This is a genomic window from Streptomyces sp. QH1-20 (genome assembly GCF_041283565.1).
Classification (GTDB): Bacteria; Actinomycetota; Actinomycetes; order Streptomycetales; family Streptomycetaceae; genus Streptomyces; species Streptomyces syringius.
Genome location: NZ_CP166299.1, coordinates 4074546 through 4185644, shown reverse-complemented (window position 1 = coordinate 4185644; position 111099 = coordinate 4074546). Strand labels below are relative to the sequence as shown.

At 71.0% G+C, this 111099-nt stretch carries 107 protein-coding genes, 1 pseudogene and 1 riboswitch (2 of these 109 running past the window's edge); of the genes and pseudogenes, 46 read left to right on the top strand and 62 right to left on the bottom strand.

The window, feature by feature from the left end:
- On the top strand, positions 1-1451 hold the 3' portion of the coding sequence (locus AB8O64_RS18785) for an aminopeptidase P family protein (protein WP_370420107.1). The gene continues 10 nt to the left of window position 1, outside the view; only the last 1451 of its 1461 coding nucleotides appear in the window; its start codon lies off the left edge, out of view; the stop codon is at positions 1449-1451.
- Between the two features lie 98 nt (positions 1452-1549).
- Here AB8O64_RS18785 and AB8O64_RS18780 read toward each other — a convergent pair whose 3' ends face one another.
- On the bottom strand, positions 1550-2023 hold the full coding sequence (locus tag AB8O64_RS18780; protein ID WP_370420106.1) for a CAP domain-containing protein: 474 nt from the start codon (positions 2021-2023) through the stop codon (positions 1550-1552).
- A 292-nt stretch (positions 2024-2315) separates the two neighbouring features.
- Here AB8O64_RS18780 and AB8O64_RS18775 point away from each other — a divergent pair, with 292 nt between their 5' ends.
- Positions 2316-3314, top strand: a complete 999-nt coding sequence (locus AB8O64_RS18775) for a helix-turn-helix transcriptional regulator (protein WP_370420105.1) — start codon at positions 2316-2318, stop codon at positions 3312-3314.
- An 88-nt stretch (positions 3315-3402) separates the two neighbouring features.
- Here the strand turns inward: AB8O64_RS18775 and AB8O64_RS18770 are convergent, their stop codons facing one another.
- Positions 3403-3720, bottom strand: a complete 318-nt coding sequence (locus AB8O64_RS18770; RefSeq protein WP_370420104.1) for a hypothetical protein — start codon at positions 3718-3720, stop codon at positions 3403-3405.
- 96 nt (positions 3721-3816) lie between these two features.
- On the opposite strand from AB8O64_RS18770, the gene AB8O64_RS18765 reads away from it, so the two are divergent.
- Together AB8O64_RS18765 and AB8O64_RS18760 are read left to right on the top strand one after the other, a co-directional pair.
- The gene (locus tag AB8O64_RS18765; RefSeq protein ID WP_365210736.1) at positions 3817-4284 is read left to right on the top strand and encodes a hypothetical protein; all 468 of its coding nucleotides are present in this window, start codon (positions 3817-3819) and stop codon (positions 4282-4284) included.
- Positions 4281-4592, top strand: coding sequence for a transcriptional regulator (locus AB8O64_RS18760; RefSeq protein ID WP_370423901.1), 312 nt, complete (start codon positions 4281-4283; stop codon positions 4590-4592). Before AB8O64_RS18765 ends, AB8O64_RS18760 begins: the two co-directional genes overlap by 4 nt.
- 34 nt (positions 4593-4626) lie before the next feature.
- On the opposite strand, the gene AB8O64_RS18755 is transcribed toward AB8O64_RS18760, so the two are convergent.
- From AB8O64_RS18755 to AB8O64_RS18655, 21 genes and pseudogenes are all read right to left on the bottom strand, one after another.
- Positions 4627-7170, bottom strand: coding sequence for a M16 family metallopeptidase (locus AB8O64_RS18755; RefSeq protein WP_370420103.1), 2544 nt, complete (start codon positions 7168-7170; stop codon positions 4627-4629).
- A 41-nt stretch (positions 7171-7211) separates the two neighbouring features.
- A complete protein-coding gene (locus AB8O64_RS18750) occupies positions 7212-8138 on the bottom strand; it encodes a hypothetical protein (protein ID WP_370420102.1) in 927 nt (308 codons plus the stop codon).
- Positions 8135-8770 carry a flavoprotein gene (locus tag AB8O64_RS18745; protein WP_370420101.1) on the bottom strand — a complete coding sequence of 212 codons (636 nt, stop codon included), beginning with the start codon at positions 8768-8770 and terminating at the stop codon, positions 8135-8137. Before AB8O64_RS18745 ends, AB8O64_RS18750 begins: the two co-directional genes overlap by 4 nt.
- Positions 8771-9781: an LLM class flavin-dependent oxidoreductase gene (locus AB8O64_RS18740; RefSeq protein ID WP_370420100.1), complete on the bottom strand. Its 1011-nt coding sequence runs from the start codon at positions 9779-9781 to the stop codon at positions 8771-8773.
- A 20-nt stretch (positions 9782-9801) separates the two neighbouring features.
- Positions 9802-11607, bottom strand: a complete 1806-nt coding sequence (locus tag AB8O64_RS18735; protein ID WP_370420099.1) for an ABC transporter ATP-binding protein — start codon at positions 11605-11607, stop codon at positions 9802-9804.
- Between the two features lie 69 nt (positions 11608-11676).
- Positions 11677-12840: an ABC transporter permease gene (locus AB8O64_RS18730; RefSeq protein WP_370420098.1), complete on the bottom strand. Its 1164-nt coding sequence runs from the start codon at positions 12838-12840 to the stop codon at positions 11677-11679.
- 26 nt (positions 12841-12866) lie between these two features.
- Positions 12867-13766: an ABC transporter ATP-binding protein gene (locus AB8O64_RS18725; protein ID WP_370420097.1), complete on the bottom strand. Its 900-nt coding sequence runs from the start codon at positions 13764-13766 to the stop codon at positions 12867-12869.
- Positions 13759-14733 carry a methyltransferase gene (locus tag AB8O64_RS18720; protein WP_370420096.1) on the bottom strand — a complete coding sequence of 325 codons (975 nt, stop codon included), beginning with the start codon at positions 14731-14733 and terminating at the stop codon, positions 13759-13761. Before AB8O64_RS18720 ends, AB8O64_RS18725 begins: the two co-directional genes overlap by 8 nt.
- Positions 14734-14906: 173 nt before the next feature.
- Complete coding sequence (locus AB8O64_RS18715) at positions 14907-15086, bottom strand: LxmA leader domain family RiPP (RefSeq protein ID WP_130878494.1); 180 nt, start codon at positions 15084-15086, stop codon at positions 14907-14909.
- A 2-nt stretch (positions 15087-15088) separates the two neighbouring features.
- A complete protein-coding gene (locus AB8O64_RS18710) occupies positions 15089-15268 on the bottom strand; it encodes an LxmA leader domain family RiPP (RefSeq protein ID WP_356457784.1) in 180 nt (59 codons plus the stop codon).
- A 68-nt stretch (positions 15269-15336) separates the two neighbouring features.
- On the bottom strand, positions 15337-15531 hold the full coding sequence (locus AB8O64_RS18705; protein WP_356457782.1) for an LxmA leader domain family RiPP: 195 nt from the start codon (positions 15529-15531) through the stop codon (positions 15337-15339).
- Positions 15532-15630: 99 nt separating this feature from the next.
- Complete coding sequence (locus AB8O64_RS18700) at positions 15631-16593, bottom strand: T3SS effector HopA1 family protein (RefSeq protein ID WP_370420095.1); 963 nt, start codon at positions 16591-16593, stop codon at positions 15631-15633.
- Positions 16590-17711, bottom strand: coding sequence for a class V lanthionine synthetase subunit LxmK (lxmK, locus tag AB8O64_RS18695; protein ID WP_370420094.1), 1122 nt, complete (start codon positions 17709-17711; stop codon positions 16590-16592). The genes AB8O64_RS18700 and lxmK overlap by 4 nt, the downstream gene beginning before the upstream one ends.
- Before the next feature lie 92 nt (positions 17712-17803).
- Complete coding sequence (locus tag AB8O64_RS18690) at positions 17804-18049, bottom strand: hypothetical protein (RefSeq protein WP_370420093.1); 246 nt, start codon at positions 18047-18049, stop codon at positions 17804-17806.
- Between the two features lie 334 nt (positions 18050-18383).
- The gene (locus tag AB8O64_RS18685; protein WP_370420092.1) at positions 18384-19289 is read right to left on the bottom strand and encodes a DMT family transporter; all 906 of its coding nucleotides are present in this window, start codon (positions 19287-19289) and stop codon (positions 18384-18386) included.
- 13 nt (positions 19290-19302) lie between these two features.
- Complete coding sequence (locus AB8O64_RS18680) at positions 19303-20337, bottom strand: hypothetical protein (protein WP_370420091.1); 1035 nt, start codon at positions 20335-20337, stop codon at positions 19303-19305.
- 23 nt (positions 20338-20360) lie between these two features.
- Positions 20361-20699: a DUF6002 family protein gene (locus AB8O64_RS18675; RefSeq protein ID WP_370420090.1), complete on the bottom strand. Its 339-nt coding sequence runs from the start codon at positions 20697-20699 to the stop codon at positions 20361-20363.
- Between the two features lie 117 nt (positions 20700-20816).
- A pseudogene (locus AB8O64_RS18670) lies at positions 20817-21477 on the bottom strand (DUF6002 family protein); the annotation flags it as partial.
- 96 nt (positions 21478-21573) lie between these two features.
- A complete protein-coding gene (locus AB8O64_RS18665) occupies positions 21574-22122 on the bottom strand; it encodes a thiamine pyrophosphate-dependent enzyme (RefSeq protein ID WP_370423900.1) in 549 nt (182 codons plus the stop codon).
- Positions 22123-22148: 26 nt separating this feature from the next.
- A complete protein-coding gene (locus tag AB8O64_RS18660) occupies positions 22149-22376 on the bottom strand; it encodes a hypothetical protein (RefSeq protein WP_370420089.1) in 228 nt (75 codons plus the stop codon).
- An 839-nt stretch (positions 22377-23215) separates the two neighbouring features.
- Positions 23216-23692 (bottom strand): ATP-binding protein, encoded by a 477-nt coding sequence (locus AB8O64_RS18655; protein WP_130878499.1) that lies wholly within the window; start codon positions 23690-23692, stop codon positions 23216-23218.
- 223 nt (positions 23693-23915) lie between these two features.
- On the opposite strand from AB8O64_RS18655, the gene AB8O64_RS18650 reads away from it, so the two are divergent.
- The 9 genes from AB8O64_RS18650 (at position 23916) to AB8O64_RS18610 (ending at position 33931) form a co-directional block, all read left to right on the top strand.
- Positions 23916-24719 carry a hypothetical protein gene (locus tag AB8O64_RS18650; protein WP_370420088.1) on the top strand — a complete coding sequence of 268 codons (804 nt, stop codon included), beginning with the start codon at positions 23916-23918 and terminating at the stop codon, positions 24717-24719.
- A 99-nt stretch (positions 24720-24818) separates the two neighbouring features.
- Complete coding sequence (locus tag AB8O64_RS18645) at positions 24819-25559, top strand: YcnI family protein (RefSeq protein ID WP_370420087.1); 741 nt, start codon at positions 24819-24821, stop codon at positions 25557-25559.
- 111 nt (positions 25560-25670) lie between these two features.
- Complete coding sequence (locus AB8O64_RS18640) at positions 25671-26327, top strand: SCO family protein (RefSeq protein ID WP_370420086.1); 657 nt, start codon at positions 25671-25673, stop codon at positions 26325-26327.
- On the top strand, positions 26324-26803 hold the full coding sequence (locus AB8O64_RS18635; RefSeq protein WP_370420085.1) for a copper chaperone PCu(A)C: 480 nt from the start codon (positions 26324-26326) through the stop codon (positions 26801-26803). Before AB8O64_RS18640 ends, AB8O64_RS18635 begins: the two co-directional genes overlap by 4 nt.
- A gap of 6 nt (positions 26804-26809) precedes the next feature.
- The gene (locus AB8O64_RS18630; RefSeq protein ID WP_370420084.1) at positions 26810-28723 is read left to right on the top strand and encodes a copper resistance protein CopC; all 1914 of its coding nucleotides are present in this window, start codon (positions 26810-26812) and stop codon (positions 28721-28723) included.
- Positions 28723-30033 carry an iron uptake transporter deferrochelatase/peroxidase subunit gene (gene efeB, locus AB8O64_RS18625; RefSeq protein WP_370420083.1) on the top strand — a complete coding sequence of 437 codons (1311 nt, stop codon included), beginning with the start codon at positions 28723-28725 and terminating at the stop codon, positions 30031-30033. Before AB8O64_RS18630 ends, efeB begins: the two co-directional genes overlap by 1 nt.
- Positions 30034-30170: 137 nt before the next feature.
- Positions 30171-31100 (top strand): prephenate dehydratase, encoded by a 930-nt coding sequence (gene pheA, locus AB8O64_RS18620; protein WP_356457764.1) that lies wholly within the window; start codon positions 30171-30173, stop codon positions 31098-31100.
- 631 nt (positions 31101-31731) lie between these two features.
- Positions 31732-33009, top strand: coding sequence for a serine--tRNA ligase (serS, locus tag AB8O64_RS18615; protein ID WP_370420082.1), 1278 nt, complete (start codon positions 31732-31734; stop codon positions 33007-33009).
- A 112-nt stretch (positions 33010-33121) separates the two neighbouring features.
- A complete protein-coding gene (locus AB8O64_RS18610) occupies positions 33122-33931 on the top strand; it encodes an HAD family hydrolase (RefSeq protein ID WP_356457760.1) in 810 nt (269 codons plus the stop codon).
- On the opposite strand, the gene AB8O64_RS18605 is transcribed toward AB8O64_RS18610, so the two are convergent.
- A complete protein-coding gene (locus tag AB8O64_RS18605; RefSeq protein ID WP_370420081.1) occupies positions 33873-34583 on the bottom strand; it encodes a rhomboid-like protein in 711 nt (236 codons plus the stop codon). The two genes, AB8O64_RS18610 and AB8O64_RS18605, sit on opposite strands and share 59 nt — an antisense overlap.
- A 318-nt stretch (positions 34584-34901) precedes the next feature.
- Between AB8O64_RS18605 and AB8O64_RS18600 the strand changes: the two genes are divergently transcribed.
- The 3 genes from AB8O64_RS18600 to AB8O64_RS18590 all read left to right on the top strand — a co-directional run bounded on the left by AB8O64_RS18600 (position 34902) and on the right by AB8O64_RS18590 (position 37968).
- On the top strand, positions 34902-35612 hold the full coding sequence (locus AB8O64_RS18600; protein ID WP_370420080.1) for a FadR/GntR family transcriptional regulator: 711 nt from the start codon (positions 34902-34904) through the stop codon (positions 35610-35612).
- 55 nt (positions 35613-35667) lie between these two features.
- Positions 35668-36933 carry a CynX/NimT family MFS transporter gene (locus AB8O64_RS18595; RefSeq protein WP_370420079.1) on the top strand — a complete coding sequence of 422 codons (1266 nt, stop codon included), beginning with the start codon at positions 35668-35670 and terminating at the stop codon, positions 36931-36933.
- A 90-nt stretch (positions 36934-37023) separates the two neighbouring features.
- The gene (locus tag AB8O64_RS18590) at positions 37024-37968 is read left to right on the top strand and encodes an aminoglycoside phosphotransferase family protein (RefSeq protein ID WP_370420078.1); all 945 of its coding nucleotides are present in this window, start codon (positions 37024-37026) and stop codon (positions 37966-37968) included.
- 311 nt (positions 37969-38279) lie between these two features.
- On the opposite strand, the gene AB8O64_RS18585 is transcribed toward AB8O64_RS18590, so the two are convergent.
- From AB8O64_RS18585 to AB8O64_RS18570, 4 genes are read right to left on the bottom strand one after another with little or no spacing between them, the layout of a single operon-like run.
- Positions 38280-38999, bottom strand: coding sequence for an ABC transporter permease subunit (locus tag AB8O64_RS18585; protein WP_365210832.1), 720 nt, complete (start codon positions 38997-38999; stop codon positions 38280-38282).
- Between the two features lie 33 nt (positions 39000-39032).
- Positions 39033-39944, bottom strand: a complete 912-nt coding sequence (locus AB8O64_RS18580) for an ABC transporter ATP-binding protein (protein WP_365210794.1) — start codon at positions 39942-39944, stop codon at positions 39033-39035.
- Positions 39941-40840, bottom strand: coding sequence for an ABC transporter permease subunit (locus tag AB8O64_RS18575; protein ID WP_370420077.1), 900 nt, complete (start codon positions 40838-40840; stop codon positions 39941-39943). The genes AB8O64_RS18580 and AB8O64_RS18575 overlap by 4 nt, the downstream gene beginning before the upstream one ends.
- Positions 40830-41801, bottom strand: a complete 972-nt coding sequence (locus AB8O64_RS18570) for an ABC transporter ATP-binding protein (RefSeq protein WP_370420076.1) — start codon at positions 41799-41801, stop codon at positions 40830-40832. The genes AB8O64_RS18575 and AB8O64_RS18570 overlap by 11 nt, the downstream gene beginning before the upstream one ends.
- Positions 41802-42126: 325 nt before the next feature.
- Between AB8O64_RS18570 and AB8O64_RS18565 the strand changes: the two genes are divergently transcribed.
- From AB8O64_RS18565 to AB8O64_RS18550, 4 genes are all read left to right on the top strand, one after another.
- The gene (locus AB8O64_RS18565) at positions 42127-43017 is read left to right on the top strand and encodes a M24 family metallopeptidase (RefSeq protein ID WP_370420075.1); all 891 of its coding nucleotides are present in this window, start codon (positions 42127-42129) and stop codon (positions 43015-43017) included.
- Positions 43014-44804, top strand: a complete 1791-nt coding sequence (locus AB8O64_RS18560; protein WP_370420074.1) for an SDR family oxidoreductase — start codon at positions 43014-43016, stop codon at positions 44802-44804. The genes AB8O64_RS18565 and AB8O64_RS18560 overlap by 4 nt, the downstream gene beginning before the upstream one ends.
- Positions 44805-44850: 46 nt before the next feature.
- Positions 44851-45768 carry a metal-dependent hydrolase gene (locus tag AB8O64_RS18555; RefSeq protein ID WP_370420073.1) on the top strand — a complete coding sequence of 306 codons (918 nt, stop codon included), beginning with the start codon at positions 44851-44853 and terminating at the stop codon, positions 45766-45768.
- Positions 45769-45876: 108 nt separating this feature from the next.
- Positions 45877-46809 carry a MerR family transcriptional regulator gene (locus AB8O64_RS18550; protein ID WP_370423899.1) on the top strand — a complete coding sequence of 311 codons (933 nt, stop codon included), beginning with the start codon at positions 45877-45879 and terminating at the stop codon, positions 46807-46809.
- Positions 46810-46872: 63 nt separating this feature from the next.
- Here AB8O64_RS18550 and AB8O64_RS18545 read toward each other — a convergent pair whose 3' ends face one another.
- From AB8O64_RS18545 to AB8O64_RS18535, 3 genes are all read right to left on the bottom strand, one after another.
- Positions 46873-47463 (bottom strand): hypothetical protein, encoded by a 591-nt coding sequence (locus AB8O64_RS18545; RefSeq protein WP_370420072.1) that lies wholly within the window; start codon positions 47461-47463, stop codon positions 46873-46875.
- A gap of 29 nt (positions 47464-47492) precedes the next feature.
- Positions 47493-48395 (bottom strand): zinc metalloprotease HtpX, encoded by a 903-nt coding sequence (gene htpX, locus AB8O64_RS18540; protein WP_370420071.1) that lies wholly within the window; start codon positions 48393-48395, stop codon positions 47493-47495.
- A 133-nt stretch (positions 48396-48528) separates the two neighbouring features.
- Positions 48529-49428 carry an LLM class flavin-dependent oxidoreductase gene (locus AB8O64_RS18535; RefSeq protein ID WP_370420070.1) on the bottom strand — a complete coding sequence of 300 codons (900 nt, stop codon included), beginning with the start codon at positions 49426-49428 and terminating at the stop codon, positions 48529-48531.
- A 147-nt stretch (positions 49429-49575) separates the two neighbouring features.
- Here AB8O64_RS18535 and AB8O64_RS18530 point away from each other — a divergent pair, with 147 nt between their 5' ends.
- The gene (locus tag AB8O64_RS18530) at positions 49576-50451 is read left to right on the top strand and encodes a Cof-type HAD-IIB family hydrolase (RefSeq protein ID WP_370420069.1); all 876 of its coding nucleotides are present in this window, start codon (positions 49576-49578) and stop codon (positions 50449-50451) included.
- Between the two features lie 131 nt (positions 50452-50582).
- Here AB8O64_RS18530 and AB8O64_RS18525 read toward each other — a convergent pair whose 3' ends face one another.
- The 6 genes from AB8O64_RS18525 to hisC all read right to left on the bottom strand — a co-directional run bounded on the left by AB8O64_RS18525 (position 50583) and on the right by hisC (position 61343).
- Positions 50583-51752: a peptidoglycan DD-metalloendopeptidase family protein gene (locus tag AB8O64_RS18525; RefSeq protein WP_370420068.1), complete on the bottom strand. Its 1170-nt coding sequence runs from the start codon at positions 51750-51752 to the stop codon at positions 50583-50585.
- A gap of 98 nt (positions 51753-51850) precedes the next feature.
- Positions 51851-53539, bottom strand: a complete 1689-nt coding sequence (locus AB8O64_RS18520; protein WP_370423898.1) for a GAF domain-containing protein — start codon at positions 53537-53539, stop codon at positions 51851-51853.
- Between the two features lie 79 nt (positions 53540-53618).
- On the bottom strand, positions 53619-57278 hold the full coding sequence (gene cydD, locus AB8O64_RS18515; RefSeq protein WP_370420067.1) for a thiol reductant ABC exporter subunit CydD: 3660 nt from the start codon (positions 57276-57278) through the stop codon (positions 53619-53621).
- A gap of 118 nt (positions 57279-57396) precedes the next feature.
- Positions 57397-58401, bottom strand: a complete 1005-nt coding sequence (gene cydB, locus AB8O64_RS18510; protein ID WP_370420066.1) for a cytochrome d ubiquinol oxidase subunit II — start codon at positions 58399-58401, stop codon at positions 57397-57399.
- 24 nt (positions 58402-58425) lie between these two features.
- Complete coding sequence (locus AB8O64_RS18505; RefSeq protein WP_370420065.1) at positions 58426-60000, bottom strand: cytochrome ubiquinol oxidase subunit I; 1575 nt, start codon at positions 59998-60000, stop codon at positions 58426-58428.
- A gap of 266 nt (positions 60001-60266) precedes the next feature.
- The gene (gene hisC / locus AB8O64_RS18500; RefSeq protein WP_370420064.1) at positions 60267-61343 is read right to left on the bottom strand and encodes a histidinol-phosphate transaminase; all 1077 of its coding nucleotides are present in this window, start codon (positions 61341-61343) and stop codon (positions 60267-60269) included.
- Positions 61344-61786: 443 nt separating this feature from the next.
- On the opposite strand from hisC, the gene AB8O64_RS18495 reads away from it, so the two are divergent.
- From AB8O64_RS18495 to AB8O64_RS18485, 3 genes are all read left to right on the top strand, one after another.
- Positions 61787-62899: a LacI family DNA-binding transcriptional regulator gene (locus AB8O64_RS18495; protein ID WP_130878527.1), complete on the top strand. Its 1113-nt coding sequence runs from the start codon at positions 61787-61789 to the stop codon at positions 62897-62899.
- 400 nt (positions 62900-63299) lie between these two features.
- Positions 63300-64376, top strand: a complete 1077-nt coding sequence (locus AB8O64_RS18490) for a metallophosphoesterase (protein ID WP_370420063.1) — start codon at positions 63300-63302, stop codon at positions 64374-64376.
- Positions 64377-64562: 186 nt separating this feature from the next.
- A complete protein-coding gene (locus AB8O64_RS18485) occupies positions 64563-65465 on the top strand; it encodes a hypothetical protein (protein WP_370420062.1) in 903 nt (300 codons plus the stop codon).
- Between the two features lie 197 nt (positions 65466-65662).
- Here the strand turns inward: AB8O64_RS18485 and AB8O64_RS18480 are convergent, their stop codons facing one another.
- Together AB8O64_RS18480 and thiC are read right to left on the bottom strand one after the other, a co-directional pair.
- Positions 65663-66097: an ester cyclase gene (locus AB8O64_RS18480; RefSeq protein WP_370420061.1), complete on the bottom strand. Its 435-nt coding sequence runs from the start codon at positions 66095-66097 to the stop codon at positions 65663-65665.
- Positions 66098-66236: 139 nt separating this feature from the next.
- Positions 66237-67994: a phosphomethylpyrimidine synthase ThiC gene (gene thiC / locus AB8O64_RS18475; RefSeq protein WP_370420060.1), complete on the bottom strand. Its 1758-nt coding sequence runs from the start codon at positions 67992-67994 to the stop codon at positions 66237-66239.
- Positions 67988-68124: riboswitch (TPP riboswitch) on the bottom strand. (Overlaps the previous gene by 7 nt.)
- Positions 68125-68177: 53 nt before the next feature.
- On the opposite strand from thiC, the gene AB8O64_RS18470 reads away from it, so the two are divergent.
- A complete protein-coding gene (locus AB8O64_RS18470; protein WP_370423897.1) occupies positions 68178-69515 on the top strand; it encodes a YibE/F family protein in 1338 nt (445 codons plus the stop codon).
- 181 nt (positions 69516-69696) lie between these two features.
- Here the strand turns inward: AB8O64_RS18470 and AB8O64_RS18465 are convergent, their stop codons facing one another.
- From AB8O64_RS18465 to AB8O64_RS18455, 3 genes are all read right to left on the bottom strand, one after another.
- Positions 69697-70143, bottom strand: a complete 447-nt coding sequence (locus AB8O64_RS18465; protein ID WP_130878532.1) for an SsgA family sporulation/cell division regulator — start codon at positions 70141-70143, stop codon at positions 69697-69699.
- Between the two features lie 648 nt (positions 70144-70791).
- Positions 70792-71013 (bottom strand): DUF5326 family protein, encoded by a 222-nt coding sequence (locus AB8O64_RS18460; protein WP_370420059.1) that lies wholly within the window; start codon positions 71011-71013, stop codon positions 70792-70794.
- A 163-nt stretch (positions 71014-71176) separates the two neighbouring features.
- Positions 71177-71494: a cupin domain-containing protein gene (locus AB8O64_RS18455; RefSeq protein ID WP_130878534.1), complete on the bottom strand. Its 318-nt coding sequence runs from the start codon at positions 71492-71494 to the stop codon at positions 71177-71179.
- A 63-nt stretch (positions 71495-71557) separates the two neighbouring features.
- Between AB8O64_RS18455 and AB8O64_RS18450 the strand changes: the two genes are divergently transcribed.
- The 3 genes from AB8O64_RS18450 (at position 71558) to AB8O64_RS18440 (ending at position 74122) form a co-directional block, all read left to right on the top strand.
- On the top strand, positions 71558-71938 hold the full coding sequence (locus AB8O64_RS18450; protein ID WP_365213039.1) for a phage holin family protein: 381 nt from the start codon (positions 71558-71560) through the stop codon (positions 71936-71938).
- A gap of 17 nt (positions 71939-71955) precedes the next feature.
- Positions 71956-73119: a cystathionine gamma-lyase gene (locus AB8O64_RS18445; RefSeq protein ID WP_370420058.1), complete on the top strand. Its 1164-nt coding sequence runs from the start codon at positions 71956-71958 to the stop codon at positions 73117-73119.
- 136 nt (positions 73120-73255) lie between these two features.
- Positions 73256-74122, top strand: coding sequence for a hypothetical protein (locus AB8O64_RS18440; RefSeq protein ID WP_370420057.1), 867 nt, complete (start codon positions 73256-73258; stop codon positions 74120-74122).
- Here the strand turns inward: AB8O64_RS18440 and AB8O64_RS18435 are convergent.
- On the bottom strand, positions 74079-74231 hold the full coding sequence (locus AB8O64_RS18435) for a DUF6255 family natural product biosynthesis protein (protein WP_370423896.1): 153 nt from the start codon (positions 74229-74231) through the stop codon (positions 74079-74081). The two genes, AB8O64_RS18440 and AB8O64_RS18435, sit on opposite strands and share 44 nt — an antisense overlap.
- A 434-nt stretch (positions 74232-74665) precedes the next feature.
- Here AB8O64_RS18435 and AB8O64_RS18430 point away from each other — a divergent pair, with 434 nt between their 5' ends.
- The 3 genes from AB8O64_RS18430 to AB8O64_RS18420 all read left to right on the top strand — a co-directional run bounded on the left by AB8O64_RS18430 (position 74666) and on the right by AB8O64_RS18420 (position 77681).
- A complete protein-coding gene (locus AB8O64_RS18430) occupies positions 74666-75901 on the top strand; it encodes a helix-turn-helix domain-containing protein (protein WP_370420056.1) in 1236 nt (411 codons plus the stop codon).
- 296 nt (positions 75902-76197) lie between these two features.
- Positions 76198-77094, top strand: coding sequence for a LysR family transcriptional regulator (locus tag AB8O64_RS18425; RefSeq protein ID WP_370420055.1), 897 nt, complete (start codon positions 76198-76200; stop codon positions 77092-77094).
- Between the two features lie 77 nt (positions 77095-77171).
- Entirely contained in the window at positions 77172-77681 is a 510-nt protein-coding gene (locus AB8O64_RS18420) for an NUDIX domain-containing protein (RefSeq protein WP_370420054.1), read from the top strand.
- Between the two features lie 31 nt (positions 77682-77712).
- On the opposite strand, the gene AB8O64_RS18415 is transcribed toward AB8O64_RS18420, so the two are convergent.
- The 4 genes from AB8O64_RS18415 to AB8O64_RS18400 form a co-directional block, all read right to left on the bottom strand.
- Positions 77713-79455, bottom strand: a complete 1743-nt coding sequence (locus AB8O64_RS18415) for a globin domain-containing protein (RefSeq protein ID WP_370420053.1) — start codon at positions 79453-79455, stop codon at positions 77713-77715.
- Positions 79456-79729: 274 nt separating this feature from the next.
- A complete protein-coding gene (locus AB8O64_RS18410; RefSeq protein ID WP_356451049.1) occupies positions 79730-80362 on the bottom strand; it encodes a haloacid dehalogenase-like hydrolase in 633 nt (210 codons plus the stop codon).
- A 141-nt stretch (positions 80363-80503) separates the two neighbouring features.
- Entirely contained in the window at positions 80504-80947 is a 444-nt protein-coding gene (locus tag AB8O64_RS18405) for a heme-binding protein (RefSeq protein WP_370420052.1), read from the bottom strand.
- A gap of 61 nt (positions 80948-81008) precedes the next feature.
- Positions 81009-82229 (bottom strand): MFS transporter, encoded by a 1221-nt coding sequence (locus AB8O64_RS18400; RefSeq protein WP_370420051.1) that lies wholly within the window; start codon positions 82227-82229, stop codon positions 81009-81011.
- 232 nt (positions 82230-82461) lie between these two features.
- Here AB8O64_RS18400 and AB8O64_RS18395 point away from each other — a divergent pair, with 232 nt between their 5' ends.
- Both AB8O64_RS18395 and AB8O64_RS18390 read left to right on the top strand, forming a co-directional pair.
- Positions 82462-82923: a MarR family winged helix-turn-helix transcriptional regulator gene (locus tag AB8O64_RS18395; protein WP_130878544.1), complete on the top strand. Its 462-nt coding sequence runs from the start codon at positions 82462-82464 to the stop codon at positions 82921-82923.
- Positions 82924-83130: 207 nt separating this feature from the next.
- Positions 83131-83583, top strand: coding sequence for an N-acetyltransferase family protein (locus tag AB8O64_RS18390; RefSeq protein WP_370420050.1), 453 nt, complete (start codon positions 83131-83133; stop codon positions 83581-83583).
- Between the two features lie 37 nt (positions 83584-83620).
- Here the strand turns inward: AB8O64_RS18390 and AB8O64_RS18385 are convergent, their stop codons facing one another.
- The 3 genes from AB8O64_RS18385 to AB8O64_RS18375 all read right to left on the bottom strand — a co-directional run bounded on the left by AB8O64_RS18385 (position 83621) and on the right by AB8O64_RS18375 (position 87305).
- Complete coding sequence (locus AB8O64_RS18385) at positions 83621-84400, bottom strand: TetR/AcrR family transcriptional regulator (protein WP_370420049.1); 780 nt, start codon at positions 84398-84400, stop codon at positions 83621-83623.
- 171 nt (positions 84401-84571) lie between these two features.
- Entirely contained in the window at positions 84572-85699 is a 1128-nt protein-coding gene (locus AB8O64_RS18380; RefSeq protein ID WP_370420048.1) for an alanine--glyoxylate aminotransferase family protein, read from the bottom strand.
- A 148-nt stretch (positions 85700-85847) separates the two neighbouring features.
- The gene (locus tag AB8O64_RS18375) at positions 85848-87305 is read right to left on the bottom strand and encodes a serine hydrolase domain-containing protein (RefSeq protein ID WP_370420047.1); all 1458 of its coding nucleotides are present in this window, start codon (positions 87303-87305) and stop codon (positions 85848-85850) included.
- Positions 87306-87431: 126 nt separating this feature from the next.
- On the opposite strand from AB8O64_RS18375, the gene AB8O64_RS18370 reads away from it, so the two are divergent.
- Entirely contained in the window at positions 87432-87881 is a 450-nt protein-coding gene (locus tag AB8O64_RS18370) for a MerR family transcriptional regulator (RefSeq protein WP_370420046.1), read from the top strand.
- The gene (gene trxA / locus AB8O64_RS18365) at positions 87878-88237 is read left to right on the top strand and encodes a thioredoxin (protein ID WP_370420045.1); all 360 of its coding nucleotides are present in this window, start codon (positions 87878-87880) and stop codon (positions 88235-88237) included. Before AB8O64_RS18370 ends, trxA begins: the two co-directional genes overlap by 4 nt.
- Positions 88238-88284: 47 nt before the next feature.
- Here the strand turns inward: trxA and AB8O64_RS18360 are convergent, their stop codons facing one another.
- Positions 88285-89181 carry a helix-turn-helix domain-containing protein gene (locus AB8O64_RS18360; RefSeq protein ID WP_370420044.1) on the bottom strand — a complete coding sequence of 299 codons (897 nt, stop codon included), beginning with the start codon at positions 89179-89181 and terminating at the stop codon, positions 88285-88287.
- Between the two features lie 97 nt (positions 89182-89278).
- Between AB8O64_RS18360 and AB8O64_RS18355 the strand changes: the two genes are divergently transcribed.
- Positions 89279-90073 (top strand): NAD(P)H-dependent oxidoreductase, encoded by a 795-nt coding sequence (locus AB8O64_RS18355; RefSeq protein ID WP_370420043.1) that lies wholly within the window; start codon positions 89279-89281, stop codon positions 90071-90073.
- A gap of 9 nt (positions 90074-90082) precedes the next feature.
- On the opposite strand, the gene AB8O64_RS18350 is transcribed toward AB8O64_RS18355, so the two are convergent.
- Positions 90083-90658 carry an ArsR family transcriptional regulator gene (locus tag AB8O64_RS18350; RefSeq protein WP_370420042.1) on the bottom strand — a complete coding sequence of 192 codons (576 nt, stop codon included), beginning with the start codon at positions 90656-90658 and terminating at the stop codon, positions 90083-90085.
- Positions 90659-90734: 76 nt separating this feature from the next.
- Here AB8O64_RS18350 and def point away from each other — a divergent pair, with 76 nt between their 5' ends.
- Positions 90735-91397, top strand: coding sequence for a peptide deformylase (gene def / locus AB8O64_RS18345; RefSeq protein ID WP_370420041.1), 663 nt, complete (start codon positions 90735-90737; stop codon positions 91395-91397).
- A 32-nt stretch (positions 91398-91429) separates the two neighbouring features.
- Here the strand turns inward: def and AB8O64_RS18340 are convergent, their stop codons facing one another.
- From AB8O64_RS18340 to AB8O64_RS18330, 3 genes are read right to left on the bottom strand one after another with little or no spacing between them, the layout of a single operon-like run.
- Entirely contained in the window at positions 91430-92215 is a 786-nt protein-coding gene (locus AB8O64_RS18340; RefSeq protein WP_370420040.1) for an ABC transporter permease, read from the bottom strand.
- Positions 92212-93171 (bottom strand): ATP-binding cassette domain-containing protein, encoded by a 960-nt coding sequence (locus AB8O64_RS18335; protein ID WP_370420039.1) that lies wholly within the window; start codon positions 93169-93171, stop codon positions 92212-92214. The genes AB8O64_RS18340 and AB8O64_RS18335 overlap by 4 nt, the downstream gene beginning before the upstream one ends.
- Positions 93172-93197: 26 nt before the next feature.
- A complete protein-coding gene (locus tag AB8O64_RS18330; protein ID WP_370423895.1) occupies positions 93198-93869 on the bottom strand; it encodes a DUF4097 family beta strand repeat-containing protein in 672 nt (223 codons plus the stop codon).
- A 227-nt stretch (positions 93870-94096) separates the two neighbouring features.
- Between AB8O64_RS18330 and AB8O64_RS18325 the strand changes: the two genes are divergently transcribed.
- A complete protein-coding gene (locus AB8O64_RS18325) occupies positions 94097-94879 on the top strand; it encodes a helix-turn-helix domain-containing protein (RefSeq protein WP_370420038.1) in 783 nt (260 codons plus the stop codon).
- Here AB8O64_RS18325 and dnaB read toward each other — a convergent pair.
- Entirely contained in the window at positions 94846-96333 is a 1488-nt protein-coding gene (gene dnaB, locus AB8O64_RS18320; RefSeq protein ID WP_356451078.1) for a replicative DNA helicase, read from the bottom strand. The genes AB8O64_RS18325 and dnaB overlap by 34 nt on opposite strands.
- 493 nt (positions 96334-96826) lie before the next feature.
- On the opposite strand from dnaB, the gene AB8O64_RS18315 reads away from it, so the two are divergent.
- Positions 96827-98164 (top strand): MATE family efflux transporter, encoded by a 1338-nt coding sequence (locus AB8O64_RS18315; RefSeq protein WP_370420037.1) that lies wholly within the window; start codon positions 96827-96829, stop codon positions 98162-98164.
- Positions 98165-98283: 119 nt separating this feature from the next.
- Here AB8O64_RS18315 and rplI read toward each other — a convergent pair whose 3' ends face one another.
- The 4 genes from rplI to rpsF all read right to left on the bottom strand — a co-directional run bounded on the left by rplI (position 98284) and on the right by rpsF (position 100023).
- On the bottom strand, positions 98284-98730 hold the full coding sequence (rplI, locus tag AB8O64_RS18310; RefSeq protein ID WP_184734814.1) for a 50S ribosomal protein L9: 447 nt from the start codon (positions 98728-98730) through the stop codon (positions 98284-98286).
- Positions 98731-98748: 18 nt separating this feature from the next.
- Entirely contained in the window at positions 98749-98985 is a 237-nt protein-coding gene (rpsR, locus tag AB8O64_RS18305) for a 30S ribosomal protein S18 (RefSeq protein WP_004950692.1), read from the bottom strand.
- A 75-nt stretch (positions 98986-99060) separates the two neighbouring features.
- Complete coding sequence (locus AB8O64_RS18300; protein ID WP_130878562.1) at positions 99061-99651, bottom strand: single-stranded DNA-binding protein; 591 nt, start codon at positions 99649-99651, stop codon at positions 99061-99063.
- A gap of 81 nt (positions 99652-99732) precedes the next feature.
- Positions 99733-100023 (bottom strand): 30S ribosomal protein S6, encoded by a 291-nt coding sequence (gene rpsF / locus AB8O64_RS18295; RefSeq protein ID WP_058045341.1) that lies wholly within the window; start codon positions 100021-100023, stop codon positions 99733-99735.
- A 275-nt stretch (positions 100024-100298) separates the two neighbouring features.
- Between rpsF and AB8O64_RS18290 the strand changes: the two genes are divergently transcribed.
- The 3 genes from AB8O64_RS18290 (at position 100299) to AB8O64_RS18280 (ending at position 103057) form a co-directional block, all read left to right on the top strand.
- On the top strand, positions 100299-100628 hold the full coding sequence (locus AB8O64_RS18290; protein WP_370420036.1) for a hypothetical protein: 330 nt from the start codon (positions 100299-100301) through the stop codon (positions 100626-100628).
- 182 nt (positions 100629-100810) lie between these two features.
- Entirely contained in the window at positions 100811-101929 is a 1119-nt protein-coding gene (locus tag AB8O64_RS18285) for a peptidoglycan bridge formation glycyltransferase FemA/FemB family protein (protein WP_130878564.1), read from the top strand.
- Positions 101930-102025: 96 nt separating this feature from the next.
- Complete coding sequence (locus tag AB8O64_RS18280) at positions 102026-103057, top strand: alanine racemase (protein WP_130878565.1); 1032 nt, start codon at positions 102026-102028, stop codon at positions 103055-103057.
- Between the two features lie 35 nt (positions 103058-103092).
- Here AB8O64_RS18280 and AB8O64_RS18275 read toward each other — a convergent pair whose 3' ends face one another.
- Both AB8O64_RS18275 and AB8O64_RS18270 read right to left on the bottom strand, forming a co-directional pair.
- Positions 103093-104586: a glycosyltransferase family 87 protein gene (locus AB8O64_RS18275; RefSeq protein WP_370420035.1), complete on the bottom strand. Its 1494-nt coding sequence runs from the start codon at positions 104584-104586 to the stop codon at positions 103093-103095.
- A 126-nt stretch (positions 104587-104712) separates the two neighbouring features.
- Complete coding sequence (locus AB8O64_RS18270; protein WP_370420034.1) at positions 104713-107349, bottom strand: transglycosylase domain-containing protein; 2637 nt, start codon at positions 107347-107349, stop codon at positions 104713-104715.
- A gap of 358 nt (positions 107350-107707) precedes the next feature.
- On the opposite strand from AB8O64_RS18270, the gene AB8O64_RS18265 reads away from it, so the two are divergent.
- The 4 genes from AB8O64_RS18265 to AB8O64_RS18250 all read left to right on the top strand — a co-directional run.
- The gene (locus AB8O64_RS18265) at positions 107708-108376 is read left to right on the top strand and encodes a PadR family transcriptional regulator (protein WP_130878568.1); all 669 of its coding nucleotides are present in this window, start codon (positions 107708-107710) and stop codon (positions 108374-108376) included.
- Positions 108377-108425: 49 nt separating this feature from the next.
- Entirely contained in the window at positions 108426-109508 is a 1083-nt protein-coding gene (locus AB8O64_RS18260; RefSeq protein WP_356451090.1) for an inositol-3-phosphate synthase, read from the top strand.
- Positions 109509-109615: 107 nt separating this feature from the next.
- Positions 109616-110884 carry an MFS transporter gene (locus tag AB8O64_RS18255; protein WP_370420032.1) on the top strand — a complete coding sequence of 423 codons (1269 nt, stop codon included), beginning with the start codon at positions 109616-109618 and terminating at the stop codon, positions 110882-110884.
- A gap of 121 nt (positions 110885-111005) precedes the next feature.
- A protein-coding gene (locus AB8O64_RS18250; protein ID WP_365210252.1) for a hypothetical protein crosses the window boundary here: on the top strand, positions 111006-111099 show its beginning. It continues 425 nt past the right edge of the window; 94 of the gene's 519 nt are visible here — the first part of the coding sequence; it begins with the start codon at positions 111006-111008; its stop codon lies beyond the right edge, outside the window.

Below are 111099 nucleotides of genomic sequence, written 5' to 3'. Positions count from 1 at the left end.
AGCAGCCCGCGCCCGAGAACCCCGAGGGTGACGAGCCGATCAAGCAGCGGAAGAACGGTCTGTATCCGGCCGTCTCCGACGAGCTTGCCGAGAACATGAAGTCCGGCTGGGCCGACACCGAGCTGCGCGATCTGCGGCCGATAGCCCAGGCGCCGGACACCGCCCGCCGCCGTGCGGACCTCTCCGCGCGTTTCCCCGGTGAGCGTCTGGTGATCCCCGCGGGCAATCTGAAGACCCGCTCGAACGACACCGAGTACAGCTTCCGCGCCTCCACCGAGTACGTGTACCTCACCGGTGACCAGACCCAGGACGGTGTCCTGGTCCTGGAGCCGACGGGTGAGAACGCGCACGAGGCGACGCTGTACCTGCTGCCCCGCTCGGACCGCGAGAACGGCGAGTTCTGGCTCGACGGCATGGGCGAGCTGTGGGTCGGCCGCCGTCACAGCCTCTCCGAGGCCGAGCGGCTCTACGGCATGCCCTGCAAGGACGTCCGCGAGCTGGCCGACGCCCTGCGCGAGGCCACCGGCCCGGTCCGCGCCGTCCGCGGCCACGACGCGGGCATCGAGGCGGCCCTGACCGACAAGGTCACCGCCGAGCGCGACGAGGAGCTGCGCGTCTTCATCAGCGAGCAGCGACTCGTGAAGGACGCCTTCGAGATAGCCGAGCTGCAGAAGGCGGTGGACTCCACGGTCCGCGGCTTCGAGGACGTCGTGAAGGTTCTCGACAAGGCCGAGGCCACCTCGGAGCGCTACATCGAAGGAACGTTCTTCCTGCGCGCCCGGGTCGAGGGCAACGACATCGGCTACGGCTCCATCTGCGCCGCCGGTCCGCACGCCACCACCCTGCACTGGGTGCGCAACGACGGCCCGGTCCGCTCCGGCGAGCTGCTGCTCCTCGACGCCGGTGTCGAGACGCACACCCTCTACACCGCGGACGTCACGCGCACGCTGCCGATCAACGGCACGTACACCGAGCTCCAGCGGAAGATCTACGACGCGGTGTACGAGGCCCAGGAGGCCGGTATCGCGGCGGTCCGGCCCGGCGCGAAGTACCGCGACTTCCACGACGCCGCCCAGCGCGTCCTGGCGGAGCGGCTCGTCGAGTGGGGCCTGGTCGAGGGCCCGGTCGAGCGCGTCCTGGAGCTCGGTCTCCAGCGCCGTTGGACCCTGCACGGCACCGGCCACATGCTCGGCCTGGACGTCCACGACTGCGCGGTCGCCCGCACGGAGACCTATGTGGACGGCGTCCTGGAGCCCGGCATGGTGCTGACCGTCGAGCCCGGTCTGTACTTCCAGGCCGACGACGTGTCCGTGCCCGAGGAGTACCGCGGCATCGGCGTCCGGATCGAGGACGACATCCTCGTCACCGAGGACGGCAACCGGAACCTCTCCGACGGTCTGCCCCGGACGTCCGCCGACGTCGAGGCGTGGATGGCCGGCCTCAAGGGCTGATCCCAGGACACACCGGAGCCGCGTCCCGCTGCGAGCGGGGCGCGGCTCTTCGCCTTCCCGTCGGGGCGGGACCGCTCCCGGCCCACGTCAGGCTTTCGTCACAAGGTGCCGGCCATGAGCAGGGACGAGTACGGGGTGTCGGACACGGTCAGGGCCGCCCCCATGTGTGTGAACTCCGGGCTGAACATGGCGCGCTCGTGGTCCGGATCCCCGAGCCAGCCGGCGACGATCTTCTCGGGGTCGTCGAAGCAACCGCCCGTGTTCTCCGCGATGCCGGCGACCGGGTATCCGTACCGGTCGGCCGCGGCCCGCAGCGGCAGGTAGTGGCCCTGACTCCGCCGACGGGCCTGCTCGCGGCTGCTGGTCGCGGCGGCCCCGGCCAGCCGGTCGTCGGGGCGGAGGGGGGACAGGCCCCGGGCGGCGCGGTGGTCGTTCACCAGCGCGTAGATGCGCGCCTGCCAGAGCCGGGCGTCGCCCGCGTCGGCCGCCGTCAAGCAGGAACCGCCGGTGTCCTCCTGGGCGGGGGCGAAGGGCTCGACGGGGGTCTGTGCGTCCTGCGGAAACGTGATCACTTCGTACCTCTGCTTCGCTGAACCACGCGCGGGCCCGGTGCGCCCGCGCCGACGGGCACACCCTCGCGCAGTGCCGTCAAGGAGCGATCAACCGCCGGTCAACGTCCGCCACGACGCGGATCCCAAATGGCCGAATGATCAGGCGTCACAACCGCGTCACAACCCTACTTTCGCCTCTGACCTGGGTCTTTGCCTCGGCATTACCATTCCTTGAAGTGACCGGAACCAGCGGTCGCTCCTGCCGTGCCCGCCTGACCCGCGCGCACGGTGCTCAACAAGGGGGAGGGCGGACATGTGCGGCATCAGTCTGGCCGTATTCGGGATCACGGCCATGGAGGAAAGTCTTTACCGACATTTCCTGCGCAATCCTGATACGGCGCCCGACGATATCCATCTACGTCTGCACGTCGAACAGGACCAGGCCCAGGAGGCCGTGACCCGGCTCTCCGACCTCGGTGTGCTGCGCCGCACCGAACGCGGGACCATCGCCCCCGCCGACCCGGAAGTGGCCGTCGACCGGCTCACCGAGGCGCGGATGGCGGAGCTGTACCGCCAGCTCCAGGAGGTCACCCGGTCCCGGGCCGTGATCGCGGACCTGCGGGCGGAACAGGGCGCCAGGACGCTGCCCCCGCAGGGGGTCGAACGGATGGAGAACGTCGCCGAGATCCGCGACCGCATCGACGACCTCGCGTTCTTCGCGCGGGAGGAGATCCTGTCGGTCGAGCCGTACGCCGCGCTCACCCCCGCGAACATCGAGCACGCCCGGCCGCTCGACCGGCGCTGCCTCCGACGCGGGGTGCGGGTGCGCAGCGTCGTGCTGAAGGAGGCGCTCACCGACCCGCCGACCGTCCGCTATCTCCTCGAACTCGCCGCGCAGGGCGCCGAGATCAGGGTGGCGGACGACATCTCCGAGCGGATCCTGGTCTACGACCGGCGTACGGCGCTGGTCCCCGTCGACCCGGCGGACACCTCGCGCGGCGCGCTGGTCGCCCAGGAGGAGGGCCTGGTCGCCAACATCCTGGCGCTCTTCGAGAAGATCTGGAACGAGGCGACGGATCTGGCCGCACTGGTCGACGGTGAGGTGACGGGCGACGGCGAGGGCGGGCTCTCGGAGATCGAGCAGCAGGTGCTCGAATCGATGTGCAAGGTCGGCAAGGACGAGATTGGCGCCCGGGACCTCGGGATCTCCGTGCGGACGTACCGCCGGCACGTCGCCGACCTGTTGAAGATCCTCGATGCGAGCAGCCGGGCGCACGCGGCACTGCTGGCCCGCGAGCGGGGCTGGATCTGACGCGACCCGCCCCGACGGCGCCGGGCCCGGACTCCGGGCCCGGCGCTTTCGCGTGCCACCCCGGCCGGCCCGTGCGGCGCCACGCCGCTCAGCCGGTCCGTCGCCATCCGCGCAGCGCCGGGTCCTCGAAGACACGGGCCACGCGCGCGCTCACGGCCTCGGCGTCCTCCGTACCGGTCGTGTCGGCCGGGCCCGTCGCATCCGCCACACCGGTCGCGCCCGTCGCACCCGTCGCGCCCTGAAGCCGGACGCGCAGCTCGAAGCTGTCCTGGTCCGCCACCGGTACGCAGACCCAGTGGGCGGGCAGCAGGCTCAGCACCCTGATCACCGTGGTCTGGCCCGGTGCCGCACCGGGGTCGTGCCGGACCGCGGTGATCACCACCTGCGGTTCATGACGGTCATTCATCTCGCTCAACTCCCTTGCGCCCTTCTCACTATGACTTCTCACGCGACACCCTCCACACACTTGCCATGATGGAAAGTCACCGCTACGCTTTCCATCATGGAAAACGACAAGACGTACTCCGCGACCGCCGCCCGAGCCGCCCTCGACAGCGTCACCGCCACCCGCGCCCAGGTCGCGAGCCGGGTCGAAAGCCCCTGGTGGTACCACGTCGGGCTGGGCGCGTCCGTCGCGCTCGCCTTCACCTCGATCGACGTGGGCGGCAGCATGATGCCCTCCGGTCTGATCGTCGGCGCCATACTGGCCCCGCCCGCCCTGGCCTGGTCCGCGGCCCGCTCCCGGGGCGTCGCGATCGCCAATCCGCTGAACACCCCGGGCGCACGCGGCCTTTACGGCTTCTATCTGCTGCTGCTCGGCGTCCTCGCCACCGTCGGGCTGGTGCTCCAGATCGGCTTCGACCTGGACGGACCGATGAGCGTCGCCGGGGTGCTCGCCTTCGTCCTCACCACCGTGGTCAGCCGTCGAGCCGACGACGCGCTGACCCAGGACGTCCGGGCCGGGGTCTGACCACCGTGGCACTCGACGAGATCATCCATCCCACCAACCGGCTGCAGATCTGCGCGAGCCTGGCATCCGTCGACGCCCTCGAGTTCTCGGTGGTCCGCGACACCCTCGGGGTGAGCGACTCCGTACTCAGCAAGCAGGTCAAGGTACTTCAGACCGCCGGGTACGTGGCGGTCAAGAAGGCACCGCTGAAGTCCCGTACCCACACCTGGCTTTCCCTCACCCCGGCCGGCCGTGAAGCCCTGGCCGGACACCTCGCCGAGCTGCGGCGGATCGCGGACCTGGCCGGTGGCGCGGGCGCCGGGTTCTGACCCGGCCGACGCCACCCACCCGAGCCCCCGCTCGTCACGACCGGGACGGCACGACGGCCGGAGCACCGGCCGCGTCCCCCGCCGCGCGGAACGCGCCGACCGGGAAGAGCTCCACCGCCGCCTTCGCGACCTCATCAGCCGATACGGTCCGCAGCCGCTCCGGAAGCCCGTACAGCTCCAGCGGATCCCCGCCCGCCCCGACGGCCCGCCGCAACAGATCGGCGTGCGCCTCGGGAGAGTCGAAGGCCCCCAGCAACTGCGCGGCGCAGAAGTCCCGCGCCGGGTCCAACTCGGCCGCACCGATCGGCACTTCGGCCAGTCGGCCAAGCTCCGCACGGATACCGGAGAGGGCCTCTTCCTCCAGGCCCAGCGGAACCTTCCCCCGGACATAGGCGCGCGGTATCCCGACGACCGTGTCCCGGCCCGCGTACAGCTCGAAGCCCGCGTCGGCCCGACGCGCGAAGCGCTCCGCGAGACGGGCCCGGAACCAGCCGCCGAGCACGGCCGTGGCGAGGAAACGCGCGGCTTCCTCACCCGCTCCCGCGGATTCGGCCGTGCCCACGACCAGGTGGACGCCCTGCTGCGCCTCGTCGCGCAGGACCACCGGCTCCCCCGGCTGCGACGAGGCGTCGGAGCGGGTCGGCCACGCGACGTCGGACAGGTGCGCGAAGCCGCCCTGCCAGGAGGAGAGCGCCCGGGCCGCGAGGCCGGCGAACCCTTCGGGGTCGAGGTCGCCGACGGCCACGAGCGAACCGCCCGCCGGGGACAGGAAGGCGGCGTCCGGGGCCGATGCGTCGAGCCACCGGGACCGGATCGCGTCGTCCAGGGCCTGATCGGGGGTGCGCGCCGCGGCGGCAGGCCAGGACGGCACCTCACGGGCGCCGCTCAGGACCTCGGCGAGGAGTTCCAGCCAGCGCTCGGTGCCGTCGGCGGGTACGTAGCCGGTGACGTCCGCCCACTCGCCATCCGTGGACAGCTCGAAGCTGCCGCCGAGCGCCGCCGCCCGGACCGCCGCCCGGGAGTGCGTGGCGAGCGTGCGCAGCAGCGCCGCGCTCTGCCCGGGGCGGCTCCAACCCGCCGCGCCGAGCGGCAGCCGCAGCCGCAGCTCCACCAGGGGGGCGCGTCGGTCGGCCACCGCGACGACCCGCAGGCCGCCGGGGACGACGGTGTCGCGCAGCCCGGCGTGGGCGGGCGCCGGCTGGGGACCGGGGCCGGGCACGGGACGGGGGCCTTCCACCGCGCCGGGGGCCCGGACCGCCGAGGCCGCCGGGCGGGCGGCGGGCTCGGTCTCGGTCTCGGTCCGCCGGGGGCGGGTACGGACCTCGCCCGGCTCCATGACCAGCACGGCCTTGGGCGCGGAAGACAGCGAACGGGCCGCCTCGGCGACCCGTCGGGGATCCAGTCCAGCGAGCAGGACCGGTAGTTCGTCCAGGAGTTCGGCGCGGCCGAAGAGGATCTCCAGTCGGCCGAGGGCGCGGGATCTGGTCTGGATGTCGGCGTGGGCGCGGTGGTGCTCGGAGACGAGGGCCGAGGCGGTACGGGCGACCGCGTCCGGCAGGCCCGGGTCCGCGGCCCAGGCCGCCCACTGCCCGGCGACGGCCGCCACGGCGTCCTTGGGCCCGGTGCCGGCGGGCAGCACGGCCGTGACGACCAGCGCGTCGGGGTCCTTGGCGTCCAGCGGGCCGAAGAAGCCGCAGCCGGCGCTGACGGCGGGCAGTCGCAGCGCCGCGGCTCCGTGCCGGCTCATCAGCCGGGCCAGCACCGTGTGCGCCAGATAGCCGGGCAGGTCCTGCTCGGGGTCGGGGAGGCGGTAGCCCAGGGCCAGGGCCGTGCCCGGCACGCCCGGCTCGGTGCAGGAGGCCCAGCGGTCGGCGGTCGGCAGCGGCTCGTCGCGGGAGGGCACGGGTGTCACGGGCCGGGCGGCGATGTCACCGAAGTGCCGCTCGATCAGGGCCCGCGTGTGCACGGGGTCGACCGAACCGACCACGGTCAGCACGGCGTTCGCGGGCGCGTAGTACGCGTCGAAGAACTCGACGCAGTCGGCCGGGGTGGTCTGCCGCAGCCGTGCCACGTCGCCGTACCCGTCATGGGCGTTGGCGAAGGAACGGAAGAGGACGCCCGGCAGCAGCGGCCAGGGGAAGCCGCCGTACGGGCGCCCGGCCACGGCCTGGTGGATCTCCTCCGCGACCCCGTCGAGCTGCTCGGCGAGCGCCTCGGGGGTGAAGGTCGGCGCCCGCATCCGGTCGGCCTCGGCGAACAGCGCCTGCTCCAGGGCGGAGGCCGGGGCGACCTGGTAGTAGTCGGTGTACTCCTGGTGGGTGGTGCCGTTGGCCTGGCCGCCGAGGCGGTGCACATGGTCGTAGAAGCGCCCGTCGGGCAGGCTCGCGCTGCCGCGGAACATCAAGTGCTCGAAGAGATGGGCGAATCCCTCACGGCCCGGCGGCTCGGAGCGGAAACCCACCCCGTAGTGCACGGAGACGGCAGCGCGCGGCACTCCGGGCTGCGGCTCGAGAAGGACACGCAGACCGTTGGGCAGCGTGAATCGGCACAGCGCGGAGTGTCCGCGGCTTTCCGTCATGGTGGAGAGGTCCTCCGCATCGGGGTCGGGCGTGAGTGGGGTTACAGGTCGGTCAGGAACTTCAGGAACGAGGAGTAGTGGTCGAACCCGCCCTGGTGGTCATCGAGATAGGCCGCGATGTCGTGGACGTGCAGCAGCACGCGCAGCGCCGCCAGCTTCCGCCAGTCGGTGCCGAGGTCGCGTCCGTAGCCGTCGAAGAGCGCGTCGATGAGCGACTGCCAGGTGGCCGGGTCGCCGCCGAGCTGCCACTTCAGTTCCACGAGTTCGCCGACGACCCAGCCGAGGTCGACGTACCAGGGGGCGGCACACACGTCCTCGCCGGTCAGCAGCGCGGCGGTGCCGGGCGGCCCGCCGATCACCAGGGAGCCGAGGCCCGCCGCGCCGTGCGCGAACACGACCCGGTCGTCGCCGGTGACCTCCTCGGCCCAGCCGCGCACCCGCGCCCAGCGCTCGGGGCCCAGCGCCCGACGGACCTGCGCCTGGGCGTGGGCCGCGCGCGGGCTCGGCGTGTGCCCGTCGAGCCAGGTGACGAGCCGGTCCAGGCCGCGGGAGCGGCGCCCGGCCGGCAGCTCGCCGAGAGGGGTGTCGTGAAGGGCCCGCAGCGCCCGGCCCAAGCCGCGCAGCGGATCGTGCAGGGCGGGCGTGACACCGGAGGTGAGGAGGACGAACGCCACGGACTCGGCTCCGGCGACGCGGTAGGTCCGGGCCTCGCCGTCCGGGCGGGCGGGGGCGAGGAGGACCTGGTCGGGCTCCGGCCGCCCGGCCGCGTCCGCGAGGCGGGCGACGGCCTCCGGGGACAGCGGGACGAAGGGGGCGGGGGCGAGCGGGCCCGGGGCCCGGCGCCACTCGTAGGTGCCGTCGGGCAGCGGGCGCACGGTCGTGCGCAGCAGGCCGGTGCCGTACTCCGTCAGCGGCGGGGCGGTGGTGTCCTCGGCCTCGGGCTCGGGGCGGACGGTCGTGACGGTCACAGCAGGGACCTCTCCACGGGATGGGCGGACCGGTCCGCCGCGAGTTCGGCGCGGCGGTGCTCCAGCGCCTCGATGACGTCGGGCATCGGGGGCGGGACCCAGGCCTCCATCCGCCCGGTCGTGGCGCTGCGGCCCGGCTCCGGCGCCGTCATCACGACGTTCGGGCGGGCGGACAGCGTCGCCCAGTGCTTCTGGAAGGCGGCGCTGTCCAGCCCGCCCGGCGGCAGCGACGGGGCCAGCGCGATGGGGGCCTTGGTGACCTGGGCGGCGAGCAGCGACGGGCTGTCGGCGAGCCCGAGGGCGAGTCGGGCGGTGTAGTGCAGGGTCGCCGGATAGACGACGAAGGCCTGGGCCCACTCGGCGAGTTCGACGTGCCGGGCGCGGGCCTCCTCCTCCGGCCAGACGTCGGTGAGCACTTCGCCGGCGACCCGGTGGGCCAGGGCCTGCCGGGTGACGAAGCGCTGGGCGCTGCGGGTGAGCACGACGGACGTCTCCAGATGCGGATAGGACATCCGCAGCCAGTCGGCCCAGAACGGCAGGCCGGTGGCGAAGGTCGATCCGGTGACCACCAACAGCAGACGGTCCACGCCGAGTTCGGGCACGTGGACGAGGGGGTACGGGGGTTCGGTCATTTACGCCACCTCTCTCAAGACTTCTTCGAGCTCCTTCAGCGCGACGCGCGGCCCCTGGGTGAGGTGCACCCCGGTGACGTTGAGGACGATCTCGTCGACGCCCGCCTCCCAGTACCGCTCCAGATGGGCGGAGATCTCCTCGGGGCCGCCGCTGAGGAAGCCGCCGCCCGCGATCAGCGCCTTCGCGCTGGCCGTCGGGTCGGCCTTCATGTCGACCTCGATGCCCGAGCGGCGGAGCATGTCGGTGTAGTGCGGCATGCTCATGTGCCCGGAGTTGCTGGCGAGGGCCACGGCGGCGGGGTCCCGGCCGGGCTTGTCGAGGGCCACCGGCACGATGGCCACCAGGCGGGGCACGGGCCGCCCGGCGGCGGCCGCGCCCTCACGCATCGCGGGGACGACGACGTCCCGCAGATAGGGGGCGGGGGTCAGCCAGGTGATGGCCGTGTCGGCGACCTCGCCCGCCAGCCGGGCCATGCCGGGGCGCAGCACGCCGAGGCCGATCTCGATCCCGGGGCGGGGCAGGGTGGGGAGGCTGCCGCGGCAGCGGAAGAACTCGCCGTCCAGGTCGACCTCCTCGCCGTCGAGGAGGCCGCGCACGGCGGTGACGTACTCCCGGCAGGCGCCGAGCTGGCTGCGGTAGGGGGCACCGAGCATGTTGCGCTGGAACACCGCGGCGCCGGGGCCGAAGCCGGCCACCACGGGGTGGCCCATGGCGACGGCCAGGGCCTGTGCCTGGAGGGCGGCCTCGAAGGGGTGGCGCAGCGGCATCACGGTCACCCCGGTGCCGACGGGGACGTGGAAGCCGGAGGCCGCCGCGTAGGCGAAGGTCTGGTGCGGGTCGCCGACCGAGGACTGGCCCTGCCAGAGCCGGTGGGCGGCGCTCCACTGGGTGAGTGCCGCGAAGGGCAGGATCTGCTCGTGCCGGGCCGGGGTGAACGGCATCAGCACGGAGTAGCCGGTGCGCGGGGCGACGGAAGCGGACGGCACAGACGGTATGGACGGTGTGGACACGGTCGTTCTCTCCTCGTCGGTCACGCGAGCGCGGGGGTGGGGGCGTGGGCGGGGGCGCCGGTGCTGAGCACCTGGCCGCTCACCAGCTCGGCGTAGGCGGGGCAGCGGCGCAGCAGGGCGTCGTGGTCGCCCTGGTCCACGACCCGGCCGGCGTCCATGACGATCACGTGGTCGGCGTGCTGGATGGTGGAGATCCGGTGAGCGACGACGAGCACGGCGCGGTCGGCGGCGAGGGAGTCGACGACGCTCCTCAGTCGCTGTTCATTGATGCTGTCGAGGTGCGAGGACGGTTCGTCGAGCAGGACCAGGCGGGTGTCGGACAGGGTGGCGCGGGCGAGGGCGAGACGCTGGCGCTGGCCGCCGGAGAGGTTGTCGGCGCCGCCGAGCACGGTGTCCAGGCCCTCGGGGAGGGAGCGGATCTCCTCGGCGAGACCGACGCTTTCCAGCGCGGCGTACAGCTCCTCGTCGTCGGCGGGCCGGCTCTCGTCGCGGCCGAGGGTGAGATTGCCGCGCACGGAGTCCTGGAGCAGGGTGTTGGACTGGTCGACGTAGCCGATCTGGCCGCGCAGCTCGCCGAGCGGCCACTCGGCGACGTCCCGTCCGTAGACCGAGACGCGGCCGGACTCCGGCTCGACGAACCGCTCGATGAGCGCGAGCGAGGTGCTCTTGCCCGAGCCGGAGAGGCCGACCATGGCGGTCAGGCCGCGGGCGGGGACGGTGAGGTCGGCGCCGCGCAGGACGGGCCGGTCGTCGCCGTAGCCGAAGGTGACGTTCTCGAATCGGACGGCGGGGGCGTTGCGCAGGGGCGCGGCGTTCTCGGGGGCGGGGGCGTCGACGTCCTCGGTGGGGAGGGCGAAGACGTCCTCGAAGCGCTTGCGGGCGACGAGGCCGGTCTGGAGTCCGCTGACGCCCGAGGCGGCCATGATCAGGGGGGCGGTGAGCTGGAGGAGGTAGAGCAGGAAGGCGACGAAGTCGGCGAGGGTGAGGTGCCCGTCGAGCATCCGGGCGCCGCCGCCGACGACCACGGCGACCAGGGCGATCTGCTGGCCCAGGTTGATCACCGGGACCATCAGGGACTCCATCTTGGCGGCCTCGATCTCCAGGTCCGCGAGCTTGCGCGCGCGGCCGGCGAGGGCGCGGGAGGTCCTGCGCTCGGCGCGGTAGGCCTTGATGACGGTCAGGGACTCCATCGCCGAGACGAAGTTCTGGGCCATGCCGCCGAGTTCGTCCTGGAGGTCGGCGTACTTGCGGCGCAGCCCCTTGATGACGACGGTGATGACGCCGACGGCTATGAGGAACGCGCCGACGGTGATGAGCAGCAGCACCCAGTCCAGCAGGCCCATGATGACGAGGGTGCCGATGACGGTGACGCCCGCCATGGGGAGCTGGATCGGGCCGATGTCGATGAGGCTCTTCACCCGGGCGGCGTCGGCGGTGATGCGGGCGGTGAGATTGCCGCCGCCCTCCCGCTGCGCGTCGGCGAGCCGCAGTCCCAGGGCGTGGTCCATCGTGCGGACCCGCAGGCGGTAGATCAGCTCCTGGCCCATCCGGCCGAGGAGGAAGGCGGCGAGCGCGCCGGCGGCGGCGGAGCCGAAGCCGACGCCCACCATCACGGTGGCCCACAGGGCCAGCCCCTCGTCGTTCTGGATGGCGGCCAGCAGCTTGCCGACCACCATCGGCAGCGCCAGGGTGGCCGCCGTGGACAGCACGGCGAGCACCCCGACGAGGACGAGGGCCGGGCCGTTGCCCCGGGACAGCTCCGTGAGGATCCGCAGCTTCGGGTCAGGGCCCGCGGCCGCTGTCCCGCTCTTCAGTACGCCACTCATGGCGCCCCAACTCCCTTGTCTGGAATGGATGTTACGAATTCTTCGATCGGGACCGCGGTGCGGGCGGTGTCACTGACGCGCGCCCGCCAGGGCGTCCTTGACCTTGACGATGCCGCCGTACTGCAGCAGCCCGCCGGTGTAGACGCGGCTGCCCACGCGGACCAGGACGGCGATCGCCAGGGCCATGAGCCCGAAGGCGGCACCGATCTCCCACCACGCCACGTCCTCGTACGCCATGCGGACCGGCATCGACGCCCAGGAGGTCCCGGGGACCATCGACAGGATCCGCAGGGTGGCCGAGTCGGTGCTGCCCGACACCGCGAGCACGGGGCCGATGAGACCGACCATCTGCAGCGCGTTGACCGGGCCGACGACGTGGTTGACGTCCTCGGGACGCGAGACCAGCGAGCCGGCCACCGCGTAGAGCGTGATGAAGAGGAGGTAGCCGGGGATGAACCACAGCAGCAGGTTGGCGCCGGTGCCGAGCGCGTCGGACGGCGTCTCGAAGACACCGAAGCCGATCGCCGCGCTCAGGGTCGCGGTCGCCAGCGCCAGCATCTGCACGAGGGCCGCCGCGCCGAGTCCGGTGATCTTCCCGGCGAGCAGGTGCCAGGGCCGGACCTTCGCGAGCAGCACCTCCACGATGCGGCTGGCCTTCTCCTCCGCGACGCCCTGCGCCACGGCCAGGCCGGAGACGAGCATCAGCATGAAGAGCAGGAAGACGCCCGTGCCCGCGGCGATGGTCCGCTGCTGGACCCGCTCGGCGTCGGGGTCGAGGGTGCTGACCTTCAGCGGCTCGACCGTGAGCAGACCGGGGACGTCCCGGGCCGGCACGCCGTGCTCCGTCAACTGACCGGCCTGGCCGACCGCGCGGTGCGCCTCCTGGAGGGCCCGGCCCAGGTCCTCGGGCAGCTCCCGCAGGACCGCGATCCGGTCGCCGCTCAGGACCGCGGCGTCGAGCTTGCCGTCGCGCACCGCCTGCCGGGCGGCCTCGTCGTTGTCGTAGCGGCTGACCTCGGCCCGGTCGCCCAGGGCGGGCGCCAGGGCGGCCTGCCGGCCGACCACACCGACCGTGGACCGGTCCTCGCCACCGCCCTGGAAGAGCGTGGTGGCCCCGAAGGACAGGGCCAGCATCAGCGCCGTCACCGCCACCGAGATCCAAAAGGCCTTGCTGCGCATCTGCTGAGTGATCTCGCGGACTGCGACGACCTTGATCAGCGCGGCGTTTCCCATCGCCGTCCCTCCCCCTGCCGTGCCGGTCACCGGGCGCTCCCGGCGACCGACTCCCGGAAGATGTCGGCGAGCGCGGGGTCGCGCCGGCCGAAGTGCTCCAGCCGGCCCAGCTCCTGGGCGGCGGCCAGGATCCGCTGGGCCGGGACGCCGTCCTCGACCTCCAGCGTGACCTTCGCGCCCGTCGTGGCGACGACCCGCACGCCGGGGACGGAGGCCGCCCAGTCGTCGGGTGCGCCGGAGAGGGCGATCTCCAGCTGTCCATTGCCGGCGCTGCGGCGTAGATGGTCGACCGTTCCCTCGGCGACCAGGGCGCCGTCCCGGATGATGCCGACCCGGTCGCACAGCCGCTCGACCAGGTCGAGCTGGTGGCTGGAGAAGAGGGTCGGCACGCCCTTGCGGGCGAATTCGAGGAGGACCTCCGCCATGGCGTCCACGGCCACCGGGTCGAGCCCGGAGAACGGCTCGTCGAGGACCAGCACGTCGGGGTCGTGGATCAGGGAGGCGATGAGCTGGACCTTCTGCTGGTTGCCCAGCGACAGCTTCTCCAGCATGTCCTTGGGGCCCAGGACGACACCGAGCCGCTCGATCCACTCGTCCGCGCGCCGGCGGGCGGTGGCCGGTGCCACCCCGCTGAGGCCGGCGAAGAAGACGAGCTGGTCGCGGGGGGTCATCTTGGCGTAGAGGCCGCGCTCCTCGGGCATGTAGCCGAAGCGGCGGCGGGAGTCGGCGTCCACGGGCCGGCCCTGCCAGCGCACGTCGCCGGAGTCGGCGGTCAGCACACCGAGGGCGATGCGCATGGCGGTGGTCTTGCCCGCGCCGTTGGCGCCGCAGAAGCCGTACAGCTCGCCCGGCTTCACGACGAGGGACAGCTCGCGCAGGACGCGCTTGTCACCGAAGCTCTTGGCCACGCGGTCGAACTCAAGCATTGCGGAACTCCAGCAGCGTCCTGACCGGGGTGACAGGTCCCTCCCAGGAGACCGTGAGCCCGGCGGCGGCACCCAGCGCCTTGATCTCCTCCACCGTGCGGACGGGCTTGGGCATGACGACCCGCAGATAGAGCTCCATCGCGGCGGACGCGGGCCCGGCGCTGTGGACGGGGATGTTCACGTCGGCGATCAGGATCCTGCCGTCGGCCCCGGCCGCCTCGCCGACGCGGCGGAGGAGGGCGACGGCCTTCTCGTCGTCCCAGTCGGCGAGGATCGCGGAGAGCAGATAGACGTCGAACCCGGGGGTGATCGGGTCGAAGAAGCTGCCGACGATCGCGGTGCAGCGGTCGGCGAGGCCGCTCTCCTCGAAGCGGCGGCCGGCGAGCTCGGCGACGTTCTTCAAGTCCAGTACGGAGCCCCGGAGATGTGGGTGTGCGAGCGCGAGCTCCATGAGCAGCGTGCCGTTGTGGCCGCCGATGTCCACGACGCTGCCGACCTTCGACCAGTCGTAGCCGTCGCGGACGAGTTCGGCGTCCCAGCCGAGCTCCCTGGGGCTCTCCTCGCTCAACGCCTGGGCGAAAAGCGGGTCTTCGTTGATGGTCTCCCAGTAGCCGCGCCCGAAGAGGGAGGCGTGGGCGGGCTCACCGGTCCGTACGGTGTGCAGCAGGTTGACCATGGCCAGGTCGGTCCTGCCGAAGAGGCCGTCCATGCTGAGGTGGCGGCGCACCCCGGCCGGGTCGGAGTCCCGCAGGGGCGCGCCCAGTTCGGTGACTTCGTGGCTCCCGGCGTCGTCCCGGCGCAGAAGGCCGAGGTGCACGAGGTGGCGCAGCAGCATGTCGAGCAGGTCGGGGTGGGTGTCCGTGCGGGCCGCGAGGTCTGCGGCGGTGGTCGAACCGGCTTCGATGCGATCCACCAGACGCAGGGTGGCCGCGGCGCGGATCGTGGCCGGCTGGAGGAGATCGGCCATTCTCACGAGGTCTTCATGGAGTGCTGTCGTAGCCATGGCGCGATCGCCGGCCTTTCTCGCGACGGTGGGTCGTGCGATGGGGTGTCGTGCGTGGGGTGTTGCCGTTCCGGCGGGGCCGGGCGGGGTTCCGCGGGGGACGGAACCGCGCCCGGCTCCCGGCTAGACCGCTGAGATCAGCAGCCGTCCTTGTACGTCTTCACCGTCAGCTGGCTACCGAGCCAGCTCATCGTGGCGGCGGCACATGCCGGAGTGGACGCGGGGGCCTCGGCGGCCGCCGTCGTGTTCAGCTCGTCGGCCGAGCTGTAGGCGTCGTAGCCCGCCATCAGGTCGATGATCGCCTCGGACTTCTCCATGATCAGCACCCATCCTTGTAGGTCTTGACGGTGAACTGGCTGGCCAGCCAGCTGACACCGGCCGCACCACAGGGCGCGGTGGTGGCGGGGGCGTCGGCGGCCGCGGTGGTGTTCAGCTCGTCGACCGAGCTGTAGGCGTCGTAGCCCGCCATCAGATCCATGATCGCCTCGGACTTCTCCATCGCGATCTCCCTTCTGTCTTCGCTGAGTTGGACACAGTGGGTGCGGGGCACCCGGGGTGTGAGGTGGGTCAGCAACCGGCTTCGTACGTGGCGCCGGAGATCGCGGAGGCACCGGCGGCGCACCAGCCGGAGCTGGCGAGGGTGGCGGCGCAGACCGGGGTGGTGGCCGGGGCGTCGGCGGCGGCGGTCACGTTGAGCTCGGCCACGTCGGCGTAGGCGTCGTAGTTCGAGACGAGGTCCATGATCGCGTTGGTCTTGTCCATGATTTTTCTCCTTGTTGAGTAAGGCCTCGTCGAGTGAGGCCTTGTTGTAAGGACTGAACTGAAAGCAGGGAGTGCGCAGGGTCACTCCCTGCAATCACTTCAGGCTCGGTGCCCGGAATTCCGGGCGGGGTTGGCCGGGTCGACACCGGCCTCGATGAAGGCCGCGGTGAGCAGAGCCTCGACGGGCTCTCCGCTCCTGGCGGCGTCGAGCAGCGCGTGGGCCGTGATGCTGGCCCGGTGCTGGCCGAAGCTGAGTCCGGTCATGCCGGGGCGGCGGTCGTCCGGCTCCCAGGCGGTGGCGACGCCCGGTGCCAGCTCCTCGGTGTAGACGGAGGTCTCGTGTCCGACGCCGGGTGTCGTGGCGACGGCGTCGGCGATGCCGCGGGCGGCGTGTGCGGTGTCCCCGGCGAGATAGACCACGAGGGAGTCGCGGCGGGGGTACAGCGGCTTGGCGGAGAGGACCTTCGCCCGGTACGCCGTCCCGGTGTCCTCCAGGTGGCCGAGGACCGTCGCCCAGACCGCGGGCGCCTCCTGCCACGAGGTGATGTTGACGTACACCCGCAGCACGTCCCGGCCGGGCGGCCGGGGGCGGGAGCCGTCGACCATGAAGAAGCCGGGCGACAGCGCGGGGCGCAGCGCGGCGGTGCGCAGGGTGACGACCGCGCCGGGGGTCTCGGAGTCTCCGTCGACGACGAGGGCACGCGGTACCCACACCCGCACCCCGTCCCGCTCGACGAGGAGCGGTGACGTCTCGCTGCCGCCGTGTCCCTCGGCCGCGCACACCCGTGCCCGGGTGGTGGTCTCGCGGTGCGGTACGCCCCGGGCGAGGTCGCCTTCGAACTCCTCGTCCCGCATCCGGAACGAGATGGTTCCCTTCTCCAGCGTCCGGCCGGAGTGCAGCACGTCGTACAGCGCCTCGGAGAGCAGTCTGCGCATCTCACGGGGGTTGTCGGAGGTCACCTCCCGGCCGTGGACGACGGCTTCGGTGCCGTCCGGCGATATGTGGATCTCTCTCAGCGCCTCGGTGAGCCGGGGCGGCAGCGTGGTGGTGCCGGTGCTCATGTCGTCTCCTCGAATCCCAAAGTCGCGGCGAACTTGTGCGGCGCCAGCAGGGCGGCCCGGCCGATGCCGGCGGCGGCGCGCTCGATGCCCGACAGCCGGGCGCTCTTCTGCGAGCTCGCCATCAGCCGGTCCAGCAGATGCCAGCCGGCGAACGCGGTGGCCCGGTGGGCGAGTCCTTCGTCCACGACGGGGCGCACCTCGCGATATCCCCGCCAGAATTCCCGGACCAGCGGGAGCAGTCGCTGCATCTTTTCGACGCCGCGCTCGATGACGAGCTCATGCGTGAGTTCGACGTCGAGGAAGACGGTGTCGCCGCGGTCGGTGACGATGTCGAGCACGGAACGGTAGAGCCATTCACCGGCGAAGGCACCCACATCGCGGGCCGGGTCCGCCAGCCGGAATTCCTCCCAGTCCGTGACATGGAATTCTTCGTCGCTCACCAGGAACTGATCGACCCGCAGATCACAGTGCGAGGGCACCTTCGGTGCCGCCCGCTCCTTTTCCCGGAGCGCCTCGACGGCCTTGACCAGCTGCTCGTCCTGCTGCATGAGCTGCCAGCTCTGGACCTCGCCGAAGCTGAAATTCTCGAACATCGGCAGCGGAATTCCGTGGAGCAGTCGCACGGACGGCTGGGACGGCGGTGAGTCGTCGAAGTCCTCCCAGCCCGGCGGACGTGCCTCGTGCAGCAGTCCGATCGCCCGGCCGACCCGCTCCGCGAGGGCGCCGTCGAAGGTCTCGTCGACCATCAGCTGAGCGCCGTTGCGGGCGCCCTCGACATACTCGAAGGCCACCAGATCCGCTTCCTCGTCGAAGCCGAGGAAGCGCGGGCCCCGCAGCGCCGAGCTGGGCATCGCCGCCGAGCACTGCTCGAACGCCTTCAGCCGCCGCATCCGCGCCTTCACATCCGGCTCGGGCCCGACCAGGTGCTTGACGAAGGCCTTGCCCCCGCCGGCCGTCTCGCCGGCCCAGCAGTCGTTGCGCCCGACGGGCGCCGAGAGCGTGTCCCGGAGGTAGGGGCCGAGGCCCAGTCTCTCCAGCAGGGCGTCGACCGCCGGATATTCATCGAGATCGCGCGGCTTGTACGCGGGTATCTCCGCCGCCGCTTCCTTCACTGCCATGACTTTTCGTGACCCTCATAGAATGCGGGGCGCTGATTCAAGGTGCGCACCGGGTGGATATCGCCGCTGACACATCGCCTTTCGGGCGATGCTCACTGCCAGCCGTTGACCTGCCAGCCATTGACCTGCCAACCGTTGACCGGCTTGACGTCGGCGACAATCTTCTTGACCTGGTGCAGCGTCTCCCCGGCAGGGTTCTGCTCAGCGGGAATCGAGGAAGCGGCAGTGTGGTGAGTGGTGTTCTCAGCGGTGCTCGCGGCGGCGATCCCGGTCGTTCCCGCGGTGATTCCGGCGGCGATGACGAGAGCGACGGTCGCGTTGCGGATTGCCTTCTTCATGATTCCCCCTGGCTGTTTTTTCCCCGACCCGTTTCTGGGTACGAGAAAAGATTGCCAGCGGGCGCGGCCGCTCTCCATGCACTTTGATGTCAGCTTGCTGCAGCCTGTGCCGCGGCGCGGTGCAGCTTGATGCAAGGCCCTGGCCGGGCGGGGGCTCATCGGTTCAGCGGCGGTTCGCAGCCGGTCGGGCGGGCGGCGTGGCGGCGCCGGGTCGTCGGGTGCCCGCCGCCGGCCGCCGGGACGGCATCGGTACGAGGGACCGGTACGGATCGAAAAACGCCAAAGCGGCGGCCGAGTCGTCGGCCGCCGCCCGAGTGCCCCCCTTACCCGGCTGTCACTTCCGCTGCCGGTCCCCCATCGGGGCGTTGCCGACCGGGGGCAAAACCGGCTGCTCGCCGCGCCGCGCCCGGAGGCGGTTCGCCCACACCACCACCAGCGCTCCCGTCAGGATCAGTGCCGAGCCCGCGTAGTCGCGCACCGACGGGAAGTGTTCGAACATCACCATGTCCAAGGCAAATCCGAACACCATCGAACTGGCCATCACGCTGGAGACCAGTTCGCCGCTCAGGTGCTTGAGCGCATAGGCGAGCAACTGCTGGTAGACCGCGCTGAGGGCGCCGACGGCGACGATCAGCCACCAGTTGCCCACGGTCATCGAATGGCCGGTCAGCAGCGCCCACCCGAGGGACAGCACCAGGGAGACGCCGAAGAAGTAGAAGACCACGGAGAAACTGCTGTCCGTTTGGCGCAGCCGGATCACCATGATGTTGGCACCGGCCGAGGCCACGCCCGAGGCGAGCGCGAGCAGGCTGCCCCAGTCGAGGAAGCCGTCCGGTTGCGCACCGGCCACCACGACGATGCCGGCGAAGCCGAGCACCAGCCCTGCCACCGCGAAGGGCCCGACACGCTGACGCATGAAGAGCAGCATGAGAAGGGGCACGAACAGCAGATAGCTGGAGTTGAGCACCATCGCGTTCTGCAGTGGCATCCGCTCCAGGGCCAGGGTGTAGCAGAGGAACATGGCAAAGCCCAGCCCGCCGCGCATCAGATGCCAACGCAGCTGCGAGGTCCGTACCGTGGGGCGTCCGCTCGCCAGGTAGAGCGGTGCGAGGGTGGCGCAGGCGAAGATGTATCTGGCGACCAGCGCCACCGACGCGTCGCCGGTGCTGCTCGCCTCCTTCATCACAGCGCTCATCAGGGCGTAGATCGCAGCTGACGCGACGACGGTGAGCAATTTCATGAACGCGCGGCCTCTACAGCTCGTCGAGGTTGATCGATACGGAGTCGGTGATGCCTGGCGAGTTGTGGTGGATGTCGGTGCGGAGTGGGTTGTCCTGGTCGTAGAAGTACTTGGCGACGAGTTCGCCGGATGAACTGACTCCGATGACCGGGTTGTTCACCAGGAAGCGACGTACCGACGGGGTCAGTGCGTTCGGTCTGATGAGCATGCGGAGGCGGCCGAAGACATTGTCCGGAATGACGGCGGTGGTTCCGAATCGCTTCTTGTACTGGAAGGTTCCCTTGGTCAGGAACGGCTCACAGCCCTGGAAGTCGAGGGTGTCGATGCTGTCCTGGGAGGCGGCCCAGTCGAGGTTCGCATAGTAGATATAGGTCTGGGCACCCGCTTCACGATAGGTGTCGGAACCCCCCTTGATGCCGATCAGCCGTGCGTTGAGTGTGCGGCTCTCCCGGTCGATGTGGCAGACGCTGCCCGCCACCCACTCTCCGGACTGGAGTACGCGGAACAGCACGCCCTCACGGAAGAGGGTCCGAAATGCCTGTTCCTCCTCCACGCTGCGGGCCCTGTCCGCATAGCGGGTGTGCATGGTCGGCACGTGCATGGTCCGGTAGAACTCGTAGAAGTCCTCGTCCCGATGGGACACGTCGTAGGTGAAGCCGGCCCGCTCGGCGTTCCGGCGCCGCCTGCCCTCGCGCCGTGAGAGGAGCTGGGTCATCACATGTTCGTGGCCGCGGCTGGTGTCCACCACCTGGTGTATCCGGGACACTGCCCGGATGTCGCGCGGCTCTGCGAGCGAGTCGACCACGTCGGTGGGTGCCACCAGGATCGCCAGATCGGCATCGACCGATGGCCACAGCTTCGCGAGGCCGGGGGAATCGCCGACAGGTGCTGTCCGCTCCCCGGCCCGCTCGGTCAGGAACCGGTCCTCGACGAACGGGGCGATATAGGTGAGTCCCTCCTTCACGCCCAGGTAGGCGGTGCGCGCCGACTCGCCGAGTTCGGTCGTGCCGGAGTTCTCCCGGAGGAAATAGTCGGGGTTGTCGTTCATCTCCCAAACCAATCTGCAAGCCTTCAGGAGTGCGTCCTGCCGAGTACGGTGTCGAGGATGGGTCCCGCGCCGGTCACGTGGTGGATCCACTCTTCTGGGACGGGCTCGTAGTCATCCACTCCGTAGGTACCGGAAGCGTGGATGGTGATGCCGTCGGCGTCCGGCAGCAGCCCGCGGTCGATCGCGTTGAGCACACCGGTGACGGCCATGACCAAGGACCACTCGGTGAGTCGGCGCGGGTCCTCGGGAAGCAGCACGGGGCTCTTGCGCAGCAGTTCGCGGCACTCCGCGTACCGTTCCATGCACTCCAGCAACGACACCACGACGCCCGTGCCGCCGTTGGCGGATATGAGTCCGCTCATCTCGGTGGCAGTCGTCGGCTCGTGGGTGTAGAAGGTGTGCTCCAGCGTGGCGGAGCTCCTTGAGCAGTTCGACACCGCTGTGGTAGCCGAGTAATCCGAAGGCACTGGACACCGCGTGGGCGTGGACGGTACGCACGCCGCTGTGGCCGGCCTGGCCGAAGTCGTAGTCGTACAGGGCCCGCACGATGTCCGCGACCCGGTAGTTCTCCAGCCGCAGCGAGTGCCACAGCCGGAAGTCCTCGCACCCGCTGGCGGCGAAGAGGCGCTTGAATTCCTGCCCCACCTGCTTGACAGCCTCCGGCGGTGCGTCGTCGAGGACGAACACCGGGTTGAGCGCGCGCAGTTCGGAGTCCTCGGTCAGGATCGAACCGCGCAGCTTCCCCGTGGTCTGCGCGGGCGTCAGTGTGACCACCCGCAGTTGTTCCGGCCGTACGAGACCGGCGGTCAGGGCGCGGGCGACGGCGTCGCGCAGCGCGACGGCCTTGTTTCCCGAGGAAGGCGAGAAAAGGACAATCGGTTCACCGGTGTCCTGGATATGGCGTACCGCGCGGGCCACGATGATCAGCGAGGCAAAGGTCTTGGTGGTCTGCGTGTGCGGATTCTGCCGCAGATCCAGCAGCCGCAACGGCAGCCCCCGGCGCTCGCCGAGGTCGTACAGGCCGGCGGTGGCGGGAGACAGGAACTCGGCGACCTTGGCGTCCAGCTCAGGAAGCCGCATCGAAGGTTCGAAGCCCTCGCCGGTGGACTTCGGTTCGTACCGCGACGCGAACTCGGCCACCAGAGGGTAGTAGCGCGCGAGGAGGCTGGCATGGTCGTGGGTGGCCAGTGCGGAAGAGGTCGCTGCGATGCGGTCGTTGACGCTCACTCTTGCTCCTTAGACGCGGGTGCCCATGGTGGCCTGCAGGTCGTGGCTGAATCGGCGCTGATGGTCGCCGAGATCGCCGCGGATGCGCGGTGGTACCGCGGTGTCCTGTGCCGTCAGGAGGCAGTGGATGAAGACCGGTGAAGAGCAGTCCGCCAGCGCCTCGCGCAGCATTGCGCCGAAGGCGTCCGGCTCGTCCGCCCGCAATACCTGTGCGTAGCCGCACGCACGGGCCCACGCCGCGAAATCGGTCCGCGTCGACGGGGCGGCCTGGCCGCCGGTCGAGGCGTAGGAGCCGTCGTCGAGCACCACGTGGAGCAGTCCGAGGTCCGGCATCGCGCCGGCGGTGATCAGGCCGGCCGGGTTCATCAGCAGGCTGCCGTCACCGTCGACGACGACGGTCGCCAGGCCGGTCGCCATGGCGACACCCGTGCCGACCGAAGCGGCGAGCCCCATCGAACCCGTCATATAGAAATGACTGGGCCGGTCGGCAATGTGCTGGGCAATACGGCATGAATAACCGGTGGTGAATATGACCGGCTGTCCGGTGGTCGCCGCCACTATGGTGCGGATTGCCGATGTCTTGTTCACGCCTGCCAGCCGAAGAGAGTCGGAGGGACGAGCAGTGCGGCAGCCCTTCGTTGCACACAGACGGTTTCTCGCGCCCAATCGACCTGGGCGGCCAATCTGTCCGCCTGGAGTCGCCCGGCCGGAATACCGAGGTCGCTTAACAGCGGCTCGGTAAGACGCCCCATCGCGAGGTTCTCCTGAGTCGTGTCGGGTTGTATCCCGCGAAGACTCACGATCAGCAGCATCGGGATCTCGTACGGTACGACCAGTGAGGCAGGGCGTTGATCGACTGCCCCAGGCCGGAGTTCCGCATCATGACCACGGGCGACCGGCCGGCCATAGCCGCTCCGGCCGCAATGCCGACAGCGTTGTCCTCCCGCGAGACGGTCCGCAGGCCGGATTCGCTCTCCAGTCGTCCGTAAAGCGGTGACAGAATTCCGCAAGGCGTGCCAAAAAACGGCCCGGAGCCGTTTTCAGGGAAATGCTTCGACAGTGCTGAGGCAGGTTCGTCGAGACATAACGGCGACGTCACAAAACGCTCCTCGATTCACAAATGAGATAACTTCCCCTGCAGCCTGGTGATCCTCACGGTAACCACGCGCCAATCGGACGGGCAAGCGATTAAAGCGACGCAGAAGAGGCTTCTAATTGCACTGTGAATCTGGTACAGGAGAGCGAGGGGCAGATTCGGACGCCGATACCACTTATTCGGCCAGCGGACCGCACGTCGACGCCGGGTCGGCAGGGTCTCGCCACAGCCCTGAGCCGCCTGCCCCGCATGTCAACCCCGCGGCTACGGCCCCCGGGACGCTCAACGGGCGTTATCGGCCACCGGCGTTGCGCGTGACCGCCGCCACAGGCTCCCACCGGCCTCGCCCGGAGCACGGGTCGACCATGGGTCAGTCGGCGGGGTGACGTGCGAGGCCCGAGGGCGGTCGCCACCCGGCCTCTCTCCGCACACCGCGCCCGGCCCCGCCGCGAAAACGTGCTGCGGTGATGACCTCACCGAGGCCCCGCACACGATGCTTCGCCGGCCACAGCCGGTTTCAACAGGATGGCGCCTAGCGACCCGCGCCCAGCCCTGTCACGACGCCTGGAGCAGCGCCGCGCCCTCTCTCCACTTGAGGATCTTGTCGAAGCTCACCACGGCGCCCTGCCGGCCCGGCCGGTTGCGCACGCGGACGTGGTCGGTGAGGGACTCGATCAGGAAGAGACCCCGGCCGTGCTCCTCATGAGCCGAAACCGGGGTCTTCGTCTGCGGTGGGGGGAGGTGCCGCTTGGTGCGGCGGGGTTCGCGAGGGCGGTCGGCGAAGCCGGGGCCCGAATCGGTCACCTCGATGCGGCAGGTGTCGCCGTCGATGAAGGCGGTGACGCGGTAGTCCGTGGAAGCGTCACCGCCGTGCTCGACGGCGTTCGCACACGCTTCGCTCAGGGCCACCGAGAGGTCGTACGAGATTTCGGGATCGACCCCGGCCGTCTCCATGGTGCCGATGAGAAGCCGCCGGGCGAGCGGAACGCTCGCAGCTTCGCGCCGCAAGTGGAGTGACCACCAAATGCTCATGCTCAGCCTCCTGGCTGCGGCTCGACATACCGATACGTATAGCCAGGGGTGGGGGCTCGTAAGCCTCCGGAGTGTGTGAGTCCGCTCATTCGGACGACGCGGCGTGGCGGTGCACCGGTGTATATGAGACGAACACCGGCGTACGCGGGCGCGCGTTCGCAGCGCGAAAGGGCCGACCCCTGCCGTAGGTAAGGGGTAAGGCCGGTGGGATGATGGCGCAGCCATGCCTCACCCCGTCGCGCGCGTCGGCGCCGATCTGCGACTGCTCCGGGCCGCGGTGTTCACCGCGGTCTGTGTTCTGCTGTCCGCGGGCGGGCATGTGCTGGCCTCCTGTGCGAGCGTGCCGCTGTGGACGCTGGGCGCGGGATTCCTCGTCGTCCTCGCGATCGCCGTGCCGCTGGCCGGGCGGGAGCGTTCGCTGCCGGGCATCGCGGCCGGACTGGCCGTCGGCCAGCTCGCCCTGCACACCCTCTTCGGGCTCGGACAGCAGGGCGCCGCGGTCACCCGCGAGCAGGCGGGCGGTGAGGGGCGGCTGATCAGCTTCGCCGCCCAGCTGATCTGCAACCGGTCCCATCCGCTGTCCGGCGCCGACGCGCGCCGCGTCATCACCGACGCCGGGCTCGACCCCGCCGTCCATCCGTCGGGCATGGTCATGACCGCTCCGATGGACGCCCCCGCCACCGGCGGCTCCCCGCTCCCGCACCTGCTGGCGCCCTCGCTGCCGATGCTGCTCGGCCACCTGCTCGCGGCGCTGGCCGCGGGCTGGCTGCTGCGCCGCGGCGACCAGGCGCTGTGGCGCCTGGTGCGGCTGTCGCAGCGGTCGGCGCGCGAGGTCGCTGAGATCACGCTCGTCGGGGCGCTGCGCGCCGCGCTCGTGCTCGTCCGGGCCATGGGCGCCCAGGCGGTCCACCAGCCGGTGACGGCCGTCCGGCGGGCGTTCGGGGAAGAGGAGCGTCCGGCGACCGAGCCCGCGCTCCAGCACTTCGTGATCAGGCGGGGACCGCCGCGCTTCGACCTCGCGGCCTGACCACACGACGCACTCCGGCATTCGGACGGGAGGGCGGTCGTGTTGTCACCGCACGCGCGCCATCACCTCTTCGTCCCCTCCTGCCTGTGGAGTACCCCCATGAACACCAATAGCGCTCGTCTCCGCCGTCTCTCCGTCGCCGGCTCCCTCGCCGTCGGTGCCACCCTGCTGCTCGCCGGTCCCGCCTCCGCGCACGTGAGCATCCCGGGCACCGCCGAGAAGGGCGGCTACGGCACCATCGCCCTCAAGGTGCCGAACGAGAAGGACGACGCCTCGACGGTCAAGCTGGAGGTCACCCTCGACCCGAAGCACCCGCTGTCGTCCGTGATGCCGCAGCCCGTCCCGGGCTGGGACGTGAAGGTCGAGAAGTCCAAGCTCGACAAGCCGCTCCAGACGCACGGCAAGACGATCACCGAGGCCGTCACCAAGATCACCTGGTCCGGCGGCAAGATCGAGCCGGGTCAGTTCCAGCAGTTCCCGCTGTCGGTCGGCCAGCTGCCCACCGACGCCGACGAGCTGGTCTTCAAGGCGCTCCAGACCTACTCCGACGACGAGGTCGTGCGCTGGATCGACCCGTCCAAGCCGGGCGGGCACGAGGCCGAGCACCCGGCGCCGACCCTCAAGCTCGTCGAGAAGACGTCGCCCGACCACCACGACAAGAACGCCAAGAGCGACAAGAACGGCGACGCCAAGGACGACACGGACGAGGCCGCCGCCTCCGACTCCGGTGACAAGGACGCGTCCGACACCACCGCCCGGGTGCTCGGCATCGTCGGCATCGTCGTCGGCGTGGCCGGCGCCGCCTTCGGCATCGTCGCCGGGCGCCGTCGCAACGCCTGAGCCAGGCCCACCCACCATGTGACCGTCCGACATTCCGACGGTCACGACCGGGGCGGCGGCCAAGGCCCGTCCGCCGCCCCGCATCTCGGACCGACCCCGGAGAAGAACTCCATGCGCACCAAGATCCTGGGCGCGGCACTGGCAACCGCCGCCGCGCTCACCCTGACCGCCTGTGACGGTGGCGGGGACGACAACAGCGCCGACAAGCCCGCGGCCGACGTGTCCGCGGAGCCCAAGAAGGCCCCCATCGTCCTCGACAGCCCGAAGGACAAGCCGGACCTGGTCCTCGACGACACGGCGGGCAAGAAGTACGAGCTGGTCAAGGAGACCAAGGGCAGGCCCGTACTCCTCTACTTCGGCTACACCTACTGCCCCGACGTCTGCTCGACCGTGGTCGCCGACATCGCCGCCGCCGAGAAGAAGCTGCCCAAGGCCGACCAGGACAAGCTCCAGGTCGTCTTCGTCACCACCGACCCCGAGCGGGACACCCCCAAGCGGATGCGGGAGTGGCTCGACGCGCAGGGCGGGCAGGACATCGTCGGCCTGACCGGCGGCTTCGACACGATCCAGGCCGCGGCCAAGCCGCTCGGCATCCTGGTCGAGAAGCCGAAGAAGGAGAAGGACGGCTCCATCACCGTCAACCACGGCGCCCAGGTCATCGGCTTCTCGCCGAAGGACGACGCGGCCCACTGGGTCTACACGACCACCACCACAGCAGCCGAATACACCAAGGATCTTCCCAAGATCGTCAAGGGGGAGAACCCGTGATCACCAAGTCCACCGCCGCCACCGCCGCCGTCCTGCCCCTCGTGCTCGCCGGGGGTCTGCTGCTGGTCACCGGCTGCCAGTCGGAGAAGAACGCCCTGGGCCGCGACAAGGCCCAGCTGTCCGTCAGCGGCGCCTATCTGCCGCAGCCCGCCATGACCGACATGGCCGCCGCCTACCTCACCGTCACCAACGACGGCGGCAAGGCCGACCAGCTCACGTCCGTCACCAGCCCGCTCTCGCGCGACATCACCATGCACACCACCGAGGGCACGGCGATGAAGCACGCGGCGAAGCTGGACGTGCCCGCGAAGGGGAAGCTGACGCTCGCCCGCGGCGGCACCCACCTCATGCTCGGCAAGCTCGACCACAAGCCCAAGGTGGGCGAGCGGATCGAATTCACCCTGCACTTCGCCACGTCGGCACCCGTCAAGATCAAGGTGCCGGTCGAGACCGCGACCTTCCGTCCCAAGGACTGACGTGCGATGACGACCCCGACCGCCCTGCCCGCCCCGACCGCCGGGCGGGTGCTGCCCGTCCTGGGCACCCTGCTCGCCGCCCTGTTGTGCGCGCTCACGTTCGGCGCCACTCCCGCGTCGGCGCACGCCGCGCTCACCTCCACCGACCCCGCGAACGGTTCGGTGGTCCAGACGGCGCCACAGCGGATCACACTCCACTTCTCCGAGGGAGTGCTGCTCAACGCCGACTCGATACGGGTCCTCGACCCGGCCGGCGAGCGGGTCGAGCAGGGCGGTCCCGAGCACGTGGACGGCAAGTCCGACTCCGCGGCCGTCGCGCTGCGCGCCGGGCTCGCCAACGGTACGTACACCGTGGCGTGGCAGGCCGTCTCGGCGGACAGCCACCCGGTGGCCGGGGCCTTCACCTTCTCCATCGGGGCGCCGTCGAAGACGACGGTGAAGGCCACGGCCACCGTCACCGAGGTCGATCCGGCGGTCGAGGTCCTCTACGACGCGGGCCGCTACGCGGCCTACGCCGGCTTCGTGCTGCTCGTCGGCGGCTGCGTCTTCGCGGGCGTGTGCCGCTCCTCGCGGCCCGTGCAGCGGATCGCGGTCGGCGGCTGGATCACCCTCTTCGCGTCCACGGCCGCGCTGTTGCTGCTGCGGGGCGCGTACACGAGCGGCAAGGGCCTCGGGGACGTCCTCGATCTCGCGCTGCTCGGCGACGTGCTGGCCACCAAGCCGGGGGCGGCGCTGCTGTCGCGGCTGCTGCTGTTGAGCGCCGCGGCCGTCTTCCTCGCCGTGCTGTTCGGTTCGTACGCCCGTGAGGACGACGACCGCACGCGCGGCGAGCGCCGGGACGTCGCCTACGGGCTCGGGATCGGCGGCACCGTCGTCGCGGTCGGGCTGGCGGCGACGTGGGCGATGGCCGAGCACGCGTCGGTCGGCATACAGGCGTGGCTGGCGATGCCGGTCGATGTGGTGCACCTGGTGGCCGTCGCGGTGTGGCTCGGCGGGCTGGCGGCGCTGCTGGCCACCCTGCGCGCCGGCGAACCCCTCCGGCGCGCGGCCGTGGTCCGCTTCTCGCGGCTCGCGTTCGCGTCGGTGTGCGCGCTGGTCGCGACCGGGCTCTACCAGTCCTGGCGGCAGGTCGGCTCGTGGGACGCGCTCACCGGCACCTCCTACGGCCGGTGGCTGCTGGTCAAGGCCGGCCTGGTGATCGTCCTCGTCGGCGTCGCGTACTTCTCGCGGCGCTGGACGGCCCGGCTCACGGACGGCCCGGAGCCGAAGAAGACCAAGTCGGCCAGGCCGGCCGCGCAGAAGGTCACGGCCGCGGCCGCGGCCAAGGGCGGCGGCTCCGACTCCGCCGAGCGGGCCGCCCAGCTCGCCCGGCAGCGGGCCGCGCTGGAGAAGGCCGCCGGGAAGCGGGAGCGCGACGCGGACGAGAACCGCAGCGGGCTGCGGCGCTCGGTCGGCGCCGAGGCCGCCGTGGCGGTCGTCCTGCTGGCCGTCACCACCGTGCTCACCGGCACCCAGCCCGGCCGCGCCGAGGCCGAGCAGCAGCGGGCCGCGTCCGGCGCGGCGGCCCCGGCCGCGACCGGCCCGGCCGAGGTGCGTATCCCCTACGACACCGGCGGGACGAACGGGCGCGGCACGGCCCGCATCACCCTCGACCCCGGACGCTCCGGCCGCAACACCCTCGACGTCGCCGTCACCGACGCCGCCGGGCGGCCCGTGGACGTACCCGAGCTGGAGGTGTCCTTCACCGAGAAGGCGAAGGAGATCGGCCCGCTGCGTGCCACTTTGGAACGCCGCTCCGGCGGCCGCTGGCAGTCCACCGGCTTCCAGCTGCCGATGGCCGGCGAGTGGCAGCTGTCCCTGACCGTACGGACCTCCGACATCGACCAGGTCACCGAGATCAAGAACGTGAAGATCAACTGATGGCTGAACAGACGAAGCAGGCCGGACAGCCTGGACGGGCCGGACGGGCCGGGCAGGGCAAGCCCTCCGAACAGGACGAGCGGGCCGAGGACCACGGCATCAGCCGCCGCCGTCTGCTGGGCACCGCCGGGGCCGCGGGCGCGGCCGGGCTCGTCGCGGGCGGCGCGGCCGGCGCGTTCGGGGCCGAGGCCGTACGGGAGAAGCCGGCCGCGCTGGCCGGCGTCGGCTCCGCCACCGTGCCCTTCCACGGCGCGCACCAGGCGGGCATCGCCGAGCCCGCGCAGGCCCACGGCCACCTCGTCGCCTTCGACCTCGCCCCGGGCGCCGACCGCAAGGCCGCCGCCGCGCTGCTGCGCCGCTGGTCGGCGACGGCGGCGGAGCTGGCGGCGGGCGAGGTGCCGAAGGGCGACGACACGGGCATCGCCCTGGACGCGGGCCCGTCCTCCCTGACCGTCACCTTCGGCTTCGGCCGCACCTTCTTCGACCGCACCGGCCTGACCGCGAAGCGGCCGGCGGCCCTGGAGCCGCTGCCCGACTTCACCGCCGACGCGCTCGACCGCAAGCGCAGCGACGGCGACCTGTGGGTACAGATCGGCGCCGACGACTCGCTCGTCGCCTTCCACGCGCTGCGCCTGCTCCAGAAGCAGGCCGCCGGCACGGCACGCGTCCGCTGGCAGATGAACGGCTTCAACCGGTCGCCCGGCGCGACCGCGCGACCGCTGACCGGCCGCAATCTGATGGGCCAGATAGACGGCACGAACAACCCCAAGCCGTCGGACGCCGACTTCGCCTCCCGGGTGTTCGTGCCGGACCGCGACGGCGACTGGATGGCGGGCGGCTCGTACGCCGTCGTCCGGCGCATCCGCATGCTGCTCGACAGCTGGGACCATCTGTCGCTGGAACGCCAGGAAAAGGTCATCGGCCGCCGCAAGTCGGACGGCGCCCCGCTGTCCGGCGGCACGGAGACGACCCCGGTCGACCTGAACAAGATCGAGGAGGACGGCTCGCTCGCCATCGCGGGCGACGCGCACATCCGCGTGGCGGCACCGGAATCCAACCGCGGCGCGGCCATGCTGCGCCGGGCGTTCTCCTACCACGACGGCTTCCTGGACGACGGCGCCCCGGACGCGGGCCTGCTGTTCGTGGCCTGGCAGGCGGATCCCCTGAAGGGCTTCGTTCCGGTGCAGCGGAAACTGGACCGGGGGGACGGGCTGTCGCGCTTCCTGCGGCATGAGGCGAGTGGGTTGTTCGCTGTGCCGGGTGGCTGCGCGCCGGGCGAGTATGTGGGGCAGCGGTTGCTGGAGGGGTGACGTTGGCGATGCCCTGATTGCAGCCCGTCCGGCGATTGAGGACCGGGGTCCGGGGCGGAGCCCCGGTGTCGATCAGTCGGCCGAGGCCGGAAGATATCGTGACGACGCTGCCCCCAAACCACCCGCGAGGAGCGCACATGTCCCCCAGCCGCTATGCCTATCTCGGCCCCGAGGGCACCTTCACGGAAGCCGCGCTCCGTACGCTCCCCGAGGCCGCGACCCGCGAACTCGTGCCCATGGTCTCCGTGCCGACCGCGCTCGACGCCGTGCGCAACGGCGAGGCCGCCGCCGCGCTCGTGCCGATCGAGAACTCCGTGGAGGGCGGCGTCACCGCGACGCTCGACGAACTCGCCACCGGCGCACCGCTGATGATCTACCGCGAGGTGCTGCTCCAGATCGCCTTCGCGCTGCTCGTACGCCCCGGCACCCGGCTTTCGGACATCAAGACCGTCACCGGTCACCCCGTCGCGCAACCGCAGGTGCGCAACTGGCTGGCGCAGCACCTGCCGGACGCGCTGTGGGAGTCGTCGGCGTCCAACGCGGACGGGGCTCGGCTGGTGCAGGAGGGGCGCTACGACGCCGCGTTCGCCGGGGAGTTCGCGGCGGCGACGTACGGGCTCGAGGCCCTGTACACCGACATCCACGACGCGCAGAACGCGCAGACCCGCTTCGTACTGGCCGGTCGTCCGGCGCGGCCCGCGGCGCGCACGGGTGCCGACCGGACGTCGTTCGTGGTCTGGCTGCGGGACAACCACCCGGGCGCGCTGCTGGAGCTGCTCCAGGAATTCGCCTCGCGCGGGGTGAACCTGATGCGGATCGAGTCGCGGCCCACGGGTGAGGGCATGGGGCAGTACTGCTTCTCCATCGACTGTGAGGGGCACATCACCGACCGCCGGGTGGGCGAGGCGCTGATGGGGCTGAAGCGGACGTGCCCGAAGGTGCGGTTCCTGGGCTCGTACCCGCAGGCGGGGGTGGACGCCGGGGTTCCGCCACGGCCGGGGACATCGGACGACGACTTCGTGGCCGCCGCGGACTGGCTGACGCGCTGCCAGGACGGCCGGGCCTGACAAGCCTGCGGGCCCGGCGGTCCACGGGCCCGGCCGGAGGCCGGAGCGTGGCGTTCGGCACAGCGGTGTGTGGATAGTCGACGAAGTTATCCACAGGCCGCGACTCGACCTGGGGATAAGTCGACACGGTCACCCCTCCCCGCACCCGACGAAACGGTCAAGGTCGACAAATCTCTCTAGCTACGAGACGGCCGTCCACAGGGCGGTCGGCCGCACCCACGCGCACCCTCAGGCGCCTTCGTCACCTGAACGCCTTCGAATAACCCTTTAGGGCGAGCAATTACCACCCGAATGAGCACTCGCACGACGTTTACCCAGAGAAACTCCGGCGCAGGACAGTAGAGGCGGAACGATCCCTTCCGGCATCCACAGATTCCACGCACAGCCTGTGGATAAAGAATCGGAACCCCTCGCACCTGTGGACAACGGGCGGCCAACTCCCGCCCGCCGCAAGGTCCGTCAACACGCGATGCCGCCCCTATGCCCCTTTTCAGCAAATGCGCGCGAATTCCCCGGCGCCCGCCCGCCCTCCTTATTCACAGCGTTTTCCACCCGCCTCAATATGGGACATACCGACACGAAGAGGAATATCGCGTGCGGCAGGCGCAGCCCGCAACGGTAGCCTGGAGGGGTGATTGACCTTCGCCTGCTTCGTGAGGACCCCGACCGTGTGCGCGCCTCCCAGCGCGCCCGTGGAGAGGACGTCGACATCGTCGACGCGCTGCTCTCCGCCGACGAACGACGCAGGTCGTCCAGCGTCCGCTTCGACGAACTCCGCTCCGAGCAGAAGGCGCTCGGCAAGCTCATCCCCAAGGCCTCGGGTGACGAGAAGGCCGAGCTGCTGAAGAAGGCGGGCGAGCTGTCCGCGGCCGTCAAGGCCGCCGACGCCGAGCAGGACGAGGCCGCGGCCGAGACGCAGCGCCTGCTGCTCCAGATCGGCAACCTCGTCCACCCGGACGTGCCGCGCGGCGGCGAGGACGACTTCGTCGTCCTGGAGACCGTCGGCACCCCCCGTGACTTCGCCGCCGAGGGCTTCGAGCCCAAGGACCACCTGGAGCTCGGCCAGTCGCTCGGCGCGATCGACGTCGAGCGCGGCGCCAAGGTCTCCGGCTCCCGCTTCTACTACCTGACGGGCGTCGGCGCCCTGCTCGAGCTCGCGCTCGTCAACGCCGCCATCGCCCAGGCCACCGCCGCCGGCTTCATCCCGATGCTGACGCCCGCGCTGGTCAAGCCGCGCGCCATGGAGGGCACCGGCTTCCTCGGCCAGGCCGCCCAGGACGTCTACCACCTGGAGAAGGACGACTTCTACCTGGTCGGTACGTCCGAGGTGCCGCTCGCCGCGTACCACATGGACGAGATCATCGAGGCGGAGAAGCTGCCGCTGCGCTACGCGGGCTTCTCGCCGTGCTTCCGCCGCGAGGCCGGTACGTACGGCAAGGACACCCGGGGCATCTTCCGCGTCCACCAGTTCGACAAGGTGGAGATGTTCTCCTACGTCGACCCGGAGGACGCCGAGGCCGAGCACGCGCGTCTCCTGGAGTGGGAGAAGCAGTGGCTCACCAGCCTGGAGCTGCCCTACCAGGTCATCGACGTGGCCACGGGCGACCTCGGTTCGTCCGCCTCGCGCAAGTTCGACTGCGAGGCGTGGATCCCCACCCAGGGCAAGTACCGCGAGCTGACCTCCACCTCGAACTGCGACGAGTTCCAGTCCCGCCGGCTCTCCGTGCGGATGCGCGACGGCAAGCACGTCAAGCCGCTGGCCACGCTCAACGGCACGCTGTGCGCGGTGCCGCGCACGATCGTGGCGCTGCTGGAGAACCACCAGCAGGCCGACGGCACGGTCCGCGTCCCCGAGGTGCTGCGCCCGTACCTGGGCGGTCGCGAGTTCCTGGAGCCGATCGCCAAGTGAGGCGTACGGGCGGCTCGCGCGCGGCCTCGGGGTCGCCGCGCGGGCTGCCCACGACCACCCTGCCCGCGCCGCCACGGTGCCGCGCGGGCGGAGAAACGAAGAGGAAGACGCCGTGAGCGCCGCCCCGCCGCCGTACCGCCTTGTCGCGACCGACCTCGACGGCACGCTGCTGCGCCCCGACGACACCGTCTCGGAGCGCACCCGCGCCGCCCTCGCCCGGGCCACGGCGGCCGGTGCCGCGCACATCATCGTCACGGGCCGGTCCGTCCCCTGGACGCGGGCGATACTCGACGCCCTGGACTACCGGGGCCTCGCGGTCTGCGGCCAGGGCGCGCAGGTCTACCACGCGGGTGAGCACCGGCTGCTGACGTCGGTGACGCTGGACCGGCAGCTCGCCGCGCTGGCCGTCGCCAAGGTCGAGGCCGAGGTCGGCCCGCTCTACCTCGCCGCCAGCCGTGACGGCATGGACGGCGACGTACTGATCGGCCCCGGCTACCGCATCCAGGACGGCCCGCTGCCGGCCGTCCCGATCACGGACCCGGCCGAGCTGTGGCTCACCCCCCTGAACAAGCTCTACCTCCAGCACCCCGACCTCGGCGACGACGAGCTGGTCGAGGTGGCCCGTCGGGTCGCCGGTGACCTCGTGGGCGTGACGATGGCGGGCGCCGGGATCGTCGAGCTGCTGCCGCTGGGCCTCAGCAAGGCCACGGGCCTGTCGCTGGCCGCGCGCCGCCTGGGCGTGAAGGCCGCCGACACCATCGCCTTCGGTGACATGCCCAACGACATACCGATGTTCGGCTGGGCCGCGCACGGGGTGGCGATGGCCAACGCCCATCCGGAGCTGCGGGCCGTCGCGGACGAGATCACGGACTCGAACGAGAACGACGGGATCGCGGCCGTTCTGGAGCGGCTGTTCGCCTGACGCCGGCCGGCGGGCCCTTCGGCCACCGCACCGGACCCCAGGGTCTGCGGCCGCGCGTCAGCGGCCAGCAGGCCAGCCCCACGGCCAGGGAGATCGCGTGCCCGAGGTCGGTGTACGTCGTCCCCCCGGTGACGAGCGGCAGCCCGAAGAACAGCGTGACCGCCAGGAGATACGCCCAGCGCCAGGGCCGGGCCACCCGGTAGGCCAGCACCCCGGCGGAGGCGGCGAGCCCGTACGAGACCCCTATGTCGACAACGTGCTTCATCGACCGGGGCACCGCGTGCTCCTGGATCGACAGCAGCAGCACCTCCTGACTGATCAGCGTGGCCGCGACATGGGCGACGGCCACCGTGACCAGCCACCGCAGGGTGCCGAGCCAGCGTTCGACGTTGGCGTGGAAGACCTCGAAGAGCACGGCGTAGAGCAGGAACGACGACGGACTCTCGATCCAGAACCCGCTGATGAGCAGCGACTGCAACGGGTGCTTGGTGAGAGCGTGGATGTTGCTGCTGGTGCGGTGGAGAAGAAACGTCTCCAGCCCTTCGCTGGCGGCAGCGATGACGAGGCTGGTGATGCCGATGATCAGCAGCCAGATGTGCGTACCGGGTGACGAGCAGACCCAGCGGCGTATCCGATCGGCGGCTGTCACCATTCGAAGGTAGCCGCGGCCCCCGGTCTCCGCGCGCCGACGGAACCCGTAGGCCGGGCCGCAGCGAGCCGCTCGGCGCGCTTGAGGACCCCACCGACCCGCGGCCGAATCCTGGGCGTGACGGCTTGAGGACACCACCGGCCCGAGCCACATCAGCCCGTCCGGCGTTTGAGGACCCCACCGGCCCGCACCACATCAAGCCCGTCCGGCGCTTGAGGACACCCCAATCCAACCCGTCCGGCGATTGAGGACAGCAGTTGTAGGATGACTGGGCAACCGGGCAAGACGACCCGCCTCAGCCCCCACCGTCCGGAGGACGAAATGACCTTGAGAGCAGCCGGACGCCAGTCCCTGGTGGACACCGTCGTCGACCAGCTCCGAGCCCAGGTCACCGCCGGCGAATGGCCCGTGGGCGGCCGTATCCCCACCGAACACGCGCTCGCCGAGCAGCTGCAGGTCGGGCGCAACACCGTCCGCGAGGCCGTCCGCGTCCTCGTGCACGCCGGAATGCTGCGTTCCAGGCAGGGCGAGGGCACGTTCGTCGTCTCCACCGCCGACCCCGGCGAGATCATGCGTGGTCTGCAGCGCGCCAACGTGCGGGACGTGCTGGAGCTGCGCATCGCGCTGGAGGCCGAGGCCGCGCGGCTCGCCGCCGTCCGCCACGAGCCCGCCGACCTGGAGCGGATGCGTGCCGCGCTGGACGCGCAGACGGCGTTCGAGGACCCCGACGGGCAGCCCGACTCCGGGAACCTGGAGCTGTACGCCGATCACGACATCGCGTTCCACAAGGCCGTCGTCGAGGCCGCGCACAACAGCGCGCTGACCGCCACCTACGGCTGGTTCAGCAGCTCGGTGCGCGAGTCGCTGGTCACCGCGCTCGGCGACCGCGAGATGCCGCGCATCGCCCACGGCGACCATCACGCGCTCATGGACGCCATCGCCTCCGGTGACCCCGACGCCGCCGCCCGCGCCGCCCGGGCGCTGCTGGAGCGCCCGAAGCAGGCCGTCGAGTCCCTGCTCGCCGAACGCTGAACGGCGGCCCGGCCCGCCCCCGCACCACCGCACCACCATTGCGAAAGGCACCACCATGTCCGAGACGAGGTCCGAAGCACCATTGATCGACGCGGAGGAGGCCCTGGCGCCCACCGCGCCCGTGGCCGCCGCGAGACGGCGGCTGCGCGCCCATCCCGCGCTCGTGATGCTCGGCATCGTCCTCGCCTCGCTCAACATGCGGGCCGCGCTCGCCGGCGTCTCGCCGCTCCTCGGCGAGATCGGTGACCACTTCCACCTGGCCGCCGCCGCGAGCAGCCTGGTGACGACCATTCCGCTCGTCTTCATGGGCCTGGGGTCGATCTTCGCGCCGAAGCTCGCCCGGCGCTGGGGCACCGAGGCCGTGCTCTGCGGCGCGCTCGCGCTGCTGTGCGGCGGCATCGTGCTGCGCGTCGCGCCGCCCGTCGTGGCGCTCTTCGTCGGCTGTGCGCTCGTCGGTACCGCGATAGCCCTGCTCAACGTCCTCATGCCGGGTCTGATCAAGCGGGACTTCCCGGACCGGGCCGCGAGCATGACCGCGCTCTACTCGACCGCGATGATCCTCGGCGCCACCGTCTCCGCGGCCTCGGCCGTGCCGCTGGAGAACGCCCTCGGCGGCTGGCAGGGCTCCCTCGCCTCCTGGGCGCTGCTCGCCGCGCTCGCCGCGGCGGTGTGGATCCCGCAGGTGGTCATCTCCCGCCGGGGCACCGGACACGGGCAGCCCTCGGCGAAGCCCGTGGCCGCCGGCGGCGGCACCGACCTCGTCCGTACGCCGCTGGCCTGGCAGATCACCCTCTTCATGGGGTCGCAGTCGCTCGTGGCCTACGTCTGCATCGCCTGGCTGCCGACGATCTTCACCGACCACGGCATGAGCAAGGCCGAGGCCGGTCTCGTCTTCGCGTTCAGCACCCTGGTGCAGATGGCCGGGTCGTTCGTCGTGCCGATGCTGGCCGGGCGGATGCGCTCGCAGCGCCTGCTGGCGGTGGTCGTCGTGCTGTTCATGGCGGCGGGCATCAGCGGGCTGCTCGTGGCCCCGGTCGCCGGGGCGTGGCTGTGGGCGGTGCTGCTCGGCATCGGCCAGGGCGGGGCGCTGGGCCTCGCGCTGACGATGATGGTGCTGCGCACCCGCGACGCCCACACCGCCGCCCGGCTCTCCGGCATGGCACAGACGTGGGGCTATCTGCTGGCGGCGGTCGGGCCGTTCGCGCTGGGCGCCGTCCACCAGGCGACCGGCGGCTGGAACATCCCGATCATCCTGCTGCTGGTGGTGTGCGTGGGGCTGGTGATGCTCGGGCTCGGTGCCGGGCGCGATCGGAAGATCTGAGACGTTGAACAGGGCGGTGGCCCCCCGGCCGGGGGGCCACCGCCCTGTCCCGCGCCCGCGCCCGCGCCCGTGTCGAGGAGACCGACCGCCGTGTCCGACGCTTCCCGGATCACCGTTCCCGCCGAACTGGCGGAGTTCCACGAGTCGTACGAGGACGAGGAGGGCCGCGCCTGGATCGCCGGGCTGCCCGGCCTGGCCGCCGGTTTCCTGGACCGCTGGGAGCTGCGGCTCGACGGGCCCCCGGCGCACGGGGCGGTGGCGCTCGTCCTGCCCGTGCGGCGCGCGGACGACACCCGGGCCGTGCTCAAGCTCCAGCCGGTCGACGAGGAGACCGAGGGCGAGCCCGCCGCGCTGCGGGCGTGGGGCGGCAGCGGCGCGGTCCGGCTCCTCGGCCACGACGACGCCTCCGGCACGATGCTGCTGGAGCGGCTGTATGCCGGGCGCTCACTGGCATCCGTGGCGGACGACGAGGCCGCGCTACTGACGCTTACTGAGCTACTGGCCCGCTTGGTGGCGGCCCCCGCACCGGCCGGTATGCGGACCCTCGCCGAGCTCGCGGACGACATGCTCGCCGAGCTGCCGGACGCGCTTCCGGCCCTGGCCGACCCGGCCGAACGGGAGCTGCTGCGCTCCTGTGCGGCCGCCGTGCGGGACGTGGCCGGCGAGGCGGGCGACAGGCTGCTGCACTGGGACCTCCACTACGAGAACGTGCTGGCGCCGTTGCCCGGCAGTGGCCGCGAGCCCTGGCTCGCCATCGACCCGAAGCCGCTCGCGGGCGACCCCAGCTTCGAGCTGCTGCCCGCGCTCCGCAACCGCTGGGACGACGTCGTCCGCACCGGTGACGTCGAGCGCGCGGTCCGCCGCCGCTTCGACCTGATGACCGAGATCATGGGTTTGGACCGGCAGCGCGCGGTGAACTGGACGCTGGCCCGCGTCCTGCAGAACGCCCTGTGGGACGTGGAGGACTGCGAGGAGGGCGAGGAAACCCTCGCACCCGAGCAGGTCCTGATCGCCCGGGTGCTGTTGGGATACTGAACGCCTGCGGCGGCGGGCGCCCTGCGGGCGCGTTCCCCAACACCGGACGCTCGGCGGCTGAGCTCAGCCGATTCAGCCCGTCCGGCGACTATCGCCCGTGTGACGCCTGCGGGCGCGTTCCCCAACACCGGACGCCTGGCGACTGAGCTCAGCCGATTCCAGCCCGTCCGGCGACTATCGCCCGTGTGACGCCTGCGGGGGCGTTCCCCAACACCGGACGCCTGGCGACTGAGCTCAGCCGATTCCAGCCCGTCCGGCGATTGAGGACACCACCGCGCAGCGGAGGTGCGCCCGACACCTGCCGCAAAGACTCACTCCTCCCCGGCAAGGGTCAGCGTGCGGAGCTTGCGGCCCGCAAACCACGTGGCCGCCACCGTGACACCGATCAGCAGGACGAGCGCCAGCGGCAGGCCGACGTCCGAGCTGATGGCGCCCTCCGCGCCGATCTTCTGGGCGAGCGCCAGGGACCACTGCTGGACGCTGAGGGTCCGGGCGCCCGGGATGAGGTTGCCGAAGAGCGACTCCCACACCAGGGCGTAGACGAGGCCGGCGACGACCGCGTGCCGGGTGACGGTGCCCAGCAGCAGGAAGACCGCGCTGTAGGCGATGGAGGCGACGGCAGCGGCGGCGGCGTAGGCCACGGCGATCTGCTGGCTGTTGCCGTTGAGGATGTAGCCCGCGAGGAGCGTGGGGACCGCCGAGAAGGCGACGGTGACCCCGATCGCGACGATCAGCTTGGTGAAGATGATCGTGGGCCGCTTGATCGGCTTGGCCAGGAGATAGACCACCGAGCCGTCGTCGATCTCCGGGCCGATCGCGCCCGTACCGGCGACGACGCCGATGAGCGGGACCATCGTGGCGAGCGCGAAGCCGCCGAGGACGGTGGTCGCCGTCTCGTCGTCGGCGCCGGTCATGACGCGGATCACCGCCGAGATGATCAGCAGCAGGGCGGGCAGGGCGAAGAGGATCGCGGCCCGGCGGCGGCCGAGGAGGGCCCGGTAGGTGAGCCGGGCGACGGTGGGGTGGTACAGCCCGGAGGACGCTGACATCGCTGAGGGCTCCTTTCAGGCCGCGACGAGGTAGGAGAAGACCGATTCCAGCGACTCGTCGGAGGGCGAGACCGTCAGGAGGCGGATGCCCTGCGCGCGGGCGACGCGCGGCAGAAGCTCGGTGAAGCGGCCGAAGTCGACGGCCTGGACGCGCAGGGCGCCCTCCTGGACGTCCACTTCGATGCCCGACGTGGACGGGTCCGCGATGAGCGCGGCGGCCAGGGCCCGGTCGTCGCTGGAGCGCACGAGATAGCGGTGCGGGCGGTCCGTCATCAGCCGGCGGATCTTGCGGAAGTCACCGGACGCGGCGTGCCGGCCCGCGACGACGACCTCGATGTGGGCCGCCAACTGCTCGACCTCCTCCAGGATGTGCGAGGAGAACAGGACCGTGCGGCCCTGTGCGCCCATCTGCCGCAGCAGCTCCATGAGCTGCATGCGCTGACGCGGGTCCATGCCGTTGAACGGCTCGTCGAGGAGGAGCACCGACGGGTCGTGGACGAGGGCGGAGGCCATCTTCACGCGCTGGCGCATGCCCTTGCTGTACGTGGCGATCTTGCGGTCCTGCGCGTACTCCATCTCGACCGTGGCGAGCGCCCGCTGCGCCTCCTTCGCGCTCAGGCCGTGCAACTCGGCGTTGGCGCGCACGAATTCCAGGCCGGTCAGGAAGTCGTACATGGCTTCCCGCTCGGGGACGATGCCGATGTGGCGGTAGATCTGCTCGTTGCGCCAGATCGCCGTTCCGTCGAGGGTGACCGTGCCGGTGGAGGGGGCCAGGAAGCCGCCCATCATGTTGATGAGGGTGGACTTCCCGGCGCCGTTGGGGCCGAGCAGACCGGTGACACCGGGGCCGATGACCATGGAGACGTCATTGACGGCCACCACATTGCCGAACCAGCGCGAGACGTTGTCGATGTGGATGGTTGTCACAGCCCGACCTTTCGGTAGCGGCGCATCAGCAGCCCGTAGGAGCCGGCGACCAGGGCGAGAAGGACGAGGAGGTAGACGACGCCGGTGCCGGCCGACGGGCCGTGACCGCCGGGGAAGGCGGAGGTGGCGGAGAGGAACGCCGTCTGCACGCCGTCGATGATCGTGATCGGCGAGAAGAGGCCGATCCAGCTGATCGCCTCGGTGTTGTCCTGGGACAGCGCGATGCCCTGGATGGTGGAGACGGCCCCGTAGGAGATCGTCAGCACGGCGATCACGGCGGCCACGCCGAAGCCGCGGCGCGGGGTGAGGGCCGCGACGACCAGGCCGATCCCGGCGAAGAGGAGGGAAAGCAGGATCACGGAGACCAGTCCTTGCGCGAAGCCCTTCGTCTGGTCGGCGAAGTCGAGCTTGGCGAGCAGAGCGCCCACATAGAGCAGCAGCAGGGGCGTGGCGGTCAGGATGAACAGGGCGGACGCCATTGCCGCGAACTTCGCGGCCACGTAGTCGACGCGCTCGATGGGGCGGGAGAAGTACAGCGGGACCGTCTTGAAGCGCAGGTCGCGCGAGACGGACTGCGGCGCCTGGGAGGCGACGTACAGACCGATGACGGCCTGGAGGAGGATCGCGTACCGCGTGTACTCCAGCGGCAGCTTGTCCATCTTCGTCGCCACGCTGACCGCCACGATGATCGCGGCGGGCAGCACCATGACGCCGAACAGGATCATCGGCAGGACCTTGGACTTCGCCGAGCGCCCGAGGCCGTACGCGCCGCGCAGGCTCTGCGAGAACAGCGAACGGCGGGCGTAGGCGCGGCCGAGCCGGGGGCCCGCGTAATTGCGGTAGCCGATGTTGTGAATGACGTCCTGCGCCGGGGCGGCCGTGGTCTCAGGCGGCATCGGGGGCGCCTCCGTTCTGCTCGTCGCGGAAGACCTCCGCGATGCGGTGGCGCCGCTGCTCCATGCGGACCAGGCCGAGGCCGAGTTCGGCGACGGCGTCGCGGACCGTGTCATAGGTGCCCTCGTCGACGACGTCCACGAGGAGCACCCGCCCGGAGGCGGGCGAGCCGTCCGGGGCCCGGCCCGCGGGCTGGACCGTCAGCCGCGCCGCGGCGAGGGCGGCGCGCAGCGCGGCCACACCGTCCGGGCAGGCGTCGGTGTCCGTGACCTCCACGGCGAGGGAGCCGGTCGCCTGGGTGAAGTCGCTGGTGGAGGAGGACCTCAGCAGCGAGCCGCCGTCGATGACCACGACGTGATCACAGGTGCGCTCCAGCTCTCCCAGCAGGTGCGAGGTGACCAGCACCGAAATGCCGAAGTCGGTGTGGACCCGGCGGATCAGGCCGAGCATCTCGTCGCGGCCGACGGGGTCGAGGCCGTTGGTCGGCTCGTCCAGCAGGACCAGCTGGGGGTCGTGGACGAGCGCCTGGGCCAGCTTGACCCGCTGCTTCATGCCCGTCGAATAGCCGCCCATGGGGCGGTACCGCTCCTCGTACAGCCCCACGTGGCGCAGGGTGTCGGCGGTGCGCTCGCGGGCGGCGCTGGCCGGCAGGCCGGACATGCGCGCCATGTGGACGACGAACTCGGTCGCCGACACGTCGGGCGGCAGGCAGTCGTGCTCGGGCATATAGCCGACCCGCTCGCGGATCGCGCTGCCCTCGGTCGCGACGTCGAGACCGAGCACGGCGGCGCGGCCCTCGGTGGCCGGGGAGAGCCCGAGCAGAATCTTGATCAGCGTCGACTTGCCGGCTCCGTTGGCGCCCACCAGGCCGGTCACTCCCGGGGCGATGTCGACGGAGAGCCGGTCAAGAGCGGTCACCCGGGGGAACCGCTTGCTGAGGCTTTCGGTGGCGATCACAGTCACGTGTTCGACGTTAGTGGCGCGCGCCACAGGAGTCGTCAGCCCAGATGGCTGGATGGGTCTAGTCCTCGGGTCTGACGTGCCCGTAGGGGAGCGGTACTCCTGGAGGGGGCGGTCTCCGGGTGACAGGAGGGGCCCGGGGGGCGGGGCGGAGGTGACGGTGCAGGCCGTGCACGGGTTTTCCACAGGCACGGGCGAGCCCCTTGACGCAGCCGCCGGACATTGTCACATTCATCATTGTCAACTTTCGTACGTGGTCAACTCGCGGGCGCGTCACCGGATTTCACCGTCCGGGAACGTGCCCCGGCACAGGGACGGACGGGTGGGCATGGCGGCTGTCGTGGCGGGACGGGTCGAGGGGCGGGGGCACGGCCCCGGGCGGCCGGCGGGCATCGGGGCCGCGGAGCTGCGCGGGTTCCGGGCGGTGCAGCGCCTGGCGTACACCTGCGCGGAGGAGGTCGCCGCCCAGCTCGCACCGGGGATGACCGAGCGGGACGCCACCCGGATGCAGCGGGAGTGGCTGCGCGGGCACGGCGTGCGGGACTGGTTCCATCTGCCGTTCGCCTGGTTCGGGGACCGCACGGCCTTCACCGGCTTCCGGGTGCCGCTCCAGTTCTTCCCCACCGGGCGGCGGCTGGAGCCGGGCATGCCGTTCATCCTCGACATGGCGCCGGTCCACCAGGGCTTCACCGCCGACATCGGGTACTCGGGATGCCTCGGCCTCGATCCCCTGCACGACCGGCTGCTGGCCGATCTCGAGGCCCACCGCGAGCTGATCCTGCGCGAGGTGCGCGAGCGGCGCCCGCTGCGTGAGATCTACGAGGACGTGGACCGGCTCATGGCCCGCCAGGGCTACGCCAACCGGCACCGCGCGTACCCGTTCGGTGTGATCGCGCACAAGGTGGACCGGGTGCGCGAGCGTCGCTGGTCGCCGCACGTGCTCGGCTTCGGTACCCAGTCGCTCAAGGGGCTGGCGTCCGACGCCGTCCACGGGCACCGCGAGGGCTGGTCGCCGCTGTGGAGCCCGTACCGCTTCTCCGACCACCCGCCCAGGCCCGGCCTGTGGGCGGTCGAACCCCACCTCGGATTCCGGGGCACGGGCGCGAAGTTCGAGGAGCTCCTGGTGGTCACCGACTCCCGGGACCCCGAGGAGAGCGCCTTCTGGCTCGACGACGATCTGCCGCACGTGCGGCGCTGGCAGGAGGAGAAGGCCGCATGAGCAGCAGCAGGGACGTCACGGGTGGCGTGGGTCTTGAGGGCGCGCGCGAGCGGTGGGTGCACACGGGCGGCGTCGAGCTGTGCGTCGTGGAGCTGGGTGACACCTCGCGGCCCACGGTCGTGCTGGTGCACGGCTATCCGGACAGCAAGGAGGTGTGGGCCGAGGTGGCGGCCCGGCTGCGCGACCGTTTCCACGTGGTGCTGTACGACGTGCGCGGCCACGGCCGGTCCACGGCCCCGCAGCCGCTGCGGGGCGGCTTCACGCTGGAGAAGCTCACGGACGACTTCCTGGCCGTCGCGGACGCGGTGAGCCCGGACGCGCCGGTGCATCTCGTGGGGCACGACTGGGGGTCCGTGCAGGGCTGGGAGTTCGTGACCGTCCCGCGCACCGAGGGGCGCGTCGCCTCCTTCACCACCATCTCCGGGCCGTCGCTGGACCACTTCGGCCACTGGATCAACGACCGCGTCGCCCGGCCCACCCCGCGCCGGGTGGCCCAACTCCTCGGCCAGGGCACCCGCTCCTGGTACGTGGGGGCGCTGCACACCCCGGTGCTGCCCGAGGCGCTCTGGCGCGGTCCGCTCGGCAAGCGCTGGCCGAAGATGGTGGCGCGGCTGGAGAAGCTGCCGAGCGGCCCGTACCCCACCGCCTCGCTGCCGGTCGACGCGGTCCACGGCGCCTGGCTGTACCGGGACAACGTCCTGCCCCGGATGCGCCGGCCGCGCGCGGACGCCTTCGCCCATGTGCCGGTGCAGCTGATCACCCCGACCGGTGACGCCTATCTGTCCGAGCGGCTCTACGACGATCTGGAGCGCTGGGCGCCGCGGCTCGTGCGGCACACCCTGGCCGCCAAGCACTGGGTGCAGCGCACCCGGCCCGACCAGGTGTCGTCCTGGATCGCGGAGTTCGTCACCGCCCAGGAGGAGGGCGCCCCCGCCCGCCGCCCCGCGCCCTCCGGGCCGTACGCGCAGCGCTTCGGCGGGCACCTGGTGCTGGTGACGGGCGCGGCGAGCGGCATCGGCCGGGCCACGGCCTTCGCGTTCGCGGAGGCGGGCGCGCGGGTCATCGCCGTCGACCGGGACGCGGCGGGCGCCGCCCGGACGGCCGAGATGGCGCGGCTGCTCGGCGCGGCCGAGGCCTGGAGCGAGGTCGTCGACGTCTCGGACGAGCAGGCGATGGAGAAGCTGGCCGCCAAGGTCGCCGCCGAGTACGGCGTGGTGGACGTGCTGGTCAACAACGCCGGGATCGGGCTTTCCGGCTCCTTCATGGACACCACCACCGAGGACTGGAAAAAGGTCCTCGACGTCAACCTGTGGGGCGTCATCCACGGCTGCCGGACCTTCGGCAGGCAGATGGCCGAGCGCGGGCAGGGCGGTCACATCGTCAACACCGCCTCCGCCGCCGCCTTCCAGCCCTCCCGGGTCCTGCCCGCCTACAGCACCTCCAAGGCCGCCGTCCTGATGCTGAGCGAATGCCTGCGCGCCGAGCTGGCCGGGCAGGGCATCGGCGTCTCCGCGATCTGCCCCGGCATCGTCAACACCAACATCACCGCGACGGCCCGCTTCACCGGCGTCCCGGAGGAGGAGCAGCAGCGCCTCCGGGACAGCACCGCGCGGGCGTACGGCCGGCGCAACTACCCCCCGGAGAAGGTCGCCGACGCCATCCTGCGGGCCGTGTTCCGCGACCAGGCCGTGGTCGCGGTCACCCCGGAGGCCCGGGGCCTGAAGCTGCTGTCCCGGCTCTCGCCCCGGGCGCTGCGCGCCCTCGCCCGGATCGAGCCCCGGCTGTGACGGGACCGCGCCCCCACCAGGGCCCCCACTCAAGGAGAGGACCGAGATGAGCCACCCCCACCAGCTCGGCAGCCATCGGATAGCCCCCAGACGGGTCTCGTTCGACTGGCGGGAGACCCCGCTGCACTGGATACCGGACGAGCCCACCGCCACCCACGTCATGAACGTCCTGCATCTGCTGCTCCCCGCGGGGGAGCGGTGGTTCGTCAAGGTCTTCAAGGAGGCCCTGCCGCTCGTCCGGGACGAGGCGCTGCTCCGGGACGTCAAGGGCTTCATGGGCCAGGAGGCCACGCACAGCGTCCAGCACGCGTACGTCCTCGACCACCTCGCCGAACAGGGCCTGGACACCACGCCGTACACCCGGCACATCGACTTCTTCTTCGACTCGCTGCTCGGCGACACCCCGCCCTTCGGGCTTCCGCTCTCCGAGCGGGAGTGGCTGCGCTTCCGGCTCTCGGTGATCGCGGCGGTGGAGCAGTTCACGGCGGTCATGGGCAATTGGATCCTGCACGCCGACGGGCTGGACCGGGCCGGCCCGGACCCGGTGATGCTGGATCTGCTGCGCTGGCACGGCGCGGAGGAGGTCGAGCACCGCTCGGTGGCCTTCGACATGTACGAGCACTGCGGCGGCGAGGGCGCGGGGCGCTACGCCCGCCGGGTGCTGGGCATGGCCGTCACCGCACCCGTGCTGTTCTACCTGTGGGGGTGGGGCACCCGCTATCTCATACGCAACGACCCGCCGCTCGCGGGTCGGCTGCGGTACACGCTCCGCCACCACAACCGTGCTGTGGCCAAGGGCCTGTTGCCACGTTGGGGCGAACTGGGCTCGGCCGTCCCCCGCTACCTCAGACGGTCGTACCATCCCTCGAAGGAGGGGTCGCTGCGCAGGGCCGTCGACTACCTGGCGACCTCACCCGCGGCACGGGCCGCGGCGGGCGCGATCGGACGCGCCGCCCTGGCCTGAGGAGTTCGTAAGGAGCCAGCCCTCTTGAGCAAGCAGCCCCGGCAGCCCCGGCCCGAGCAGTCAGGCGTTCAGGAACGTCCCGGGCCGGCACGTCCCGCCGAGTACCGGATCGAGGACCTGGCCCGGCACAGCGGCGCCACGGTCCGCACGATCCGCGGCTACCAGGACCGCGGGCTGCTGCCGAGGCCGGAGCGGCGCGGCCGGGCGAACGTCTACCGCGACACCCATCTCTCGCGGCTCCGCCAGATCGCGGGCCTCCTCGACCGGGGCTACACCCTGGCCAGCATCAAGGAGCTGCTGGAGGCCTGGGACGCGGGACGCGGGCTCGGCGGCGTCCTGGGCCTGGTCGCCGAGGTCGAGCGGCCCTGGTCCGACGAGGAAGCCGCGCGGATGACCCGGGCCGAGCTGAACGAGAAGTTCGGCGGCACCCGGGACGACGCGGCCGTGGAGGACGCGGTGGAGCTCGGCGTGCTGGTCCGCCTGCCGGAGACCCCGGACGAATTCCTCGTCCCCAGCCCGCAGGAGCTGGCCGTCGCCGCCGAGCTGCACGCCGCCGGGGTGCCGCTGCTCGCCATCTCGGGCCATCTGCGGGAGCTGCGCGCGCAGGTCGAGCACATCGCCGGCCGGTTCCTCGACTTCACCACCGAGTACGTCTTCCAGCAGTACCTCGACCACCCGCCGACCGACGCGGAGGCCACGGAAGCCGCCTCGCTCGTGCGCCGGCTGCGTCCCCTCGCCCAGCAGACCGTCGACGCCGAACTCGCCCGCGCCATGCGGGCCCTGGCCACCCGCTATCTCCGCCACCACCTGGGAGAGGCGGCGATATCCGCGCCCGCGAGCGCCGCCCCCGCGACCACCTCGCCCGCCCCCGACCCTGTTCCTGATCCCGCCGACGCCGCCGAGCCGGTGCCGCTGCCGGCCGCGACCGTGCGCGCGGTCCGCGAGCTGGTCGGCGCGGAGCACATCGCCGCGTTCATCGCCGCGGCCGCCGAGCGCGAGGTCCGGGCCCGCACCATGGACGCCCTCGCCGCCCGCCGCTGAGCCGCGCCCCCGCGCAGCGGGAAACGGCGGGGCGCCGCAAAGTGCCGAAGTCCCCGCTCGCGCTCACAGCCCGGGCGCGCCCCACACCGGGAACCAGCGGCTCAGGTCCTCCTCGATCCGCAGGTCATCGCCCAGCAGCGCCCTGACCCGCAACTCCAGGGCGTTGTCCCGCCGTTCGCCCCCGCCCGGCAGCGGCGCGAAGGGGTAGAACGTCCCCCGCTTGTAGAGATAGACGAGCGCGAGGGGGCGCTTCTCCGCGTCGCGGAAACCCAGCAGCGAGCAGAGCAACTGCGGGCCGAAGCCGCCTTCCTGCAGCAGCGTGTTGACCGCGTGCAGATCGTTGACCAGGGCGGGGGTGCCCTCCTGCCCCTCCTCTTGCCGCGCGAGCAGCCAGGTGTAGCCGTAGCCGTCCTGGCGGAACTCCACCGGCACCCCGCCGCGCCCCGTGTCGGCGTCCAGCAGCGCCCGTACGTCCTGCTGGAGCCGCTGAAAGGCCCCGCCTTCCACGCTCGCGAAGCACACCGACCCCAGACCGGTCGGAGTGAACCCGGCGCCGGCCTGGAGGGTGACGGCGGCGGACGGCAGGGCGAAGAGCCGGTCGAGGTCGGGGCGGACGGGTTTGCTGCGGCCGAGGATGGTGTCCAGGAATCCCACGGGCGCTCCTTCCGGACTGGTCGAGGCCGTCAGGCCCGGCCGAGCTGGGCCGAGATCCGGCCGAGCTGGTCCAGCCGCTGCTCCAGCGTCGGGTGGCTGGACAGCAGCCGGCTCATGCCCTCCTTCGAGAAGGCGGGCGCGAAGTAGAAGGCGTTGAAGGGCTCGGCCTTGCGCAGGTCCCGCGTCGGGATCTGCGCCATCTGCCCGGTGACCTTGGTGAGCGCCGACGCGAGCGCCGAGGGGCGGCCGGTCAGCAGGGCGGCGGCCCGGTCGGCGGACAGCTCGCGGTAGCGGGACAGCATCCGGGTGAGCAGATAACTGATGGCGTAGACAACGGCGCTGATCAGCGGGATCAGCACCACCAGGATGGCGGCGCTGCTGTCGCGGCCGCCGGACTGGCGGAAGCCGCCCCACAGCCCGATACGGGTCACGATCCCGGCGAGGACGCCCAGGAAGGAGGCGATGGTCATGACGGCCACGTCGCGGTGGGCGACATGGGAGAGCTCGTGCGCCAGGACGCCCTCCAGCTCCTCCGGCTCGAGTCTGCGCAGCAGCCCGGTCGTGGCGCACACCAGCGCGCTCTTCTGGCTGCGGCCGGTGGCGAAGGCGTTCGGCACATCGCTGTCGGCGATGGCCACCCGGGGCTTGGGCATGTCCGCGAGCGCGCACAGCCGGTCCACGGCACCGTGCAGCTCGGGCGCCTGCTGCGGGGTGACCTCGCGGGCGCCCATGCCGAAGGCGGCGATCCGGTCGCTGAACCAGAACTGCGCGATGAACAGGCCGCCGGCCACGAGCAGGATGATCGGCCACGCCCCGCGCAGCAGCGCCAGCAGCACGCCGACGAAGACCACGTAGAGCAGCCCGATGAGGAACATCGTGCTCACCATGCGGGTGGTCAGCCCCCGGTCGGGGGCGAATCGGGTGCCTGGCATGGGACCTCCAGGGCTCTGCGGGCGGCTGCCCACGGAAAGTGCCTCTGTCCCGATTCTCCCTCTTCGCCGGATATTGGCGGGGTAAAGGCGTCCGGAGCGGGCCGAAACCCGCCCCAGGACGCCCCGGACCCCGTCAGCCCAGCTGGGCGAGCCCCTCGGTGGCGATCTTCTCGAAGACGGCGACGTCCGCCGCGAAGAGCGAGTCCGCGATCGGCCAGTGCAGCACGATCTCGTCGAAGCCCAGCTCGGCGTGGCGCCCCGCGAAGTCGACGAAGGCGTCGAAGGAGGACAGCGGCCGGTCCGGGGTGAAGCCCGTGAGCAGCACCTTCTCCAGCTCCGCGACGTCCCGGCCCTCGGTGGCGCAGGCCGCGCCGAGCTTCTCGATCTGCCCGGCGATGGCCTCGCGGGACTGCTCGGGGGTACCCGTCTCGGACACCTTCGGGTCACCCGTGGTCACCCACGCCTGACCGTGCCGGGCCGCGAGCCGCAGACCGCGCGGGCCGGTCGCGGCGACCGCGAAGGGCAGCCGGGGCCGCTGCACACAGCCGGGGATGTTGCGGACCTCGAAGGCGGAGTAGTGCTCGCCGGGGGCCGTGACGACGTCCTCGGAGAGCAGCCGGTCCAGCAGCGGCACGAACTCCGCGAAGCGGTCGGCGCGCTCGCGCGGCGTCCACGCGCCCTCGCCGTCCTTGGACAGGGCCGTCGCGTCGAAGCCCGAGCCGCCCGCGCCGATGCCGAGCGTGACACGGCCGCCCGAGATGTCGTCCAGGGAGATGAGCTCCTTGGCGAGCGTCACCGGGTGCCGGAAGTTCGGGGAGGTGACAAGCGTGCCCAGGCGCAGCCGCGAGGTCGCGGTCGCGGCGGCCGTCAGGGTCGGTATCGCGCCGAACCAGGGTCCGTCGCGGAATGTGCGCCAGGACAGGTGGTCGTAGGTGTAAGCGGTGTGGAAGCCCAGTTCCTCGGCTCGCTGCCAGGTGTCGCGGCCGCCCTCGGACCAGCGGCGGTCGGGAAGGATCACGGTGCTCAGTCGCATGGAACCGAGCCTAAGGCCTGGTCGGCCGGCCTCGGATGTGGGGCCGCACCGCAGCCCGTGCGGCCCTTGAGGACAGGGCACAACAGACCATCGGGCCAAACGCACACTTGTGCGCCATCGCGCCCGTCTGTCGACGAGAATGGGACCGTGACTTCAGCGACCGAGCAGCCCGAGACCCCGGCCCTCCGCCGGCCAGCCGCCACGCCCCGGCTGATCGCCACCGACCTCGACGGCACCCTGCTGCGCGACGACAAAACGGTTTCCGACCGCACTGTCGCCGCCCTGGCCGCCGCCGAGGCGGCAGGCATAGACGTCTTCTTCGTCACTGGCCGCCCGGCCCGCTGGATGGACGTCGTCAGCGACCACGTGCACGGCCACGGCCTCGCCATCTGCGCCAACGGCGCCGCGGTCGTCGATCTGCACGACGGGGGCCGCTTCGTCGAGGTCCGCCCGCTGGACCGGGCCGATGCCCTGGCCACCGTGGAGAGCGTGCGCGCCGCCGTCCCCGGCGTTTCCTTCGCCGTGGAGCACACCACCGGCATCCTCTACGAGACGCGGTACCCGCCCTTCTACCTCGACCCGGGCGCGGTCATCGACTCCGCGGAGCACCTGCTGGCCAACGGCTCCTCGGGCGACACCCCCGACGGTCCGATCCTCAAGCTGCTCGCCCACCACCCCGACCTCGGCCCCGACGACTTCCTCGCCCGGGCCCGGTCGGCGGGCGGCGCGCACGGCTCGTTCACCCGGTCCAGCCCCACCGCCCTGCTGGAGATCAGCGGCCTCGGCGTCAGCAAGGCCAGCACCCTGGCCCAGTGCTGCGCCGAGCGCGGCATATCCCCCGAGGAGGTCGTGGCGTTCGGCGACATGCCGAACGATCTGGAGATGCTCACCTGGGCAGGCACCTCGTACGCGATGGCCAACGCCCACCCCGAGGTGCTCGCCTCCACCACGAACCGCACGGCGGCCAACACGGAGGACGGCGTCGCGGCCGTCATCGAACAGATCCTGCACGGCCTCCCCTAACGCGCGGCCTCGAAGCCGGACGGGCTTGGCGGCTGAGCTCAGCCACATCAAGCCCGTCCGGCGATTGAGGACGCGCCCGCAGGGCGCCCGCCGCCGCAGGCGGCAAGACGGCCCGCAGCCGAAGACCGGCCCTACAACCGGACCCCCCGGACCCGCAGCCACGCCACCGGATCAACGGCAGACCCATACCCCGGCTTCGTGCGGATCTCGAAGTGCAGATGCGGGCCGGTCGAGTTCCCGGTGGTCCCGGACAGCCCGATCCACTGGCCCGGAAGCACCTGGTCCCCCGGCGCCACGAACGACGCCGACAGATGCGCGTACTGCGAGTACCAGCCCTCGGAGTGGCGGATCACCAGGCTGATGCCGAACGGTCCGCCACAGCCGGCGGAGACCACCGTCCCCGCCCCGACCGACCGCACGGGGGTGCCGGTGGGGACCGCGAAGTCCTGCCCGGTGTGCCCGCGCGCCCAGCTCGCGCCCGAGTCGCCGTACCCGGCCGACAGTTCGTACTCCAGCACCGGGCGGGCCCATTCCGCCTCCTCGGCCGCCCCCGCCGTGTCCACGGCGGCCGGGCCGTAGGCGCCCGCCGCGGCGGTGAACTTCTCACGGTCGAGCGGCACGCACCGCCCCCGGGCGATGGCGGCCCGGGCCATGGCGTCCAGCCTGCCGCGCGCCGCCGCCAGCCGCCGGTCGGCCACCCGGCGCTCCGCGCGCAGCCGCGCGAGGTCCTCCTCGGCAGCGGGCCAGGAAGCCGCCGCCGCCTGCTCCCGGGCCGCCAGTTCCCGGCTCCTGCGGTCGGTCTCCCCCAGCGCCGCCGCCAGCAGCTCCCGGCGGCGCTCGGCGGGCGACTGGCTGCCCAACAGCTCCACGGGGTCGTCCGAGGCCGCGGCGGGGGCCTTGGCGGCCGTGAAACCACCCGTGCGGTACTGCGCGCGGGCAGCCGCCCCGGCGTCCTCGCGCAGCGCCGAGGAGACGATCCGCTGCTGACGCAGCTGCCGGGCGACCCGCCGGACGCCCGCCGTCTGCTCCTTCACCTCCCGCACCTCGGTCTCATACCGCCGCCGGGCCCGCCCCGCCTCCCCCGCCAGCCGGAACACCTCGGAGCTGACGCGTACGAGCCGGTCCGGTGCCCTGGCGGCGGGCGAGGCGGCCGAGGCGTCCGGGGTCACCAGGGCCCCGGGCGTCCCCAGCGGACAGACCGCCAGGCAGAGCGCGCACAGCACCGCGCGGCGGTGCCGGGAGGTCCAACGGCTCCCATGGGTCCGGTGGGGCCGACGGGAAGGGCGATACGGGCGGCGCATGAACGCGATCGTTTCCCGCACGCCACCGGAACGCCCCCGCAGAGGCCCGTTCGGGGGAGCCGATACCGCTACAAGGAGGCACCGGCCGCGAGAACGGCCTACAGGGGCGCCTCCCACACCACCCGCGTGCCGCGCCCGTCCTCGCCGATCCCCGGACCGCACGTACTGGAGCCGCCCAGCGACTCGGCCCGCTTCGCGAGATTGCGCAGCCCGCTGCGCCGGCCGCCCTCCGGAATGCCGACCCCGTCGTCGGCGACGGTCAGCCGGACCGCGCCCCGCCCGTCCGGCAGGGTGGCCGTCGCGTCGACGACCACCTCGATACGGGACGCCCGGGCGTGCCGGAAGGCGTTGGAGAGGGCCTCGCGCAGCGCCGCGATGAGGTTCTTGCCGGTGAGCTCGCCGACCTTCGCGTCGACGGGGCCGACGAAATTCGCGGACGGCTGGAAGCCGAGCGGCACGGCCGCCGTGCCGATCTCCCGCAGCACCCGGGTGCGCAGCCCGGCGGGCGCCTCACCGGGGCCCTGCTGGAGGGCGAAGATCGCGGTACGGATCTCCTGGATGGTCACGTCCAGCTCGTCGACCGCCTGCCCGATCCGCTCCCGCACCTCCGGGACGACGGCCTTGCGGGCGGCGCCCTCCAGCATCAGCCCGGTGGCGAACAGCCGCTGGATGACCAGGTCGTGCAGATCCCTGGCGATCCGGTCGCGGTCCTCGAAGACGGCGAGCCGCTCCCGGTCGCGCTGTGCCTCGGCCATGACGAGCGCGAGGGCCGCCTGCGCGGCGAACTGTCCGGCCAGGGTGCGCTCGGCCTCGGTGAACTTCCTCTGGCCACGCGCGCGTGGCGTCGCGAGCGTGCCGAGGACCCGGTCGCCGCTCTTGAGCGGCAGCAGCATGCTCGGCCCGAACCGGGGCGCGACCTCCGTGATCATGCGCGGGTCGGTGGCCGAGTCGTCGATGAACACCGGCTCCCCCGCGAGGAGCTGGGAGGCGACCGGGCTGTGCGGCGGTATCACCGTGCCCAGCAGCCCGGCCGGCTCGTCGGCGGAGACCGCCACCATCTCCAGCCCGCCCTCGCCGTCCGGCAGCAGCACGATGCCCGCCGCCGAGTCCGCGAGCCGGCGGGCCTGTTCGGCGACGACCGCGAGCGCGTCCTCGGCGTCGTTGCCCGCCAGCAGGGCCGTGGTGACGGCCACCGAGCCGTCGATCCAGCGCATCCGCTGCCGGCCCTGCTCGTACACGCGCGCGTTGCCGATCGCGATGCCCGCCTCGGTCGCCAGGATCTTCACCATGTGCAGGTCCGCGATGCTGAACTCCCGGCCGCCGCGCTTCTCGGTGAGATAGAGATTGCCGAAGATCTCGTCCTCGACCCGGATCGGAACGCCCAGGAAGTTGCGCATCGGCGGGTGTTCCGGCGGGAAACCCGCCGAGCGCGGGTCGTTGGCCAGGTCCTGGAGCATGACGGGCGCGGGCTGGTGGATGAGCGCGCCGAGCAGCCCGTGGTGGCCGTCGGGCAGCGCGCCGATGCGCTCGTGCTGCTCCTTGGTGACGCCGTAGGTGATGAAGTCGGCCAGCCCCTCGCCGGTGGAGTCGATGACCCCGATGGCGGCGTACTCCGCGTCGGCCAGGTCGGCGGCGGTCGCGGCGATCCGGTCGAGGACGCTGTGCAGCTCCAGCCCGGTGCCGACCGAGCGCATGGCCTCCAGCAGCTGCGGCACGCGCGCGCTCAGCTCCGTGGACATGCCCTGGAGGCTGCGGGTGGCCTCGGTGGCGATCTCCAGGGGATCCATGCGCCGCGGCGCCTCCCGACCGCCGGGGGTGCCCGCGGACTCCGCGGAAGGTTCTTCCGTCGCTGCCATGCCTCTGAGCCTAGTAAGTCCCATTTGTCAGGGAAAGAGCGTTGCCGCTGATGTCCGCCACCAGTTCCCGCTCCAGCATCCCGCGGAACGGGCCGTCGACCGCCGCCAGCTCCTCGTACGTCCCCCGCTGCACCGCCCGACCCCGCTCCAGCACGATCACCTCGTCGACCGCCGCCAGCCCGGCCAGCCGGTGCGTGATCAGCACCGTCGTACGCCCCTCGGTGGCCGCCAGCAGATCGGCGGTCAGCGCGTCGGCGGTCGGCAGGTCGAGGTGCTCGGCGGGCTCGTCCAGCACCAGCACGGGGAAGTCCGCGAGCAGCGCCCGGGCCAGCGCGAGCCGCTGCCGCTGGCCGCCGGACATCCGCGCCCCGTGCTCGCCGACGAGGGTGTCGAGCCCCTGCGGCAGGGAGTCCACCCACTCCAGCAGCCGCGCGGCCCGCAGCGCGCCGCGCAGCTCCGCCTCGTCCGCGTCCGGCCGCGCGAGCCGCAGGTTCTCCCGCACCGAGCTGTCGAAGAGGTGCGCGTCCTGCGCGCACAGCCCCACCAGCCGCCGCAGGGCGTCGCCGTCCATGGCGGTCGCGTCCTCGCCCGCGAGGGTGTACGCGCCGGACTCGGCGTCCAGGAAGCGCAGCAGCACCTGCGCGAGCGTGGTCTTGCCCGAGCCGGACCGGCCCACGACCGCGACCCGGCGGCCCGGCACCAGCTCCATCGACAGCCCGTCCAGGGCCGGCACTTCCTGCCCCGGGTAGCGGGCGGTCAACTCCGTCACGCGCAGCGGGAACGGGGACTTCGGCGCGGGCCGCGAGCCGTCCCGTACGGGCAGGGGGGCGTCCAGCACCTCGTACACCCGCTCGGCGGAGCGGCGCACACGCTGTCGGTGGCGCACGGCGAGCGGCAGCGCCGACACCGCCTCGAAGGCCGCCAGCGGCATCAGCACGACGACCGCCAGCCACAGCCCGCCGAGCCGGCCGTCGTGCACGGCCTGCACACCCGCCCAGGCCGCGGCAGCCACGGTCAGCCCGCAGGCGAGGGCGGACAGCCCCGCGCCGAGTGCCCCCGCCGCCGACGCCCGCCGGGCGATGCCGGTGAGCACCCCGTCGGCACGCTCCGCCTCGGCCAGCCGGGACGGCATCGCTCCCGCCGCCGTCAACTCCGGTGCCCCGGCCAGCAGATCGACCACCTGCGTCGCCAGCGCACCGCGCGCGGGCGCCAGCCGCCGCTCGGCGCGCCGGGCGACCGCCGCCGACAGCGCGGGCACGGCCGCCCCGGCGGCCAGCAGTCCGACGGCGAGCACCGCGCCCGCTTCCGGCAGCAGCCACGCGGTGAACCCCACCGAGGCGGCACCGACGACGACGGCCGCACCGAGCGGCAGCAGCCAGCGCAGGAAGTAGTCCTGCAGCTCGTCCACGTCGGCGACGAGCCGCGACAGAAGATCGCCGCGGCGCGTCTCCCGCAGCCCGGCCGGGGCCAGCCGCTCCAGGCGCCGGTACACCGCGACGCGCAGCCCCGCCAGGGCGCGCAGTACGGCGTCGTGCGAGACCAGACGCTCGGCGTAGCGGAAGACGGCCCGGCTGATCCCGAACGCGCGGGTCGCGGTGACGGCGACCATCAGGTAGAGCACCGGCGGCTGTTGGGAGGCCCGCGAGATCAACCACCCGGACACCCCCATCAGCCCGACGGCACTACCGAGCGCGAGGCTCCCGAGCAGCAACGCCAACCCGAACCGCCCCCACCAGGGCCTACCGGCGGCTCGCACCCGGGCGAGGGGCCGGGCCTGCGGCCCGGTGATCCCGGCGCCTGCCCGGGCATCGGCGGAGCGAGCCGCGCCACCGCCGTGGCCGGCCGGAGCGGCCGGACCCGCCCCCGCCAGGTGGTCGGCCTCCGGCCCGGGGTCGGCCCCGCCGTCCCTGGCGGTGGACGCGGGCCCAGCCGTCGCCTCCGGTGAAACCGTCCGCGAAGCCGGGAGAATCACGCCGCCGTCCTGCCCGCCCGGCCGGATACCGACAGCCTCGGGGTGCACAACCGGGCCGGAGGCCGACGGCAGGCGCACCACCCGGTCGGCGACGGACAGCAGCGCCGGACGGTGGGCGACCAGCAGCACCGTACGGCCGACGGCCAGCCGGCGCACGGCCTCCACCACGGCGGCCTCCGTCTCGCCGTCCAGGCTCGCCGTCGGCTCGTCGAGCAGCAGCACGGGGCGGTCCGCGAGGAACGCCCGTGCCAGCGCGAGGCGTTGGCGCTGTCCGGCGGAGAGCCCGGCACCGTCCTCGCCGAGGCGGGTGTCAGTGCCGTGGTGCAGCATGGTGACGAAGTCGAGCGCACCGGCCGCCCGCAGTGCGTCCCGCACCTGCGCGTCCGTGGCGTCCGGCCGCGCCAGCCGGACGTTCTCGGCGACCGTGCCGGCGAACAGACGGGGTCGTTGCGGGACCCAGGCCACCTGGTCCCGCCAGCTTTCGGGGGAGAGCGATGACAGATCCGCACCGCCCACGCACACCCGCCCGGCCGTGGGCCGCACGAAGCCCAGCAGCACGTTCAGCAGGGTCGTCTTGCCGGCTCCGCTCGGCCCCACGAGCGCGACCGTCTCCCCGGGCCGCACGTCGAACGAGACCTCGGGCAGCGACGGTTGGGCCCGTCCCGCGTGCCGCACCACGAGCGCCTCGACGCTCAGCGCCGCGCTCCGGGCGTCCGGCGCGGGCCGGGTGCCGGCCGGGGCGGGCTCGGTCTCCAGGACGGCGAAGACCTCGTCGGCGGCGGCCAGCCCCTCCGCCGCCGCGTGGTACTGCGCGCCCACCTGCCGCAGCGGCAGATACGCCTCGGGCGCCAGGACCAGCACCATCAGACCGGTGTAGAGGTCGAGTTCGCCGTGCACGAGCCGCAGGCCGATCCCCACCGCGACGAGCGCGACCGACACCGTGGCCAGCAGTTCCAGGGCGAAGGAGGAGAGAAAGGCGAGGCGCAGCGTGCGCAGCGTCGCCCGCCGGTAGTCGGCGGTGATGGCGCGGATCGACTCGGCCTGTGCCTTGGCCCGCCCGAAGACCTTGAGGGTGGGCAGTCCGGCGACGACGTCGAGGAAGTGCCCGGAGAGCCGGGACAGCAGCCGCCACTGCTTGTCCATCCGGGACTGGGTGGCCCACCCGATGAGGACCATGAAGAGGGGGATGAGCGGCAGCGTGAGGACGATGACGAGCGCCGAGACCCAGTCGGCGGTGACGATACGGGCGAGCACCGCGACCGGCACCACGACCGCGAGGCCGAGCTGCGGCAGATAGCGGGCGAAGTAGTCGTCGAGGGCGTCCACGCCGCGCGTGGCGAGCGCGGTCAGCTCACCGGTGCGCCGTGTGGCGAGCCAGGAGGGCCCGAGCCGGGTCGCGTGCGCGAGCAGCCGCCTGCGCAGCTCGGACTTGACCGCCGCGCTCGCGCGGTGCGCGGCCAGCTCGGTGAGCCACGACACGGCCGCCCGGCCGACGGCCACGGCCGCCAGCAGGACGAGCTGTGTGCCCAGGTCACCGGTGCCGCGCCCGTGCTGGAAGGCCCCGGTCACCACGTCGGCGATCAGCATCGCCTGGGCGATGACCAGGCCGGCCCCCGCCAGTCCGAGCACGACGGAGGCGGCCAGGAAGAAGCGGGTCGCGACGGCGTACCTGATCAGTCGGGGGTCGACGGGCTTCATGCGCGATCAGTCCTCGGTCGAGGTCGAAGGTCCTTGCGGGAGGTCAGGTGAGCGGACCGAAACCAGCCCGTCCGGCGATTGAGGACACCACCGCGCAACGGGGGTGCGGCCGACACGGCTACGCCGCGGGAGCGGGAATGTGCTGGGTACCGATCCGCTTGCGGAAGACCCAGTACGTCCACGCCTGATAGCCGATGATCAGCGGCGTCATCGGCACCGCGACCCACGTCATGATCTTCAAGGTGTAGGGGGTGGAGGACGAGTTCGCCGCCGTGAGGTCCCAGGCCGGGTCGAGGGACGACGGCATGACGTCGGGGAAGAGCGCCAGGAAGAGCAGCGCGAAGACGGCCGCGACGGTCACCCCGGAGAAGGCGAACGTCCAGCCCTCCCGCCCGAAGTGGTTCATGGCCAGCGCCGCGACCAGGGCCGCCCCGGCGACGATCAGCGCGACGAGGCTGCGGCCGTTGCCGGACTCGATCTGCGTCCAGCCGAGGAAGGTCACGGCGAGGACGCCGGAGGTCAGGCCGAGGACGGTCGCCCGGGACCGCGCCCGGTGGCGGATGTCGCCGACCGTCTTCAGCGTCGCGAAGACCGCGCCGTGGAAGGTGAAGAGCACCAGCGTGAGGGCGCCGCCCAGCAGGGCGTACGGGTTCAGCAGGTCGAGCACGTCACCGGCGAAGTTCTTGTCCCGCCCGATCGGCACCCCGCGCACGATGTTGGCGAAGAGGACGCCCCATACGAAGGCGGGCAGCAGCGAGCACCAGAAGATCGCGTGTTCCCAGTTCAGCTGCCAGCGCTCGCCCGTGCGCTTGTGGCGGTACTCGAAGGCGACGCCGCGCAGGATCAGACAGACCAGGATGAGCAGGAACGGCAGGTAGAAGCTGCTGAAGAGGGTGGCGTACCAGTCGGGGAAGGCGGCGAAGGTCGCGCCGACCGCGGTGATCAGCCAGACCTCGTTGCCGTCCCAGACGGGCCCGATGGTGTTGATCAGTACCCGGCGTTCCGTGCGGTCCCGGGCGAGGAGCTTGGTCAGGACGCCGATGCCGAAGTCGAAGCCCTCGAGGAAGAAGTAGCCCGTCCACAGGAAGGCGATCAGCAGGAACCAGAGGTCGTGGAGGTGCATGGTCGGTGTCTCCGTTCCGCCGCGTCAGTACGCGAAGGTCATCGGCTTGTCGGCGTCCTCGGGCTCGCCGGCCCCCGGCGAGGGGAGCCGCAGCCTCGGATCCTTCGTGGGCGGCTTCTCGTCCGTGTCCGGTCCGGCCGTGGCGTACTTCACCAGCAGCTTCACCTCGACGACGGCGAGGATTCCGTACAGCAGCGTGAAGATGCCCATGGAGATGAGGACTTCGGCCTGGCTGACGCCGGGCGAGACCGCGGTGCCGGTCTTCATCAGCCCGTAGACGGCCCAGGGCTGGCGGCCCATCTCGGTGAAGATCCAGCCGAAGGAGTTGGCGATCAGCGGGAAGCCCATGGTGAGGATGCCGATGCGCCAGGACCAGGTGGTGAAGAACGGGCTCATCTCGCGGGTCCGCGTCAGCATCAGCCGCGGGACCTCGTTCTCGCCCGTGCGGAACCGCGGCGCGAGCCAGAACTTCTTGCGCGTGGTCCACAGCCCGATGAGCGCGGCCACGAACGACGTCATCCCGAAGCCGATCATGAGCCGGAAGCCCCAGAAGGTCATGAAGATGCTGGGGATGTAGTCCTCGGGCTCACCGCCGTAGCGGGCGGCCTCCCGGGCGGCGATGTCGTTGATGCCGGGGACCGCGTCGGTGAAGTTGCTGTGGGAGAGGAAGGAGAGCAGGCCGGGGATCTCTATCTCGACGCTGTTGTGGCCCTTGGAGACATCGCCGACCGCGAAGACCGAGAACGGCGCCGGTGCCTTGGTCTCCCACAGGGCCTCGGCGGCGGCCATCTTCATCGGCTGCTGCTCGAACATCACCTTGCCGAGGCTGTCACCGCTGATCGCGGTGCCGAGCCCGGCGATGACCGCGACGACGAGCCCGACGCGCAGCGAGGTCCGCATCGCGCCGATCTGGTGCCGCTGCTTCTCGCCCAGCTCCTCGCCGCGCAGCTGCTTGCGCTTGGCGCGCCACAGGTGGAGCGAGGCGATGCCGACGATGAACGCGCCGCCGGTGAGGAAGGCCGCGGTGAGGGTGTGGAAGACCACGACGAGCGTGGTGTTCTGCGTCAGCACCGCCCAGATGTCGGTGAGCTGGGCCTTGCCGGTCGTCTTGTCGATGACGTAGCCGACGGGGTGCTGCATCCAGGAGTTCGCGGCCAGGATGAAGTACGAGGAGAGGATCGTGCCGACGGCGACGATCCAGATGCACGCGCAGTGGATCTTCTTGGGCAGCTTGTCCCAGCCGAAGATCCACAGCCCGATGAAGGTCGACTCGAAGAAGAAGGCCAGCAGGGCCTCCATCGCGAGCGGCGCCCCGAAGACATCACCGACGAACCGGGAGTAGTCCGACCAGTTCATGCCGAACTGGAACTCCTGCACGATGCCGGTGACCACGCCCATCGCGATGTTGATCAGGAAGAGCTTTCCCCAGAACTTCGTGGCGTGGAAGTACTTCTCCTTGCCGGTGCGCACCCACGCCGTCTCCAGCCCGGCGGTGATCGCCGCCAGGCTGATCGTGAGCGGTACGAAGAGGTAGTGGTAAACGGTGGTGATGCCGAATTGCCAGCGCGCCAGCGTTTCCGGCGCCAGAGCCAGGTCCACGCGGTCTCTCCTTGCCTCTTGCGACACCGACGACTCACGCCACCGGTGGTTTGCACCTCTTTGCCCTAGTGAAAGCAGGGCATAAAAGACGAGCTTGTGAACGCGTTCACATTCACAAGCATTATGGCGCACCGCCTTTTCGGACAATCACCGGGGGGTACCGTTCGGCCCTAGTGGCCCGGGGGACGGCCCACGCCCGTCCTGAAACGCCGGAGGGGCTGGTGGTGACTGAGCTCAGTCACCACCAGCCCCTCCCGCCGGGACGGCTACAGCTCCTTGCGGAACGCCTCGGCCGTCTGCACGAAGAGATCGTTCGCCTCGGTCTCGCCGATCGTCACCCGGACGCCCTCCGGGAACGGCCGGACGACCACACCCGCGCGCTCGCACGCGGCCGCGAAGTCCTGCGACCGCTCCCCCAGCGGCAGCCAGACGAAGTTGGCCTGCGACTCCGGCAGCGTCCAACCCTGCGCGGTCAGCGCGCCGACCACCCGCGCCCGCTCCGCCACCAGCGCGTCCACCCGCTCGCGCAGCGCGTCCTCGCTGCGCAGCGAGGCGACCGCCGCGTCCTGCGCCAGCTGGGTCACCCCGAACGGCACGGCCGTCTTGCGCAGCGCCGCCGCGACCGGCTCGTGGGCGATCGCGAAACCGACGCGCAGCCCGGCCAGCCCGTACGCCTTCGAGAAGGTGCGCAGCACGCAGACGTTCGGCCGGTCACGGTAGAGGTCGATGCCGTTGGGGACGTTCTCGTCGCGGATGAACTCGATGTACGCCTCGTCGAGCACCACCAGGATGTCGGAGGGCACCCGGTCCAGGAAGGACTCCAGCTCGGCCCGGCGCACGACCGTGCCGGTGGGGTTGTTGGGGTTGCAGACGAAGATCAGCCGGGTCCGGTCGGTGATCGCCGCGAGCATCGCGTCCAGGTCGTGCACATCGCCGTCGGTCAGCGGCACCGGTACGGGCGTGGCGCCCGAGACCTGCGTGATGATCGGGTACGCCTCGAAGGAGCGCCAGGCGTACATGACCTCGTCACCGGGGCCCGCCGTCGACTGGACCAACTGCTGCGCGACACCGACCGAGCCGGTGCCGGTGGCGATGTGCGTGACGGGCACCCCGAAACGTTCCGCCAGCTCCAGCATCAGGCCCGTGCAGGCCATGTCGGGGTAGCGGTTGAGAGAACCCGCGGCCTCGATCGCGGTCTCCAGCACACCGGGCAGCGGCGGGTAGGGGTTCTCGTTGGAGGACAGCTTGTACGCAACGGGGCCGTCGGCGGCGGCCGGCTTGCCCGGCTTGTAGGTGGGAACGCCGTCCAGCGCGGCGCGCAGCTTCGGGGTCTTCTCGGTCACCGCAGGTCCTCCTCGACATCCCGTGCGCGCGGGCGCCGCACGGGGAAAGCGCACACGAATAGCGGACATGAATACTGCACACCTTAAGAGGATTGCCCCGGGCGGCGTCCAGCATCGCGTGCGAGTGCCGCACTCGGCGGCCACGGCCCGCCCCTATCCGCGCGGCACGGCTTCACGCTCCGGGGGAGCGCTCCCTTTTTCCCCGTGCGCCGGTGGCGGGCGCCGTGGCGCGCATCCCCCGTGAAGGTGAGTTGAGACCTCTTCGAGACCTGAACCATTCATGAGAGGCGGAGAGACGAGAGGCGCGCGGCCCCTTATCCACACCCCCAACTGGCTTTGTTTCCATGGTCATTACAGGGAATCGGTCGTGCAGAAACGTGCCTGTCAACAGCGAAAACCGGATCCCCGCCAACGGACCAACCGAGCCCTACTATCGGCTCGCCATGACAGCAGCAGGGAAGCACCAGGTGAGCCGGACTGACCTCTCCCGCAGAGGCAGCCGACAAGGCCGTGCGGGTATCCGGGACGTGGCCGCCGCCGCCGGGGTGTCGATCACGACCGTCTCCGACGCGCTCAACGGCAAGGGCCGGCTACCGGACGCGACCCGCCGCCATGTCCGCGAGGTCGCCGACCGGCTGGGCTACCGCCCGTCGGCCGCGGCCCGCACCCTCCGCACGGGCAAGTCCGGTCTCATCGGCCTGACCGTGACCACGTACGGGGATGAACCTTTCACCTTCACCGAGTTCGCGTACTTCGCCGAGATGGCCAGGGCCGCCACCTCCGCCGCCCTCGCCCGCGGCTACGCCCTGGTCATCCTGCCCGCGACCTCCCGGCACGACGTGTGGTCCAACGTCGCCCTCGACGGCACCGTCGTCGTCGACCCCTCCGACCACGACCCCGTGGTCACCGACCTGGTCCGCCAGGGCATCCCCGTCGTCTCCGACGGCCGCCCCGCCGGCACCCTCCCCGTCACCGCCTGGGTGGACAACGACCACGAGGCGGCCGTCCTCGGCATCCTCGACCACCTGGCCGCCGCCGGCGCCCGGCGCATCGGGCTGCTCACCGGCACCACCACCGACACCTACACCCGGCTCTCCACCACCGCCTATCTGCACTGGTGCGAGCGGGTCGGCCAGGACCCGGTCTACGAGGAGTACCCCGCCCACGACCCCTGCGCCGGGGCAGTGGCCGCCGACCGGCTGCTCGCCCGCCCCGACCGGCCCGACGCCGTGTACGGACTGTTCGACCCCAACGGCACCGACCTGCTCGCCGCCGCCCGCCGCTACGGGCTGCGGGTGCCGGACGACCTGCTGCTGGTCTGCTGCAGCGAGTCCACGGTCTACGCCACCACCGAGCCGCCCGTCACCACCCTCTCCCTCAAGCCGCGACGCATCGGCACGGCCGTCGTCCAGCTCCTCATCGACGCCATCGAGGGACTCGACACCGGACGGCCGGTGGAGCAGGTCATACCGACGGAGCTGATCGTGCGCACCTCCTCCGAGCGCCGCCCGCCGCGCACCACCGTCAGTCCCCCGCGCGGCCCCGCCACGCCCTGACCGCAGCCGGTCAACCGAGAACACGAGCCGGTCACCCGAAGCCCTGAACGGTCAACCCGAGCACCAGGGCCGAACCACCGGACCACGGACGAAAACGGAGCGCCACGAGCCGAGCGGAACGCCGTGACAACGGCGTATATCGGCCACGGCAGGGATCCGTCAGCCACAGGAGAGGTCCGTCACCAACCCCAGGACGGCTTCTCCGGGCCCCCACCGAGGGGCGCGAACGACTCAATTGGGGAGAAATGACCGGCGTCCTCGCACGCCCTCCTCGATTGACAGCCCCTGGTGCGTGCACAAGCCACGACGGTCATTCCTATGATGGGCGCACGACACCACGGACCGCCGTCGACCAGGCAAGGTCCACAAGGTGCACGGCGGCGCGATGGTGGAGGGGTCGATGACTCAGGGGGCCGGTCAGGGACCCGTACGGACCACGGCGGCGGTGCCGCCCTTCCCCGGGTACGCCGCGCCGCCTCCCATGCCCGCGTACGCCCACACGGAGCCGCCCGCGGAGTACCCCCCGGGCTACACCCCGACCGCACGCGACCTGCCGGTCATCAGCCGCAGTGCCGTCCCGCGGGACGTGCCGACCGTCAAGCTGACACCGATCGCCGACCCGCAGGCGGCGGCGCCCGTGCCGGGCGGCCTCGGCCCGCTGTACGTCGTCGGCGACGTCCACGGCTATCTCGACGAGCTCTACGCGGCGCTCGCCGCCGAGGGGCTCATCGACGCGAACGGCCAGTGGGCCGCGGGCAACGCCCGGCTGTGGTTCCTCGGCGACTTCACCGACCGCGGCCCGGACGGCGTCGGGGTCATCGACCTCGTCATGCGGCTGTCCGCCGAGGCCGCGGCCGCCGGCGGCTACTGCAAGGCCCTCATGGGCAACCACGAGCTGCTGCTCATCGGCGCCAAGCGGTTCGCCGACACCCCCGTCCAGTCCGGCGCCGGCACCGCCTCCTTCCAGGCGGCCTGGCTGCTCAACGGCGGCCAGCGCACCGACATGGAGCGGCTCGAGGACCACCACATGCAGTGGATGTCCCGGCTGGACGCGATGGCCGAGGAGGACGGGCACCTGCTCGTGCACTCCGACACCACCGCCTACCTCGACTACGGCGACTCCATCGAGGCCGTCAACGACGCCGTCACCGAGGCCCTGCAGCGCAACGACCCGGACGAGGTCTGGGACCTGTTCCGCAAGTTCACCAAGCGGTTCGCCTTCCGCGACGACGAGGCCGGCCCGATGGCCGTGCGGGAGCTGCTGGACACCTACGGCGGCGGCCGCATCGTGCACGGCCACAGCCCCATCCCCTATCTGCTCGGCGAGGTCGGCACCGAGGACGAGGACGGCGAGGAGGGCGGCGGCCCGGTCGTCGACGGCCCGCACCTGTACGCGGACGGGCTCGCGGTCGCGATGGACGGCGGCGTCACAATGGCCGGAAAGCTACTGGTGGTGCAACTCCCGCTGGGTGCCTGAGGGTTCAGTGGGCCGGCACACGGGCAGGTAGGGGGTTCCACTGGCGCGGGGTAATTCGGCAAACTCTCTGTCACCTCGCGACAGAACGGCTCTACCATCGGCTTATCCGTAGCAGGCTCTCCTCCGTTTCCGCCCACAGCCGGTGCAAGCCGGCAACGAGGCCCTACGGAGCATCGGGGGATGCACATGAACAGCGCTCCGCACCTGCTGGCCGAGGACCGCCCGGAATTCGAGCGCGTCCTCGACCAAGCGTTGCGTACCGCAGACCATGACCCGGAACTGGCCGCCGCGATAGGACAGCGGCTCGACGCAGAACAGCTCCGCACGATGGCGCGGAGCGCCATGGCCGCGATCGCGGCCTGTGCGGCGACCGAATACCAGAGCTTTCTGAAGGCGCGCGAAGAACTGCGCGCGCCCTCCAATGCCGCCCAGCCCCAGCCGGTCGGTACCGTCCCGCGCGGCGCCGACGGCGGCGGTGGCGGGGTCGCGCACCTCACCGTCGTCGGCGAGGTGTCCGAGGCGGCGGGTGCGGGCGCCGGCGCGGTGCTCGCCGTGCTCGCCCCGGTCCTCGCCGGGATCGCGGCGCTGCTCTTCCTCCTCGTCGGCTATGTCCTGCGCACGGTCGCGTCGAACGAGGCCGTGGCGGACCCGATGGTCACCGTCGGCTGGTGGTTCGCCGGCCTCACCGTCGCCGGGGTGTTCGTCGCCATGGCCGCCATGCTCGTCACCGCCCTGCGCAACGGCTCGGGCCTGGCGCAGGACGCGCGCGGCCTCCGGCTGAGCGAGGACGCCGAGCGGGCGCGCGACGCCTGGCGGCAGGCGTTGCTGGAGCGCGGCATACTGCCGTTCCTGCGCGAGTCCCTCGCCAACGCCCCGCTGGCACCACCCACGCCGCCCGCCCCGTCGCCCGCTACGCCGACGCCCCCGCCCCGGGCCCGCGACCCCCACAGCCGTACGCCGAACCTCGGCTACTCCCGTCCCGGCTTCTCCAGCCCGGACGACGAGTCCTCGCCCAGCCCCCGCCCGGGCTACTCCCGCCCCGACTTCACCAGCCCCGATTACGGCGGCCCGGACCACCGGCCGGACTGACCGGGGCCCTCCGGGGTTTTTCCTCCCCCCACCCACGGGAGGGGGCGGGTCGGAGCGGGCCTGTTGTTCGGGCGTAAAGCGAAGCAGCCCGGACAACAGGCCCGCGGAGGCCCGACACCGCACCTGAGCAGCCCCGCGCAGTGGACACCGCCCCGCGCAGCGGGAAACGGCGCCACGCCAGCGGCAGCGGACACCGCTCAGGACGGCACGTCGGGCAGCAGCCCCAGCTGGCCGAGGAAGTCCATCTGGTCGAAGTAGAGCCGGTAGCTGACGATCCGGCCGTCCTTCACCGTGGCACAGTCACAGCCCCGGATCCGGATCTCCCTCCCCGTCGCCGGCAGGCTCTCTCCCGAGGGCAGCACCAGCGGGCCGGTGTTCTTGCCCCGGAAGAACCCCTCGTCGATCGCGGTGTCCCCCGCCTCGTACTTGGTCAGCGAGTCGAACGTGGCCTCCGGCACCGCTTCCGTCATCTGACGCCAGTACGCGGTGATGTTCTCCCGCCCCCGGATCTCCCCCTGGTCCGGCGTGACGGCGACGGCATCCTCCGCGTAGCAGTCCGCGACGACCTCGAGGTCCACGGCCGTGGTCACTGCCTCGGTGAGCCGGTCCATGGTTTCGCGCGCCTGTCCCATGATCCACCTCCTGGTCCCGTACGGGCCCTCTCCGATTTTCCCATAGGTGGAGCAAACGGGATCTATCGAACGAAGGGCGCGGGACGAGGGAGGGCCACCGCACAGCGCGCAGCAGCTCTCCCCCACCCAGGTGGCGTGGTCAGTCGGCCAGCGGCAGATAGACCCTGTTGCCGCTCGCCGCGAACTCCTTGGACTTCTCCGCCATACCGGCCTCCGGGTCGACGGCCAGGTCCCCGCCGTGCTCCCGCCGGATGTCCTGCGAGATCTTCATCGAGCAGAACTTGGGCCCGCACATGGAACAGAAGTGCGCGGTCTTCGCCGGCTCCGCCGGAAGCGTCTCGTCATGGAAGGCGCGGGCGGTGTCCGGGTCGAGGGCCAGGTTGAACTGGTCCTCCCAGCGGAATTCGAAGCGCGCGTCGGACAGCGCGTCATCCCATTCCTGCGCGCCCGGGTGCCCCTTGGCGAGGTCCGCCGCATGCGCGGCGATCTTGTACGTGATGACGCCGGTCTTCACGTCGTCGCGGTCCGGCAGGCCCAGGTGCTCCTTCGGCGTGACGTAGCAGAGCATCGCCGTGCCCCACCACGCGATCATCGCCGCGCCGATACCCGAGGTGATATGGTCGTACGCGGGCGCGACATCGGTCGTCAGCGGGCCGAGCGTGTAGAACGGCGCCTCCTCGCAGATCTCCTGCTGGAGGTCGATGTTCTCCTTGATCTTGTGCATCGGGACGTGCCCGGGGCCCTCGATCATCGTCTGCACGTTGTGCCGCTTGGCGATCGTGTTCAGCTCGCCGAGCGTCTTCAGCTCCGCGAACTGCGCCTCGTCGTTGGCGTCCGCGATCGAGCCGGGGCGCAGCCCGTCGCCGAGGGAGTACGTCACGTCGTAGGAGGCGAGGATCTCGCAGAGCTCCTCGAAGTTCTCGTACAGGAACGACTCCTTGTGGTGCGCCAGGCACCACGCGGCCATGATCGAACCACCGCGCGAGACGATGCCGGTCTTGCGGCGGGCGGTCAGGGGGACGTAGCGCAGCAGCACGCCCGCGTGGACGGTCATGTAGTCCACGCCCTGCTCGGCCTGCTCGATGACCGTGTCCTTGTAGATCTCCCAGGTCAGTTCCTCGGCCTTGCCGTCGACCTTCTCCAGCGCCTGGTAGAGCGGCACGGTGCCGATCGGCACGGGGGAGTTGCGCAGCACCCACTCGCGCGTGGTGTGGATGTTGCGGCCGGTGGACAGGTCCATGACCGTGTCGGCGCCCCAGCGGGTCGCCCAGGTCATCTTCTCGACCTCCTCCTCGATGGAGGAGGTGACGGCGGAGTTGCCGATGTTGGCGTTGACCTTCACCAGGAACTTCTTGCCGATGATCATCGGCTCGATCTCCGGGTGGTTCACATTGGCCGGAAGCACGGCCCGGCCCGCCGCGATCTCCTCGCGGACGGTCTCGGGAGAAACGTTCTCCCGCAGCGCCACGTACTCCATCTCCTCGGTGATCTCACCGCGGCGGGCGTACGCGAGCTGGGTCACGGCGGCGCCCGAGCGGCCCCGGCGGGGCAGCCGGGGGCGGCCGGGGAAGACCGCGTCGAGGTTCTTCAGACCCCCGCGCGGCGAGGTGTGCTTGAGCCCGTCGTCCTCCGGACGCATCGGGCGGCCCGCGTACTCCTCGGTGTCGCCACGGCCGACGATCCAGTTCTCCCGCAGCGGCAGGAGACCGCGCCGGACATCGGTCTCGACGGCCGGATCGGTGTACGGGCCGGACGTGTCGTACAGCCGTACGTCCTGGCCGTTGGTGAGGTGGACCCGCCTGACCGGGACCCGAAGGTCCGGCCGCGAGCCGGTCACGTAGTCCTTGTGCCAGCCGATCCGGCCGGTTTCGGACGTGCGTGCATCCTGCGAGGTCATGAGACCAGACTCCCTACGCCGGCATTACCCGGTAACAGGTTCGGCGGTCGGCGCAGCGGCTTCCGTACGACGTGCATACGGAGGTCAGCGCCCTCTCAGCCCGGTGCTCCGAGCTCCCGCGATTGCAAAGGTGGCACCACGCTAGCGCTTCCCCCGTCCGGAGGACCAGTGGGGCTTGCGATGATGCGTGGCGTGACCAGCTCAGACCGCAGTTCCCAGTCCCACTCGCATTCCCACGCGCACAGCCACGGCCCGGCCGCCCCCGTCTCCGCCCATCTGCGGAAGGTGATCGCGGCGGTGCTGATCCCCTTCGCCGTCGCGGTGGTGGCCGGTCTGATCGTGCTCTGGCCCGGTGGCGCGCCCTCGCACAAGCCCTCCGGGCTTGGTCTCGACCAGCAGACCCGGGCGGGCCGGGTCGTCAAGATCGAGGAGGTTGATTGCGCCAAGGTGGGCGCCCTGCCGCAGCAGCAGCAAAAGCCCGGCCAGGGCGGTTCCGGTGCGCCGGCGCCCCCGCCGGGATCCTGCGAGACCGCGACCATCGAGGTCGCCGAGGGCCCGGACAAGGGCAAGACCTTCACCGAGATCGTGCGGCCGGACTCCTCACGCCGCTACTCCGTCGGCCAGAAGGTGGTGCTCGCCCACGCGCCGAAGGCCCCGGAGAATCTGCGGTATTCGGTCACGGACGTGGACCGGACGATGCCGATGGTCATCCTCGCCGCGCTGTTCGCACTCGCGGTCGTGGTCGTCGGACGACTGCGCGGTCTCTTCGCGCTGATCGCCCTGGTCATCAGCTTCGGCGTGCTGACGATGTTCATCCTCCCGGCGATCCTCCAGGGCTCGAACCCGCTGTTGGTCGCCGTGGTCGGCGGCAGCGCGATCATGCTCATCGCGCTCTACATGTGCCACGGCCTCTCCGCCCGGACGTCCGTGGCGGTGCTGGGGACACTGACGTCGCTGGTGGTCATCGGACTGCTCGGCTCCCTGTTCATGGACTGGGCGCATCTGACGGGCAACACGGACGACCAGACGGCTCTGGTGCACGGCCTCTATCCGCAGATCGAGATCCAGGGTCTGCTGCTGGCGGGGATCATCATCGGTTCGCTGGGTGTGCTCGACGACGTGACGGTGACGCAGACCTCGGCGGTGTGGGAGCTGAAGGAAGCCGACCCGAGCGCGAGTTGGCGCAAACTGTATGGATCCGCCATGCGGATCGGCCGGGACCACATCGCTTCGGTGGTCAATACGCTGGTGCTGGCGTACGCGGGTGCGTCGCTGCCGCTGCTGCTGTTGTTCACGATCGCGGACGCCGGAGTGGGGGCCGTCGCGACCAGCGAGCTCGTCGCGGAGGAGATCGTACGGACGCTGGTGGGCAGCATCGGGCTGGTGGCCTCGGTCCCGGTGACGACGGCCTTGGCGGCACTTGTCGTCAGCGCCGACCGTCAGTCGGGGAAGGGCAAGGCCAAGGGGAAGCCCGGGGCGCGCACCGGGGGCAAGGGCGGCAGGCGCCGCCGCGCGAAGTGACGGGACGGGGCTGGGCGGAGCCAGGACGGGACGAGGACGGGGCGGATCCCTGCCACCGGGCCTGTCCCGGCGACCGAGCCGACCTCGATGGGCCCGGCGACCCCGATGGGCTGGCCTGCCCCGGTTCCTGACGGTCCCGATCTCCTGACGGGTCCGCCGGGAGGGCAGCCGGCCGGGGGCTCTAACCGGCGTTCTGCCCCTCGGGATTACCCGCCAGGATGCTGTCGAGGGCGGCGGCCAGCTCGTAGTCGAAGTCCGCGACGGAGCGCTCCTCACCGAGCGGGGCGATGCGGTCGGTCCGGTCGAGGAAGGCCACCAGGGCGGCGGCCCCGGCCCGGAACAGCGCGCCTTCGCCGCCCACTTGCAGCCGGATGAAGACGTCGGACAGGTGCTCGGCGGAGGCGGGGGAGATGTGCACATCGCCTTCGCCGGATGGCTGGCTCAGCCCGTCGAGCAGCAACTCCCGTGCGAACGCCCAGGTCACAGGCGCGTCGCCGGGAAGGTGGAAGGTGAACTTCACCGCGTAGGGGTCGCTGCTGTCGTAATCCAGCGCCACCGGGATCCGGAAGGACAGCTCCTCGGAAACGAGGAACGTCATGATCACTTCCGCCTGAACTGTTTCGCGCATCGCCCAATGTCCCGTCTATGTCGGTTTTGGCCGGGATTGGATCCCCATGAACCTATTGGCGCCATAGTCTGACAACAACGCCTACCAGACCACAAGGAGTGATTTTTCAGATACTGATAGAGATCGTGAGTGAGCATACGAGCTTCCTGACTCTGGAGCGTAGCGACTCGACTACGGGGTGGAGTCGATCCCGGAGATTCCACAGTTGAGAAATCGCCAGAGTCGCCGGATCCATTGACGCCGAACCGGGACGGGTCCGGGTAGTCGACAAAGGCGGCGGCAAGCGCGTGACGAGGGCGTATTCCCTTGCCCCGCGCTCCGGTTGACATCACAGCGGGGTGGGTCCGCGGCGGAGCAGAGGGTACTTCTCACGCACACTGTGCCGCATGGAGGGATATACCGGGAAGAGGGAGGGATGATCCCGCTAGTCCGCTTCGTCGAGTTGACTCCGTGTGACGGATGGGTCGCGTCGGGCGGAAGACCCGAGGCGGCGCGCGGCAGATGGGCGTAAGCCAGAAAACGGAAAAACCCGCCTCGCGAGTTAATCGCGCGGCGGGATTGCCGTGGTGTCGGAGGCGGTCCGACGCCGACCCGGGCGGGCGTGCCGGGCCGGTCGGGAACGGCCGGGTGGACGGCCGGGTGGGACGCCTACCAGTCGCCCTTCGAGGACGAGGAGGACGAGGTGAACTTCTTGACGACGAGGACCAGAGCGCCGATCAGCGCCGCGAGCAGCAGCAGCTTGAAGGCGAAGGTGAGCACGAAGCCCAGCACGCTGACGATCAGGCTGCCGAACACGGCGAGCACGAGGACCGGCACGGCGATCCACTTCACCCACCAGGGCAGTCCTTCGAATATCCCCTTCTCGGCCATGTCGTCCCTGCTTTCCGTTCACGAGTCCGCACGGTTCACGAGTCCGTCCGGAGCCGGCTGATCCGGCCTGCTTTCGATGCTAGGACGGACCGGTGGGTCCGCGGGGCTCCCACAGCCCCCGTCCTTCCCTGAGCGACCCCCTACGGGTAGCCGGGGAGGGGCGTCAGCTCTCAGGCGGAGAGAAGACGACGACGACCCGGAGATCCTCGCTGATGTGGTGGAACTTGTGGGCCACCCCGGCCGGTACGTAGACGACGCTGCCCCGCGCGACCTCCGTGGTCTCCAGGCCCACCGTGATCGAGGCCCGGCCGCTCACCACCAGGTACACCTCGTCCTGGGCGTGGGGGCTCTGGGGGTCCGCGTCGCCCGCGTCCAGCGCGTACAGCCCGACCGACATGTTCCGTTCGCGCAGGAACTGGAGATAAGCGCCCTCGTTGGCGGCCCGCTCCGCTTCCAGTTCGTCCAGCCGGAACGCCTTCATCCGTCGTTCACCCCTTGCAGTGCCGATCCTCGCCGGGCCGATCCCGTCTGCAACGATCTCATCATGAAGAATTTCGTAGTCAAGACGATTGCCAATGCGGCGGCCCTGGCGGTCGCGATCTGGCTGCTCAAGGGCATCACCCTGTCCGGGGAGAACACCGCGCGCAAGGTGCTGACGCTGATGGCCGTCGCGCTCCTCTTCGGCGTGGTCAACTTCGTGGTCAAGCCGATCGTGAAGCTGCTGTCCTTGCCGCTCTTCATCCTCACCCTCGGCCTGATCACCTTGGTGATCAACGCGTTGATGCTGCTGCTGACCTCATGGCTCGCGGGCCAACTGGATCTGGCCTTCCACATCGAAGGCTTCTGGACCTCGCTGATCGGTGGTCTGATCATCTCGATCGTGGCGTGGGCGATGCATGTGATCCTGCCGGACGAGCAGGACTGACGGAGAGGGGCTGCGGCATGACCGGAGACGGGACGAGAGCCGTACGGGCGGGCCTGCCGGAGCCACGGGCGAACGAGCCGGCGCTGCCGGGCCCGGCCTTCGCCGCCCACTACCACCTGCCGGGCGAGGTCGCGGGCCCGTACACGTACGGCCGCGACGGGAACCCGACGTGGACGGCGCTGGAACGGGCGATCAGCGAGCTGGAATACCCGGCGGGGGATGCGGTGGCGGATCCGGCGGCCGATCCTGCGGCCGAGACGATCACGTTCCCGTCCGGCATGGCGGCGATGTCCGCCGTACTCCTCTCCCAGCTACGGCCGGGCGACACGGCGGTCCTGCCCGGGGACGGCTATCAGCTGCTGCCCGCGCTGCGCGAGCGCCTGGAGGGCTTCGGCGTCACCGTCCGCACCGCGCCGACCGGTGACGACGCCCAACTGGGCGCCCTGGACGGCGCGCGCCTGCTGTGGATCGAGACACCCTCGAACCCGGGCCTCGACGTGTGCGACATCCGCCGCCTGGCCGACGCCGCCCACGACCGTGGCGCGTTGGTCGCCGTCGACAACACCCTTGCCACGCCGCTCGCACAGCGCCCGCTGGAGCTGGGCGCGGACTTCTCCGTCGCCAGCGGCACCAAGGCCCTCACCGGCCACGGTGACGTACTCCTGGGCTATGTGACCACTCTGGCCCCCGAGCTGGCGGCGGCCGTACGAGCCTGGCGCAAGACCACAGGAGCCATCCCGGGCCCCATGGAGGCCTGGCTCGCCCACCGCTCCCTCGCCACCCTCCAGCTCCGCGTGGACCGGCAGGCGGCCACCGCCCTCGCTCTCGCACGCGCCCTGCACGACCGGCGCGAAGTGACGGCCGTGCGCCACCCGGGCTTGCCGGACGACCCAGCGCACGCGGTCGCCCTGCGCCAGATGCACGGCGGCCGGTTCGGCTGCGTGGTCTCCTTCGTCCTCCCGGACCGGCCCCACGCGGAGCGATTTCTGGCCGCGCTGCGGCTTGTCGACGAAGCGACGAGCTTCGGCGGGGTCCGTTCGACGGCGGAGCGACGCGGCCGGTGGGGCGGGGACGCGGTGCCGGAGGGTTTCATCCGCTTCTCGGTGGGCGTCGAGGACACGGACGATCTCGTCGATGACGTGCTGACGGCCCTCAACCTCGCACAAACGAACGGGGTTTGAAGCCGCGCGCGGGGCGGTGGGGTTGCGATACGGTGACGGTGATTGAGCCACTTCGTCACGGAACGAAGTCGGCCCTCGAAGGTGCGCCAACACCGGTCGAGGGCCTTCACCCACGAGGTTCTAGGAGGACCCCGGGATGCTCCGGCATGTTATCGCCCCTGAGCGTTTCTTCACTCAGGTATCGAACGAGATCATCCGCCACCCGCGCCTGTCGGCGGCGGCCGTACGCATGCTCATGTGGCAACTTTCGCTCCCGGCCGGCGTGGACGAGCCGCTGTGGGCGACGGCAGAGAACGCGGGGATCAAGAGGGGCGCGTTCACCGTCGCGAAGCGGGAGCTGAAGGCGGAGGGCTACTTCCACGAGTGGAAGCTCCAAGTCGCGGGCGGGGAGTGGCACACGAAGCAGATGGTCTCCAACGTCGTCCTCGCGCCCGAGGAAGCGGTGGCATTACGGGACGGGTACCAGCAGGTCACACCGACTGCCCCGGAACCGGCCGTCGGTGAACCGACCGACCCGTCCGTCGGCCGTTACCCAACAAACACGGAGGGGAAGAAAGACAACCCTCCCTCCCAGCCCTCCCACGTCCCCGCTCCGCTCATCGAACGCGGGGGACTGATCCTCGCGTCGGTGTCCCACAAGGAACGCAAGCTGCGCCTGAACGGCCGGGACATCCAGCGCCTGGCTGCTTTGGCAGGCGAGTGGCTCCTGCGCGGCGCAACAGCCAAGGACCTGCGAGAGGCACTGACAGACGGGCTACCGGCCCGCGTCCACTCCCCCGCCGCCCTGGCCCACAACCGCCTCACTCGCAAGATGCCGGAGCCCCCGCCCTTCACGGCTCCCGTAGCCGCCCCGCAGCCCCTGCGCTCATGTGCAGGCACCTGCGACCGCGTCTTCCGACCGGTCGCTGACGAGACCAAATGCCGCGACTGTCGACAAGAAGCAGCGGAAAGCTGGACGTTCAGCGGAAGCGTGGGCGGGATGACCGTTCAACCGGCATTTTGAGCGACCGGTATGACGTGTACCGCTCCACTCCACAGTTCCTGCAAGTGGCCTTGTCGACTGTTCGCAACCACCCGGAGGGGTGCGAGCAGGCGGAGACAAGGCGGCCCACCACGCGGGTCACGGGTGCGCCTCACGCTGATGTCGGCCCATGAGCACGGCAGCGTCGGTCATAGCCGACTTGTCACCACGTGCCTCGGCGGCCTGCCGCCCATTTCTGATCCGCTCGCACTCATCGCACCGGTCGGCAGGACCGGCGGCCCGGCACTCCTCGAACGTCGCCAACCGCAACGCCGTAGGCGGCACCTCCCACTCCCGCCCACCACCAGGCCGCCGAACCTGCACCCGAGGCCCGACCCTCCCCATCACCTGCGCGAACGTCCCGTTACGCGTATCGACCACGTACGCACCTTCCCGGTACGACATCACGTCCCGCCTCCGTGGCTGTTCGGATCACTGTCACGAACACCGTCGCGGGTTACGAGTCGGCAACCAATCCCAAGGCCCTATAGCCCGCCCTATAGTCGACATGTGGGGGATCAAGTCGTGGACCTCTGGACTCACCCTCGGCTGGCGGCAGCAGTCGCGAGCAAGGACTGGGCCGCCCTTTTGAGGACGTACCGGAAGCTCACGGGCATGAGCCAGACGAAGCTCGGTGAGTTGGTCGGACTCGTACAGCCGGACGTGTCCGACATCGAGCGCGGGCGCCGCCGGGTGACGTCCGTGGAAGTACGGCAGCGCATCGTGACCGGGCTCGGGATTCCCCCGGCGCTGCTGGCCACCGTCGGAGAGCGGCCCGAGGCGTCGCCGGTCCCCCGCCTGGCGCCCATGGGGATCGCGCCGGACGCGGATCTTCTGGCGCGAGTGACGAGCGCCGTCGACCATGCCCAGCGTGTCGACACAGCGACTCTGGACTGGCTCGACCGGCTGCTGGCCGAACACCGGCGCGCCGAGGACGTCATCGGTTCCCGGCCGTTGACCGACGTCATGCACCAGCAGCTCCGCACGGTTGTGGATCTCCATTCCGGCGCCCGGGGCGACCTGGCGGACCGGGTCGTCCGGCTCGCCGCCGAGCACGCGCAGTTCCTCGCGTGGATGGCGCAGGACCAAGCCGATACCGCCGCCGCGCTGGCCTGGTACGACCGGGCCCACGAATGGGCCCTGGAGGCGGGTGACGCCGGCATGGCGGCGACCACGCTCAGCATGAAGGCGCACATGGCCTGGTCCGGAGGGCGCGGCACCCGGTGCCTACGGCTCGCCGAGGCCGCCCGCTGGTCCGTCCCCGGCACATCCCTCGGCGTACGGGGCATGGCCGCTCAGATGGAGGCCCGGGGGCATGCGCTCAACGGGGACGCCGACGCGTCCCACCGGCTCCTGGACGAGGCACAGACCCTCATCAGCCAGGCGGCCGAGCATCCCGAGGACGAGCCGCCGTGGATGTACTTCTACGACGAGACCTGGTTCGCCCTGCAGCGCGGTATGGCGGAGATGCACCTGGGTAGCTGGTCGGCTGCCATCGGACATCTCACCGGCGGACTCGCCGCACTGCCCGACGACTACCGGCGCGACAAGGCCTGGTACCGAGCCTGCCTCGCTCACGCGGCGGCCGGTGCGGGAGAGGCGGAGCACTCCTTGAAGGTCGCGTTGCGAGCCATCCCTGACGCGGCTGCCGTGGGACGCCCGCACGCGTGGAACAAACTCCACACCACAGCAGCTGCGTTGCTGCGACAAAGAGCCCCGGAGGGGCGGCACCTCGTGGCAGCACTCAAGGCGCACGACTGATGCTCGCCGCACTGCCCGGCGACTGCGTCGAGGTCGCCGCGCTGTAAGCCCGACGCCCGCAACCGCCGTAGCGGCGCAGTCCGGCGGATAAGCCACCTACCGCAGGGCCCCTCCGGCAAGGAGACGGCTCGAGCCTCCCCCCTCTTGGCTCGAGCCGTCGCGGTTCCGACGCGCGAGGAACCGCGCGACCAAGGCTAGTTGACTCTGCGTCAGTGTCCAATCACGCTAGCGACACAGCCCTATCGACTTATTTATAGTTCCGATACGAGCGGTTGGCGGCGAGCCGGGGAGAAGACATGGATCTGGCCCTCTTACGCACGTTCGTCACGGTGCACCGGGCCGGGTCGTTCACCCGCGCAGCCACTCTGCTCGGGCTGTCCCAGCCCGCCGTCACCGGTCAGATCCGGACGCTGGAGCGGCAGTTGGGGCGTCCCCTGTTCGTTCGGCAGGCGCGGGGCGTGAGCCCCACGAGCATCGGGGACGAGCTCGCTCACAAGATCGCGCCGCATGTCGACGCGCTGCTGGAGATCACCGAGGCCGATCTCGACGAGCAGTGGGCCAACCGGACGCTGCATCTGGCCGGGCCGCCGGAGTTCATCGCCTTGCGTGCGCTGCCCGCGCTGACACCGCTCGTGGCGCAGGGGATGACCGTGCGGGCGGCGCAGGGCATCGCGGAGGATCTCTTCGAGGCGCTCGCGGCCGGCCATCACGACCTCGCCATCACCACGTCACGACCACGCGGCCGGCTGCTGACGGCCACCCCGCTCTGCGACGAGGAACACGTACTGGTGGCGGCACCGCGCTGGGCGGCCAAGCTGGGTGGGGCGGCGGTCGTGCGGGACAAGGGGGTGCGGGCGCTGGAGCATCTGCCCGTGGTCGAGGTGCACGAGTGTCTGCCGTTCGTGGCGCGCTACTGGGCCGCCGTCTTCGACAGCACGCCCGTCACCGCCGGCACCGTCGTCGTCCCCGATCTACGGGCCGTGCTGGCCTGTGTGGCCGCCGGAGCCGGGCTCGGGGTGCTGCCCAGGTATCTGTGCGCCGACGCCCTGGACACGGGCGAGATCGTGGCCCTGCTCGACCCGCCCGTACCGCCGCTGCGCACATATTTCCTGGTCGTACGGACCGGCACCCTCGCCCACCCCCATCTGGCCCGGGTGCACGAGTGGCTGCTGCGTGCTGCCGTCTCCTGGTGAGCATCGGCAGGAAGCCGGTGGGAAAGGGGAGGCCGGGAAAGGGTTTCGCAGGGGGTTCCACGCGGCAGATGTCCCGTATGACCGAACGTCCAGTGGTCAAACGCACCGCCCGCGCCATCCTGCTCGACGGCGACATCGGCACCACCACGTCCCGTTCCGACCTTCAGATGATCCTGATCAAACGGACGAAGCCCGGCGAGGATCCGTATTGGATCACCCCGGGCGGTGGTGTGGAGCCGGAGGACGCCACCGTCGTCGCCGCTCTGCACCGCGAGGTCGACGAGGAGCTCGGCGCGAAGGTCTTCGACGTCGTTCCCGCCTTCGTCGACACCGTCTCGCACTCCCTCCACCACGCCGCGCACGGCGTGAAGGTGCAGCACTTCTTCGTCTGCCGCCTGGCGTCGATGGACCTCTCCCGGCGGCACGGCCCGGAGGTGGACGAGCCGTGCGGGACGTACGAGGTGGTGCGCGTCCCCTTCACCAGGGAAGGCGTCACCTCCGTGGAGATGGTGCCGCCGTCGCTGCGCGCGTATCTCGAAGCGAACATCGAGGGCGTACGGGCGCTGCTCGCGGACGACCTCAGCTGAGGCAACGCTGTCCTACCCCAGCAGCGCCGTCCTACCCCCGGCCCGTCGACGACGTCGTCAGTTCGTCGATCCCGTCGTGCCTTATTCGGTGCGACGGTATGCCGATGCCGACGAGGGTGTCCACACCGCTGCGGATCATTCCGGGCGGGCCGGAGAGGTAGGCGTCGTAGGCGGGCCACGGCCCGTATTCGCGCACTATGTGCGTGAGTTGCCCGCTCAGGCGGCGCGTGGGGCCGTCGGAGACGACGGGCCGCACCGACAGCCACGGGTGGGACCGCTGGAGGCCGAGCATGGTGTCGATGTCGTAGAGGTCGTCGTCGTGCCGGGCACCGTAGAAGACCTCGACCGGGCGGCGGCGGCCGTGCTCCGCGACGTCCTCCACGAGCGCCTTGATCGGGGCGATGCCGGTACCGCCTCCCAGGCACAACAGCCCGTTGTCAGTGGTGTGGTCGACAATCATGGAACCGGCAGGGGGCCCGAGGCGCAGGACGTCACCGGGGCGGGCGTGATGGACCAGGGCGTTGGACACCCAGCCGGCCGGTATGGCCTTCACGTGGAAGGAGAGCAGACCGTCCGAGCGGGGTGCGGACGAGAAGGAGTAGTTGCGCCAGACGCGCGGCCACCAGGGCGTCTCCAGGCTGGTGTACTGCCCGGCGAGGAAGGGGTAGGGCTCCTCGGGCCGTACGGTCACGACGGCGATGTCCCGCGTGCGCAGCTCATGTCCGACGACCTCGGCCTGCCACCAGGCGGGCGAGCTCTGCTCGTCCTCGGCGGCCGCGTCGATCATGATCTGCGAGACGGTCGTGTAGACGCGCACCCAGGCGGCTTCGGTGGCCTCGCTCCAGGTGTCCGAGGCGTAGCGGGTGAGGGCGGCGATCAGGCACTCGCCGACGGCCGGGTAGTGCTCGGGCAGCGTGCCGTATTTACGGTGCCCACGGCCGAGGTGGGAGAGGTATTCGGTGAGCGTCGCGGTGTCGTCGGCGTGCTCGGCGGCGGTCAGCAGCGCCTTGAAGAGACGGTCGCGCTGGGTGTCCATCGCCACGGGGAACAGGGACCGCAGATCGGGGTGGCGGATGAAGAGCAGCGCGTAGAAGTACGACGTGGTCCTGTCGGCGACGGGTTCGATCTCGGCCAGCGTGCGGCGGATCAGCTGGGTGTCGGGGGAAGGACCCGGTCTTGTCGGCCGGATGGGCAGTTGATCGCGATCCGAGGGCGGGGTCGGAGCCGGGGCTGGGGCCGAGGTCTGGGACGGGGCCGGCCTGGGCGCCCATCCGGCGGCCGGGGCGGGGGGTCGCGCGGGCGCCGGGTCCGGCCGTGGATCGGCGGTGCGCCGGTGGCGTTTGCCTCGCGTCGGTGGCGGGGCCTGTTGCCCGGGGTGGACCTGCTGGTCGGGCGGCACGGTCCGTTCCGGGGGAGCGTACGAAGCCGGTGGCTCCGGCCGCTCTGCCCGGGCGCCGTACCCCGAGGGGTAAAGGGGCGCCCAACGGCTCGACGGGGCCGCCGGTGGTGGCTCCGTCTGCCATACCGCGCTGATCGGCAGCCCCGAGCCGTACCCGGGATCCCGCTCGGTCTCCGGCACCACCGCGCGTGCGACGGGCTCCCATCCGGCCGGCCGGTCCGGGCTGCCGCCGGTGTCCCCGGCAGCCGGCTCCCCCGACGGCTCCGGTGCCGCCGCCGGGGCCTCCGGCACGGGACGCGGTGGGGTGAACCAGCCCCGCTCACCCGCGGTGCCGAACGAGCCTCCATCGGCCGACGTTGGGGTCGGAGCATCCATCAGTGCCTCGCCTCGAACATCTCTCGGTCGGTGTTCGCACTCCCGTCGGTACCGGAAAGTGCCGCGATTCCCCGATTTACCTCGGGCCGCTGTACCAGTCCGCGTAGCATTCCACCGACTGACCCGACTACGGGCGATTAGCCGGAAATTCAAGTGCCAGCAGGCCCGTTGAGGTTAAACTGAACCATTTCCCGGACCGTCGGCCGTCAAATGGCCGACACTCCGGCGGCGTTGACCCTACAGGTCACGACACGATCCACAAGGGCCACACCAATTACCCCTGACATCCCACCAGTTCGTAGGCCTCACGCAGGTCGCGTCCTGTATAGGCATGCACGGCGACGTCCCGTACGTGATGGTCGGCGTTGACCGCCACCGACACCGGGACGACCTCGAACAGGCGGGCGTCCGACATCGAATCCCCGTACGCCACACAGTCGCCACGGCTCAGGCCGAACTTCTCGCAGAGCTCGTCCGCGATCCGCACCTTGGCCGCCGCGTCGAGGATGCCCGCCGGGTTCACCGGCTCGCGGAACGGCACCGCGGGCCAGAGCGAGCCGTGCGCCGCGTCCGCACCCCAGGTGAGCAGGCGTTCCACGAAGAAACCGGGCGAGAGGGAGATCACCGCGCAGCGTTCGCCCCGGGCCTGGATGTCCGCCCAGACCTCCCGGATGCCCGAAAGCCAGGGCGCGCCCTCGAACGCCGCCGCCACCTGCGCCTCGGTCAGGTCCGCCCACAGCTCGACGGCCAGCGCCGCGAAGCGCGGCGGCGTCAGCACACCTGTGGCGAACCCCCGCTCCAGCTCGTCGATCTCCCGCTCCACCCCGAGCTGCCGGGATATCTCGATCGCCGCCGCCGATCCGTACATCAGCGTGCCGTCGAGATCGAACAAATGCAGTCTGGTCATGAGACCCGAGGGTAGGCGCACGCGCCGCCGAGTACGCGCGAATACTTCCCTGGTCAGGCGCCCCGGACAGGCGGCGTACGGACGCGCGTCGGCGCGGCCGGGGCGTAAGCCCACGACCGCGCCGATGTCCGGTCCCGGCGGTCAGCCGCCCAGTACGTCCTCGATCGCCGACACCGCGAGGCGGTGATCCTGCTCCGGCGCGCCGCCGCCCACCCCGAGCGCGCCGACGAGGCGCCCGTCGCGGTGCAGGGGCACGCCTCCGGCGATGAAGAGGAGCGGGCGGTCGAGCGCGGTCGGCAGGGTGTGGAAGAGACCGCCGGGCTGGACGGCGTCGACCACGTCGGCGGTCGGGGCGTCCAACTGCAGGGCGGTGAACGCCTTCCGGGTGCTGGTCTCCCCCGCGATCAGCACGGCCCGGTCGTCCCGGCGGAAGGCCAGCGGGTGACCGCCAGCGTCGAGGACGCTGACAGCGACCCGTACGCCCTGCTCGTCGGCGGCCCGGCGCACGGCGGCGACGAGGGCGTCCGCGTCGTGGGTGGTGAGCGGGCGGACGGGGGTCACGGTCTCGGTGGCGGTGGTGGTCATGGGAGGTGCTCCTTGCGGTGGTGCGGTGGTCGGAGTGCGGCGGGGGGTGGCTTCGGCGGGCTCAGTGCCCGACCGTCACGGCCTCCCGCTCGGTGGAAAGGGGGGCGGACCCGGCGGCGATACGTCCCTCCCGGGCGCCCGTACGCCGCTCCAGCGAGGCCGACACGAGGGCCAGGACCAGCGCGGAGGCGGCCATCAGGGCGCCGACCCAGTTGGGGGCGGTGTAGCCGAAGCCGGCGGAGATGACGATGCCGCCGAGCCAGGCCGCGATCGCGTTGCCGAGGTTGAAGGCACCGATGTTGACGGCGGAGGCCAGGGTCGGGGCGTCGGCGGTGTGGTCCAGGACCCGCTTCTGCAGCGGCGGCACGGACGCGAAGCCGAAGGCGCCGATCAGCGGGATGGCCACGGCGGCCGCGATCTTGTTGTGCGCGGCCAGCGGCAGCAGGGCGAGCACGATGGCGAGGGCGCTCAGCGTCACGTACAACAGGGGCATCAGCGCCCGGTCCGCGTACCGTCCACCGACGAGGTTGCCGATGAGCATGCCCACGCCGAAGAGGACGAGCAGCCAGGTGACGGAACCGGGCGCGTAGCCCGCGACCTCGGTCATCATCGGCGTGACGTAGGTGCTCATGGTGAAGACGCCGCCGAAGCCGAGGACCGTCATCGCCATCGCGAGCAGGACCTGCGGGTTGCGGAACGCGGCCAACTCGCCGCCGATGCGGCCCGCTTCGGGCTTCGGCTGCTGCGGGACGAGCGCGGCGACACCGGCCAGGCCCAGGACGCCGAGACCGGCGATGATGAAGAAGGTGACGCGCCAGCCCGCGTTCTGGCCGATCAGCGTGGACATGGGCACGCCCACGACGGTGGCGGCGGTCAGACCGGTGAACATCATCGCGATCGCGCCCGCCTTCTTCTCCGGCGCGACGAGCCCGGCGGCCACGATCGAACCGATCCCGAAGAACGCTCCGTGGGCGAGCGAGGCGACGATCCGGCCGGCCAGCATCAGCCCGAAGACGGGGGCGACGGCGGAGAGCAGATTGCCCGCGATGAACAGCCCCATCAGGACCATCAGCATCCGCTTGCGCGGGACGCGCCGGCCGACGATGGCCAGCAGCGGCGCCCCGACGACGACGCCGAGGGCGTATCCGGTGGTCAGGAAGCCTGCCGTGGGGATGGAGACGCCGAAGTCCGCGGCGATGTCGGGCAACAGGCCCGTGATCACGAATTCGGTGGTGCCGATACCGAAGGCGCCGATCGCGAGCGCCAGCAGAGCGAGAGGCATGACGGGGGTGTCCTTCAAACGGTGAGGAGGAAGGGAAGGGGGCGCGGTCCGCCACGGACGGGCTTTCGTTGCAGGCGAACCTTACGAGCGTCGACAATAATTGCAGACGCGGGTTAATTGCAAGCGCGGGCTATTGCGCATGCGAGCTATCCTGTTTCCGAAGACGACGCGGCCGGGCGACGGCCGAACAGACGCCGCGCGTACGACGCACAAGGTGAAGGAGGGCCACGTCATGTCCCGCACCCCGGACCCCGCCCTGGTCGGCCTGGCACAGGGCTGGTGCGCGCTCTCCGCGCTGCACGGCCGGATCGAGTCGCACATCGAGCGCGCGCTGCAGGCCGGGCACGAGCTGAGCGTCCGCGAGTTCTCCGTGCTGGACGTGCTCAGCCGCCAGCACGACGGCGAGGGCGGCCACCTGCGCATGAACGAGGTAGCCGACGCGGTCGTCCTCAGCCAGAGCGCGACGACCCGCCTGGTCAACCGCCTGGAGGACCGCGGCCTGCTCACCCGCTACCTCTGCCTCACCGACCGCCGCGGCATCTACACCGACGTCACGGACGCCGGCCGCGCCCTCCTCGACGAGGCCCGGCCGACCAACGACGCCGCGCTGAGCGAGGCGCTCCGGGAAGCGTCGAAGCGCGCGGAACTGGCGCCGCTGGTCGCCGCCGTGGAGTCGCTCTCGCCGGTCGCGTAGCACCGGTCGCCGGCGCGGGCTCGCGTCACACCGGCCGCCTGGGGCGGGCAGCACAGCGCCGAGGCGCTCGGCGCGGGCGGCCTCACGCACCGGCCGCCCGGCGCGGGTCTCTCGGCGCCGGGCACTCAGCGGCCCTTGGGACCGCACCGCTCCCGGGTTCCGTTCTTGATCGCCTAAGACCGGATCCCGAGCGCTAGGGTCCGGATCATGAGCGACATAGAGATCCGGCCCGCGACCGCCGACGACATCCCCGCCATCGTGGCCCTGCTGGCCGACGACGCCCTCGGCGCCAAGCGCGAGTCCCCCGACGACCTGACGCCCTACCGGACGGCCTTCGCCCGCCTCGTCGACGACCCCAACCAGCACCTCGTCGTCGCCGTCCGCGACGGCCGCACGATCGGCACGCTCCAGCTCACGATCATCCCCGGGCTCTCCCGGCGTGGCGCGACGCGGTCGGTCATCGAGGGCGTACGCGTCCACAGCGACGAGCGCGGCAGCGGACTGGGCACGCGCTTCATCGAGTGGGCCATCGACGCGTCGCGCCGCGAGGGGTGCCAGCTGGTGCAGCTCACCTCGGACGCCACCCGGATCGACGCCCACCGCTTCTACGAGCGGCTCGGCTTCGAGGCGTCGCACCTCGGCTTCAAGTACCAGCTCTGATCAGGCGCGGCAGCCTGACCTGGCGCGACGACTCCAGTCAGGCGTCGCTACGGGCCCGGGCCCGCTCGCGGTGGGCCCGCTGACGGCAGGCGCCCCCGCAGTACCGAGCGGGCCGGCCCGTACGCGCGGAGGGAACAGGACCCTCGCACACCGCACATACCCCCGCAACACGGGTTTCGTTACGGCTCGGCGGGGCCGGTGACGGCAGTTTCGTCACACCTCGCCCCGGGCGGAGACTGTCGCACACCAGTGCCGTGATCCTCCCGGGCTGCCCTTCCGGGCCCCGGCGCAGCTCCATGGACAGACACCCGACGAGCAGCGTCATGACGTCGCCGACCAGCACGTCTTTCCGTACTGCGCCCGCCTTCTGAGCCCGCGTCAGCAGCACGGCCAGGGCCTCGCGGAAGTCCCGCTCCACGCCCGGCGTCGGCTCGAAGCGCCCCTCGGCGCTCGCCTCCAGCGCGTCACAGAGCGCCTTGTTCCGGGCCGACAGCCGCACCACCGACGCCAGGTACCGAAAGAACACCGCTCCGGGGTCGGCGGCATCCGCCAACTCCCTTGCTGTGTCGGTGAACAGCCGGATCCGGTCCACCACCGTCGCCCTGAACAGGGCTTCCTTGGAAGGGAAATGGCGGTAGACGGTCCCGGCGCCGACCCCCGCGCGACGGGCGATCGTACCGAGCGGCACCGCCAACCCGGCCTCCTCGAAGGCGGATCGGGCCGCTTCCAGGACGAGAGCCCTGTTGCGCCGGGCATCCGCCCTGCGCCGCGGAGCGGGCACCGCCGGCGGGGTCGGCGGCTGCCTTCGCTGTGCCATCGGGGAGCTCCACGTGCGGAATGACGAAACGGGATCGAGGTTCCGATTCTATCGGCACGTCTGAACAAGGGGCTGCGCGCCACGAAGGGAACGGGAAAATGGGATGAGAGAACGCAAAAGGCCGCCGTCAGCGCGGAAGCGCGGACGGCGGCCCCGGAAGTGCTGTGGGTTCTAGTCGGCGATCACGGCGTCCCACGCCGCACCGGCGGCGTCCAGGGCCTCGTCCACGGCCACCGTCTCGATGCCCAGCCCGCGCAGGCCCTCGCCCAGCGCCGCCAGCGAGGCCAGCACGACGGCGCGGTCCGCCGCGAGACCGTAGTGGTTGACGCGGATCATCTCCTTGGCCAGCGCGCCCGCCGCCGCCTGCACGGGCACGGTGGCATCGGCCGCGAGGGCCTTCGCGACGATCTCCCGGGCGTCGAGGCCGTCGGGGGCGCGCAGCGTCGTGGCGGCCGGGGCGGCGTCCTGGTCACGGATGACGTAGGGGGTGAGAGGGGCGAGGGCCCGTACGCCCGCGCGGGTGGCCGCGGCGGCGGCGCGGTGCCGGGCGATGACGGAGTCCAGACCGTCCGCCTCGATGCGGTCGACGGCCTGCTCCAGGGCGAGCATCTCCAGCTGCGCGGGGGCGTGCGGCAGGGCCGTCCGGCCGCCGTCGATCCACCGCTCCTTCCAGTCCAGGAGGGACAGGTAGGAACGGCGGGGCGCCTGCTCGTTGGCGGCTATCCGCTCCCACGCGCGGGCGCTGACCGACACGGCCGACACTCCCGCCGGTCCCGCCATCGCCTTCTGCGCGCCGATGACGCACAGGTCGACGCCCCACTCGTCGGTGAGCAGCGGCTCGGCCGCGACGGAGGCCACGGCGTCGAGCATCAGCAGCGCGCCGTGCTCACGGACGACGGCCCCGATCTCGGCGACGGGGTTGGTGTTGCCGGTGGCCGCCTCCGCGTGGACGAGGCTGACGAAGTCGATGGCCGGGTGCGCGCGCAGCGCGTCGGCGACCTGTCCGGCGTCGACCGCGCCGCTGAAGGGCGCGTCCACGGTGATCACCTCGGCGCCGCAGGAACGCAGCCAGCCGCCGAACGTCTCGCCGTAGGGGCCGGTGATGACGTTCAGCGCGGTGCTGCCGGGACGTACGGCCGAGCGGATGCACGCCTCCAGCGGCAACAGGGCCTCGCCCTGCATCGCGACGACGCTCTCGCGCGTGCGCATCAGCGCGGCGACCTTGTCCTCGATGCGCGCGAAGTGCCCGGCGCCGAGCGGCGCGAGGTCGAGCAGGACCGGTGCGGTGTTCGCAGTCACGGTGGCCTTCCGGGGTCTGTAGCGCCGTGTCCCGGCGCCCGCCAATCTCCCCACGACCCTACGTCCGTGCGGTCGCCGGCGCAGAGGCCGCCGACCGCTCGTCCACGTCCCGGCGGCGCAGGTGCGCGACCCGGCCCGCCGGACAGGCCTACCGCCAGCCGCCCTTGTCCACACCGCCCGGCACGGCGTCGCCCGGCTCGTAGGGCTCGCGGGTGAAGACGAAGGTGCCGAGGTCCAGATGGCTCAGCGCCCCGGCGGGCGTCCGTACGGCACGCAGGGTCTCCCCCGCGTAGTACCCGTCGAGCCCCGTCCACGTGCCGTCCGCCTCCGCGCGGAACCGCGCCCCTCGGCCGCCGCCGGCGACCGGCGACAGCTCCAGCCCGCGCTCGGCGCCCAGCCGCAGCGCGAAGGGGGTGGCGCCCCAGTACCAGGGGCCGGTCAGCTCCAGCAGTTCCGGATCGGCCTCGTCGAGCGGGCGCCAGGGGGCCGGGATCCGGGGCTCGTGCTCGGCGACGGTGCTGACCAGGTCGGACGCCAGGCCTGCGACCTCGAAGCCATTGGTGAGGTTGGCGAGCGCGACGCCGGCCAGGGCCTCGTCCGGGCTGATCCACAGCGCCGACACGAAGCCCGGCATGGAGCCGCAGTGGCCGAAGAGGATCCGACCGTTCTGGCGGGTCACCTGCACCCCGAGCCCGTAGCCCCGCACCCATTCCGGGTCCTGCGGGCCGACCGCCGGGACGCGCATCTCGGCGAGCGACTGCTCACTGAGGACACGGCCAGCACTGTTCGGGCTGTCACCGTTCTGGCTGTCACCGTTCTGGCTGTCACCGTTCGGAGCGTCACCGTTCAGGAGGAAGGCCGCGAAGCGGCACAGATCCGCCGCCGTGGACCACAACTCCCCGGCGGGCGCCATCCGCCCGGTGTTCACGGCGGGCTCCGGAAGCAGCACGTCCGCCCACGGGTGCACGGCCCAGCCCGCCGCGTGCGGTGCCTCGGGGCCGAGCGTCGTACGGTCCATCCCCAGCGGCTCCAGCACCTCCCGGCGCAGCACCGTGCCCCAGTCGTCGCCGCGCAACCGCTCGACGAGCGCGCCGAGCAGCGCGAATCCGGGATTGGAGTAGTGGTGCGTCCTGCCCACCGGGTGGCGCTGGGGGCGCTCGCCGAAGATGTCGGCAAGCTCGGGGCGCAGTGCCCCGTCCGTGCGCTCCCACCACGGGCCGCGCGCCTCGGCAGCGAGCCCGGAGGTGTGGGCGAGGAGTTGGGCGATGGTGGCGTCGCCGCCCTCGGGGGTGTCCAGGTGCTTGCCCAGCGGGTCGTCGAGGTCGATCAGGCCCTCGTCGCGCAGCCGCAGGACCAGCACGGCGACGAACGTCTTGGTGAGCGAACCGATCCGGTACTGCGTATCGGCACCCGGCACCTGTCCGTCGACCGCGCCGTACCCCTCGGCCCACACCATGCGTCCCTCACGCATCACCGCGCCCACCATGGAGGGCGCGCGGCCGGCGTTCTGGCCGACGGCGAGGCGGTGCAGGAGGGCACGTCGCGTGGCGGGGAGCAGCTCGGCGAACTGCTCCTTCGAGGCTGGTACTTCGTACGGGGAGGTCATGTCCCGCACCCTAGCCAGGGCCCGCCGGACCGCCCAAAGGGGTTTTGTACGGCCGCCGTACCGGCCGCGCCGGGTCCCTGCCGCGGGCTGGCCTTGACGCCGACGTCAAGGTCTACGGTCATGCCCATGCGCATCGGGGAACTGGCCCAACAGGCGGGCATCACCACCCGCACCCTGCGGCACTACGAGTCCCTGGGACTCCTGCCCGCCCGCCGCACCGGCAACGGCTACCGCACCTACGACGAGGAGGATCTGCGCCTTCTGCGGCAGATCCGCACGCTGGCGGACTTCGGCTTCGGCCTGGAGGAGACCCGGCCGTTCGTGGAATGCCTACGGGCCGGCCACCCGGCCGGCGACTCCTGCCCGGCCTCGCTGGAGGTCTACCGCCGCAAGCTCGCGGAGCTCGACGACTGCATCGAGCACCTCCAGCGCGTACGGGCCGAGGTCGGCGCCCAGCTGGCCCGCGCCGAATCGGCCCGCGCCGCACTGCAATCGGAAGCCGATATTCCGGGCGGCCCGCCGCCCCGCTGCGCCTTCACCCCGCCCGACACCGAACCAGGGAGCACCAAGCCATGACCAGCACGGCAACACACCCACCCGTCACTTCGGTCACCGACGCCACGTTCGCGGCCGAGGTGCTGGCCTCCGAACTGCCCGTACTCGTCGAATTCACCGCCGCCTGGTGCGGGCCCTGCCGCATGATCGCACCCGTTCTCGCGGAACTGGCGGTGGAGGAGGCCGGGCGCCTGAAGATCGTGGAGCTCGACGTGGACGCCAACCCGGCCACCCAGGCCGCCTACGGCGTCCTGTCCATGCCCACCCTCGTCCTCTTCCGCGCGGGCGAGCCCGTGACATCCGTCGTGGGCGCCCGCCCCAAGCGCCGTCTCCGCCAGGACCTGGCGGACGAGCTCCCCTGGCTCGTCCCCCGCTGACGGCCCTCGGGACCGACGGGCGAGGCCGGCCGACGGGGGGCACCCGGCTACGGCCGGGCGGCCACCGCCGCCGCGGCCGGGGCCAGCCGGGCGAGGGCGGCGGCCTCCGGGCTGCCCTCCTGGGCACTGAACACATGCACCACCAGGCCCGTCTCACCGGGCGCGGCGGGCACGTGCAGCGTCTCGAAGTCCAGGGTGAGCAGTCCGGCCACCGGGTGCCGCAGCCGCTTGCGGCCCGCCGCGCACATCACGATCTCGCCGCTGTCCCAGATCCGCCGGAACTCGGCACTGCGCTCGCCCAGTTCGGCGACGATCCCGGCCAGCTCCACGTCGTCGGGGTAGCGCCCCGCCGCGACCCGAAGCTGGCCCACGGCCTCCGCCGCCCTGTCCTCCCACTCGGGGTGGACGAGACGGGAGGCGGGGTCGAGGAAGAGGAACCTGGCGTTGTTCCGGTCGCGGTGGTCCGGACCGGTCAGGCCGCCGATCAGTTCGGAGCCCAGATCGTTCCAGGCCACCACGTCGAGGCGGTGGTCCGTCGCGAAAGCCGGCAGGTCGGTCATGGCGTCCAGGATCCGCCGCAGCAGGGGGCTGACCCGGGCCCTGGGCGCGGGGCCGTGCCGGGCGCCGGTCAGGGTGGCGAGGTGGCCGCGCTCCGCCGCGTCGAGGCCGAGCGCCCCGGCGAGCGCGTCGAGCACCTCGGGGGACGGCTGGGTGGCCCGGCCCTGCTCAAGACGCACGTAGTAGTCCACACTGATCCCCGCGAGCTGGGCCAACTCCTCGCGGCGCAGCCCGCGCACCCGTCGGCGACGGCCGCCGGTGAGCCCGACGTGTTCCGGCGCGACGCGCCCCCTGCGGGCGCGCAGAAAGTCGCCGAGCGCCCGCCCGGTGCCACCGGTCCCGTCGGTACCGCCGCCGTTCTCGACGCGGTTGTCCAAGCCGTCCATGGGCTCAAGTATGGGTGGCCCCCGCAGTACCAGGACTGCCGTTCCGCCGCCCGCCAGGGTGCTGGCTGCCCGGCCGCGCCCGGGAGAACGTGGCGGCATGAACGAAGCCACGCCGCAGCGGCAGAAGAAGATCCTCGTCGTCAGCGCCCACCCCGACCCCCGTTCGCTCAACGCCGCCCTCACCACCTTCGCGGCCCGGCACCTGCGCGCGGCGGGGCACGAGGTACGGGTGTCGGACCTCCATGCGATGAAGTGGAAGGCGGTACTGGACGCCGACGACACCCTCGACCACCCGGCGGACCAGCGGCTGCACGTGCTGGCCGCCCACGAGCGGGCCACGTCGGCGGGCCGACTGGCGTCCGACATCGCGGCCGAGCAGGAGAAGGTGCGCTGGTCGGACGCGGTGATCCTGCAGTTCCCGCTGTGGTGGTTCGCCATGCCCGCGATACTCAAGGGCTGGTTCGACCGGGTATTCACCTACGGCTTCGCGCACGGCCCGGCCGTCGGGCCGCCCTACAGCGAGGGCGCCCTGGGGGGACGGCGTGCGCTGGTGTCGGTGACGGCCGGCGCGCGGGAGTCGTCGTTCTCCGACCGGGGCATCCACGGCCGGCTGACGGACGTCCTCCACCCGGTGCAGCACGGCCTGTTCTGGTTCACCGGCATGACGCCGCTCGAACCGTTCGCGGTGTACGGCGCCAACGAGCTGCCGAAGGAGCGGTTCGAGGCGGCGAAGCGGGAGTACGGGCGCCGGCTCGACGGGCTCTTCACGGACGCGCCGGTCCCGTTCCGTTCGCTCGTCGGCGGCGACTACGACCACGACATGCGGCTGCTGCCGGGCGTCGAGGCCGAGGGGACGGCCGGGCTGGAGCTGCACATCCACCCGCGCGGCTGAGCGGCCGGGCTACCGGCCCGTCCCGTCCGCCGCGTCGGGAAGCAGCGGGAACAGCCGGGTGATGAGAGCCACCGGCCGGGCATCGTCCGGCCGGGCCAAGGGGCGCTGCTCACGGTCCCGGTAGGGGGCGAGCGCCCGTCGGACGGCATCCGCGACCCGGCTCATTTCCTCGGGGGTCAGATAGGCGACGGCACTGAAGGCCTCGTCGTGGCGCCATTCGGCCGGCGCCTGGTCGCGTCGGGCGAGCCAGCGCTGCCAGCTCTCGTCCTCCAGCCCTCGGGCCAAGTCGCCGAACTGCTCCTCCGCGGGCCCATCGGCGGAGGGGTCGTGCTGCCTCAGGCGCCAGGGGCGTGCGCGCCCCCCGCTGTGCGGGGCTTCCTCGATGTGCCCGTGGCGCGCGAGCTGCCGGAGGTGGAACGAGCAGAGTCCGGAGCTGTAGCCGAGCCGGGCGGCGGCTTCGGTCGCCGTGACGGTGCCGACCTCGGCCAACAGGTCCAGCAGGGCCGTACGGATGTCGTGCTCGCGCAGTGCGTCGCCGGTGTCCCGGGGCTGTCCGGGCGGAGCATTGAGGTCGTCTTCAGTCACTTTGCAAAGCCTGCTACTTTGCAAAGGCCTTGGCAAGGGGGCCTTGCTTGCGGCGTGCGCAGAAGGGGAGACAGCGATGCCAGTTCGTCACGATCCGTCCCGTCCCGTGGACCGGCGAGTCCGGTTACAGGGCCTGCCGATCGACGCGTATCCCGATCTGCCACCGGAGGCGGAGCGCGGTGCGGTGCGCCGGGTCACGGTGGTGGGTGAGGAGATCCTGAGCCGTGCGTGCCAGGAGGTGACCGAGTTCGGGACTCCGGAACTGTCGGCGTTGATCGACGACATGTTCCTGACGATGCGCGTGGCCGACGGTGCCGGCCTGGCTGCCAATCAAGTGGGGGTCGACCTGCGGCTCTTCGTGTACGACTGCCCGGACGAGGAGGGGATCCGGCATGTCGGCCACATCATCAACCCGGTTCTCGATCTGCCCGAGCCGGGCAGCCGCCGGCTCGTCGACGACTTCGAGGGCTGTCTGTCCGTGCCCGGGGCCACCATGACGGTCCCCCGCACCGACCGCGCCGTCGTCCGCGGGCTCGACAAGGACGGCGACCCCGTCGTCATCGAGGGCACGGGCTACTTCGCGCGGTGCCTGCAGCACGAGACCGACCATCTCTTGGGCCACACGTATCTCGACCGGCTGTCCAAGCGGGACCGCAAGGACGCCCTGCGGCAGATGGCGGACCGTCGCGAGGAGGTCTTCGCGCAACGCGCGGCCAGGGCCGCCCGGCTGAGCCGGTGAGGTACCCGATTCCTCGCCGGTGAGACGCTCGGTCACTTCGGGTCGCTGTTGAACTTCGCGGCCGACCAGAAGTAGCCGAGCACCGCGAGGCCTACGCACCAGGCGAGGGCGAGCCATCCGTTGTGGCCGATCTCGGTGCCCAGGAGCAGCCCGCGCAGGGTTTCGATGGCGGGGGTGAAGGGCTGGTATTCGGCGATGGGTTGGAACCAGCTGGGCATTCCGTCGACGGGGACGAAGGCGCTGGACAGCAGCGGCAGGAGGATCAGTGGCAGGGCGTTGTTGCTGGCGGCTTCGGCGTTGGGGCTGATCAGGCCCATGCCGACGGCGATCCAGGTGAGTGCGACGGCGAAGAGGACGAGCAGTCCGAAGGCCGCCAGCCATTCCAGGGGTGTGGCGTTGGTGGAGCGGAAGCCGATGGCGACGGCGACGGCGCCCACGAGGAGCACGCTGGCGATGGACTGCAGCACGCTGCCGATGACGTGTCCGATGAGGACGGAGCCGCGGTGGATCGCCATCGTGCGGAAGCGGGCGATGATGCCCTCGGTCATGTCGTTGGAGACGGACACCGCGGTGCCGATCGTGGTGCTGCCGATGGTCATCAGCAGCAGACCCGGCACGAGGTAGGCGATGTAGTCGGAGCGGCCACCGCCCCCTATGCCCGCGCTCATCACGTCGCCGAATACGTAGACGAAGAGCAGCAGCAGCATGATCGGCGTGAGCAGCAGGTTGAGGGTGAGGGAGGGATAGCGGCGCGCGTGCAGGAGGTTGCGGCGCAGCATGGTGGACGAGTCGCGTACGGCGAGGGTGAGGGAGCTCATCGCAGGGCCTCCTTGGGCTGTGCGGTCCGGTCGGGGCCGGTGAGGGCGAAGAAGACGTCGTCGAGGTCGGGGGTGTGGACGGTCAGTTCGTCGGCCTCGATGCCGGCGGCGTCGAGCCAGTCGAGGAGGGAGCGCAGTTCGCGCTGGCTGCCGTCGCTGGGGATCTGCAGGGCCAGGGCGTCGTCGTCCCGGGTGACCTCGCGCAGGGCGGTGGCGGCGGACCGGTAGGCGGCCGGGTCGGCGAACCGCAGCCGCACATGCCCGCCGGGGATGAGCCGCTTCAGCTCGGCGGCGGTCCCCTCAGCCGCGATCCTGCCGTCGTTCAGCACCGCGATACGGTCCGCGAGCTGGTCGGCCTCCTCCAGGTACTGGGTGGTGAGGAAGACCGTCACCCCGTCGGAGACCAGCTCGCGGATGATCTGCCACATGTTGTGGCGGGAGCGCGGGTCGAGGCCGGTGGTCGGCTCGTCGAGGAAGATGATCCGCGGGCTGCCGACCAGCGTCATGGCGATGTCCAGACGCCGCTTCATCCCACCGGAGTACGTGGAGGCGGGCTTCCTCGCCGCCTCCACCAGATCGAAGCGCTCCAGCAGTTCAGCGGCGACCCGCCGCCCCTCACGCCTCGACAGATGATGCAGATCCGCCATCAGGAGCATGTTCTCCTCCCCCGTGATCAAACCGTCCACAGCGGAGAACTGACCGGTGACACCGATCGCGGCACGCACCGCCTGGGGATCGGCGGCCAGGTCGTGGCCGCCGATGTGAATGCCGCCGGTGCCCGGATCGGCGGAGACGAGGGTGGAGAGGATCTTCACGGCGGTGGTCTTGCCGGCGCCGTTCGGGCCGAGCAGGGAGAAGATCGTTCCTTCGGGGACAGCCAGGTCGACACCGTCGAGCACGATCTTGTCGCCGTAGGACTTGCGCAGCCCGTTCGCCACGATGGCCAGGTTGGTCATGAGAGGCACTCCTTACGCGTCGCGGGTTACAGGCTGCGGGCGGTGACGTCGCCGTAGGCGGTGGTCGCGTGGATGCTCAGGCCGGCGGCGGCGCCGTCGGTGTTGTGGAGCGCGTTGTGGATCCGGCCGTAGGTGGTGCCGGCGTCCAGGGAGGCGGAGACCCCGCGGGCGGCGCCGACCGAGATCTGACCGTGCTCGGTGCGCAGCGTCACCGTGCCGCGCTGGGCCTCGGCGATGTGGAGGTCGCCCTTCTGCGTGCTGATCTCCGCGGGGCCACCCAGACGGCCGACGGAGATGTCGCCGGCGAGGAGGGTGAGGCGGGCGCTCGCGGCCTCGTCGATCTTGACCGTGCCCTGCGCGCCCTCGAAGGCGACGTCGCCGAGCCGGCCGACGCCCCGGAAGTCGGCACGGGCCGTCTTCGCCTCGATGCGGGAGCCGGCGGGCAGCTGGACGGTCACCTCCACGGATCCGGACTGGCCGAGGATCCGGTTCTTCGCCGGTGCGCCCTCGATCCGCAGGACGCCGTCGCGGTAGTCGACCGTGGTCTGCTCCGCGGCCTTCACGTCGCTGCCCTTCGAGGCGTTCGCGGGCCGGACCTCGACCACGGTGTCGGCGCGGTCGGCGGCGATGAACTGCACCCGCCCGGCGGGGATGTCGAGGACGGCGGCGACCGGGGCGGTGGTGGCGAACTTCTGCATCGTGCGCTCCTTCGAGTTGCTGTTGCTCTTTCCGATGAGGGAAAAGCTACGTTGCATTCGCAGAACGCTCAACACCTTCGTTGCACAGAATCGGTATCTATGCAGGTCAGAGCAGTTATTTCATTGCAATGCTGCTGAATTTAATGCAACGTCAGCCGCACGAACGTTGCAATGGATTGGGAGTGAACGCTATGCTGGCGGCCCCAAGGAGCACGAAGGAGACCCCGATGCCGGGAGGCAGGCTCACTCAGCAGGAACGCCAGCAGATCGCGCTGGGGCTGGCCGACGGCCTCGCCTACGCGGAGATCGCCCGGCGTCTCGACCGCCCGACCTCCACGGTCACGCGCGAGGTGATGCGCAACGGCGGCCCCACCTCCTACCGCGCCGACCTGGCCCACCGCGCGACCGAGCGCCGCACCCAGCGGCGCAGGCCGACCGCGCCCCGGGGGCCGGAGGTGCTCCCTCAGGCATACGGGCGCGACGCCGACGCCGTGCGGGAGTACCAGGAGGTGTTCACCACGGTCATGATGGCTTCGGGCATGCCCACGATGATGTCCCGGGTGCTGGCCTGCCTCGTCATCACCGACACCGGCAGCCTCACCGCGGCCGAGCTCGTCCAGCGCCTTCAGGTCAGCCCGGCGTCCGTCTCCAAGGCGATCACGTTCCTCGAGGGCCAGGGCATGGTCCGCCGGGAGCGCGACGAGCGCCGCCGCGAGCGCTACGTCGTCGACGACGACATCATGTACCGCTCGATGATGGCCAGCGCCCAGGCCATCGCCCACATCGTCGGGATCGCACAGCAGGGCGTGGGCGTCCTCGGCCCCGGCACCCCGGCCGGCGCCCGCCTGGAGAACATCGCCCGCTTCCTCGACTTCGTCAGCGAAAGCACCGCCCGCGCCGCGGAGCAGGCCCGCGCGGTCCTGCACACCAAGCCCGAACCGAGCGCCTCAGCGCCCGAGGAGGAAGCAGGCCCCGGTCAGGCCCCCGCCATGTCCACGAAGCGGGAGTAGTGGCCCTGGAAGGCCACCGTGATCGTGGCCGTCGGACCGTTTCGGTGCTTGCCGACGATGATGTCCGCCTCACCGGCGCGCGGTGACTCTTTCTCGTACGCGTCCTCGCGGTGGAGAAGGATGACCATGTCGGCGTCCTGCTCGATGGAGCCCGACTCACGGAGGTCGGAGACCATCGGCTTCTTGTCCGTGCGCTGCTCGGGACCACGGTTCAGCTGGGACAGAGCGATGACCGGCAGCTCCAGCTCCTTGGCCAGCAGCTTGAGGTTTCGCGACATGTCCGAGACCTCTTGCTGGCGGCTCTCGGCGCGCTTGGCGCCACCGGCCTGCATCAGCTGGAGATAGTCGATGATCACGAGCTTGATACCGGCGCGCTGCTTGAGCCGGCGGCACTTGGCGCGGATCTCCATCATCGACAGGTTCGGGGAGTCGTCGATGTAGAGCGGGGCGGTGGAGACGTCCGGCATCCGGCGGGCGAGGCGCGTCCAGTCCTCGTCGGTCATGGAGCCGGAGCGCATGTGGTGCAGGGCCACCCGGGCCTCGGCGGACAGCAGACGCATCGCGATCTCGTTGCGGCCCATTTCGAGCGAGAAGATCACGCTCGGCAGATTGTTCTTGATCGAGCAGGCGCGGGCGAAGTCCAGCGCGAGGGTGGACTTACCCATGGCGGGACGGGCGGCGATGACGATCATCTGGCCGGGGTGCAGGCCGTTCGTCAGGGAGTCGAGGTCGGTGAAGCCGGTGGGGACGCCGGACATCTGGCCGCTGCGCGAACCGATGGCCTCGATCTCGTCGAGCGCGCCCTCCATGATGTCGCCCAGCGGCAGATAGTCCTCGCTGGTGCGCTGCTCGGTGACCGCGTAGACCTCGGCCTGGGCCTTGTTGACGATGTCATCGACGTCGCCGTCGGCCGCGTATCCCATCTGCGTGATCCGCGTGCCCGCCTCGACCAGGCGGCGCAGCACGGCCCGCTCGTGGACGATCTCGGCGTAGTACTCGGCGTTGGCCGCGGTCGGGACGGACTGGACCAGGGTGTGCAGATACGCGGCGCCGCCGACGCGGGTGATCTCGCCGCGCTTGGTCAGCTCGGCCGCGACGGTGATGGGGTCGGCGGGCTCGCCCTTGGCGTAGAGGTCGAGGATGGCCTGGTAGACGGTCTCGTGCGCCGGGCGGTAGAAGTCGTTGCCCTTGAGGACCTCGACGACGTCGGCGATGGCGTCCTTGGAGAGCAGCATGCCGCCGAGGACGGACTGCTCGGCGTCGAGGTCCTGCGGGGGGACGCGCTCGAAGCCGCCCTGGGAGGACCAGGAGCCGCCGTCGTCGCCACCGCGGTCGTGCTGCGCGGACTGGTCACGGCGGCCGCCGCCGTCGCCGCGGCGGGGGCGGGAGACCGGGAGCCGGTCGCTGGGGCCGGCGTCCGCCCAGGGGTCGTCCATGGGCTCGGGGATGCTCACCCTGCCACCTCCTCCCGTCCGCGACGCGGACCTCGCCGTGCCACTCTTTCTTACGGCACGGCTCTGACAATTAGGACGCCCGACTCCGGTAATGCCGCGTCGAGTTCGTGCCGGTCTCGCGGGGCTTCCGAGGCAGGAACAGACGCTGGGCGCCGGTCCACGGTAGGGCCGCGGGCACCGTCAGCCAATCTGGTTATCCACAGGGCATGTGGATGAAGGCCCCCATCCTGTGGAGAAGTCCGTGGAACCTGTGCACGGGGCGGGGGAAACCACTGTGGACAAACACACAATCACTTGGCGTTCACCCCTCTGACCTGCACGTTTGCCATCCACCGGCTGTTGAGGAGAAAAACTTTCCCGGCTGGCCGAAGATCACGACAAACGGCGCAGAGAAGATCACCCACAGCAGCGAACGGTAAGGGCCACAGGACAGTTGCACCGATTACCTGTGGAAGATTACATTGGGGCCCATGACCCAGCCCCACATAGGCCCATGACCGAGGCCCACATACGCGACCGGCGCGGCCCCCGCCGGCACGACCGCGAGATCGTCGCCCTGGCCGTGCCGGCCTTCGCCGCCCTCGTCGCGGAGCCCCTCTTCGTGATGGCCGACAGCGCCGTCGTGGGCCACCTGGGCACCCCGCAGCTCGCCGGACTCGGTGTCGCCGCGGCACTGCTGACGACGGCCGTCAGCGTCTTCGTCTTCCTCGCCTACGCCACCACCGCCGCCGTCGCCCGCCGGGTCGGCGCCGGGGACCTCCCCGCCGCCATCCGCCAGGGCATGGACGGCATCTGGCTCGCCCTCCTGCTCGGCGCCGCGGTCATCGCCGTCGTCCTGCCCTGCGCCCCCGCGCTGGTGGACCTCTTCGGCGCCTCACCGACGGCCGCCCCCTACGCCACGACCTATCTGCGCGTGAGCTCGCTCGGCATCCCCGCCATGCTCGTCGTGCTCGCCGCCACCGGCGTGCTGCGCGGCCTGCAGGACACCAGGACCCCGCTGTACGTCGCCGTCGGCGGCTTCACCGCCAACGCCGCGCTCAACGTCCTCCTCGTGTACGGCGCCGGCCTCGGCATCGCCGGCTCCGCATGGGGCACGGTCATCGCCCAGTGCGCCATGGCCGCCGTCTACCTCGCCGTCGTCGTGCGCGGCGCACGACGCCACGGCGCCTCGCTGCGCCCCGACGCAGCCGGGATAAGGGCCTGCGCCCAGGCGGGGGTGCCGCTGCTCGTCCGCACCCTGTCGCTGCGCGCGGTCCTCATGATCGCCACGGCGGTCGCGGCCCGGCTGGGCGACACCGACATCGCCGCCCACCAGATCGTGCTGACCCTGTGGAGCCTGCTGGCCTTCGCGCTGGACGCCATCGCCATAGCGGGGCAGGCGATCATAGGGCGCTATCTGGGGGCGGACGACCCCGACGGGGCGCGTGCCGTCTGCCGCCGCATGGTGCAGTGGGGCATCGGCGCGGGGGTGGTGCTCGGTCTGCTGGTCGTGGTCTCACGGCCGGTGTTCGTCCCGCTGTTCACTTCCGACCCGGCCGTCAAGGACGCGCTGCTTCCCGCGCTCCTGGTCGTGGCGATCAGCCAGCCCATCGCGGGCGTGGTGTTCATCCTGGACGGCGTCCTGATGGGCGCCGGCGACGGCCCCTACCTCGCCTGGGCGATGCTGCTGGTCCTCGCCACGTTCGCCCCCGTCGCGCTGCTCGTCCCCACGTTCGGCGGCGGGCTGACGGCACTGTGGTGGGCGATGACGCTGATGATGACGGTCCGCATGCTGACCCTGTGGACCCGCACCCGCTCCGGCCGCTGGCTCGTCACGGGCGCGGTCCGTTAGGCCTGGCCGTACTCCAGGGGGCACCTGCCCCCCCCCGCCCGAAGCCAGGGCCCCCAACGGCGAAGGGCCGCACCCCCGAGGGGGTGCGGCCCTTCCATCGACTCAGTCGATCGCAGCTATCAGGCGGCGACGACGTCGATGTTGACCTTGGCGACAACGTCGGCGTGCAGACGCACGGTCACCTGGTGCGAGCCCAGGGTCTTGATGGGCGAGCCCACCTCGACACGACGCTTGTCGACCTTCGGGCCACCCGAAGCCTCGATCGCCGCAGCGATGTCGGCGGGGGTGACGGAGCCGAACAGACGGCCGGCGTCGCCGGCGCGGGTGCCAAGGTTGACCTTGACGCCCTCGAGCTGGCCCTTGACCTCGTTGGCCTGCTCGATCGTCGCGATCTCGCGGATCTTGCGACCACGACGGATCTGCGCGACGTCCTTCTCGCCACCCTTGGTCCAGCGGATCGCGAAACCACGCGGGACCAGGTAGTTGCGAGCGTAGCCGTCCTTGACGTCAACGACGTCACCGGCGGTGCCGAGGCCGGAGACCTCGTGGGTGAGGATGATCTTCATTTTTCGGTCACCCTTCCCTTATCGCGCGGACGAGGTGTAGGGCAGCAGCGCCATCTCACGGCTGTTCTTCACGGCCGTGGCGACGTCACGCTGGTGCTGAGTGCAGTTGCCGGTCACGCGACGGGCACGGATCTTGCCGCGGTCGGAAATGAACTTCCGCAGCATGTTCGTGTCCTTGTAGTCCACGTAAGCGGTCTTGTCCTTGCAGAACGCGCAGACCTTCTTCTTAGGCTTGCGCGGAGGCGGCTTCGCCATTGTCTCTCTCCTGTGTGATCAAGAAGTTTTTGTGCTGTCGCCCTCGGACCACAAGGGGTCCGGGCCCTTGCGGACCTAGAAGGGCGGCTCGTCCGAGTAGCCGCCGCCGGAGTTGCCGGAGCCGCCGCCCCAGCCACCGCCGCCGCCGCCCTGCTGGCTGCCGGACGGAGCACTGGTCGCCCACGGGTCGTCGGCGGGAGCACCGCCGCCACCCTGCTGGCCGCCGCCGGAGCTGTTGCCCCAGCCGCCGCCCTGCTGGCCACCACCGCCGCCGCCGCCGAAGCCACCCTGGCCACCGCGACCCGCGGTCTTGGTGACCTTCGCCGTGGCGTTCTTCAGGCTGGCGCCGACCTCTTCGACGTCGAGCTCGTAGACCGTGCGCTTGACGCCCTCGCGGTCCTCGTAGGACCGCTGCTTGAGCCGGCCCTGCACGATGACGCGCATGCCGCGCTGAAGCGACTCGGCGACGTTCTCCGCCGCCTGCCGCCACACCGAGCACGTGAGGAAGAGGCTCTCGCCGTCCTTCCACTCGTTGGTCTGGCGGTCGAAGGTGCGGGGAGTGGACGCGACGCGGAACTTCGCGACCGCCGCACCGGACGGGGTGAAGCGCAGCTCGGGGTCGTCGACGAGATTGCCGACGACCGTGATGACGGTCTCGCCTGCCATGGATGAACCTCTCGGCGGGTGTGCTGCTGGCTGCTTGCTACTCGTTGCGATGCAGCCCGATTACCTCTGAACCGCTGGGGTTCAGTGGGTCTCGGGACGGAGGACCTTGGTCCGGAGGACCGACTCGTTCAGGTTCATCTGGCGGTCGAGCTCCTTGACGACCGCAGGCGTGGCCTGCAGGTCGATGACCGAGTAGATGCCCTCGGGCTTCTTCTTGATCTCGTACGAGAGACGACGACGGCCCCAGGTGTCGACCTTCTCGACCTTTCCGTTGCCCTCACGGACGACGGAGAGGAAGTTCTCGATCAGCGGGGAGACAGCGCGCTCCTCGAGATCGGGGTCGAGGATGACCATCACCTCGTAGTGACGCATGTGGAACCCACCTCCTTTGGACTCAGCGGCCACGGTCGTTCCGTGGCAGGAGGGTCGTGATGCGTGAACAACGGTATCGGCCGACACTGACAATCAGCGGAAGTCCCTGGGTCGCCCCTGGAGACCGAAGCTGGTCTGGGCAGACACCGGTGCAGACGGTACACAGTACCCGCACTCCGGCTTCCGGTTGAAATCCAGGCGCCCGGCACCGCAATCTGGACCCATCGGGTGTGACCGGCGCTACAGTGCGCCGCCTGCCTACAGGAGGTATCCCCATGGCACAGGATGCTCGACCGCAACAAGGCCCCCGCTCGCTGCTCGGTTCCGTGCTGAACAGCGACGGCAAGGCCCACCCCGTCGAGAACACCTTTGTCGCCGTGACGGTCGTGCTCGGCGCGATCGCCTTCATCTCATCGGCCTTCCACCATCTGCACCTGCTCAGCTCCTGGACCGGCCTGGTCGGCATCCTCACCGGGGCCTGGGGCCAGTTCATCTCGGCCACGACGGGCGAGCGATTCCTGTTGGTCATCGGGCTCGGCGCCGCTGCCATCGGCTTCTTCCTGGGCATGGCGCACGGCGGGCTCTTCGGCGGCGTCCTCGGATAGCCGCGGGGCCGCGCCGGCCCCTGTGGGTCCCGCCCCGCCCGTATCCGCACTCCGGGTACAGGCGCGGGCGCACAGAGCCATGCGGCAGTACGCCCAACCGGGGCGCTCCCCTGTCGCAGTAGGCTTCGGCGCGAGAGCCGGAGCCCCGACCCTGGGGACACACCTGCCGAGGAGCGCCCCGCATGAGCCTGACCCTGAGGACCATTAGCCGTGAGCAGCATCTGGCGTACATCCAGAGCCTGCCCGCGGCCAGCCACATGCAGGTCCCGGCCTGGGCGGATGTAAAGGCGGAGTGGCGCTCGGAAAGCCTGGGCTGGTTCGACAAGACCGGCCGGCTCGTCGGCGCCGGTCTGGTCCTGTACCGCCAGCTGCCCAAGATCAAGCGATACCTGGCCTATCTGCCCGAGGGCCCGGTCATCAACTGGTTCTCCCCGCACCTCGACGACTGGCTGCGGCCCATGCTGGCCCACCTGAAGCAGCAGGGTGCCTTCTCCGTGAAGATGGGCCCGCCCGTCGTCATCCGGCGCTGGGACTCCAATGCCATCAAGTCCGGCATCGCCGACCCGGACGTCAAGCGTCTGCGGGACGTCGAGGCCACCCACATCGAGCCCCGCGCCTTCGAGGTCGCCGACCAGCTGCGCCGCATGGGCTGGCAGCAGGGCGAGGACGGCGGCGCCGGCTTCGGTGACGTCCAGCCGCGCTACGTCTTCCAGGTGCCGCTGGAGAACCGCTCGCTGGAGGATGTCCACAAGGGCTTCAACCAGCTGTGGCGCCGCAACATCAAGAAGGCCGAGAAGGCCGGCGTCGAGGTCGTCCAGGGCGGTTACGAGGACCTCGCGACCTGGCAGCACCTGTACGAGATCACGGCCGAGCGCGACAAGTTCCGCCCGCGCCCGCTCAGTTACTTCCAGCGCATGTGGACCGCCCTCAACACCGAGGACCCCAACCGCATGCGGCTGTACTTCGCCGTGCACGAGGGCGAGGCGGTCGCCGCGGCGACGATGCTGATCGTCGGTGGTCACGTCTGGTACTCCTACGGCGCCTCCGCCAACCACAAGCGCGAGGTCCGCCCGTCGAACGCGATGCAGTGGCGCATGCTGCGCGACGCCTACGCCCTGGGGGCGAGCGTCTACGACCTGCGCGGCATCGGTGACTCCCTCGACGAGAGCGACCACCTCTTCGGCCTCATCCAGTTCAAGGTCGGCACGGGCGGGCAGGCGGCGGAGTACCTCGGCGAGTGGGACTTCCCGCTCAACAAGCTGCTGCACAAGGCCCTCGACATGTACATGTCGCGTCGCTGATCCTTCGGCCCGGCCGTCCGCCGGGCCACGGGGCAACGCCGTCAGACACACGACCACGTCACACAGCAGACTCAGCGAAAGGTTCCGGGACCGGCCATGGCGCTCACGCTCTACGTCGACACCGCGCGTTGGCGGGCACACCAGCAGACCGTCCTTCAGCAGTTCCCGGGGATAGTCCCGGTCTGCAAGGGCAACGGCTACGGCTTCGGCCACGAGCGGCTGGCCGACGAGGCCGCCCGCTTCGGGACGGACATACTCGCCGTCGGCACGACCTACGAAGCGGCCCGCATCAAGGACTTCTTCAGCGGTGATCTGCTGGTGCTGACGCCGTTCCGCCTCGGCGAGGAGCCGGTGCCGCTGCCCGACCGGGCCATCCGGTCGGTCTCCTCCGTCGACGGCGTGCGCGGCCTCGTGGGCGCCCGCGTCGTGGTCGAGGTCATGAGCAGCATGAAGCGCCACGGCATCAGCGAGGAGGACCTCCCCAAGCTGTACGCCGCCATCGAGGACGTGCGCCTGGAGGGCTTCGCCATCCACCTCCCGCTGGACCGCACCGACGGCACCGACGCCGTCGGCGAGGTCATAGGCTGGATGGAGCGACTGCGCAACGCGCGGCTGCCGCTGCACACCATGTTCGTCAGCCACCTCAAGGCCGATGAACTCGCCCATCTGCAGCAGCAGTTCCCGCAGACGCGCTTCCGCGCCCGCATCGGCACCCGGCTCTGGCTCGGCGACCACGACGCCACCCAGTACCGGGGTGCCGTCCTGGACGTCACGCCCGTCGCCAAGGGCGACCGCTTCGGCTACCGCCAGCAGAAGGCGGCCGGCGACGGCTACCTCGTCGTGGTGGCCGGCGGCACCTCGCACGGCGTCGGCCTGGAGGCCCCGAAGGCACTGCACGGCATGATGCCGCGCGCCAAGGGCGTCGCCAGGGCCGGGCTCGCGACGATGAACCGCAACCTCTCGCCCTTCGTCTGGGCGGGCAAGCAGCGCTGGTTCGCGGAGCCCCCGCACATGCAGGTCTCCATCCTGTTCGTGCCCGGCGACGTCCCCGCCCCCCAGGTCGGCGACGAACTGGTGGCCCACCTGCGGCACACCACCACCCAGTTCGACCGGCTGCTCGATCACTGATCCACCCCCCTGATGCGGGGGCCGGAGCCGCGTGACTACGGTTCGCGGCTCGCGGCACCCCATTGGACACGTGTGCCTTCGTGCGTCTCCGCGTGCCGAGCCCGGCGCGCGGAGCCGAGGACGAATATGTCCGGGGCCCCGTCCAGCACACCGCCCGAGGGGTCGTCCGAGCCGTCCCGCCGGACGACGTCGCGCTCCGGCAGCAGGATGTCGCGCACGACGACGGCGCACAGATACAACGTGCCCAACAGGTGCAGCACGATCGCCAGTTGATAGCCCTCCAGGGGCAGCCCCTGGTGCTTGTCGCCGCTTCCCGTGTAGGCCAGGTGGAACCAGATGCCGAGGAAGTACAGGACCTCGCACGCCTGCCAGATGAGGAAGTCACGCCACTTCGGGCGGGCCAGCGCCGCGAGCGGGATCAGCCACAGCACGTACTGCGGCGAATAGACCTTGTTGGTCAGGATGAAGAGCGCCACCACCAGGAAGACCAGCTGCGCGAAGCGCGGCCTCCTGGGCGCGTACAGCCCGAGGGCCCCCAGGCCCAGACAGCCGAGGATCATCAGCAGCGTGGCGTAGGTATTGGCGTCATCCAGCGGATTCCCGGTGCGCTGGGAGATGAAGAGCCAGACCGAGCCGAAGTCGACCGGCCGCTCCTGGCTGAAGGTGTAGAACTTCGCCCAGCCCTCGCGGATGTGGAAGCCGCTCGCGTCGTGCGTCAGCATGACCGGCAGATTCACCACCAGCCAGGCCACGACCGCGCCGGACACGGCCCCGAGGAACGCCCGGTGGCGCCCGGCCCGCCAGCACAGGATGAACAGCGGCCCGAGCAGCAGCGCCGGATACAGCTTCGCCGCGGCGGCCAGACCGATCAGGATGCCCGCCCCGAGGGCCCGCCCGCGTGACCACATCAGCATCGCGGCGGCCGTGAGGGCGACCGCGAACAGATCCCAGTTGATGGTGGCCGTGAGGGCGAAGGCCGGCGCGAGGGCGACCAGGAGGGCGTCCCAGGGGCGGCGGCGGTGCGTCCGGGCCGTACAGAGGGCGATCACCGCGGTGCAGGCCATCAGCATGCCGGCGTTGACCAGCCAATAGAGCTGCTCGCGGTGCTGGATGCTCCCGCCCCCCGGGGTGAGCCGGGCGGCGATCTCCATGAACAACCCGGTGAGGACCGGGTACTCCAGATAGTCCATGCCACCGGAGACGGTCTGGGGGATCTTGTCGAAATACGGGATGAGCCCGAGATCGAAGCCGCGACCGCTGTAGAGGTGGGGGATGTCGGAGTAGCAGGCGTGGGTGTACTGGGTGGTGGCGCCGTAGAACCAGCCGTAGTTGTAGCAGGGCAGCTTCTGCACCATGCCGAGCGCGAACATGCCGAGCGCGACCAGCGCGATCACCCGGACCGGCGTCCACCAGCCCAGGCCGGTCAGGGCACGCCGCCCGGCCGGCCCGCCGATGAGCTCACTGCCGGCGGCGGCCACCTCGTCCTCGACGGTGGGCCGTACCTGCTCGTCGTCCCGCACGCTCCTCATGCGGACATCCTGCCGTAAGAGCCTGTCACCCGTCGGAGCCTGTGGATAACCTCGAGGGCCGCCCCGCGCGAACGCGGGACGGCCCTCGAAAAAGATCACTCCGGATGGGTGTACCGGCAGGTCGGCCTAATCGCCCGGACCGCCGAACAGCCCGCCCGGCCGGCCCCGGGTCGGATCCGGCTCCGGGGACTCACCCGGAGTGCCCGTCCCGCCCGGACCACCGGGACCGCCCGACGCGCCTCCGTTGCCGCCCCCCGGGCCACCGGAGCCACCGGGCTTGCACCGCGGGTCGAGCGGGTGGCAGGACCTGCTCGGCGACGGGGACTTGCTCGGGGTCTTCGACGGGGTCGGCGACGCCGACTTCGACGGGGTCGGCGACGCGGACGTCGACGGGGTCGGGCTGGGGGAGGGGCTCGCGCCGTCTCCGAAGATCTTCTTTCCGATCGGCTGCGCCGGTTCGAACTGCTCGATCGGCTTCCCCTTCAGCGCCTTGCCCATGTAATCGGCCCAGATCTCGGCCGGGAACGAGGCACCGTGGATCGTCGGCTTGCCACCCACACCGCGCATCGACAGGAATTCCTGCTTCTTCGCGTTGGGGTTGACGCGATACATGCCGATCGCGGTGGACAGCTGCGGGGTGTAGCCGGCGAACCAGGCCGACCGGTTCTCATCGGTCGTACCCGTCTTGCCCGCCACCGGGCGGTCACCGAGCTGCGCCGCGGTACCTGTGCCGTCCTGCACGACCGTCCTCAGCACGTCTGTGACGTTGTTCGCCACATTCGCGTCGAAGGCCTGTGCACTCTCCGTCTCGTGCTTGTAGAGCGGCTTGCCGTCCTTCTCCACCTTCTCGACCGAATAGGGGTCGATCTGCTTCCCGCTCGCGGCGAAGGTCGCGTAGGAGCCCGCCAGCCGGATCGCACTGGGCGCCGACGTACCGAGGGAGAAGGTCGGGGAAAGGGAGGCCAGCTGGTCCTCGTCCAGACCCGCCTTGACCGCCGATTCCTTCACCAGGTCGGTGCCGACGTCCATGCCGAGCTGGATGAAGGGGGTGTTCACCGAGTACTGCATGGCGGTACGCAACGTGACGAGTCCCTTGTCCTCGTCACCGTCGTTCCGCTGATGCCACTCGCTGCCGTTCTGGTCGTGCCAGATCTGGCCGTTGTAGTCCCGCAGCGTCAGCTTGTTGTCGCCGTTGTAGATGCTGTCCGGCGAGACGACCGTGCGCTGGGAATCGGTCTGGTGCGAGCCGAGGCCCGGATTGCGCTTTCCGTGCGTCATCGCGGCGGCCAGGACGAAGGGCTTGAACGTCGAACCCACCTGGACACCGGTGTAGTCGGCGTTGTTGGTGAAGTGCTCGAGCGCGTTCTCACCGCCGTAAATGGCGACGATCTTGCCCGTCTTGGGCTCCACGGACGCCCCGCCGAACTGCACGTGCTTGTCGACCTCGCGCGCGTTCGGCTTGATGTTGGCCTTGCGGACGTCCGCCACCGACTTGGCCAGCGCGTTCACTTTCTTCTTGTCGAACGTGGTGTGGATCTGGAATCCACCCTTGTCCAACTGGGCCTTGCTGAGATTGGAGTGCGCGACGATGTAGTTGTCGGCGAGGCTGGTCAGATAGCCGATCTGCCCGGCCCGGTTGGTCGCCGGCTTGGGCGGCTGGGGCTTCGGGAAGCCCTTCGCGACCCACTTGTCGCGCTCTTCCGGCGACAGGTACTTGTGGCTGACCTCGACCTCTCGGTCCAGCGTCCACTTCCAGCGGTCCGTGGCCCGCTTCGTGTTCTTCTCCGGAGTGGCCGCGGGGCCCTGACCGCCGTACGGGTCGTAGAGGTTGGGACCGTTCAAGGTGGCCGCCAGGAACGCGCTCTCGCTCGCGTTCAGCTCCGTGCAGTCCTTGTTGTAATAGGCCCGCGCGGCGGCCTGGATACCGTAGGCGCCTCGCCCGTAGTAGGCCGTGTTGAGGTAGCCCTCGAGGATCTTGCTCTTGTCCTCGGTCGCCCCCACCTTTATCGAGATCAGCAGCTCGGTGGCCTTACGCGTCAGCGTCTGGTCCTGGCTGAGGTAGGTGTTCTTCACGAACTGCTGGGTGATCGTCGAACCACTCTGCGTCTCACCGCCCTGAGCCATCTTGACCACGGCCCGGGCGATACCCATCGGGTCGACGCCCTGGTCCTCCCAGAACGTGGCGTTCTCGGCCGAGACCACCGCGTTCTGCATCGCCTCGGGAATCTTGGCGATCGGCACGATCTGACGGTTGAGCTCACCACCACCGGCCACGACCATCTGGTCGCCGTCCGCCCAGTAATAGACGTTCTTCTGGACGGTCGAGGCGGCCCGCGCCGTCGGCACCTGCACGATCAGCAGCGCGATGCCGACCACACCGATGATCAACCCGAGAAACGCGATGCACAGCCCGGTGACCAGCTTCCAGGACGGCAACCAGCGCCGCGCCCCGACCTTGCCCGCACGCGGGTAGTCGATGAACCGCTTCTTGGCCGGGCGGCCGCCGTCCCGCCGCCCCCGGCCCGCTCCGCCGGCCCCCGGGGCCGGGCGTCTGCGCCCGGTGGCGCTATCACCACGCTGCGCCCCGCGCCGCGCTTCGGCCCTGCTTGTGTACTGCGGCTCGGCCATGCGGCCATGGCCGGGCTCGGCCGCGCCCCCCGGCGGTGCGGCGCGGCGGCCGGCACCCGGCTGCTGCGCCGCGCGCCGGGACGCGGCCCGTCCGCCGCCCTGGGACTGCGGCGGCTTGCGACGATGCTCGCTCATCGAACGACTACTCCTCGGGCAGGCGCTATCGCCTGAAAGCGGCAGGTGGCTTCCGTTCCCCCCGATGCGCGATCCGGGCCCCCCTGAGCAACCGGGCGCACTGCATCCAGGACGAGGACGTCTGACGACGTCACACGGTTCCCGGTGGTCTGCATGGCGCACAGACTACGCACGGCCAAATCCCGCCCACTGGGGATGTTCACTCCAAATCAGGCGGGTTCTGTCCCACGAATCAGTGATGTGACCTCGTTCACCGTGCCCCCTCTTGTCGCAACAGGACGCTCGTTCTATCGTCTGGATGTATCGAGTCGATACATCAGCTCGGCATAAGGGACGTAGAGGACCAAGGAGGCGAGAAATGAGCAGACGCTCCGGCATCCTTGAGTTCGCCGTCCTCGGCCTGCTCCGCGAGTCTCCGATGCACGGCTATGAGCTGCGCAAACGCCTCAACACCTCACTCGGGGTGTTCCGTGCGTTCAGCTACGGCACCCTCTACCCCTGCCTGAAGACTCTGGTCGCCAACGGATGGTTGATCGAGGAGCCCGGCAGCGCTCCGGAGGATGCCCGCGCGGCATCACTGGCCGGTCGCCGGGCGAAGATCGTCTATCGGCTGACGGCGGAAGGCAAGGAGCACTTCGAAGAGCTCCTCGCCCACACCGGCCCGGACGCGTGGGAGGACGAGCACTTCGCCGCCCGCTTCGCGTTCTTCGGGCAGACCTCGCGGGACGTGCGCATGCGGGTGCTGGAAGGCCGCCGCAGCCGGCTGGAGGAGCGCCTCGAGAAGATGCGCGCCTCCCTGGCCCGTACCCGCGAGCGGCTGGACGACTACACCCTCGAGCTCCAGCGTCACGGCATGGAGTCGGTGGAGCGTGAGGTCCGCTGGCTGAACGAGCTGATCGAGAGCGAGCGGGCCGGGCGCGACCAGCGCAACGGCTCCGCCGCGCAGGACACAACCGGGGATACGGACGGCCTGCCCCGGCACCGGGGTTCCTCCCGGCCGGATCCGTCCGATGACACCGCCAAGTGAGCTCTGCACTCCGCAGGGCTTTGTCGAGTACAAACAGGGAGCAACCGGAATGGGTTCGGTTCGCGTAGCCATCGTAGGCGTGGGCAACTGCGCCGCCTCGCTGGTTCAGGGCGTCGAGTACTACAAGGACGCCGACCCGAACGGCCGCGTGCCGGGTCTGATGCACGTGCAGTTCGGCGACTACCACGTCGGTGATGTGGAGTTCGTGGCCGCGTTCGACGTCGACGCGAAGAAGGTCGGCCTCGACCTCGCGGACGCCATCGGCGCCAGCGAGAACAACACCATCAAGATCTGCGACGTGCCGTCCACGGGTGTCACCGTCCAGCGCGGCCACACCTACGACGGTCTGGGCAAGTACTACCGCCAGACCATCGAGGAGTCCGCCGAGGCCCCGGTCGACATCGTCCAGGTCCTCAAGGACAAGCAGGTCGACGTCCTGGTCTGCTACCTGCCGGTCGGCTCCGAGGACGCGGCGAAGTTCTACGCGCAGTGCGCCATCGACGCCAAGGTCGCCTTCGTCAACGCTCTGCCGGTCTTCATCGCCGGTACCAAGGAGTGGGCGGACAAGTTCACCGAGGCGGGCGTCCCGATCGTCGGCGACGACATCAAGTCGCAGGTCGGCGCCACCATCACGCACCGTGTGATGGCGAAGCTCTTCGAAGACCGCGGTGTCCGCCTCGAGCGCACCATGCAGCTGAACGTCGGCGGCAACATGGACTTCAAGAACATGCTCGAGCGTGACCGCCTGGAGTCCAAGAAGATCTCCAAGACGCAGTCCGTCACCTCGCAGATCCGCGACCGCGAGCTGGGCGACGACAACGTCCACATCGGCCCGTCGGACTACGTGGCCTGGCTGGACGACCGCAAGTGGGCGTACGTGCGCCTCGAGGGCCGTGCCTTCGGTGACGTCCCGCTGAACCTCGAGTACAAGCTCGAGGTGTGGGACTCCCCGAACTCCGCGGGTGTCATCATCGACGCCGTGCGCGCCGCGAAGATCGCCAAGGACCGCGGCATCGGTGGCCCGATCCTCTCCGCGTCCTCGTACTTCATGAAGTCGCCGCCGGTGCAGTACTTCGACGACGAGGCCCTGGAGAACGTCGAGAAGTTCATCAAGGGCGAGGTCGAGCGCTGAGCGAGGCCTGACGCGGCGCGCTGAGCGCGCCGCAGCCGCACTCCGCTTCTCCGCAGGCCCCCGGGTAATCCACCCGGGGGCCTGTGTGGTGTGTGAGGCTGTTCGGCATGCCTGTTGTGCGTGATCTGCGCGTCCTGCTGCGTCTGCGCGATTTCCGCCGTCTGCTGGCCGTACGGCTGCTGTCCCAGTCGGCCGACGGTGTCTATCAGGTCGCGCTCGCCACGTACGTCGTCTTCTCGCCCGAGAAGCAGGCCTCACCGGCGGCGATCGCCTCCGCCATGGCCGTCCTTCTGCTGCCCTATTCGCTGTTGGGCCCGTTCGCCGGAGTCCTGCTGGACCGCTGGCGCCGACGCCAGGTGCTGCTCCACGGCAATCTCCTGCGAGCCGCCCTGGCCATCGGCACGGCGCTGCTCATGGTCGCCCGCGTCCCGGACTGGCTCTTCTACGTCTCCGCGCTGTCGGTCACCGCCGTCAACCGCTTCGTCCTCGCCGGACTCTCGGCCGCCCTGCCCCGCGTCGTCGACTCACGCGAGCGCCTGGTCATGGCCAACTCCCTCTCCCCGACCGCCGGTACGCTCGCCGCCACCGCGGGCGGCGGCCTCGCCTTCGTCGTCCGCCTGGCCTCCCCCGAAGGCCACGCGTCCGACGCGCTGGTCGTACTTCTGGGCGCGGCACTGTACTTGTGCGCCGCACTCTCCTCGCTGCGCATGCCCGTGGACCTGCTGGGCCCGGACATCTCACCGACCCGGACTCCCCTGGGCACCACGGTGCTGGCCACCGTGACGGGGCTGACCGCAGGGCTGCGCCACCTGGCCGAGCGGCCCACCGCCGCCCGGGCGCTGGGCGCGATGACCCTGATGCGGTTCTGCTACGGCGCGCTGACGGTGACTTTGCTGATGCTCTGCCGGTACGCGTGGACCGACGACGACTCCGAAGGACTCGCCCTGTTGGGCCTCGCCGTCGCCGTGTCCGGCGCGGGGTTCTTCGCGGCGGCCGTCATCACGCCGTGGGCCACCGCCCGGTTCGGCCCGCTCGGCTGGATAGTGGTCTGCGCCGCGGCCGCGGCGCTCCTCGAACCCGCTCTGGGCCTGCCCTTCGAGCGTGTCCCGACGCTGATCGGTGCCTTCGTCCTGGGGCTTGTCACCCAGGGCGCGAAGATCTCCACGGACACGGTGGTCCAGTCGTCCGTCGACGACGCCTTCCGCGGCCGGGTCTTCTCGCTCTACGACGTGCTGTTCAACGTCGCGTTCGTGGGAGCGGCCGGAGTGGCCGCCCTGATGCTGCCGCCTGACGGCCGGTCGGTCGTGCTGGTGGTAACGGTGGCCGTGATCTACGCGGCAATTGCTGTGGCTATGACAGGTTTTCGTCGCCGTTAAGTGTCACATCAAGGCTACAGCCACCCTCTGAGCTGCGGATATGTCCGAGTGGCCGGTTTCTTTACAGGTACCTTACGGGCTGCACTCCGACCGGATCAGGCTTCAGCCCGAGGGATTTCACGTGACCACTCCGCCGCCGCAGAACCAGAACCCGTTCGCCCAGCAGGGTGGAAACGCTTACGGCCAGCAGCCGCAGGCCCCTTACGGCCAGCCGC

What these genes read in the sequence shown, in the direction of transcription:
- AB8O64_RS18775 (WP_370420105.1), top strand. Translation starts at nt 2,316, where the DNA reads ATGTGCGGCATCAGTCTGGCCGTATTCGGGATCACGGCCATGGAGGAA.
- AB8O64_RS18770 (WP_370420104.1), bottom strand. Translation starts at nt 3,720, where the DNA reads ATGAATGACCGTCATGAACCGCAGGTGGTGATCACCGCGGTCCGGCAC.
- AB8O64_RS18765 (WP_365210736.1), top strand. Translation starts at nt 3,817, where the DNA reads ATGGAAAACGACAAGACGTACTCCGCGACCGCCGCCCGAGCCGCCCTC.
- AB8O64_RS18755 (WP_370420103.1), bottom strand. Translation starts at nt 7,170, where the DNA reads ATGACGGAAAGCCGCGGACACTCCGCGCTGTGCCGATTCACGCTGCCC.
- AB8O64_RS18745 (WP_370420101.1), bottom strand. Translation starts at nt 8,770, where the DNA reads ATGACCGAACCCCCGTACCCCCTCGTCCACGTGCCCGAACTCGGCGTG.
- AB8O64_RS18735 (WP_370420099.1), bottom strand. Translation starts at nt 11,607, where the DNA reads ATGAGTGGCGTACTGAAGAGCGGGACAGCGGCCGCGGGCCCTGACCCG.
- AB8O64_RS18730 (WP_370420098.1), bottom strand. Translation starts at nt 12,840, where the DNA reads ATGGGAAACGCCGCGCTGATCAAGGTCGTCGCAGTCCGCGAGATCACT.
- AB8O64_RS18725 (WP_370420097.1), bottom strand. Translation starts at nt 13,766, where the DNA reads ATGCTTGAGTTCGACCGCGTGGCCAAGAGCTTCGGTGACAAGCGCGTC.
- AB8O64_RS18720 (WP_370420096.1), bottom strand. Translation starts at nt 14,733, where the DNA reads ATGGCCGATCTCCTCCAGCCGGCCACGATCCGCGCCGCGGCCACCCTG.
- AB8O64_RS18715 (WP_130878494.1), bottom strand. Translation starts at nt 15,086, where the DNA reads ATGGAGAAGTCCGAGGCGATCATCGACCTGATGGCGGGCTACGACGCC.
- AB8O64_RS18710 (WP_356457784.1), bottom strand. Translation starts at nt 15,268, where the DNA reads ATGGAGAAGTCCGAGGCGATCATGGATCTGATGGCGGGCTACGACGCC.
- AB8O64_RS18705 (WP_356457782.1), bottom strand. Translation starts at nt 15,531, where the DNA reads ATGGACAAGACCAACGCGATCATGGACCTCGTCTCGAACTACGACGCC.
- AB8O64_RS18700 (WP_370420095.1), bottom strand. Translation starts at nt 16,593, where the DNA reads ATGAGCACCGGCACCACCACGCTGCCGCCCCGGCTCACCGAGGCGCTG.
- lxmK (WP_370420094.1), bottom strand. Translation starts at nt 17,711, where the DNA reads ATGGCAGTGAAGGAAGCGGCGGCGGAGATACCCGCGTACAAGCCGCGC.
- AB8O64_RS18690 (WP_370420093.1), bottom strand. Translation starts at nt 18,049, where the DNA reads ATGAAGAAGGCAATCCGCAACGCGACCGTCGCTCTCGTCATCGCCGCC.
- AB8O64_RS18685 (WP_370420092.1), bottom strand. Translation starts at nt 19,289, where the DNA reads ATGAAATTGCTCACCGTCGTCGCGTCAGCTGCGATCTACGCCCTGATG.
- AB8O64_RS18680 (WP_370420091.1), bottom strand. Translation starts at nt 20,337, where the DNA reads ATGAACGACAACCCCGACTATTTCCTCCGGGAGAACTCCGGCACGACC.
- AB8O64_RS18675 (WP_370420090.1), bottom strand. Translation starts at nt 20,699, where the DNA reads ATGAGCGGACTCATATCCGCCAACGGCGGCACGGGCGTCGTGGTGTCG.
- AB8O64_RS18660 (WP_370420089.1), bottom strand. Translation starts at nt 22,376, where the DNA reads ATGCTGCTGATCGTGAGTCTTCGCGGGATACAACCCGACACGACTCAG.
- AB8O64_RS18655 (WP_130878499.1), bottom strand. Translation starts at nt 23,692, where the DNA reads ATGAGCATTTGGTGGTCACTCCACTTGCGGCGCGAAGCTGCGAGCGTT.
- AB8O64_RS18650 (WP_370420088.1), top strand. Translation starts at nt 23,916, where the DNA reads ATGCCTCACCCCGTCGCGCGCGTCGGCGCCGATCTGCGACTGCTCCGG.
- AB8O64_RS18645 (WP_370420087.1), top strand. Translation starts at nt 24,819, where the DNA reads ATGAACACCAATAGCGCTCGTCTCCGCCGTCTCTCCGTCGCCGGCTCC.
- AB8O64_RS18640 (WP_370420086.1), top strand. Translation starts at nt 25,671, where the DNA reads ATGCGCACCAAGATCCTGGGCGCGGCACTGGCAACCGCCGCCGCGCTC.
- AB8O64_RS18630 (WP_370420084.1), top strand. Translation starts at nt 26,810, where the DNA reads ATGACGACCCCGACCGCCCTGCCCGCCCCGACCGCCGGGCGGGTGCTG.
- efeB (WP_370420083.1), top strand. Translation starts at nt 28,723, where the DNA reads ATGGCTGAACAGACGAAGCAGGCCGGACAGCCTGGACGGGCCGGACGG.
- pheA (WP_356457764.1), top strand. Translation starts at nt 30,171, where the DNA reads ATGTCCCCCAGCCGCTATGCCTATCTCGGCCCCGAGGGCACCTTCACG.
- AB8O64_RS18605 (WP_370420081.1), bottom strand. Translation starts at nt 34,583, where the DNA reads ATGGTGACAGCCGCCGATCGGATACGCCGCTGGGTCTGCTCGTCACCC.
- AB8O64_RS18600 (WP_370420080.1), top strand. Translation starts at nt 34,902, where the DNA reads ATGACCTTGAGAGCAGCCGGACGCCAGTCCCTGGTGGACACCGTCGTC.
- AB8O64_RS18595 (WP_370420079.1), top strand. Translation starts at nt 35,668, where the DNA reads ATGTCCGAGACGAGGTCCGAAGCACCATTGATCGACGCGGAGGAGGCC.
- AB8O64_RS18575 (WP_370420077.1), bottom strand. Translation starts at nt 40,840, where the DNA reads ATGCCGCCTGAGACCACGGCCGCCCCGGCGCAGGACGTCATTCACAAC.
- AB8O64_RS18565 (WP_370420075.1), top strand. Translation starts at nt 42,127, where the DNA reads ATGGCGGCTGTCGTGGCGGGACGGGTCGAGGGGCGGGGGCACGGCCCC.
- AB8O64_RS18560 (WP_370420074.1), top strand. Translation starts at nt 43,014, where the DNA reads ATGAGCAGCAGCAGGGACGTCACGGGTGGCGTGGGTCTTGAGGGCGCG.
- AB8O64_RS18555 (WP_370420073.1), top strand. Translation starts at nt 44,851, where the DNA reads ATGAGCCACCCCCACCAGCTCGGCAGCCATCGGATAGCCCCCAGACGG.
- htpX (WP_370420071.1), bottom strand. Translation starts at nt 48,395, where the DNA reads ATGCCAGGCACCCGATTCGCCCCCGACCGGGGGCTGACCACCCGCATG.
- AB8O64_RS18535 (WP_370420070.1), bottom strand. Translation starts at nt 49,428, where the DNA reads ATGCGACTGAGCACCGTGATCCTTCCCGACCGCCGCTGGTCCGAGGGC.
- AB8O64_RS18525 (WP_370420068.1), bottom strand. Translation starts at nt 51,752, where the DNA reads ATGCGCCGCCCGTATCGCCCTTCCCGTCGGCCCCACCGGACCCATGGG.
- AB8O64_RS18520 (WP_370423898.1), bottom strand. Translation starts at nt 53,539, where the DNA reads ATGGATCCCCTGGAGATCGCCACCGAGGCCACCCGCAGCCTCCAGGGC.
- cydD (WP_370420067.1), bottom strand. Translation starts at nt 57,278, where the DNA reads ATGAAGCCCGTCGACCCCCGACTGATCAGGTACGCCGTCGCGACCCGC.
- cydB (WP_370420066.1), bottom strand. Translation starts at nt 58,401, where the DNA reads ATGCACCTCCACGACCTCTGGTTCCTGCTGATCGCCTTCCTGTGGACG.
- AB8O64_RS18495 (WP_130878527.1), top strand. Translation starts at nt 61,787, where the DNA reads ATGACAGCAGCAGGGAAGCACCAGGTGAGCCGGACTGACCTCTCCCGC.
- AB8O64_RS18490 (WP_370420063.1), top strand. Translation starts at nt 63,300, where the DNA reads ATGACTCAGGGGGCCGGTCAGGGACCCGTACGGACCACGGCGGCGGTG.
- AB8O64_RS18485 (WP_370420062.1), top strand. Translation starts at nt 64,563, where the DNA reads ATGAACAGCGCTCCGCACCTGCTGGCCGAGGACCGCCCGGAATTCGAG.
- AB8O64_RS18480 (WP_370420061.1), bottom strand. Translation starts at nt 66,097, where the DNA reads ATGGGACAGGCGCGCGAAACCATGGACCGGCTCACCGAGGCAGTGACC.
- thiC (WP_370420060.1), bottom strand. Translation starts at nt 67,994, where the DNA reads ATGACCTCGCAGGATGCACGCACGTCCGAAACCGGCCGGATCGGCTGG.
- AB8O64_RS18470 (WP_370423897.1), top strand. Translation starts at nt 68,178, where the DNA reads ATGCGTGGCGTGACCAGCTCAGACCGCAGTTCCCAGTCCCACTCGCAT.
- AB8O64_RS18465 (WP_130878532.1), bottom strand. Translation starts at nt 70,143, where the DNA reads ATGCGCGAAACAGTTCAGGCGGAAGTGATCATGACGTTCCTCGTTTCC.
- AB8O64_RS18460 (WP_370420059.1), bottom strand. Translation starts at nt 71,013, where the DNA reads ATGGCCGAGAAGGGGATATTCGAAGGACTGCCCTGGTGGGTGAAGTGG.
- AB8O64_RS18455 (WP_130878534.1), bottom strand. Translation starts at nt 71,494, where the DNA reads ATGAAGGCGTTCCGGCTGGACGAACTGGAAGCGGAGCGGGCCGCCAAC.
- AB8O64_RS18450 (WP_365213039.1), top strand. Translation starts at nt 71,558, where the DNA reads ATGAAGAATTTCGTAGTCAAGACGATTGCCAATGCGGCGGCCCTGGCG.
- AB8O64_RS18445 (WP_370420058.1), top strand. Translation starts at nt 71,956, where the DNA reads ATGACCGGAGACGGGACGAGAGCCGTACGGGCGGGCCTGCCGGAGCCA.
- AB8O64_RS18440 (WP_370420057.1), top strand. Translation starts at nt 73,256, where the DNA reads ATGCTCCGGCATGTTATCGCCCCTGAGCGTTTCTTCACTCAGGTATCG.
- AB8O64_RS18425 (WP_370420055.1), top strand. Translation starts at nt 76,198, where the DNA reads ATGGATCTGGCCCTCTTACGCACGTTCGTCACGGTGCACCGGGCCGGG.
- AB8O64_RS18420 (WP_370420054.1), top strand. Translation starts at nt 77,172, where the DNA reads ATGACCGAACGTCCAGTGGTCAAACGCACCGCCCGCGCCATCCTGCTC.
- AB8O64_RS18415 (WP_370420053.1), bottom strand. Translation starts at nt 79,455, where the DNA reads ATGGATGCTCCGACCCCAACGTCGGCCGATGGAGGCTCGTTCGGCACC.
- AB8O64_RS18410 (WP_356451049.1), bottom strand. Translation starts at nt 80,362, where the DNA reads ATGACCAGACTGCATTTGTTCGATCTCGACGGCACGCTGATGTACGGA.
- AB8O64_RS18405 (WP_370420052.1), bottom strand. Translation starts at nt 80,947, where the DNA reads ATGACCACCACCGCCACCGAGACCGTGACCCCCGTCCGCCCGCTCACC.
- AB8O64_RS18400 (WP_370420051.1), bottom strand. Translation starts at nt 82,229, where the DNA reads ATGCCTCTCGCTCTGCTGGCGCTCGCGATCGGCGCCTTCGGTATCGGC.
- AB8O64_RS18395 (WP_130878544.1), top strand. Translation starts at nt 82,462, where the DNA reads ATGTCCCGCACCCCGGACCCCGCCCTGGTCGGCCTGGCACAGGGCTGG.
- AB8O64_RS18390 (WP_370420050.1), top strand. Translation starts at nt 83,131, where the DNA reads ATGAGCGACATAGAGATCCGGCCCGCGACCGCCGACGACATCCCCGCC.
- AB8O64_RS18385 (WP_370420049.1), bottom strand. Translation starts at nt 84,400, where the DNA reads ATGGCACAGCGAAGGCAGCCGCCGACCCCGCCGGCGGTGCCCGCTCCG.
- AB8O64_RS18375 (WP_370420047.1), bottom strand. Translation starts at nt 87,305, where the DNA reads ATGACCTCCCCGTACGAAGTACCAGCCTCGAAGGAGCAGTTCGCCGAG.
- AB8O64_RS18370 (WP_370420046.1), top strand. Translation starts at nt 87,432, where the DNA reads ATGCGCATCGGGGAACTGGCCCAACAGGCGGGCATCACCACCCGCACC.
- trxA (WP_370420045.1), top strand. Translation starts at nt 87,878, where the DNA reads ATGACCAGCACGGCAACACACCCACCCGTCACTTCGGTCACCGACGCC.
- AB8O64_RS18360 (WP_370420044.1), bottom strand. Translation starts at nt 89,181, where the DNA reads ATGGACGGCTTGGACAACCGCGTCGAGAACGGCGGCGGTACCGACGGG.
- AB8O64_RS18355 (WP_370420043.1), top strand. Translation starts at nt 89,279, where the DNA reads ATGAACGAAGCCACGCCGCAGCGGCAGAAGAAGATCCTCGTCGTCAGC.
- def (WP_370420041.1), top strand. Translation starts at nt 90,735, where the DNA reads ATGCCAGTTCGTCACGATCCGTCCCGTCCCGTGGACCGGCGAGTCCGG.
- AB8O64_RS18340 (WP_370420040.1), bottom strand. Translation starts at nt 92,215, where the DNA reads ATGAGCTCCCTCACCCTCGCCGTACGCGACTCGTCCACCATGCTGCGC.
- AB8O64_RS18335 (WP_370420039.1), bottom strand. Translation starts at nt 93,171, where the DNA reads ATGACCAACCTGGCCATCGTGGCGAACGGGCTGCGCAAGTCCTACGGC.
- AB8O64_RS18330 (WP_370423895.1), bottom strand. Translation starts at nt 93,869, where the DNA reads ATGCAGAAGTTCGCCACCACCGCCCCGGTCGCCGCCGTCCTCGACATC.
- AB8O64_RS18325 (WP_370420038.1), top strand. Translation starts at nt 94,097, where the DNA reads ATGCCGGGAGGCAGGCTCACTCAGCAGGAACGCCAGCAGATCGCGCTG.
- AB8O64_RS18315 (WP_370420037.1), top strand. Translation starts at nt 96,827, where the DNA reads ATGACCGAGGCCCACATACGCGACCGGCGCGGCCCCCGCCGGCACGAC.
- rplI (WP_184734814.1), bottom strand. Translation starts at nt 98,730, where the DNA reads ATGAAGATCATCCTCACCCACGAGGTCTCCGGCCTCGGCACCGCCGGT.
- rpsR (WP_004950692.1), bottom strand. Translation starts at nt 98,985, where the DNA reads ATGGCGAAGCCGCCTCCGCGCAAGCCTAAGAAGAAGGTCTGCGCGTTC.
- AB8O64_RS18300 (WP_130878562.1), bottom strand. Translation starts at nt 99,651, where the DNA reads ATGGCAGGCGAGACCGTCATCACGGTCGTCGGCAATCTCGTCGACGAC.
- rpsF (WP_058045341.1), bottom strand. Translation starts at nt 100,023, where the DNA reads ATGCGTCACTACGAGGTGATGGTCATCCTCGACCCCGATCTCGAGGAG.
- AB8O64_RS18290 (WP_370420036.1), top strand. Translation starts at nt 100,299, where the DNA reads ATGGCACAGGATGCTCGACCGCAACAAGGCCCCCGCTCGCTGCTCGGT.
- AB8O64_RS18285 (WP_130878564.1), top strand. Translation starts at nt 100,811, where the DNA reads ATGAGCCTGACCCTGAGGACCATTAGCCGTGAGCAGCATCTGGCGTAC.
- AB8O64_RS18280 (WP_130878565.1), top strand. Translation starts at nt 102,026, where the DNA reads ATGGCGCTCACGCTCTACGTCGACACCGCGCGTTGGCGGGCACACCAG.
- AB8O64_RS18275 (WP_370420035.1), bottom strand. Translation starts at nt 104,586, where the DNA reads ATGAGGAGCGTGCGGGACGACGAGCAGGTACGGCCCACCGTCGAGGAC.
- AB8O64_RS18270 (WP_370420034.1), bottom strand. Translation starts at nt 107,349, where the DNA reads ATGAGCGAGCATCGTCGCAAGCCGCCGCAGTCCCAGGGCGGCGGACGG.
- AB8O64_RS18265 (WP_130878568.1), top strand. Translation starts at nt 107,708, where the DNA reads ATGAGCAGACGCTCCGGCATCCTTGAGTTCGCCGTCCTCGGCCTGCTC.
- AB8O64_RS18260 (WP_356451090.1), top strand. Translation starts at nt 108,426, where the DNA reads ATGGGTTCGGTTCGCGTAGCCATCGTAGGCGTGGGCAACTGCGCCGCC.
- AB8O64_RS18255 (WP_370420032.1), top strand. Translation starts at nt 109,616, where the DNA reads ATGCCTGTTGTGCGTGATCTGCGCGTCCTGCTGCGTCTGCGCGATTTC.